Origin of the sequence: Yinghuangia soli, from assembly GCF_021502675.1 — a bacterium.
Classification (GTDB): domain Bacteria; phylum Actinomycetota; class Actinomycetes; order Streptomycetales; family Streptomycetaceae; genus Yinghuangia; species Yinghuangia soli.
On the sequence record NZ_JAKFHA010000002.1, the window covers coordinates 225,152 to 338,653 of the forward strand.

The following is a 113,502-nucleotide window of genomic DNA, read 5'->3' on the forward strand; positions in this document are numbered from 1 at the left end:
GGAGGGCCTGGACGCTCGGGTGCAGCGGGACCGTGGCAAGGGCACGAACGCTGGCGACGGGGACGCTAAGGGCACGCCTAGGGCACGAGATGCTTAGAAAGGTCTAGACAACAACGAAGGCCCGGGTCGATGACCTGGGCCTTTGTCTTGGAGCGGGCGACGAGAATCGAACTCGCGCTCTGAGCTTGGGAAACCCGGTCTGGACCGGGACGAGGGACGGTCTGACCTGTGGGAACGCGTTCGGCGCCTCTCCCCGCGCCACCACTGGTTGACCGCCGCTGCCCCTGGATGCCCGCGCTACGTGGTGCGGAGGTGGTGCAATGCGGGGAACTCGGTCGGTTAACCCGTGCTGACTACGACGTCCACCCCTACAGCAACAAGACTTCGTCCGGGCGCCGCTCGGTCACGATGGCAGCTTGACTGTCCTTGAGCTGTTCGAGGCAGGCAAGCAAGTCTCCGTCGTGGTCTTCGTTGGCCATGGACCGAAGCTCCGTCGCAAGCTCCCGACCGTTGATAAGCGAGATCGGGTACTGGTCCTCGACCATCTCGACCTGCGCCGCCTCCGAGAAGTACCCCGTCGTCACATACACGCCAATCCAGCCTCGTTGAAGCCTCGCCACTATCCGGGCGATCTGCTCGGCGCTGATCGATGTGTCCGGCTTGACGCACTTGGCCTGCCCAAGCACGACCAGACTGGTACCTGCCGTCCCACGACCCACGTCTATGCGTCCGACGAAGTCAGCGCCGCCGTCACCCGAACGACGGGTCAGCCAACCTTCGCGGTACGACGCACCAACTCCGAGGATCCGCCCGGCGACTGCGGAGGCCACCGCCTCGAAGTCATGCTTCCGGTTGTCGAAGAACTGGTAGATCGTGAGCAGGTCCTTGGCCTCTTCGGATCCGACAGGCGGCTTCTGATCCTTCGACTTCACTATCCGGGAACGGGCGACGCGCCGTCGGACTCGCGGCAAGGCCGAGTGCCCCTTGTCGACCCACTCTCGCCAAGCCGCCGGCGCCAGCTTCAGCGCCTCATCGATGCTGAGTCCTGGGGTTCGCCGCGCTTCGATCCAGCGCCAGTCAAGGGAGTCGTCCTCATCAGCAAGGTCGATCATGGCGAAGTCGTACACATAGTTCGCGAAGGTGTCCCGGTCTTCGCCAGCCCACTGGATGAGGCGCTCCGCGCGCTCCACCAGCCCGACCCCGCAGAACTCGACGTGCCCTTTGGGACTGCTGCCGCGTCGCACTGCCCGGAAGACCAACAGCGGCTCTGCGTAGCGTCTAACGTCAGCAGTCGGGGCACGATGGCGTTCGAATGCCCGCAGCAGAGCACCGTTGCCCTTCGTCTCGCCTACAGGCACCGCGAGGCCGGGCTTGTGGTCACCGAAGTACCTGACGTGGCCTACTTCCAAGCTGAAGACGTCATGCCACGGTGTCTGCTCGCTGCCGGCCTTCCAGGGGCTGGACCGGATCAGAATCGCGGCGCGGCGCGGCCCAGTCGCCGCCTGTACCTCAGCGATGCTGTTGATGCCGGACTCCAGAAGGACGCGCTTCTGGCCAGGGGTGTCGGTCGCATGCCAGAAGTTGCGGAACCCGTCGACGTCCGGCGGGACCGGGTCCTTGCCTGCCGCGTAGCGAAAGATCTCACCCACACGCAGCGTCCCCGACACCGATCCAGCCTCCCCCACGTCAAGAGCGCCAGTCGCCCCCCGTACTGATTGACAACGCGGCCTACGACCGCAAGTTCCCGTGAAGCGTGACCGCCACCAGAACTAGGCGAACGGCTGGATCCTCGATTCATGGTCGAAGCCGGGGCCGTCCCGCTCTCCTCGCCGGACAGCGGCGGAGCAGCCTGGACTCGCTGCCTGAGCTGCTGCTTTCGTCGCCTCAGCGTCTGATCGTGCGATTCCGCCCCGTGGATGCCCCGCAGGGACCTACCAAGAGACGGGTTCCGTGGCAACATCAAGGCGCAAGCGGGGCGGCAGTGTCCCGCTCTTACCGGCCCCCGGGGGACACGTGAGCACACCAAGCAACACGCCGCCGCTCATGAGTAGCGACCAGGTGAAGCACCTCGAATTCATTCAGGCCATAGTCGCCAGGCTTGGCAATGGGTCCTTCCTTATTAAGGGCTGGACGATGACCATCGCTGGCGCCTTCTTTGGTGTAGCTGCCAATAAGTCGAGCTGGCAGATTGCTGCCGTGACTCTGATCCCGATTGTGGGATTCTGGATGCTCGATAGTTACTATCTCCGGCAGGAACGACTCTTTCGCAAACTTTACGACGATGTCCGAAAGCCCGCGACGGCGGTTGAGCCATACTCTATGAACATTCAACCGTACCTTGCGATCGTGCGCTGGCCTGATGTCATCAGGTCTCACACAATGGTCAACTTCTACGGGTTGCTAACTGTAGCCAGCCTGGCGATAATCACCGCGACGGCGCTCCATCGCTAGCATTCGGTACTAGTAATTCCTGTAGGTTTGCCTAATGGTGACGGCCTCCTCGATCCACTTTTCGAGATTGTCCTTAATGTATCCGTAAGTGTATTTGCTCGTCTGGTATGGAGAGTCGTATGTCTTTACGAAAGTGGAGAGTCGGCTGCCGCCGGGGGTCGTGACGCGAGAGAAGGGATTGTCGCCTTTGGGGCTCTGCTCGCCTTGGAAGTTCTCAAGCTTGTGGATGTAGATCCCAACGACCCCCTTGCCGTCCCGCCACGACTTCTCGATTTCATAGTTAATCCATCTACGTCCGGCTGTCTTGCTGCCAATCAGCACAACCGTCGCGGACCGGCCGGACATCTGGCCGTCAATCCACCGCTGGATCGCTGGATCGCCGCCAGCCCTCACCTCCTCCCATGCGTTGTCTGATACCGAGTGGCTGCCGTCAACGATGCCTGAGTTTCTGACCATTGCTGCGCGGGAGCTGTCGGGGGCGTAGTGGAAGCTGTAGAAGACCTTGCGAGCCATGGCTCTCCTAGGGTTGTGCATCACTCGGACCCCCGGGAGCGGAGTCCGGACTCAAACGCTACGCCGTGTGGCCGACAGATGTGCTCGGAACACCCGCGAAGGTGCGGGTCGGGTTCGGCTGTGCTGCACATACCTCAGCGAACCGCGGGCAGTCATCCTGGTGGGAGCTGAGGAGGCTCGACAATGGGTAGTTCTCAAGAACGGCAAAACTGTGCTTTCTGCGCTATTGCCTCAGGCGCCGCCCCGGCGGCGATCGTCTTTGAGGCAGAAGATTCAGTCGGGTTTCTTCCACTGAATCCAGCAACGTTCGGTCATACTCTTATCATTCCGCGGCGGCATTTTCGCGATTTGTGGGAGATTCCAAAGGATGTCATGGCTGATTTGATGAAATCTGCTCTAGTTGTGGCACATGGAATCCGGGATGCGCTGAGGCCGGAGGGTATGAATATAATCAACTCGGCAGGAGAGGTGGCTTCTCAGACCATCTTCCATATTCATGTCCACCTGGTTCCTCGCTGGCAGGATGATCGCATGGGGAGGCTGTGGCCGCCGGATGAACCACAGGACGAGGCGGCGCGGCGCGAGACTGCGAGGCGAATCGCTGAATATATCGCGATCTGATTACCTTCGGTCATGACTTCGTCGCCCGATTTAGCTGGGCAGAAAATGCTGTCCGTCGTGTGCGAGGGGTTGAGTTTTTATGCTAGGCCGAGGCGTCGTCGGCACCGATTCTGTACGAGTTCAGTCGTAAGTGTGCTTAGTTCGTCGATTGCATGCAGTTCGACATTCACGCCGGTTTCTTTTCTGACCCCCGTAAGCCGTCCGTGACGGTTGGACACTTCGAGGACACCGCTCGGGGTTCCGGTGGCCGTTGTCACGGTGACGCACCACGGGGACTTGGTCTTTTTCGTTCAAGATGACGCCACCCAAGCCGGAACCACGGGCAGCCGGACGCGCTGGGGCTGAAACACTCCGGGGTGTCCCGACTGTCCGTTGCGTTTTGGCTGGTCGGAGCCGTAAGTGGACAGGCAGACACTTCCCCCCGATTGTTTCAGTCCTCCCTCCTCGAATGGACTCAGAGGAGAGCGAGCCCGTCGTGAGATCGGATGGCGGGAGCGGTTCCTTCTTCCAGTGCGTCACTGACGCGCACTCGGTACGCCTCGATCATCAGGTCGTCGAGTTCGCCGCGGTGGGCCCACCGGAACTCGGTGACCTCGCTGTTCGCTGTCAGCACTCCGCTGACAGCGCGACACCGAAAGACCAGCGCGACAACGCCAATCCGCATGTTCTTGTAGACACCAGTCAGGCTGACCGGCTCGATTTCGAGGCCAGTTTCCTCGCGCATCTCGCGCCGCAACCCGTCCGTGATGGTCTCGTTCGCTTCGAGTACGCCGCCGGGAGCTTCCCAATTTCCGTTGTCCCGCCGCCGCGTGAGCAGGCAACGCCCAGCGTCGTCGACGACTACGCCCGCGACGCTGACTGAGTGCCGCGCTGGGTCTGTCACGGCTTGAACTCACGGCATAGGGCGATCGTGGCGTCGTCGTACTGCTTACCGCGGAACGTCCCGGGGGTGGTGGCGTGCTCGGCTTCGCGCACGGCACGGATGGCGACGGCGGGGCCCTCGGTCTCGGCGACGTCCATGAGCTGGGACCACGACCATTCGTAGCGTTCGACTAGGCGGGACATGCCGTCGGTCATGAGCGCGGCGCGACGGACGTCGGTCGCAGGGAATGAGCCGATGACGGCGTGTTCGGCTGCCTCGGGCTTGGTGCTCGCGACCCAGAAGCCGCCGGGCTGGTTTCTGGTCTTGCGGAGGTCATCTTGGGTGTAGCCAGGCAGGTGCTTCGTGGCGTCATCGCTGTATGCGTGAACCTTGCCGTCCGTGGTCTCGATGACCAACGGCGAGTCGCACAGCACGAGGTAGTCGACCCGGTCGCCCTGATGACGCAGGAGGGCGACCGTGCTCGACGGGCTACTTGAGTTCGACAGGTCGCATGTGTCCGCGTGCAACGCGCACACACGCTCGATGGCGCCGGCCAAGGTGGACGTCAGGGACGTGTCCGGCTCGGTCACCAGGGCGGTGGCAAGTTGCGTGCCGAGGTGTTTGACCAGCCACGGGACGCCGTGGACGCAGCCGGATTCGCTGAGCTGCGTTGCCCCGTCGAGGACGACGACGAACCGTTCCCCCGCGATGACGAAGTCGTCGTTGATCCCGCCCGGTGTGGGCACGCTGGTGTAGGTGACCTGCAAGGACTTTCCTGTCTACTCGGGTGCGGGGAACTCGTAGCAGAAGACGTGTCGGTCGCCTGCGACCACTGATGTGAGTACTTCCACGGGACCATCGGCGGTGAACGCGATTCGTCGCAGCTCGGCGACCGGGATGCCGGGGGAGAGGCGGAGAGCCTTCGTCTCGTCGGGCGAGGGCATACGGATGGCGATCTCCTCGCGGAACCGCTCCAGCCGGAGGCCCTTCTCCTCAAGTCGCGCGTAGCTGCCGCCGGGGCCTGTGTCCTCGTTGCGGATAGCCGTGTCGGCGACCGTTTCAAGGCGGTAGTAGCTGTCCGCGACCTGTGTGGGTTCGTCGTCGACCCAGTTGCGCCGGCGGCGTACGAAGACCGTGGTGTCGGGCTCGATGTCGAACCACTCGGCGACCCACCTGGGAGCGGGTACGTCTTCGAGCCCGAGAATCTCCTGACCCCAGCGGCGCCCCTGTGCCTCTATCTCCGCCTCGAAGGCTGCCTTGCCCTCGGCCCGCGTCTTACGCGAGAAGCGGGCCGAACCCATGTGGATCGTGGGTGGCTGCTTCTTCACGAAGACGCCGCGGCCGCGTTCGGAGACAACGAGACCTTCCTCTTTGAGGAGCCGTACGGCCTGGCGAGCGGTCGTCGGCGACGTGCCGTACGTCCCGACCAGCACGCTTTCGGACGGAAGCGGCTTCCCAGGTTCCAGCGCCCCGCTGACGATCTGCTCGCGCAACTCGTCGGCGATCTGCCGCGACGGGGGTCGCGGGTCGGTCGGATCGATGCTCATGCGAGCCATCGTAGAACAACTTCCCTAGTGAGGTATTGCAGCATCGGGAGTTGTCGCGCTACGGTGACGTCACTGCCTCACTAGTGAAGCAGTGACGTAGTTGTGTAGTGCTCGCCGAGAGTGCTTTGATCTGCGCTTTTGCACACCAACGGGCCCGCTCCTGCGGGTCAAGTGGCCTTGTGGGGCCTTGGGTACCGGCAACCCTTTGCAACCGGATGGCAATCGAGGCCGTAAGGCCACGTCCCTGCCTACCAACGGCAGCTTTTCCTGCCGGAAGGGGACATCCGTACCAGTGCTCATCGTCCCGGACGACCGCGGTCACGCGGGTGCGTCCGGGGCCATGACCACTCGTCAGACGAAGACGAGGCACACACGATGTGTGCCGGGGCGACCGCCCATCCCGGCAAGGTCCGGCGGTCGCCCCGTGGGTCGCTCTCCTACGAAAGAGGAGTACGACCGTGAGAAACATTGTCGGGGGTCGTCTGGTGTTCTCGGGTTCCGAGTTCGCCGAACTGGCGATGGGTATCGACCCGGAGCTGTTCGCCGGAACCGCGGGTGAGACCGCGATGGAGCGGGCCGCGCGGCTGGATGCCGCGCGGGACGTGCTCGCGGACCTGTGGCGTGAGGACCCGGAGCTTGCCGCTTACGCCGCAAGCCTGTTGGCCGAGTCGGCGCGGGTCATCGAGCTGCCGACGCGACGCACCGCCAGGCGGTGGGCGGCGTGACGGAGACCTTGTACACGATGTCCGCGCACCGCCGGATGGACCGGGCGCGGATCGAAGAGGCGAACGCTGCCGCGTCGGAGCGGACCGCGCTTGCCGCGGTGGTGCAGGCGCAGGCGGCGGCACAGGTCGCCGAGATCCGCCGGCAGGAAGAACGCAGCATCCGCGCCGAGACCGGCGCGGACAAGGCGCAGGCACGCGCGGCGCGTCAGGAGCGCGTGAGCAAGGCGCTGGGGTCGGTGCGTGAGCGCCGGGACTTCGCGTTGGTCTCGGGTGTCATGGTCGCTTCGATCGGCACGGCGTGGCCGGCGCAGATGGGTTTCTACCTGGCCATGGGCATGAACCCGGTGCTCTCGGTGCTGGTCACTGCGATGACCGAGGGTGCCGCATGGGCGGGTGCCGCGATGGCCTCCAAGGCGATCGAGGACGGCGACCGCCCGGCGGGCATCTACCGGGCGATCACGTGGGGTTCGGCGTTCGCCGCGGCGGCGCTGAACTTCGCGCACACCTGGCACCGGAGCATCCCGCTTGCGTGCGTGCTCGCGCTGGCGAGCCTGCTGGGCGTCCTGTTGTGGGAGGCGTACGCGCATTCGCGCACGCAGACCGAGGGCGGGAAGTCCGGCGCGCAGATCCGGGCCGAGATCTACCGCAAGGCGCGGTTCCGCAAGGTCTCGCGCCGGACCCGCGACCTGATCGCCGCCGTCCCCGGACTCGACCCGGACGCCGCATGGGTGATCGCGTGGCGTGCGGTCTACGGCGCCGACCCGGGCGTGACCCGTCGGACGCTCAAGCAGCACCACAAGGCGGTCAAGGCCATCGCGAAGCTTCTCGACAAGGCCCTGGAGTCGGGCGCCGAGTCGGTCGGGCTCGCCGTGCTCCAGACCCCGACTGCCACGCTCGCCGACATGGCGCCGGGCGGCACGGTCGCCGAGTCGGTCGCGTCGGTCCGCGACGCGGAGTCGTTCGCGTTCGCCGCCGCCGATCCGATCGAAGAACTCATCGGGTCGGCGGACGTCGACGTCGACGCCGACGACGACACGGGCGACGATGGCGAGTCGGTCCGCGAGTCGGGTGACGGCGCAGACGAGTCGGGCGCACGGTCGGTATCCAACCAGAAGATTTCATCTAATTCCACGCAAAACGGATCACGTCTGGGTCGGGCGACCGCTGGCCCGCGTCGGGCGACCGGTCGGGTGCCGGAGTCGGCGAAGTCGGTGGTTCCGAAGCGGAACGTCGCCGAAATGCTCGCCGAGGCACGGGAGTTGACGGCCGATTGGCCGACCGACCGACTGACGGCCGATCGCATCCGCGAGGAGGTCCGCACGTCGGCGAAGTCGGCCCGGATCCTGCGTGACACGCTGCGCGCCGAACGCGAGTCGGGCGGCGGCGCCGACGCGGTGGGGATGGCGTCATGACGGGGCCGCGGGTGTTGTCGTTGGGCACGGGGGTGCAGTCGACCGCGCTGTTGCTGCTGTCCGCGAAGGGTGGGATCCCGAAGTTCGACGCCGCGGTGTTCGCGGACACCGGTTGGGAGCCGGACGCGGTCTACCGGCACCTTGACCGGATCGTGCGCGAGGTTGCCGAGCCTGCCGGTATCCCGGTGCTGCGGGTGTCGTCGGGGAACATCCGCGCCGACGCCCTCGACCCCGCCAAGCGGTTCGCGTCGATGCCGCTGTTCATCCAGAACCCGGACGGCACCGGTGGGATCGCGCGTAGGCAGTGCATCGTTAACCGCACCATCTTCCGGTCGTTGGTCACCGCGCTGTTGTTGGTGACTAAGGAGCGTGAAGTGGAGCTTCGGCAAAGGCTGTTGGAGGGTCAGGGTGCGGTTCCCCGCGTGGGGGCCGTCCTGGAGACCGGCGGACAGCACCCGCCGTACATGGTGCTCGACAGGTTCGGCGACGAGGTCGAGGCGGTCACGCAGTTCCTGCGTGAGCTGGCGGTCGGGGACGCGAGCCCGCTGACGTGCCGCAGCTACGCGTACGGGCTGCTGCGCTGGTTCCGACTGTTGTGGGTGCTCGGGGTGTGGTGGGAGTGTGCGACCGAGGCAGAGGTCGCGGTGCTGGTGGGGTGGCTGCGGTCGGCCGCCAATCCGCAGCGTCGCCGCTCGGTCGGGACGCCGGAGCCGGGGGCGGTGAACCTGCGGACCGGAAAGGCTAGCCTGCGGGCCGGGTACGCGCCGCGGACGATCAACCACGCGTTGAGCGTGGTCAGCGGGTTCTACGCCCACCACGCTCACTACGGTCGCGGCCCGGTGGTCAACCCGGTGCCCGTCTCACCGCAGCGGCGTCGGGCTCTTGCGCACCGCAGTCCGCTGGAGCCGCGGCCGGTGTTCGGGCGCGCGCGGCTGCGCCAGAAGGTGGCGGACCGGCCGCCGCGGTCGATTCCCGATGCCCTGTGGGACGAGCTGTTCGACGCGATGGGGTGCGAGCGGGACCGCGCACTGCTGGACTTCTTCGTCTCCAGCGGTGCCCGCGCGTCCGAACTGCTGGGCGTCGGCTTGGAGGATGTCGACTGGGCGGGGCGGCGGATCTACGTCGTCTCGAAGGGCACGCGCCTGCGCGAAGCGGTGCCGGCGTCGCCGCAAGCGTTCTTGCGGCTGGCTGCGTACTTGGACGAGGCCGGGTTGCCGGAACCGGGGCAGCCGCTCTGGCGGACCCGCCGCGGACCGGCCCGTCCGTTGAGCTACGCCGCGCTGCGCAGGGTCGTGCAGCGCGCGAACGACCGGCTCGGCACGAACTGGACGATCCACGATGCCCGGCACACCGCGGCGGCCCGCATGGCGAACGGCGGTCAGCTGACCCTGGCGGAGGTGCAGGCGATCCTGCGGCACTCGGACATCCAGACCACCGGCCGCTACCTGACGGCACGCATCGAGGAACTGTTCGACAAGCTCGCCGAGCACTACGCGCGCCCGCGTCCTGCCGCCCATTACCCGGTCGGCTACGACCAGGCCGACGTCGAGGCGGTGTTCGGTGTCTGACGCGCATGCGGGGCGCTCGACCGGGCTGAGCCGCCGCAGGCGGCCCAGCCCGGTGGCCGAGGGCCTGGACTTCCCCAGCCGTTTCGTCTCCGGGACGATGCGGGCCGAGCCTGCGGTCGCCGCGGTTCCGCCGCGGCCGTTCGGCGAACTGTCGCGGACGCCAGCGGCGAGCATCGCCGGCCTGGCCCGGGACGCTTGGGAGACTCCGGCGGGAACCGCGCGCCACCGGTACTACGCGACCGGGCAACTGCTGGAATACCTGGAGGAGTTTCCCGGACACACCTGGCAGGCGCGCTGGGACGCGAGTCCGCTCGGTCGCGGTGAGGCAGCCGCGCTGGATATCGGCCGGGCACGGTCGTCAGCAGAGAACGCGACGCCGTGGACCGCGGCAGTGCGCGCGTTGTTCTGCCTGCGGGTGGTCCAGCCGAGTCTGCTCGCCTTCCGACGAAACTCCCGGACCGAGTACTCCCCGTTCTTCGTCACCGCTCAGCGCGATCCGGCGCTGGAGCACTATGCGGAGCTGACCCGGGCCGCGGACATCGGCCACCTTCATCGGCGGGACGCGCTGTTCTGCGTGTGTTCGCTGCTTACCTGCCAGGGCATCGCCTTCGCCGACATCACCCCGGCGTCCTTGCTGCATCACGGCCACGAGTATCGCCGGGTCAAGAATGTGCTGCGTGCCGGCCGGAAGGACCGGAACCGGTTCGACGGCTACACCGCCTGGACGATCCTGCACAAGGCCGGGCACTTCCCGGCAGGGACCCCGGGGACGATGCGCGAGGCGCTGCACCGCGGGCCGCTGACGGCGACAGAGCTGGTGAGTCAGTACCAGGTCGAGAACGCGTCGGTGCGTGAACTGCTGATCGCCTACCTCCAACGCCGCTCTGCGGACGCCGACTACTCCACGCTGTCGGGGTTGGCAGTGACCCTGGTCAAGAACTTCTGGCTCCAGATCGAGGAGCTCAGCCCCGGACACCCCGACCTGAAGATCAGCCCCGAGCTCTACGACGCCTGGCGCGAGCGGATCAGCGTCCGCGCCGACGGCAAGCCCCGCAAGGGCCTGGTCACCGAGCTGATCTCGGTCCGCAGCTTCTACTACGACCTGCACACCTGGGCCGTCGACGAGCCAGAGCTCTGGGGGCCGTGGGTCGCGCCGAATCCCATCCCGCCTCGCGAGCTGCGCGGCATGGGCAAGCTCCGGCGCCGCAGCGACGAACGCACCGCCGACCGCATCCGCGAGCGCCAGCCGCTGCTGCCGATCCTCATGCAGCACGTCACCGAACGCTACGAGCACTACCGGGACCTGCGCGAGCTGACCGCGCACGCGGCTGTCGATGAGGAGTTCACCCACCGCGGCCGCACCTTTCGCCGCGAGGTCACCGCTCCCGACCGGCACCGTGGCATTCGGAACGCGCCCAGTCTCCGCGTCCGCGACCTGGAGACCGGCGAGCTGATCGCGATCTCGTTCGAGGAGGACAGCGCATTCTGGGACTGGGCCGTCACCGAGACCCTGCGCCATTCGGGCCTACGCGTGGAAGAACTCGGCGAGCTGAGCCACCTGAGCATCCGTCGCTACCAGCGAGCCAACGGCGAGGTCATCGGCCTGCTGGTCGTCGCCCCCTCCAAGACCGACCGCGAGCGGGTCATCCCGATGTCGCCCGACCTGTTCCACATCATCGCCTGCATCGTCCGTCGGCACACCGCCGACGGAAAGACCATTCCGCTGCTGGCCAAGTTCGACCCGCACGACAAGGTCTGGAGCGCGGATCTGCCCTATCTGTTCCAACGCCTCAACGGCGGCACCCGGTCGGTGATCAGCTCCGGGACCATCCTCAACATGCTCAAACGGCGCTGCGAAGCGCTCGCCACCGAGCACCCCGCCTTCCGGACGATCCGGTTCACCCCGCACGACTTCCGGCGGCTGTTCGCCACCGAGCTGGTCAACAGCGGCCTGCCGATCCACATCGGCGCGGCCTTGCTCGGTCACTTGAACATCCAGACCACCCGCGGCTACGTCGCAGTCTTCGACGAGGACGTCGTCCGCCACTACACCGCCTACCTCTCCGACCGCCGACAGGTCCGCCCGAGCGAGGAATACCGGCCCGTCACTGACGACGAGTGGACCGAGTTCGAGGAGCACTTCGACAAGCGCAAGGTCGAACTCGGGGCCTGCGCACGCCCATACGGGACGCCGTGCATTCACGAACACGCCTGCGTCCGCTGCCCGATGCTCCACGTCAGCACCAAGATGCTGGCTCGCCTCGACGACCTCGAAGTCGATCTCCTCGCTCGTCGGCAGCGCGCGGAGTCCGAGGGGTGGCTCGGAGAGATCGAAGGTGTCGAGCTCACGCTCTCCCACTTGCGAACCAAACAGGAAGAGACCCGTCGCCGCGCTCAGCGACCGCTTGTCGACCTGGGCATTCCGATACTGCGCACGCCCGGGGAATGACACGAACCAGTCAGTACCGAAAGCTTGCTCGCCCCTCGGTGAGATAGATCATCCAGGGGCGAATGGAGTCGCCGCCGGCGACAGGTCGCAGTTCGACACCGAGGTCTCGCACCGCGGCAAGGGCTCCGCTCAGATGCTCCGGGAACTGCTCGCGGCGGGCCTCCTCCTGCGCGGCAAAGAGCGGGCTCAGCTCGGCCCAGCCTGCTCCCGGCACGAACCGACCGAGGAACCAGGGTTGATCAACGCTCACGTCGCAGAGCGAACCGACCAACGAATCGCCGTGCCAGACCTCATAAGCCGCAGTCTCCCCCATGCACCCTCCCCATCCCCGCACCCACCATCAACGACCACCTATCTAACCGGAGGGTCCATGCACAGCCGACTGCCCCTGGTCACCCGTTCCAGTGAAGTGCAGAGAAGCACCAACGAGTACAAGCTCAAGCCCATCAAGGCCGCAGTGCGGAGCATGCTCGGCGCGCCTGTCTCGACCGACACCGGACGGGTGGGCCGGGTCCGTGCTGGCCGCTCGGTGGAGCAAGCCATCGGGATCAGCACGGACGAGTTCGAGCGCGCGAAGGACTCGAACGTCACCTACGCCCGCAACGTCTTCCCCCTGCTCGACCTGGGCCTGACCCGGAACGACTGCACCCGCTACCTGACCGCCCATGGGTTCGGGGACACCCCCAAGAGCGCCTGTGTGGGCTGCCCGTTCAGCGGAAACAGCCGCTGGCGGCGCATGCGCGACGAGCAGCCCGAAGAGTTCGCCGACGCCGTTGCGTTCGACCACGCCCTACGCAACGGCAACGCGAGTGCGAACGCCAAGGGCAAGCGACTGCGCGGCAAGGCATACCTGCACCGCTCCATGGTGCCGCTCGACCAAGCCCCGATCGACCGCGTCACCCGCGGCGAGTGGAAGACCCGACAGGTCGACATCTTCGACGCCGTCGCCGACCAGCTCGCCGAAGACGGAGACCCCGACGGATGCTCCCCGTGGGCCTGCCGCTCCGGGGCCCCCGTCGCCGACGTCGCCTGAACAGCAACCAGTACAGCGCCGCCTGATGTGCAACGCGGCCCCGGCTCTCGCCTGGCAGCTACCGCCGGGGCCGCTCCCCAACACTGCGATTGGAGAGCACCAGCATGACGCACGTCGAACCGTTCAACCCCGACGGCGACCCGGAACACGGGGCCGACGTCATCCCCTTGCACAAGCTCAAGCCGCCGGTCTCGGACGTTGACCCGATGCCCGACATGGCGCCGACGGAGGACGCGTACGAGGTCCCCGTACCGGTCGACGCGCCGGCCCCCGCGCGGCTGTCGTGGCGGGAGTCGGTACGCGGCGAGAAGCGACAGCCGATCCTTCCCGCGTGGCTGCTCTCCCGCGACGCGCTCAAGGAACAGGTCCGATGGGTCTGGGACCACTACACGCACGTGTTCGCGTTCCACGCGGTGCGTGTGCCCGTCTACGCCGGGACCCTCGCGCTCCGTTCGCCGCAGGGCGCGGGACGGCTCATCGGGGGCGCGTTCCGATGGGTGACCGACGCCGACGGACGGCCCGTCCGCGCGAACGCCATTCAGCGCGCCGACGCCGCCGAGTACCTGAAGCTCGCCAAGCACCGCGACGGCCGCATCCGGCTCCGGGCCACGATCCTCATCGCGGCCACGCTCGCCGTCAGCATCCTGATGACCGCGCTGATCCTCGCGGGCCCGACCTGGGGCGCGGTGCTCGCGTTCGCTGGCATCATCGGCGGGCTCGGGTTCCTCGGAGCGCCGAATGACCGGCCTGTGGTCGGTCCGGCAGTGGTCAAGCCGCAGGTCCAGAAGCTCAGTTCGCACATCGTGCTGCGTGCGCTCGGCGCGCTCGGCATCGCGGGGATCAACCAGGCGATGACGAAAGGGTGGGGGCCGCGGGCGTTCGTCGCCCCGATCACCCGAGACGGCCCCGGGTGGCGCGCGGACGTCGATCTCCCGTACGGCGTGACGGCGGTCGACATCATGGAGCGACGGGACCGGCTCGCGTCGGGCCTGCGCCGGCCGATGGGGTGCGTGTGGCCCGAGCCGGTCCACGACGAGCACACGGGGCGACTCGTGTTGTGGGTCGGCGACCAGGACATGAACCAGGTCACCCCGCCCGCATGGCCGCTCGCACGGTCCGGTGCAGCGTCGCTGTTCAAGCCGTTGCCGTACGGCACTGACCAGCGCGGACGTCAGATCTTGGTCAACCTGATGTACGCGAACATGCTGATCGGCGCCATGCCCGGCATGGGCAAGACGTTCGCGCTCCGCATCCTGCTGCTCGCCGCCGCGCTCGACGTGACGGCCGAGTTGCTGGTGTGGGAGCTGAAGGGCACCGGCGACCTGTCGCCGTTTGAGAAGGTCGCCGCGGACTACGGGTCCGGCCCCGATGACGAGACGTGCGAAGCGGCGTTGCGTTCGCTGCGGTACGTCTACAAGGATCTGGAGCGCCGCGCGAAGGTCATCGCCGGTCTGCCCAAGAACGTGTGTCCGGAGAACAAGGTCACGCCGGAACTCGCCGCGAAGAAGTCCCTGCGGCTGCACCCGCTCGTGCTGGCGATCGACGAGTGCCAAGAGCTTTTCGCACACGAGAAGTTCGGCAAGGAAGCCGAAAGCCTCGCGGTCGCCGTCATCAAGCGGGGTCGTGCGCTCGGCGTCATCCTCGTGCTCGCCACGCAGCGTCCCGACAAGGAGTCGCTGCCCACGGGCGTCTCGGCGAACGTCGGCATCCGGTTCTGCCTGAAGGTCATGGGGCAGTTGGAGAACGACATGATCCTGGGGACGTCGTCGTACAAGAACGGCTTGCGGGCAACGACGTTCACGCTCAAGGACAAGGGCATCGGCTACCTCGTCGGTGCCGCGCCGGATGCGCAGATCACCCGCACGTACGCGGTCGACAACGACGCGGCGGACAAGATTTGCGACCGCGCCCGAGCCGCCCGGGAAGCCGCCGGCACCCTGACCGGCTACGCCGCAGGGCAGACCACCGACACCGACCGCGGCCTGTCGTACGACCTGCTCGCCGATGTCCTCGCCGTGATCCCGCCGTCCGAGCCGAAGGTGTGGAACGAGGTTGTCGTTGACCGGCTCGCCGAGCTGCGGCCGGACGGCTACGGCACTTGGGCCGCCCTCGACGTCAAGGCGAAGTCCGCGCAACTGACCACCGCGCTCAAGCCGTACGGCGTGCCGGTCGGTCAGGTCTGGGGCACCGACGACGCGACTGGCAAGGGTGCGAACCGGCGCGGCATCACCCGCGACGACGTGACCGCTTCCATCACCAAGCGTGAAGGTTCCCGCGGCTCGGACTGAGCATCACGGGCTGCTAGGTCTAGCACGCCCGCTTGCTAGACCTAGCAGCCCTGCTAGCAACCCATTCCCGTGCTGATCAGCGCACTAGTCCCTAGCACCGCCATGCCCGAAACCAGCGAAAACGCCTACTGGGAGGCCCTGATGACCCCCAACACGCTCGCGTTGCTGCTCATCCTCGGTGCCATCGGTGGTTACGCACTGTTGTGCTGGATCTCGCCGTTCGGCCCCTGCCGCGCCTGCGACGGCACCGGCAACCACACCCCCTGGGCCGAGCGCCGCGCGCTGCGCAACGGCACCCCGATCAAGCGTCGCCCGCGCATACGCAAGCCCTGCCGCCGCTGCAAGGGCACCGGCGCCCGGCTCCGCATAGGTCGCCGCATCCACAACGCCGGACGCCGTCTGCACCACGACGGCACCCGCTGACCACCCACCCGCGCACCATCCCTGACGCAACCTCAGGAGGCTGCCATGGGAACCGACTTCCTCACCCTCACCGCCAGCGAGCCGCCGCCCGCCGGAACCCCCGGCGGAGGCACGGTCACCCTCGCCATGCCGGTCATCTGCATCGTCCTCGCGACACTGCTGCTCGCGAACGGCAAGGCCCCGAAGCTCGCCGGGTTCTTCCTGTTCCTCGCGGGCGTCGGACTGTCCGGCACCGCCATCGCCGGATCGCTGTCGACATCCACGCACACGCTGTTCACCAGCGTGGTGGACGGCCTGACCGACGCCATCGCCTGACATGCCGGACGCCCGCCGTGGCACCGGACACGGGGACGTGTCCGGGGTCGCGGGGGACGGCCGGACGGTCCGGTCTCCCGCTCGGGAGGCACAGCACATGCGCATCCGACGCTGGTTCATCTACCGCGACGCCGGCGCGCTGCACATCGAACGCGGCGCCGACCCGAACTGCCCCGACTGCGACGGCCGGGGCATGTGGTGGACGAACGGCGCCACCGAACACGACGACCCCGACGACGTCCTGTGCGCCTGCGTGTTCGGCCCGCACGTCCGTGTCCGCTACCGCCCGCGGGCGTGGGCCAAGCAGGCCCCGACCAACGACCCGTGGTCCAACGAACCGCCGTTCTAACCCCCTGCACTTCCCTTGTGAGAGGAGCACGGCCGTGGCCAACAACGCCACCCACATCACCGTCATCGGGAACCTGACGCGCGACCCGGAGGGCCGCGTCACCGCATCCGGTGTGTTCGTCACCCGCGTCTCGATCGCGGTCACCCCGCGCCGCTTCGACAAGCAGTCGGGCCAGTGGGTCGACGGCGAGACGACGTTCTGGGACGCCACCGCGTGGCGCTCGCTCGGCGAGCACGTCGTGGAATCCCTGTTCAAGGGCGACCGCGTCATTGCGACCGGCACCGTCACCACGCACCGATGGCAGGACGCCGAGACCAACGAGCCGCGCTCGCGCGTCGTGCTCGACCTGGACGACATCGGCCCGTCCCTGACCTGGGCCACCGCGAAGCTCGACAAGGCCAACCGCTCCCGCGGCAACGCGTCCACCAACGGCGCGACCGCCCCCGGCGACCCGTGGGCCACCAATGGTCCGACCGCGAACAACGAAGTCCCGTTCTAGACGCGCCCCGGGGCGCCCGCCTGTCTTGGCGGACTCATCGGGCGCCCCGGGTCTCTACCCGCCCCGCAAGGGGCAGATCGGAGACCTTCAGCATGCACCGACCCATCAACCGACCGCGAGTGCTGGACCTGTTCTGCTGCGCCGGCGGCGCGACCCGGGGCTACCAGCTCGCCGGGTTCCACGTCACCGGTGTCGACGTCGCGCCGCAACCGAACTACATCGGGGACGCGTTCGTGCAGGCCGATGCAATCGAGTACGCCGCCGCGCACGCGCACCTCTTCGACTTCGTCCACGCGTCCCCGCCGTGTCAGGACGCCTGCACCTTGACGAAAGGCACGAACAAGGGCCGCGTCTACCCGCGCCTGATCGCCCCGACCCGCGACGTGCTCACCGCGTCCGGTGTGCCGTTCGTGATCGAGAACGTCGCCGGCGCCGAGCTGCGGCGTGACCTGCGTCTGTGCGGCGAGATGTTCGGACTCGCCGTCATCCGGCACCGGTTCTTCGAGGTCCACGGGTTCCCCGTCCCGCAACCGGCGCACCGTCCGCACCGCGGACGCGTCGCGGGGATGCGGCACGGCGAATGGTTCGAGGGCCCGTACTTCGCCGTCTACGGCGACGGCGGCGGCAAAGGCACCGTCCGGCAGTGGCAGACCGCCATGGGCATCGGGTGGACCGACGTGCGCCGCGAACTCGCCGAGGCCATCCCGCCCGCGTACACGCACCACATCGGCCGGGCCGTCGCCACGCACTTCGCCGCGCGCACCCTGGCCGCGTGAAGGGGGTTAGGACATGACTCCCGCACCGAATACCCGCGTCTGTTCGCGTTGGTCAGCCACTCCGTGCCCGGAGACGGAGGGCCTGCGCCGGTACACCAACGGCTACTTCTGCCCCGCACACGCCCCCGGCACCGTCGCGCCGCCGCTCCCGGTGCCGGACGCGAATCGGCTCAAGGCCGCCGCTCTCGCATACGCGGCGCGCGGGTGGCACGTCTTCCCGATCACGCCGGGAGGCCGGGTGTCCGCGGTCACGGACTGGCCGAACCGGGCCACCGCGACGGACACCGCGCGTATCGCGCGTTGTTGGGAGCACCGCCCGTACAACATCGGTATCGCGTGCGGGCCGTCCGGTCTGGTCGTGGTGGACCTGGACATGCCCAAGAGCGAGGACGACAAGCCGAAGGATGAGTGGGCGGGCGAGCAGGTGAGCTGCGGCGCGGATGTGCTCGCGGTCCTCGCCCAACGCGCCGGCGAGCCGTACCCGGACCACACATTCACCGTCACCACGCAAGCAGGCGGGACGCACCTGTACTTCGCCGCTCCGGATGGCGTGGCGTTGCCGAGCACGTCGGGCAAGCACGGGTGGAAGCTCGACACCCGCGCCAACGGCGGGTACGTCATTGCAGCGGGAAGCGTCCGCAACAACCGCCCCTACACCGTCACTCGGGATGTGCCTGTGGCGCCGTTGCCGGACTGGCTGCTCGCCGCCCTGCGGCCCGCCACGGTGGCACGGCGACGGGTGCCGACACCGGTTCTGCGGGACACGAGTAGGTACGCCACCGTCGCATTCGAGAACGAGTGCGCCAACGTCGAGAACGCCCCCGACGGGACACGCGGTGTCACGCTGCTGCGGGCCGCGCGGGCGCTCGGCCGGTTCGTCGCGTCCGGCGACCTGCCGCGCGCGATGGTGGAGGACGCTCTTAGGGAAAAAGGGGCCGCGGCCGGAATGGAGGATGCCCGCAGCGTCCCCATCATCCGGAGCGCACTGAACTGGTCCATCGCCAACAACCAGCGTCGGGGGGCGGCATGACCAGCCCCACGCCCTTTTTCCCTAACAGCAGCCCTTCCCCCGACCACCGCGCACCGACCGGTGCCGACGCCCCGATGCCGCACGATGGCGCGGTGTTCGACCGTGCCTTTGACGGGTTCCCCCCGGACGACCTGCTCGCCGCGTTCGACCCGCCCCCGGTATGGGACGAGCCGGTACCGCTCGGCGCGGTCCGGATGCTGCCCGAGTTCCCGGTGGACGCGCTGCCCGGATGGGTCGCGGACATGGTCGCCGCGGTCGCCGAGGAAACCCAGACGCCCGCGGACCTTGCCGGGTGCACCGCGCTCGCCGCGTTGTCGACGGCGGCCGGGGGCCGTGCGGTGGTCGACGTGCGCGGTGGGTGGCGGGAGCCGGTCAACCTGTATGTCGCGGTGGCGTTGCCGCCGGCGAACCGCAAGTCTGCGGTGTTCGCCCGCATGACCGGGCCGCTCCTCAAGGCCGAGCAAGTCATGGACGAGAACGCCATCGGCGCCATCGTGGAAGCCGAGACCACCGCAAGGCTCGCCAAAGCCGCCGCAGAACGCGCCGCACAGAAAGCGGCCGGCGCCGACGGCGGCAAGCGCGACGAACTCACCGCGGAAGCAGTCGCGTTGGCGCAGGCCGCCGAGAGCATCGCGGTTCCGGCGCGTCCACAACTGGTGGCCGACGACGCCACACCGGAGGCGGTCACCTCGCTGCTCGCCGAGCAACGCGGGCGCCTGGCGGTGCTGTCCGCGGAAGGCGGCATCTTCGACATCATCGCCGGCCGCTACTCCGGAACACCGAACATGGAAGTGTTCCTGAAAGGCCACGCGGGCGACCTGTTGAAAGTCAACCGTCAGGGCCGACGCGAGTACATCGAACACCCCGCGCTCACCATGGGACTCGCGGTGCAGCCCGCGGTGCTCGAAGACATCGCGAGGGTCAAGGGATTCGAGGGACGGGGCCTGCTCGCCCGGTTCCTGTACTCGCTCCCGGTGTCCCTGGTCGGGCGACGGAAGATCCTGACAGACCCAGTACCCGAGCAGGTCGCCGACACCTACGCCCAACGTCTGGGGGCACTGGTGTTGGCGCTCGCCGACTGGACCGACCCCGCCGTGCTGCCGCTCACACCGGACGCCAATGCGGCTCTTGTGGAGCGGCAGGAACACACCGAACGGCGGCTCGCCGACGGCGGTCTGCTCGCGCACGTGCGCAACTGGGGCGGCAAGGTCGACGGCGCATCGGTCCGGATCGCCGGACTGCTGCACCTTGCCGCGCACGAGCAGGCGTGGACGCGGCCGATCGACGCGGACACCGTCCGCGCGGCCGGACGCATCGGGGACTACTTCACCCACCACGCACTCGCCGTGTTCGACCTGATGGGCGCCGACCCCGCACGCGACCGCGCCCGTTCGGTCCTGGACCACCTGCGACACCGCAAAGCCACGGTGGTCAGCAAGCGGGACCTGTTCACCGGACTGTCCCGCGCCGAGTTCCCCACTACGGCGGATCTCGATCCGGCGCTTGCCCTGCTCGAAGACCACGGATGGATCCGCGCCGAACCGGGCCCCGAACGCCGGGGCCGCGGACGGCCGCCGTCGCCGCGATACGAGACGCACCCCTCCCTGCACACGCCCGGGGCCTGACGACCCCTGCCGCAGAAACCGCACAATCCGCAGAACTGCCTGCGTACGCGGTCTGACCTGCGGCGATACCCGACCGGCCGCCGTTCCGCAGAACTCCCCCTTATTCCGCAGAAATACGCGAGAGCGGCACGGCGGCCGGTCGGCACCACACGCGCAGCTATTTCTGCGGAATAAGGCCCTGTTTCTGCGGAAGCCACCGCCCACCGCATCACCGCAGGTCACAGCCCTGATCCCGGGTTTCTGCGGATTCTGCGGTTTCTGCGGCGCCCCGAGCCGCCATCACTCACGCCAGCTTGCCTCAGGAAGGAGCGGGACCGTGCCCGACCGGTTCCTGTCGGTTCCCGAAGTTGCCGAGCGCATGGGGTTCGACAACGAGCGCTTCGTCCGGCGCCTCGTGGCCGAACGCCGCATCCAGTACGTCAAGTTCGGATCCCATGTCCGCATCAAGGAGAGCGTGGTCATCGCCTACATCGACGCGAACACAGTGCAGCCGCTCCGTCCGCGCCGCCGTACCTGGAGGGCTGCATAGTGGCAAAGAAGCGTGGCCCCAAGAAGGGCAAGCCCATGCGCCGGTTCGGCGCCGTGCGGCAGTACCGGTCCGGTCGTTGGACCGCGTCCTACCTCGACCCGACCGGCGCGCGCCAACGGTCACCCGAGACGTTCGCGACCCGAGAGGATGCCGAGGTCTGGCTGTCCCAGGTCGAAGCGGACATCACGCGCAAGGACTGGCGCGACCCGGACGCCGGCGCCGTCAACTTCGAGGAGTACGCGCGCAAGTGGGTTGCCGAGCGTGGCGTGGCTCCCACCACAGAAGAGCTGTACGAGCGCCTGCTTCGCCTGCACATCCTGCCCACGTTCGGCGAGTCGGACGTGGACGAGATCACCCCGCCCAAGGTCCGCGCGTGGCGAGCCGAACGCCTCAAGACGACGGGGGCCGGCAGCACCGTCGCGAAGTCGTACCGGCTCCTCAAAGCGATTCTGGAGACGGCGACGGACGACGAGTTGATTCGCCGGAATCCCTGCCGCATCCGGGGAGCAGGCAAGGAGACCGCCCGCGAACGCGAAATCGCGAGCGTCGCCGAAGTCGACGCCCTCGCCGACGCCGTGGGCCCGCGTTGGCGGCTCATGGTGTACCTGGGCGCCTACGGCCCGATGCGCCCGGAGGAGCAGGCCGAACTCCGGCGCAAGGACGTGCGGCTGGAGACCATGACGATCCGGGTCCGGCAGGCGGCCCCGGAACTGAGCACCGGACGCCGAGTGGTCGGCGAGACGAAGTCCGAAGCAGGCATGCGCACCATCGTGCTTCCCGCATTCCTCCGCGATGAATTGCGCAACCATCTCGACTGGTACGCCGAGCAGGGGCGGGACGGTCTGCTGTTCGTGGGGGAGAAGGGCGCCCCGTTCCGCCGATCCTCGTTCGGTAGGAAATGGCGGAAGGCTCGCGAGAAGGTCGGGCTGCCCGAAGGGTTCGTCTTCTACGACCTGCGCCACACCGGGCACACGCTCTCGACTCGATCCGGCGCCACGCTCAAGGACACGATGGTGCGCGCCGGACAGTCCTCCGAGAAGGCCGCACTGATCTACCAGCACTCCGACCACACGCGCCAACAAGAGGTGGCGGACGGTCTCGACAAGATGGTGCGCAAGCAGCGCAAGAAGGCCGCCAAGCAGGCCCGTAAGGAGCGCAAGAAGGGCACAGGTGGTGCGGACGTGGTGCGCGGCGCCTGAATAGGTCTAGACAACGAACAAGGCCCAGGTCTCTGACCTGGGCCTTAAGTCTGGAGCGGGCGACGAGAATCGAACTCGCGCTCTGAGCTTGGGAAGCTCATGTTCTACCATTAAACTACGCCCGCGCTGGTGGGCCCCTAGGGGTCCGCGCGTCACACTGTACCCGATCTGCCGGAGGGGATGCAGAGGGTTTCCTGGTGGGGCAGGCGTGTCGGGGTGGTGCCGTTTGGGTGTATCGCGTGGGCAGCGACTACCCTCGGCGTGTGCTTCTTTCGGACAAGGACATTCGCGCGGAGATCGACGCCGGTCGGGTCGGGATCGACCCCTTTGAGGCGGACATGGTCCAGCCGTCCAGTGTCGATGTCCGACTTGACCGCTTTTTTCGGGTGTTCGAGAACCATCGGTACCCGCACATCGACCCCGCGATCGAACAGCCGGATCTGACCCGGCTCATCGAGCCGGAGGGGGACGAGCCGTTCATCCTGCACCCGGGCGAGTTCGTGCTGGCGTCGACGTACGAGGTCATCACGCTGCCGGACGATGTGGCGAGCCGGCTCGAGGGGAAGAGTTCGCTCGGGCGGCTGGGGCTGCTGACGCATTCGACGGCCGGGTTCATCGACCCGGGGTTCTCGGGGCACGTGACCCTGGAGCTGTCGAATGTGGCCACCCTGCCGATCAAGTTGTGGCCGGGGATGAAGATCGGGCAGCTGTGCCTGTTCCGGTTGTCGTCGCCTTCGGAGTTCCCGTACGGGTCGTCCGTGTACGGGTCGCGCTACCAGGGCCAGCGCGGGCCCACGGCTTCGCGGTCGTTCCAGAACTTCCACCGGACGAAGATCTGATCCGGTTCCGCTGTCCGCTCCCGAATACGTAGTTAGGCCTATCCCGACATGACCGATGTGCGCGAGAACCTCACCTGGGAACTTCTCGGGGACGCAACCCGCGAGCTTGCCGAGCGGGTCGCCGAGGACGGGTACGAGCCCGACATCATCCTGTCGATCGCGCGCGGTGGCGTGTTCGCGGCGGGGGCGTTGGCGTACGCGTTGGACGTCAAGAACCTGCACCTGGTGAACGTGGAGTTCTACACCGGGGTCGGCACCACGCTCGAGATGCCGATCATGCTGGCGCCGGTGCCGAACATCATCGACTTCACGGACAAGAAGGTGCTGGTTGCGGACGACGTCGCCGACACCGGCAAGACGCTCAAGCTGGTCCGCGACTTCTGCGAGGGCGCGGTGGCCGACGTGCGCTGCGCGGTCATCTACGAGAAGCCGCAGTCGTCGGTGAAGTGCGAGTACGTCTGGAAGTACACCGAGGACTGGATCAACTTCCCCTGGTCGGTGCTGCCGCCGGTGGTGCAGCGCGAGGGCCAGATCCTCGACGCGTAGGGGATCCAGGACGAAGGATTGCGGTGAGAGGGGCGCGCCTTAACGGGTGCGCTCCTCTCGGCTTTTGTGTGCGTGTGTGAACGACGGGGCGCTTCCCGGGATGTGCGCCTTGGTGTGGTCGGGGGAGCGCCCCCTTTCGGCGTGCCGCCGCGGTGTTCGGTGCGGGACGTGCGGCGGCCCCGTCGCCGGCCTTGGGGATGGAGTCGGGGCGACGGGGCCGTGGTGCGGCACTGTGCGTCTCAGTCCGGTGCGCTGCTCCGGGCGGTACGGCCGGGCAGGCTGCCGCCGTGCGGAGGAGCGGGCCGGACGAGAGGGAAGCGCTCAACCACTCACCTCCTCGCGCATGTGCGGGGGCCGGGCCGGGTCCTGCAGGGAGGCGCGGACCAGTGCCCCCAGGAGTTCGACCGCCTCGGGCAGCCGGCGGTCGGCGGGGTCCGGGCATACGGCCCAGCGCGGCTCGGGGCCGCCCGGTCCGCTCGGGCCCGCCGGGGCCGGGACGACGTGGCCGAGGCCGTGGTGGCGCACGTCCAGGTGGGCGGCGTCGTTGTGGTCGACCGTGTACCAGTAGACGTCGCGGGCGCCGGGACGGACCAGGAACAGCAGCCGGTCGGACGGCAGATGCACCACGGGTCCGGCGGTGAACCCGAGGTGCCCCAGCTCGTGCAGCGCGGCGTAGCCGACGTGCGCGGGGGCGTCGAGGACGTCGAATTCGAGGCCGGTGGCCAGCAGGACGGTGTAGGGCCGACGGCTCCACCAGGTCCTGATCACTTCTGCCGACCGGCTGGCCGCACTGCGGCCCGCCTCGTCGCCCGGGTGTGCGCCGGGCTCCGGACAGAACGGCGACCGGCATGAGCAGCGGCCCTGCTCGACGTACGCGCCGGGCAGCACGGGCCAGCCGCGGTCCGTCGCGTAGAAGAGGGCGGCGGCCTGCAGTGCCGCCCTGGTACGTCTCCGCACGAGCATGTCCGGTCCTTACCGCGGCGGCCGCCGGCGGGCCTTCGGCCGGGGCCGGACCGCCGCGTGGTCGCGTGCGCTGGGTTGCGCAGTATCTGACTCGCCTGTTGTTCCGGTGAGTCGAGGAAACCGCGTCGCGCGCGCGCCGGGAAGATCCATCCGAGGGCTATGTCGAGCCGCTTGTGGTCCGGGTGGTCCGCTTGTGGTCCGCTTTGCTCGTTCCGGCCGTTTCGGGGCCTTCCGGGCGCTTCCGGCAAGGCCCCGGGCGGCCCCGAAGGGGTCAGCCCATCGGCAGTTTCAGCACCAGCAGCAGGGCGATCAGCTGCACCGAGACGCTGCCGAGCGCCTTGGGCCACGGGAGTTCGTGCACGCACTGCGCGGCCACGGTCAGCAGGAAGCCGCTGAGCGCGAAGGAGGCCAGGCCGACGCCGAGGGCGACGCCGCTGCCGTCGGAGGCGAAGAGCGAGACCACCAGGCGCGGTGCGTCGGCCAGCCAGGCGGCCAGCACGGTCAGCGTGATCATCGGCCCGGTCTGGCCGTTGCCGCCGAAGGTCCGGGCCAGCATGTCGGACACCCAGCCCAGCACCACCATGAACGCCGGGACGAGGAGTGCGGTGATGAGCATCGCGGGAAAGCTGGTGCTCAGCGTGGTGGTGACCAGCTCCTTGCGGGCCTGGTCGTTGGCGACCATCGCGAGCACGCCGCAGACCGCCGAGATGATCAGCGCGGGCCACCAGAACGCCTGGTCGCGGGCCCGGTCCAGGGTGGCCAGCGGGTGCGTGACCAGGCCGCGCAGCAGCTCCTGCCAGGTCAGCGGGCGGGCCGGGACGGCGTACGCGGCGGCGTGCGGGTCCGCGTCGACCGGCTGGCCGGCCCGGTACACCGTGCCGCGCGGTGCAGCGGCGGGGCCGGGCACCGCGGGGGCGATCTGCGTGTATCCCTCGGGGGTCTCGCCGTAGACGTAGATGCTCGTCTCGTCCGGCAGCGACAGCGGGCCGCCCGGGTACGCGCCACCGGGCGCCTGCCCGGGGGCAGGCGGCATCGGCGCACTCTGCGGGGCCTGGCCGTACGCCGGTGCGGCGTCGGGGCGGTGCTGCGCGTACGGGTCGGTGTTCCGGGGCAGCGGGCGGCCGTACTGGTCGTACTGCTGCGGTCCGGAAGGGACGCTCTGCCCGTGCTGCGGCCCGTACTGCGGTCCGGGGGAGTAGGGATCGTTGCCGGTCACACCCTGACGGTACCGGGTGCGCGGCGGGTGGTGTTGTCGTAGGACTGCCGTAATTTCGCCGAATGGATTGGTAGATCTGCAGATATGCAGAGTCGGCGGCCCCGGAGGACCGCCGACTCTGTTTCCGAACTGGTGCACACCGGCCGCCGCTTGGCGGCCGCTACGCCTTGCGTGCTACTCCGCAGCCGCCTCTTCCGAAGCCGAGGCCGAAGCCGAACCCGAGGCCGAACCCGAGGCCGACCCGTCCGAGGCGGCTGGCGCACCCGCGCCCACCGGCTCGGGCACCTTCACCGACTGCAGCAGCAGCTGGGCGACGTCGACGACCTGCGTCTCCTCCTTCGCCTGCCCGGTCTGCTTCTTGCCGGTGACCGAGTCGGACAGCATGACCAGGCAGAACGGGCACGCCGTCGAGACGATGTCCGGGTTCAGCGCGAGCGCCTCGTCGACGCGCTCGTTGTTGATGCGCTTGCCGATCCGCTCTTCCATCCACATGCGCGCACCGCCGGCGCCGCAGCAGAAGCCGCGCTCCTTGTGCCGGTGCATCTCCTCGTTCCGCAGCCCGGGGACCTTCGCGATGATCTCGCGGGGCGGCGAGTAGATCTTGTTGTGCCGGCCCAGGTAGCACGGGTCGTGGTAGGTGATGAGGCCCTCGACGGGGCCGACCGGCACCAGCCGGCCTTCGTCCACGAGGTGCTGCAGCAGCTGCGTGTGGTGGATGACCTCGTACGTGCCGCCCAGCTGCGGGTACTCGTTCGCGATCGTGTTGAAGCAGTGCGGGCAGGTCGTGACGATCTTCTTCTTGGACGCCGGCAGCTTGGTCGACTCGTCCTCGTCGTCCTCGCCGAACGCCATGTTGAGGGTCGCGACGTTCTGCGCGCCGAGCATCTGGAAGATCGGCTCGTTGCCCAGGCGGCGGGCGGAGTCGCCGGTGCACGACTCCTCCTTGCCGAGGATCGCGAACTTCACGCCCGCGATGTGCAGCAGCTCCGCGAAGGCCTTGGTGGTCTTCTTGGCGCGGTCCTCGAGGCCGCCCGCGCAGCCGACCCAGTAGAGGTACTCGACCTCGGCCGGGTCGATGTCCTCGCCGATGACGGGGACGTCGATGCCGGTGGCCTTCTTGAGCTCCTTGGTCCAGTCCAGGCGCGCCTTGGGGGCCAGGCCCCACGGGTTGCCCTTGCGCTCCAGGCCCTTGAGCATCGTGGCGGCTTCGGACGGGAACGCCGACTCGATCAGGACCTGGTAGCGGCGCATGTCGACGATGTGGTCGATGTGCTCGATGTCGACCGGGCACTGCTCGACGCAGGCACCGCACGTGGTGCAGGACCACAGCACGTCCGGGTCGATGATGCCGCCGTCCTCGGCGGTGCCGATCAGCGGGCGCTCGGCCTCGGCCAGGGCTGCCGCGGAGACCTTGGCGAGCTGCTCGGCGCTGCCCTTCTCGTCGCCCTCGGCGTTCTTGCCGCCGCCGGCCAGCAGGTACGGCGCCTTCGCGAACGCGTGCTCGCGCAGCGACATGATGAGCAGCTTGGGGGACAGCGGCTTGCCGGTGTTCCAGGCCGGGCACTGCGACTGGCAGCGGCCGCACTCGGTGCAGGTCGCGAAGTCCAGCAGGCCCTTCCAGGAGAAGTGCTCCACCTGGCCGACGCCGAAGACGTCGTCGTCCTTGGGGTCCTCGAAGTCGATGACCTGGCCGCCCGAGGTCATCGGCTGGAGCGCGCCGAGCGCTACCCCGCCGTCCGCCTCGCGCTTGAAGTAGATGTTGAAGAACGCGGTGAAGCGGTGCCACGCGACGCCCATCGAGGGGTTGAGGCCGATGGTCGTGGCCCAGCCCATCGAGATCACGATCTTGAGCATCGCGACCAGGTAGATCGACGTCTCGAGGCTGTCCACCGACATGCCCTCGAACGCCTTCACCAGCGGATACGAGAACGGGTAGTGCCAGCTCCACTCGGTCTCGCCGTTGAGCGCGCCCTCCAGGCCGCGGAGCGTCATGATGCACAGGCCGACGCCGAGGACCACGCCCTCGACGAAGTACGCCTGCCAGAAGGTCGAGCCGGCGAAGCGGGACTTGCGGCCCGCCAGGCGCGGGTGGTTGAGCTGGCGGATGACGATCAGCGCCACGATGGCGAGGACCGTCATGACGCCCATGAACTCCTCGAAGGTGTTCCACACTGCCCAGTGGCCGATGACCGGCAGGGCGAATTCCGCGTCGAAGAGCTGGCCGTACGCGTTGACGAGGGTCAGGAAGAGGGCCCCGAAGCCGACCATGACGAACCAGTGGGCGGCGCCGACGATGCCCCACTTGAGCATCCGGGTGTGACCCAGGATCTCGGTGAGCATGTTGGCGAGGCGCTTGCCGACCGGGCCGGTGCGCCCGAGAACCGGTTGGCCGAGCTTGACGTACTGATAGATGTACGCGGCGGCTCGCCCGAGCAGGGCGAAGCCGACAACGCTGATGACCAGCGCTATGACGATGGCGGCGAGCTGCATCGCGGTTCTGCTCCTCCGGTGGGACGTCCCTTCCGGGGCGTGTTTCGGCCGTCAGCGTACGGCCGTGCGGGCATCTTACCGACTGGTAACTTATCCGCTGAACGGATGATCTCCATCACGGCCTCCTGATGTGACGGTCCGTCAGTTACCAGCCTGCCCATGCTGCCATGGGGCCCTGGGGCGGCTTTCGGCAGGTCCCCTTACTTCCTTCTTCCGACGGTGCTTCTGCCCGCCCTGCGCCCGGGTCTGCACGTGCCTGCGCCGACGTCCCCCGATCGGACGAATGATCGGACGAACGATCGGGTGGGTGCCGGGTGGGCGGTCGGTGGGCGGAAGGTCGGCTCAGTCGTCATGCAGCCACTACAGGCAGTAAAGTTGAGCCGGGAATACTCAAGCGGTTTGACGCCGTTGAACACGTCGTTCATCCTTGAGCGCGTATCGCTCAACCCTTCCCCTGGAGGCCCCAACATGGCACGTGCGGTCGGAATCGACCTCGGTACGACGAACTCTGTCGTCAGCGTTCTCGAAGGCGGCGAGTCGACCGTCATCACCAACGCGGAGGGATCCCGGACCACACCGTCCGTGGTGGCCTTCGCGAAGAACGGCGAGGTGCTGGTCGGCGAGGTCGCCAAGCGCCAGGCCGTCACCAACGTCGACCGGACCATCCGCTCGGTCAAGCGCCACATGGGCACCGACTGGTCCGTCGCGATCGACGACAAGAAGTACACCCCGCAGGAGATCAGCGCCCGCATCCTGCAGAAGCTGAAGCGCGACGCCGAGGCGTACCTGGGCGAGAAGGTCACCGACGCGGTGATCACCGTCCCGGCGTACTTCAACGACGCCGAGCGCCAGGCGACCAAGGAAGCCGGCGAGATCGCCGGCCTCAACGTCCTGCGCATCGTCAACGAGCCGACCGCGGCCGCGCTGGCCTACGGCCTGGACAAGGGCGACGAGCAGACCATCCTCGTCTTCGACCTCGGCGGCGGCACCTTCGACGTGTCGCTCCTGGAGATCGGTGACGGCGTCGTCGAGGTCAAGGCGACCAACGGCGACAACCACCTCGGCGGCGACGACTGGGACCAGCGCGTCGTCGAGCACCTCGTGCGCCAGTTCCAGAACGCGCACGGCGTCGACCTGTCCAAGGACAAGATGGCGCTGCAGCGCCTGCGCGAGGCGGCGGAGAAGGCCAAGATCGAGCTCTCCAGCTCGATGGAGACCTCCATCAACCTGCCGTACATCACGGCGTCCGCCGAGGGCCCGCTGCACCTGGACGAGAAGCTCACCCGGGCGCAGTTCCAGCAGCTGACCCAGGACCTGCTCGACCGCGTCAAGGTGCCGTTCCACAACGTCATCAAGGACGCCGGCATCGCGCTCGCCGAGATCCACCACGTGGTCCTCGTCGGCGGCTCGACGCGTATGCCCGCCGTCGCCGACGTGGTGCGCGAGCTGACCGGCGGCCGCGAGCCCAACAAGGGCGTGAACCCGGACGAGGTCGTCGCCATCGGCGCCGCCCTGCAGGCCGGTGTCCTCAAGGGCGAGGTCAAGGACGTCCTGCTGCTCGACGTCACCCCGCTGTCTCTTGGCATCGAGACCAAGGGCGGCATCATGACCAAGCTCATCGAGCGCAACACCACGATCCCGACGAAGCGCTCGGAGATCTTCACCACGGCCGACGACAACCAGCCGTCCGTGCAGATCCAGGTCTTCCAGGGCGAGCGCGAGATCGCGCAGTACAACAAGAAGCTCGGCATGTTCGAGCTGACCGGCCTGCCGCCGGCGCCGCGCGGCGTGCCGCAGATCGAGGTCACCTTCGACATCGACGCCAACGGCATCGTCCACGTGTCCGCCAAGGACCTCGGGACGGGCAAGGAGCAGTCGATGACCATCACCGGCGGCTCGGGCCTGCCCAAGGACGACATCTCCCGCATGATGCGCGAGGCCGAGGAGCACGCCGAGGACGACAAGAAGCGCCGCGAGGACGCCGAGACGCGCAACCAGGCGGAGCAGCTCGTCTACACCACCGAGAAGTTCCTCGCCGACAACGGCGACAAGGTCCCCGGCGACGTCAAGGCCGAGGTCGAGGCCACCCTGGTCGAGCTGAAGGACGCGCTCAAGGGCGAGGACATCGCCAAGATCCGGGACGCCGCCGAGAAGGTCGCCACCACCAGCCAGAAGCTGGGCTCGGCGATGTACGCCGGCGCGCAGCCGGGCGACGCGGCAGGTGCCGCGGGCGCTTCCGCGGGTAACACTGCGGGTGCGGGCGACGATGATGTCGTCGACGCGGAGATCGTCGACGAGGACAAGCGTGAGGGTGGTGCTGCGTGACAGAGGGGACGCACGGCTTCCCCGAGGAGCCGGTGATCCGCGACAAGCGCCGGATCGATCCCCAGACCGGTGAGGTCCGATCCACCGCAGCGCAGGAAGGGGCCGCCCGCGAGGGCGGTCCCGCCCCCGCGGCCGAATCGGGCGCTTCGGCGGCCGAGTTGGACGAGGCGCGCACCGCGCTGGCCGAGCGTACGCTCGACCTGCAGCGGCTGCAGGCGGAGTACGCGAACTACCGCAAGCGGGTCGACCGCGACCGCCAGGCGGTCGGCGAAGTGGCCCTGGTCAAGGTACTGACCGAGCTCCTCCCGGTGCTCGACGACATCGGCCGGGCCCGCGACCACGGCGAGCTGTCCGGCGGCTTCAAGTCGGTCTCCGAGTCCCTCGAGTCGATCGTGGCGAAGATGGGGCTGCAGAGCTTCGGCAAGAAGGGCGAGCCCTTCGACCCGGTGGTGCACGAGGCGCTGCTGCACAGCTACGCCCCGGACGTCACCGAGCCGACCTGCGTGGAGATCCTGCAGCCCGGCTACCAGTTCCGCGAGCGGGTCATCCGGCCCGCGCGCGTCGCGGTGGCCGAGCCGGCCGAGTCCACGGACGCGCCGGCGGCCGACGCGGACAACGGCTGACCACACTGAACACTCTGAACAGCACACAGGCCCAGGCGAAGGGAGGCGGGACGCCGTGAGCACCAAGGACTACCTCGAGAAGGACTTCTACAAGGTTCTCGGCGTCCCCAAGGACGCCGGCGCCGCGGAGATCAAGAAGGCGTACCGCAAGCTCGCCCGCGAGTTCCACCCCGATGCGAACAAGGGTGACGCCAAGGCGGAGGAGCGGTTCAAGGAGATCTCCGAGGCCTACGACGTACTCGCCGACGAAAAGCGGCGCAAGGAGTACGACGACGCCCGGGCCCTGTTCGGCAACGGCGGATACCGTCCGCCGGGGCCGGGCGGCGCCGGCGGCTTCCCGTTCGACCTCAACGACCTCTTCGGCCAGGCCGGCGGCCCCGGGCAGCAGCCCGGCGGGGCAGGCGGCATCGGCGACTTGTTCGGCGGCCTGTTCGGCCGGACCGGGGCCCGCCAGGCCCAGGCCCGCCGCGGGCAGGACGTCGAGTCCGAGGTCACCCTCAACTTCACCGACGCGGTGGACGGCGCCACGGTGCCGATCCGGCTGACCAGTTCGGAGCCGTGCCACCACTGCAACGGCACCGGCGCGGCCGCGGGCACCATGCCGCGGACGTGTTCGACCTGCAGCGGGACCGGCCAGACCAGCCGGAACCAGGGCGGGTTCGCGTTCTCCGAGCCGTGCCGCGACTGCAAGGGCCGCGGTCTGATCGTGGACGACCCGTGCATCGTGTGCCACGGCAGCGGCCGCGCCAAGAGCGCGCGCACCATGCAGGTGCGGGTGCCCGCGGGCGTGGGCGACGGCCAGCGCATCCGGCTCAAGGGCAAGGGCGCACCCGGCGAGCGCGGCGGCCCGGCCGGCGACCTGTACGTCGTCGTGCACGTGCGTCCGCACTCGGTGTTCGGCCGCAAGGCCGACAACCTGACCGTCACCGTGCCGGTCACGTTCCCGGAGGCGGTGCTCGGCGCCGAGGTCACCGTGCCGACGCTCGGCGGCGCCCCGGTGACCCTCAAGCTGCCCGCCGGCACGAAGAACGGCGCGACCCTGCGCGTGCGGGGCCGCGGCGCGGCCCGCAAGGACGGCAGCCGCGGCGACCTGCTGGTCACCATCGAGGTGACGGTGCCCAAGGACCTCGACCCGCAGGCCCTGGAAGCCCTGGAGGCCTACCGGGCCGCGACCGCGTCCGACGACCCGCGCGCCACGTTGATGGAAGCGGCGAAGGGAGCGTGACATGCGAGCCGACGGAGGGGTGCCCGGCAGCGGTCGGGGCCCCGGACCCTACGAGCTGAACGACCTCATGCCGGTGTACGTCATCTCGGTGGCGGCCCAGCTGTCCGGCCTGCATCCGCAGACCCTGCGCCAGTACGACCGCCTCGGGCTCGTGTCCCCGGACCGCACCGCGGGCCGGGGACGCCGCTACTCGGCCCGCGACATCGTGCAGCTGCGCGAGGTGCAGCGGCTCTCCCAGGAGGAGGGCATCAACCTCGCGGGCATCAAGCGGATCCTCGAACTGGAGAACCACGTCGAGGCGTTGCGGCACCGCGTCGCGGAACTGGAGGCGGCCGCCGCGGAGGCGGGCGTGATGCAGGCGCAGCGCGAGGCCGCGGTCCACGCCTCGTACCGCCGCGACCTGGTCCGCGTACAGCCGCAGACCGGCACCGCACTCGTGGTGTGGCGCCCCAAGCGGGGCGGCCGCACCGAGTAGCCCCGAACGACGCATGCATGCCGCAGGCCGCGGACTCCCCGGGGAGCCCGCGGCCTGCCGCATTCGGCTCTGCGCCGACCGGGCAACAAGCCTGTTGTGGCCGGATTCTGATGGGTCATAAGATCTGCGGCCATGTCGCTCTCGGAACGCTTCCGCCGCCCTGAACGCCACCCGTATCCGATGCCTGCCGTCGTCGATCTCGCGACGGCCGATGCCGACATCGCGGCGATGTGCGACCACGTGCGGACGACCGGGGACTGGCGGGCCGCGGCGGCCTTCCTGGAGTCGATGCCCCTCGGCCGACCTGACCAGGTGGACCGGCGCGATCTCGCATCCACCGCGCTGAGTGCGCTGGCGCAGGCGTCCCCGGGCTGGTTCGCGGGCTGGGAGACCGCCGAGCCCCGCTCGGCATTCGTCCTTTCCATCCGCGCCGACCTGTGGGTGGCCAAGGCGTGGAAGGTACGCGGCAGCGGATACGCGAGCACGGTGTCGCCTGCTGCCTTCCGGGAGTTCAGCCGCATATTGGAGAGCGCCGACGCCGCCGCCCGGGCGGCCGTGGAGGCCGATCCGCAGTCGGGCGACGCCTGGATGACGTGGATGCAGGTCGGCATGGGCCAAGGCGTCGGCCGAGCCGAGTTCGACCGGCGCTGGCAGGGCCTCACCGCGGCCGCGCCGCACCACCGCTTCGGCCACAACGTCGCCCTGCAGATCAAGTGCGAGAAGTGGTACGGCTCGCACGACGAGATGTTCGCCTTCGCACGCACCGCAGCCGCGGCCGCGCCCGCCGGCTCGCCGCTCAAGCTGCTCCCCGTGCAGGCCCACGTCGAATACGTCCTGCGTGCGGCACGCGATGAGAGCTTCTCCCGCGGTACGTACTGGAACAGCGCCGAGGTCCGCCCCGAGGTACTGGCCGCGCAGGCCGCCTGGGAGGCACGCCCCGCGCCAGGCCCGACCGACCTGCACGAGTACAGCCTGCTGGCCTACGCCCAAGCGCAGTCCGGCCGCTGGCGCGAGACGGGCGCCCTGTTCACGGCGGCCGGACACCGGGTCGTCCGCTACCCCTGGTCCTACATGCCGTCGACCTACCTCGGCATCGTCCACGGCCTGGTCGAGCAGGACCGCAAGAGCTGAACCACAGGCAGGTCGGCCGCGTCGGCCGGCCCTGACAGAAGCCGAGGATCCCCGATCATGGCGTTCATCGACCGTTTCCGGCGCAGGCCGTCCATACCCATGCCCGTGCTGATCACCGATCCGGCCATGGGCGACGCCGACATTGCCGCGATGCGGGACCTGGCGGTGGCCTCGGGCGACTGGAAGCCGGCCGCGGCCTACCTCGAAGGGCTCGAGCCCGCCGCGCACGACCGCCGCCACATGGCCGTGGACGCACTGGCCGATGCCGCGCTCAGGTCGCCGGCCTGGTTCGAGGCGTGGCGCCGCGACCGGCCCGATGCGCCGGACATGCTGGCGGTGCGGGCCGAGATCCTGGTGAAGAAGGCCTGGGAGGCGCGGGGCGCCGGCCGGGCCGAGGACACCGGGCGCGATGCCTTCGCCGAGTTCTTCCGCATCCTCGAACAAGCCGACCGCGCCTGCCGGGCCGCGACCGATGCCGCCCCGGCGCACGACGCCGTCCCGTGGGTGACGTGGCTGAACGCCGCACGCGGGCAGCAACTGGAGCGCGCGGTGTTCGACCGGCGCTGGGCGGCCCTGAAGGAGCGCCAACCGCAGAGCCGGGCCGGGCACTATGCGGCGCTGCAGTTCCTGTGCGAGAAGTGGTTCGGTTCGCACGAGGAGATGTTCGCGTTCGCGCGTGCGGCCGCTGCGGAGGCGCCGGTTGGCGCGACGACCAAACTGCTGCCGGTGCAGGCGCACGTCGAGTATGTGCTGCAGGCGACCCACCGCGACGAGAGCTTCTCGCGGGGCACGTACTGGAACAGCCCTGCGGTGCGGGAGGAGCTGCTGGCCGCGCAGGCTGCGTGGGAGGCGCGCAGCGAGCCCGGCCCGACCGACCTGTACGAGTACAGCCTGCTGGCCTACGCCCAGGCGCAGTCCGGGCGTTGGCGCGAGACGGGTGCCCTCTTCGCGGCCGCCGGGCACCGGGTGTTCCACCGCCCCTGGTGGTACATGCCGGACGCGTATCTCGGCCTTGTGCACGAGCGGGTGGCGAAGGACCGCTAGGCCGCAGAAGGCCCGTCCGCCGGGCGGCCGCCGGCCGCGCAGGCGCTGCCGAGAGCCCTTCGGAGGGTCAGCCGCGGCCGAGCGTGCGGGTGACGCGGACCTCGATGACCACGCGGTCCGGGTTCGGGGTGGGGACGCGGTAGCGCTCCGCGTAGCGGCGTTCCGCGTCGGCGACGGAGGCGGGGTCGTCGCGCAGGACCGCGATGCCTTCGAGGGTGGCCCAGCGGCGGCCCTCCAGTTGGCAGATCGCGACCCGCGCGCCGGCCTCGCCGGCGGCCCGGACGTTGCGGGCCTTGCGGCTGTGCCGGTTGGTGATGACGCGCGCCAGGCCGGTCTCGGGGTCGAAGGTGGCGCCGACCGCGACGACGTGCGGGCTGCCGTCCGGGCGGAGTGTGGTCAGCGTGCACAGGTGGTACTCGCGCCAGAAGGCGAGGTACGCCTCGTCCAGGCCGGCGACGGGCGTGGCGGCGGCGGTGGCAGCGGTGGCCGCGGTGGTTCCGGTGGTCATGCCTGCGACGGTAGTCGGCCGGGCCGGGAACGGATTCCGGGGCCGGTCGAGGAGCGGACCTGCGGGTCCGCGGGGCCCGCAGGTCCGCAGGTCCGGGACCCAGCCCGCCAGAAAGTTGAGTGGAATACACTCAACTTTGCCGCGGTTGAGGACAGCAGGAGGGGAAACTGTCCCCGACCCGAATGTCCCCGCACGGATTGGAGCCCCAGCACGCATATGGATGCCAACAAGCTCACCACCAAGGCCACGGAGGCCCTCTCCGTCGCCGTACGCAAGGCGGCCGCGTCCGGGCATGCCGAGGTGCAGCCCGCGCATCTGCTGCTGGCCTTGCTCGAACAGCCCGAGGGCACCGCGCTGCCGCTGCTCGCCGCGCTCGGTGCCGACCCGGCCCGGGTGAAGGCGGAGACCGAGCAGGTCCTCGGCCGGCTCCCGCGTGCGCAGGGGTCGTCGGTGTCCGCACCGCAGCTCGCCCGCGACACGCTTACCGTGCTCAACGACGCCGGCGAGCGCGCGCAGGCGTTGGGCGATGCGTACGTCTCGACCGAGCACCTGCTGGTCGGCATCGCCGACACCGCCGGGCCCGCGGGCGCCGCGCTCAAGGCGCAGGGCGCCACCGCGCAGGCCCTGCTCGATGCGTTCAAGCAGGTCCGCGGCAGTGCCCGGGTGACCTCGCCGGACCCGGAGAGCACCTACCAGGCGCTGGAGAAGTACGGCCGCGACCTCACCCAGGAGGCCCGCGACGGCAAGCTCGACCCGGTCATCGGCCGCGACGCGGAGATCCGCCGCGTGGTCCAGGTGCTGTCCCGGCGCACCAAGAACAACCCGGTGCTCATCGGCGAGCCCGGCGTCGGCAAGACCGCGGTGGTGGAGGGCCTGGCCCGCCGCATCGTGGCGGGCGACGTCCCCGAGTCGCTGCGCGGCAAGAAGCTGATCGCCCTCGACCTCGGTGCGATGGTGGCCGGCGCGAAGTACCGCGGCGAGTTCGAGGAGCGCCTCAAGGCGGTGCTGACCGAGATCAAGGACAGCGACGGCGAGGTCGTCACCTTCATCGACGAACTCCACACCGTGGTCGGCGCGGGCGCCACCGGCGACTCCGCGATGGACGCCGGCAACATGCTCAAGCCGATGCTGGCCCGCGGCGAACTGCGCCTGGTCGGCGCCACGACGCTGGACGAGTACCGCAAGCACATCGAGAAGGACCCCGCCCTCGAACGCCGCTTCCAGCAGGTGCTGGTCGGCGAGCCGAGCGTCGAGGACACCATCGCGATCCTGCGCGGCCTCAAGAGCCGGTACGAGGCGCACCACCAGGTCCAGATCGCCGATGCCGCGCTGGTCGCGGCCGCCACGCTCTCGGACCGCTACATCACCGCGCGCTTCCTGCCGGACAAGGCCATCGACCTGGTCGACGAGGCCGCCTCGCGGCTGCGCATGGAGATCGACTCGTCTCCGGTGGAGATCGACGAACTCCAGCGCGCCGTGGACCGGCTGCACATGGAGGAGCTGGCACTGGCCAAGGAGTCGGACCCGGCATCCGTGGAGCGGCTGGACAAGATCCGCAAGGACCTGGCGGACCGCAAGGAGGCGCTGGCCGGCCTGACCGCGCGCTGGCAGCAGGAGAAGGCCGGCCTCAACAAGGTCGGCGACCTCAAGAAGCAGCTCGACGATCTGCGCGGCGAGGCCGAACGCGCCGAGCGCGACAACGACTTCGAGACCGCGTCCAAGCTCATGTACGGGCAGATCCCGACCCTGGAGCGCGAACTCGCCGAGGCGCTGTCCTCCGCCGAGTCGGAGGCCGCGACCGCCTCGATGGTCAAGGAGGAGGTCGGCTCGGACGACGTCGCCGACGTGGTGTCGTCCTGGACCGGCATCCCGGCCGGGCGCCTGCTCGAAGGCGAGCGCGGCAAGCTGCTGCGCATGGAGGACGAGATCGGCAAGCGGCTGATCGGCCAGCAGGCCGCGGTCGCCGCGGTGTCCGACGCGGTACGCCGGGCCCGTTCCGGCATCGCCGACCCGGACCGCCCGACCGGCTCGTTCCTGTTCCTCGGTCCGACCGGCGTGGGCAAGACCGAACTGGCCAAGTCCCTCGCGGACTTCCTCTTCGACGACGAGCGCGCGATGGTGCGCATCGACATGAGCGAGTACGCCGAGAAGCACTCGGTGGCCCGCCTGGTCGGCGCGCCGCCCGGGTACGTCGGCTACGAGGAGGGCGGCCAGCTCACCGAGGCCGTGCGGCGCCGGCCTTACACGATCGTCCTGCTCGACGAGGTCGAGAAGGCGCACCCCGAGGTCTTCGACATCCTGCTGCAGGTGCTCGACGACGGCCGCCTGACCGACGGCCAGGGCCGCACCGTGGACTTCCGCAACACGGTGCTGATCCTGACCTCCAACCTCGGCTCGCAGTTCCTGGTCGACCAGACCCTGGAGCCCGCCGAGCAGAAGGCGCGCGTGCTGGAGGTGGTGCGCGGGTCGTTCAAGCCGGAGTTCCTCAACCGGCTCGACGACATCGTGGTGTTCGACGCGCTCGGCACGGGCGAACTCGCGCACATCGTCGACCTGTCGGTGGCGCGGCTCGGCCGGCGTCTGGCGGACCGCCGGATCACCCTGCAGGTGACCGACGCGGCCCGCGAGTGGCTGGCGCTGACCGGCTACGACCCGGCGTACGGCGCCCGCCCGCTGCGGCGGCTCGTGCAGACCTCGATCGGCGACAAGCTGGCCCGCGAACTGCTGGCCGGCGACATCGCGGACGGCGACACCGTGGTGGTCGACCTGGACGATGCGCACGACACGCTCGTCGTGCAGCCGAGGCAGGCCGAGAAGCCCGCGAAGTCGCTCTGACCGGAACGGCATCCGTGCCCGCACCCTCCCCGGAGGGTGCGGGCACGCGGCATTTCCGCAGGGCCGCGCTCAGTCCGGCTGCGGTCCGGTGTAGACCCCCGCGGGCCGGAACCGGTGCGGCTTGGCCTCGTACTCCTCCAGCGCGTGGGCGATCCACCCGGCGGTGCGGCCGATCGCGAAGATGCCCTCGCCCGCATCGGCCGGCATCGCGCAGACCAGCGCGAAGGCGGCCAGGGCGAGGTCGATGTTCGGTCCCAGCGCAGGCCGGCGGGCCATCACCGCGGTCAGCCGGTCCACGGTGTCCAGCACCGGTGCGGCCTCCGGGATCTCACCCAGGACCAGCAGCAACTCCCGTGCCCGCACATCGCCTTGCCGGTACATCCCGGCCTCGTGCCCGAAGCCCGGCACCGGGACGCGCGACCGCAGGCGCTCGGACAGCACCGCGGCCGGGTCGCCCGACGCATGCGCCTCGGCCAGCAGCCGGTACGCCAGTGCGCTGGCCAGCCCGTGGTGCGGGCCGTCGACCGCGCCCAGCCCGGCCTGCACGACCGCGTACGGGTCGGCACGGACCGACGCGGCAATCCGGGCCGCCGTGGTGGACGCGGCCAGCCCGTGGTCGGCGGTCAGCACGAGAGCAGCGTCCAGCGCGGCCAACGTGGCCGGGGACGACGGCCGCACGGTCAGCCGCGGCCACAGGCGCTCGGCGATGCCCGTCGCCGGGCCGCCCGGAGCGAGCGCCGGCTCGGTCCCGAGCAGCGGCAGCGCCTCGACCATGACCGCCACCATGCTGCCCGCGGTCAGCGTCACCGCTTCGGGTTCGGTGCCGTACCGCAGCGGGTCGGCCGCCGCGGCCGCCGCGACGGCGACCCTCAGCCGGTCGATGGTGCGCGCCGCCGCGGGCAGCGCGCCGACCGCGGCCCCGGCCACCGCCAGCGCGGCCGGATCGGCGGCGAACTCCTGCTCCGCGTCCAGGCTTCCGGTCCACAGCCAGGCCGCCACCGGTTCGAAGCCGTACTCGCGCACCAGCCGGGTCACCGGCACGCCCCGGTAGTAGAGGCCGTCGTCGCGGATCAGCGAGATCCCGGTCCGCACCTCTTCGAGTGCGGGCGACGCACCCCGGCCGCGGCCCGCACGGCGGGCCACCGCGTCCACCTCGTCGGGGGCGAACAGGCTGGTCCGGCCGTCCGGGGCGCGCACGCTGACCAGCAGCCCGCGGCTGACGTACGCGTAGACCGTCTCGACCTTCACGCCCAGCCGCCGCGCGGCCTCCTCGGCGGTCAGCCGGTGCCGGGGATGCTGCTCGTCCGGATGCCCCATCGCGCCTCGGATCCTCACATTGACTCGATCAATATTGACCTGTTCAAGATTACGGCGGACAGTCGCTATACGGGAAGCACCGACCGACCAGGAGGCCGCCATGTCCGCCACCGCAGGACCGGCACACCTGCCGCACCCGCCCGCCGGACCGCGCCGCGACCGGATCGTCGAAGTGCCGCGCGGGCTGGCCGGAGTCATCGTCACCGACACCGAGATCGGCGACGTCCGAGGCCGCGAGGGCTTCTACCACTACCGCCAGTACTCGGCCGTCGAACTGGCCGGGCAGCGCACTTTCGAGGACGTCTGGCACCTGATGCTGCACGGCGTGCTCCCCGATGCCGCTGGGCGGGCCCGCTTCGTCCGCGAGACCGCACCGCGCCGCCGGGTGCCCGACGCCGTGCGCCCGCTGCTCGCCCCGGTCGCCGCCGCCACCCGCGCGGACGGCCCGCTGGCCGGCGTGAAGGCGCTGCTCCCGCTGGTCGGCAGCGCGCTCGGCATGCGCCCGCTGTACGACTCGACCGCGCACCGCCGCCAGGACGACGCGCTGGCCCTGGCCGCCGTCGTGCCCACCCTGATCACCGCCCTGCACCGGCTGCAGCAGGGCCAGGAGCCCGTCGAGCCGCGCGACGACCTCGCGTACGCCGCCAACTACCTGCACATGGCCACCGGCAGCGAGCCCGACCCGGTGCGGGCCCGCGCGGTCGAGGCCTACCTGGTCTCGACCGTCGACCACGGCTTCAACGCCTCGACGTTCACCGGCCGGGTGATCGCCTCCACCGGCGCCGACCTGGCGTCGTGCGTCGCGGGCGCGCTCGGCGCGCTGACCGGGCCGCTGCACGGCGGTGCGCCCAGCCGGGCCCTGGACACCCTCGATGCCATCGGCACCCCGGACCGGGCCCGCGCGTGGATCACCGACCGGGTCCTGGCCGGCGAGCGCATCATGGGCTTCGGCCATCCCGTCTACCGGACCGAGGACCCGCGGGCCCGCATGCTGCGCGAGATCGCGTACGGACTCGGCGGCGACCTGGTCGCGTTCGCCGCGGAGGTGGAGCGGGAGGTGGTGCGGGTGCTCGCCGACCTCAAGCCGGGTCGCGAACTGCACACCAATGTGGAGTTCTGGGCGGGCGTGGTGATGGAGCTGTGCGGGCTGCCGCGGTCGATGTTCACGCCGACCTTCGCGGCGAGCCGGGTGGTCGGCTGGACCGCCCATGCGCTGGAGCAGGCCGCCGACTCGAAGATCATCCGCCCGGCGGCCCGGTACGCCGGGACCCCGGCCCCGCAGCCCGTGCCGGTGCTCTGTTAGACATGCGGTCCCGATCGGCCGGCGGCCGGTCGGAAAAGTGATCATCGGAGAAATATCCGAGGGTCCGGTGTAACGCGACCGGGCGGCCGGCACCTCCCCCATATGTGAATCGAACGGGGAGACCTGTGGCCGGCAGAGCGGACTCGGCGGGTGCGACCGCGGACTATCTCGAGTTCGCGGCCGCCCGCACCGGCGCGATGTTCCGGTTGGCCTGCCTGCTGACCGGCGACTGGCACCTGGCCGAGGACCTGGTGCAGGAGACCCTGGGCAAGGTCTTCGTCTCGTGGCGCAAGGTCGCCGCGGCCGACTCGCCGAACGCCTACGCGGACGCGATCCTCGTCCGCACCTTCCTGTCGCACCGCCGCAAGCGCAGCTCCGGCGAACTGCCCACCGGGAGCTTCCCGGACCGCGCGGGCGAGGCGTACGACCCGGCGCTGCGCGTGACGCTGCTCGCCGGGCTCGCGGAACTGCCCGAGCGGGACAGGGTGGTCCTGGTGCTGCGCTACTGGGAGGACCGCTCGGTCGACGAGGTCGCCACCGTGCTGCGGTTGAGCCCGGGCGCGGTCCGGATCCGCGCGCTGCGGGCGCTGCGCCGCCTGCGCGCCCTGCTCGGCGACGAGCTCCCCGCGGCGGCCTGGCAATGAGCGCCCGGTTCCCCGCGACGTCCTTCGAGCTTCCCCCGGGATCGGTGACCGAGCATGGCTGACGACCTCAGGCACGACGACCCCGCGGACGCCGGCTTCGCGGCAAGCCTCCCGGGCGAACTGCGCGCCGCGTCCGCGGCGTTCCCCGGCCCGAGCGCGGACCTCGCGGCCCGCGGCCACGCCCGCGGCCTGCAGATGCGCCGTACCCGCCGGATCCGCATGGGGGTGTCGGCCGCGGCGCTGGCCTGCGTGGCAGGGCTCGGGTTCACGTATGCGACGGGCGCCTTCGAGCGGGGCGCGTCCGAACTCCCGGCCGGGCCGGCGACGCCCACCCCGACCCTGGACGGGGCAGCTCCGGCGGCCCGGGTCACCGCGGCCGAAGTGCTGGCCGTCCTCAAGTCCCTGCTGCCGTCCGGCGGGAGCTTCACCGAGGAGCACAGCGCCGGAACCGGGGAATGGGTCGACATCGGCCCGCAGGTGCTCCCCGGGCCGTTCGCGTCGGTGATGTACAACGACGGCATGGGCCGGCGCAGCGAGGTCAGGCTCGCCGTCACGGCAGGGGGCAAGGTGTCGGGGGAGTGCCCGTCGGCCGCCCTGGCACCGGACAGCAGGTGCACGCCGACCCTGCTGGAGAACGGCGACAAGCTGGTCGGCATCAGCGGGCACACGCACCCGGACCGCCCGGACGGGCAGAAGCAGTGGACCGCGCGGCTGGTCCGCCCCGACGGTGTGGCGGTCAGCGTCGACGCCTTCGGGGGCGGTGCCGCCGACAAGACTGCGTCGGCCGCGGACCCGGTGGTCTCGGTCGCCGAGCTGACCGCACTGGTCCGGAGCCCCCGGTGGGCGCCGGCGGCGGCCGCGGCGAAGGCGTATCCGCAGACGCGCGAAGGCGAACCCTCCCGCGACGTGTCCGCAGACGCGATCATCCGCCAGTTCAAGTCGATCATCCCGGGCGGGGTCACCGTCACCGAGGAATCAGGCCAGGGCGGATACGCCACACTGATCGCCGACGACGGCAAGGGCAGGTCGCTGGTCACCATCACGGTGCAGCGCGACATGGCCGAGGCACTCGACGGCTACATGAACTGCGGGCGGCCGGACCTGGCCATGGCCTCATGCACCGCCGCCACCCTGCCGGACCGCAGCCGGCTGCTGCTCGTCCGGCGGCCGTCGGACGACGGCCAGGCGACCGTCTGGCAGGCCGAGTTGCTGACCGCGGACGGGCTCCGGGTCATCGTCTCGACCGACAACGCGGGCAGGATGCCCAGCCCGATCCGGCGGAACGGGCCGATCTACACGCTCGAGCAGTTGCAGGCGATCGTCACCGACACGCGGTGGACCAAGATCTGACCTGCGACCACACCCGGACGCGTCGCGCGGCCGGCTCCGCGAGGAGACCGGCCGCGCCGCGGCGTACGCGATCGCTCAGTCGGCGTCGCGGTGCACCGTCTCCGGGGCGAAGCCCGGCAGGCACACGGCGATGTAGTCCGCGCCGTCCGACCCGCGCGTGCTGTAGCGGACCCACTCGCCCGCCTTGGTGTGGATGCCCTGGCCGGCCGCGACCTCCTGGACGCCGCCTTCGTATTCGACCGTGAGGACACCGCGCAGCACCACGGTGTACTCGTCGAACTCGGGCGTCTGGCCGGGCTCCTCCCATCCCCCGGGGGAGCTCATGTGGGCCACGCTGAGTCCGGATTCGCCGGTGTTCACCCGGCCCACGTACTCGCGGATGATCTTGGGGATGTTGCCGGCCGCCTCGACGACGGTCGGCTTTTCGATGAAGTTGGGCATGTTTCATCATCTCTCGTACGGGTGGAAAACCGCTGGCTGGGGCCTTCGCCCGAGTGTCACTCTGCGGGCATGTCCACACTGAGGGTCACTGCCGAGAAGTTGACCGTCCACACCCACCCCAATGCGGACGCCCTGGAGCTGGCGCAGGTGGGGCTGTACCGCGCCGTCGTCGCCAAGGGCCAGTACCAGGACGGCGATTGGGCCGTCTACATACCCGAGCAGTCCGTGCTGCCCGCGGCGCTGATCGACGAGCTGGGACTGACCGGCAAGCTGGCCGGATCCGGGCACGACCGGGTCAAGGCGATCCGGCTGCGCGGCGAACTGTCCCAGGGCATCGTCTGCCGCCCCGCGGCGCTGGCCGGCACCGACCTGGCCGCGGCGCACGCCGAGGGCCGGGACTTCGCCCCCGACCTGGGCATCGTCAAATGGGTCCCGCCGATCCCGGTGCACATGAGCGGCGACGTGGTCGCGGCCGCCGACCTCCTGCACTGGGTCGACATCGAGAACATCAAGCGCTACCCCGGCATCTTCGCGCCCGGCGAGCAGGTGGTGGCCACCGAGAAGATCCACGGCACCGCGTGCCTGTACACCCTCACCCCGGACGGCGAGTTCGTGTCCTCGAAGGGGTTCGGCGCCAAGGGCCTCGCGCTGGCCCGCTCCGACCGCAACCTCTACTGGCGCGCGGTGCTCGCGCACCGGGTGCCCGAGGCCGCCGCGAAGCTCGCCGCGATCTTCGGGGCCGAGCGGGTCGGCATCTTCGGCGAGGTCTTCGGGCAGGGCGTGCAGGACCTGGCGTACGGCGCGAAGGCGGGCGCCGAGCTGCCCGGCTACGCGGTCTTCGACGTGTCCTTCTCGGACGCGAGCGGAGCCGTGCGCTGGGTGGACGCCGAGGAGCTGCCCGGCGTGCTGGCCGGCCTGTCGGTCCGCCTGCCGGTGGTGCCGCAGCTCTACGCCGGCCCGTATGACGAGGCCGCGCTGGTGGCCCTCGCCGAGGGCCGCGAGACGGTCTCGGGCACCGCGGCCCACCTGCGCGAGGGCCTGGTCGTACGCCCGCGCCGGGAGCGCCGCAGCGACATCACCGGGTCGCGGGCGATCGGCAAGTTGGTGTCCGACGCATACCTGACCCGCAAGGGCGGTACCGAGTACGAGTGATCCGCACCGCCGCCCCGCACCGCTTCCCCGCACGGCTGTCCGTACGGCCGCCGGGAGCTTTTGACCCGGCCTGGGGGCATGCCCGGCTTACGTCCGGGAAACGCCCGGTGACGTCCTGTGACAGGAGTCACCGGGCGGTCCGGACATGGGGGAGGATGGCAGGCGGAGACATCAGGAGAGGAAATCCATGAGCATCGACCCGTCCTCGATCCCGAGGCCGAACTTCGTACCCGCCTCGCCGGTGATCAAGCCGACGCAGGAGCTGATCAAGCAGGTTCTCACCGAGCTGCAGATCAACCACTTCGTCGACGAAGAGGGGGACATCGGCGCTCCGTGGGAGGGCTTCCGCGTCTACTTCATGCTCAAGGGCGAGCAGTCCGAGATCTACACGGTCCGGATGTTCCTCGACCGCGAGCTGGAGGTGACCGACAAGCCGCGCCTCCTGGAGCTGCTGGACGACTGGCACCGCCAGTACTTCTGGCCCAAGGCCTACACGCATGTCGACGACAACGGGCGGCTGCGCATCATCGCCGAGACCCAGCTCGACCTGGAGCCGGGGATCAACCGCGAGCTCTTCGTGTTCACCACGCGCGCGTGGATCAGCACCTGCATCACCTTCTCGAACTGGCTGAACGAGCAGCTTCCGCCGGCTCCGGAGACCGAGGCCCCGGCCGAGGACTGAGGTCCGGCCCCCGGGCGCCGCGAGGCACCGAGCCCGCGCAGAACGGCCCCGCGCACCGATGCGCGGGGCCGTTCGCTGTCCCGGGCCGCCGGCCGGGGCCGGGCCCGGGTCCGCGACCCGGGAGCGCGGCGCGTCAGCGCAGCGTGGCCAGGCGCGACGCGGCTTCCTCGAGCACCTCGACCTTCTTGCAGAAGGCGAACCGGACCAGCGGGCGGCCGATCGCCTGGGATTCGGGGGTGTCGTCGAAGAAGACCTTCTCCGGGACCGCGACGACGCCGCACAGTTCGGGCAGGCGGCGGCAGAAGTCCAGGCCGTCCGCGAAGCCGAGCGGGGTGATGTCGGTGGTGATGAAGTACGTGCCGCGCGGCCGGTACACGGTCAGCCCGGCCGCTTCCAGGCCGCCGACGAGGACGTCGCGCTTGGCGTGCATGTCGGCGCGGAACTCCGCGTAGTAGCTGTCCGGCAGCCGCAGCGCGTGCGCGACCGCGGGCTGGAACGGGCCGCCGGAGACGTACGTGAGGAACTGCTTGGTGGTCCGCACCGCGGCGACGAGCTCGGGCGTCGCGCACACCCAGCCGATCTTCCAGCCGGTGAACGAGAACGTCTTGCCCGCCGAGCTGATGGTGACGGTGCGCTCGCGCATGCCGGGCAGCGTGGCCAGCGGGATGTGCTCGCCGTCGAACACCAGGTGCTCGTAGACCTCGTCGGTGATGACCAGCAGGTCGTGTGCGACGGCCAGTTCGGCGATCGCGGCGAGCTCCTCGCGGGTGAGGACCGTGCCGGTGGGGTTGTGCGGCGAGTTCAGCATCAGGAGCCGGGTGCGCGGCGTGATGGCGGCCCGCAGCGCGTCGAGGTCCAGGCCGTCGAACGGCGGACGCAGCGGTACGCCGACCCGGACGCCGCCGGCCATCGCGATGCACGCGGCGTAGGAGTCGTAGAACGGCTCCAGGGCGACGACCTCGTCGCCGGGCTCGACGAGCGCCAGCACGGCGGCCGCGATGGCCTCGGTGGCGCCGGTGGTGATCAGGACCTCGGTGTCCGGGTCGAAGGTCTGGCCGTAGAAGCGCTGCCGGTGCTCGGCGACCGCCAGGCGCAGGTCGGGCAGGCCGGGGCCGGGCGGGTACTGGTTGTGCGCACCGTCGCGGAGCGCCGCGACGACCGCCTCGCGGACCTCGTCCGGTCCGTCGGTGTCCGGGAAGCCCTGGCCGAGGTTGATCGCCCCGGTGGCCGCCGCGAGGGCGGACATCTCGGCGAAGATCGTCGTGCCGAGGCCGTCCAGACGGCGGTTCAGCAGCGGTCGGCCCACGGTGACACCACTTCCTGTTCTGATCGTCTCTGGTCGGCGTTGGCCGGTGCTGTCCGGGCCGTGCCGGGATCTCCGGCGATCCTCGACCAGCCTGCCGTACACATGCCGACTTTCACCTATACGAGTGAACATCTTTCACCGTCACGGGTGACGACGGCCAAGCGCCCAGCCCCCTACCGTGAAAGCAAGCCCCTGACCTTCCCGGCGCTTCCCGAGCGTCCGCCCGCCCCTGTGCCTGAAGCGATGCATGCCGAACTGAGGACCGCGTACTCCGACACCCGCGCCGACGCCCTGGGCTGGTACCTGGGCCTGCGCCCGCTGCACCCGCTCGCCCTGCGCACCCTCGACCTGGGCGGCATCCGCCTCGAACTCCGGCTGCTCGGCGCCTCACACCAGGTGCTGGTCACCTCCCCGCACGGCGTGTGCTCCGAGACCGTCGCCTGCCTGGGCGGGCAGCGTACGCCGCTGCCGGCCCGCGCCGCGCAGCACGTCGACGGCTGGGACTACGAGTTCACCTCGCTCGCCGAGCACCTCGCGGGCGACCGCTTCGAGGCCCGGGTGCGGTCGCTGCTCGCCGAGGTCGAGGCGCATCCGGGCGGCATCATCGGCGCCTACCCCGGCGTGCCGTACGCGGTGACCGCCATAGTCGCCGAACGCCGCGACGGCATCCTCGGCTGGTCCACTTGGCACACCTACCCGCAGGAGCGGCGCATCGTCAGCACCCGCAGCCGGGCAGCGTGAGCGTCCCCGACCTGTCGCCGTTCCACACCGAGGGCCGCGGGACCTACCCGGTGGCCGGCCGCGGCCGGCACCGCAAGGGCACCGACGGCACCGACGGACCGGACGCGCTGCCGCTGCCCCCGGCCGCGGCCCGCTGGCTGGTGCTCGCCGCGGTGCTGGTCTGCTCGGCCTGCGGGCTGGTGTACGAGCTCGCCCTCGTCGCGCTGGGCGGCCAACTCGGCCCCGACCCGGTCACCGAGACCTCCGTCGTGCTGTCCGTCATGGTCTTCGCGATGGGTCTCGGGGCGCTGGCCGCCAAGCCGTTCGGGGACCGGCCCGCGGAGGCGTTCGCGGTGGTGGAGAGCGCGCTCGCGGTGGTCGGCGGCACTTCGGTGCCGGTCGTCTACGCGGGCGCGCACGTGTTCGACATGTACCGGCTGACCATGCTGACCGTGTGCGTGGCGACCGGGATCCTGGTGGGCGCCGAGATCCCGCTGCTGATGACCCTTGTCCAGCGCATCCGCCGCCAGGAGGCCGGGCACGCGGTCGCCGACCTGTTCGCCGCCGACTACGTGGGCGCCCTGGCCGGCGGCCTGCTCTTCCCGTTCCTCCTGCTGCCCGCGCTCGGCCAAGTGGGCACCGTCGCGCTGGTCGGCGCGGTCAACGCCCTGGTCGGGACCTTCGTGGTGCTGTGGCTTTTCCGGGCCGACCTGGACCGGCGCGCCCGGACCCGCATGTGCCTGCTGGTCGCCTCCGCACTGCTCGTCATCAGCTGCGCCGCGGCGTTCGCACCGGGTCCGCCGGACGCGACGCGCGAAGGCGAGGGACCAAAGTGCTCGTCTACCTGTCATACCGGTGCGTAGGCTTCCGGAGAAGGTGCCGCGGATCGCACAGATGTGCACCGCGGCTGGGCGCGCAGGCGGAGGAGGACGACGAACCCATGGCGTACGAGGTCGTGGTGCCGATCCCGGTCCGGCTCGTGTGGGGCGTCTTCCACGATCCGGCCCGGCTTGCCGAGTGCGTGCCCGGACTCTCCTCCGACGAACCGCCCCGGCAGGGCACGGAAGGCCCGGTGCTGACCGGCCGCCTGCGGCTGCGCGCCGGGAACACCACCATTACCTACCGCGGCGTGGTCGCGGTCGCCGAGGCCGACGACCTGCCGCTGGCCCTGGTGGCCACCGCGGAAGGCGCCGAAGCGCGCGGCGACGCCCCGGTCAAGGCACTGCTGACCGTCCGGCTCGACGACGAAGGCACCTCGACCCGGCTGGTGTTCGACGGCTCGCTGACCGCCCAGGGCCGCACCGCCGACCTGCCCGCCGAGCAGCTGGCCGCCGCCTGGCACCGGCTCGCGGAGCGCTTCGCCGCGGCGCTCACCGAGGAACTCGCCCCGGTCCGCGACCAGGAAGTGCCGGACATCGTCCCGGTCCGCCCGGCCGCCCCGCAGCCCGCCCCGGCCGCTCCGGTGGTCGAACCGCGGCCGCGCACCGTGGTGGTCCCGGCCGCCGACCCCGAGCCGCCGCGCGGCACTCCGCTGCTGCGCCGCCTCGCCGCACCCGCGGCCGCGGTGGCCGGCGTGCTGCTCGCCGGCCGCGCACTGCGCCGGCGCCGCCGCAGGCGCGCCGACCGCGACGCGCGCTGACCGGGCCCGGACGGCCGCCCACTACGCTTCCGGCATGAGCTCCGACCGCGATGCGCTTCTCGACCAGATCAAGGACAAGGCCGTGGTGCACGGCCGCGTCACGCTGTCCTCCGGCAAGGAGGCCGACTACTACGTCGACCTGCGCCGCGTGACGCTGGACGCGGAGGCCGCCCCGCTGGTCGGCCGCGTCATGCTCGACGCCAGCGCGGACCTGGACTACGAAGCGGTCGGCGGCCTGACCCTGGGCGCCGACCCGGTGGCCGCGGCCATGCTGCACGCCGCCGCGGCGCGCGGCCGCAAGCTCGACGCCTTCGTGGTCCGCAAGACCGGCAAGGCGCACGGCCTGCAGCGCCGCATCGAGGGCCCGGACGTCGCGGGCCGCCGCGTGCTCGCGGTCGAGGACACCTCCACCACCGGCGGCTCGGTCCTGACCGCGGTCGAGGCGCTGCGCGAGGCGGGCGCCGAGGTGGTCGGCGTCGCCGTGATCGTCGAACGCGGCGCCGCCCCGGCCATCGAGGCCGCCGGCCTGCCGTACGTGACCGCCTACACGCTGGCCGACCTGAACCTCGGCTAGCCGCCCCTGACAAGCCACGAGCCCCCCGGCCGGATCGGCCGGGGGGCTCGTCTGTGTCACTGCGTCACCGCGTCACTGCGTCACCGAGTCACCGAGTCACCGAAAAATGCGGGAGATCAGCTCCGCTGGCCGGCCGCCTGCTCGGCGGTCTCCGGGGCGCCGTGGCCTTCGCCGCGCTTCTTGGCGCGGCGCTCGCGGATGATCTCGATGAAGATCGGGAGCAGCGACACCAGCACGATGACCGCGATGCCGGGCAGCAGGTACTTGTCGATGCTCTCGCCGATCGCGTCGCCCAGCCAGTAGCCGGCCAGGATGATGCCGACCGTCCAGACGACGCCGCCGACCACGTTCCACACGAAGAAGCGCCGCGCCGGCATCTCCAGGACGCCCGCGACCGGGTTCAGGAAGGTCCGCACGATCGGGATGAACCGGGCGAGCACCACGGCCTTCTCGGCGCCGAACTTGTCGAAGTAGTACTCCGCCTTCTCCACGTACTGCTTTTTGAACAGCTTGGAGTTCGGCTTGTTGAACATCTTCGGCCCGGCCTTGGCACCGATGAAGTGCCCGAGCTGCGCACCGGCGATCGCGCACAGCGGTGCGCCGACCAGCAGCCACGGCAGCGACAGGCTGGTGCCGACGATCTTCTCGGCCGAGCTGGAGGCGGCGACCCCGGCCAGGAAGAGCAGCGAATCGCCGGGGAAGAAGAACCCGACCAGCAGCCCCGTCTCGGCGAAGATGATCGCCAGGATGCCGATGAGTCCGAACGTCGAGATGAGTGACGTGGCGTCGAGCACGTTCACAGCGAGGGAGTCCACCTGGGCAGGGTAGCCGTGATCCGGCCCCAGGGGGGAAGCCGGTGGACCCGCCCGGCGTTCGCATGGTGGTCCCGAAGGCCAGGCCCGGCCGCCCGCACCCGGTGCGGCCTGCGGCCGGGCCGCGCGCGCAACCCGACAACCCGAGCGGAGCGAACGAGCATGGAACGACTGGTGGTCATCGGCGGCGACGCGGCAGGCGCGAGCGCGGCCTCGCAGGCCCGGCTCCGGCGGCCGCCCGGCGAGCTGGAGGTCGTGGTCCTCGAACGCGGCACCTATACGTCGTACTCGGCATGCGGCATCCCGTACTGGGTCGGCGGCCTGGTCGACGGGCCGGACGCGCTGATCGCGCGCAGCCCCGAGGAGCACCGCAGGCGCGGCGTCGACGTGCGCACCGGCACCGAGGCCGAGGGCATCGACCTGGACCGCCGCGAGGTCGCGGTCCGCGACCGGGCGACCGGGGCGGCCTCCCGCCTCGGCTTCGACCAGCTGGTGATCGCCACCGGGGCGACCCCGGTCCGGCCGCCGCTGCCCGGCATCGACGCACCCGGGGTGCACGGCGTCCAGACGCTCGACGACGGCCGCGCGCTGATCGACGCCCTGGCCCCGGACCGCACCCGGGCCGTGGTGATCGGCGGCGGCTACATCGGCATCGAGATGGCCGAGGCGATGAAGCTGCGCGGCCTCGACGTGACCGTGCTGGACCGCGGCGCCCAGCCGATGTCCACCCTCGACCCGGACATGGGCGTGCTGGTGCACGAGCAGATGGAGGCCATGGGCATCGACGTGGTGACGCATGCCGACGTCCAGGCCGTGGAGACCGGCCCGGACGGCCGGGTGCGCGCGGTCGTCACGGCGGACGGCACCTACCCGGCCGACCTCGTGGTGCTCGGCATGGGCGCGCGGCCCAATACCGGACTGGCGCGCGAGGCCGGACTGCCGCTCGGCGACAGCGGCGGCCTGCGCACCGACCTGCGGATGCGCGTCTGGGGCGGCGATCCGCGGCATGCGGGCATCTGGGCGGCGGGGGACTGCGTCGAGGTGCTCAACCTGGTGTCCGGCCGCTTCCAGCACATTGCGCTCGGCACCCACGCCAACAAGCAGGGCCGGGTGGCCGGGATGAACATCGGGGGCGGCTACGCGACTTTCCCGGGTGTGGTCGGCACCGCCGTCAGCAAGGTGTGCGACCTGGAGATCGCCCGCACCGGCCTGCGCGAGAAGGACGCCGACGCCGCCGGGTTCGCGTACGAGACAGCCACCATCCAGTCCACCGGCCGGGCCGGCTACTACCCGGGTGCGGACAAGATGACCGTCAAGATGCTCGCCGAGCGCACCACCGGCCGCCTGCTCGGCGTGCAGATCGTGGGCCGGGACGGCGCGGCCAAGCGCATCGACGTCGCCGCGGTCGCCCTCACCGCGCGCATGACCGTCGAGGACCTCACCGCGCTGGACCTCGGGTACGCGCCGCCGTTCTCGCCGGTCTGGGATCCGATCCTGGTGGCGGCCCGCAAGGCCGCGCAGAAAGTCGGGGCGGCGGACCGGGTCTGACCCGCGGCAAAAGCTGACGATTCGTCACCGACAGTGGCGGACGCATCCCCGGCAGCGGTCCCCGCTCCGGGGATGCTGTGCTCCGGAATCGCGTCTGGAAGGATGGCGGGCAAGCGGGGATACGGCCGTGGAGCGCCGAACCCTCATATCGCCGCAGTCTCGTCTGACGAGGAGCAATACGCATGCCCATCGCAACTCCCGAGGTCTACGCCGAGATGCTCGACCGGGCGAAGGCCGGTCGTTTCGCCTACCCGGCGATCAACGTGACCTCGTCCCAGACCCTGAACGCCGCGCTGCGCGGCTTCGCCGAGGCGGAGAGCGACGGCATCATCCAGGTGTCCACCGGCGGCGCGGAGTTCCTCTCCGGCACCACCGTCAAGGACATGGTGGTCGGCTCGGTGGCGTTCGCCGAGTACGCGAAGGTCGTCGCCGAGAAGTACTCGGTGAACATCGCGCTGCACACCGACCACTGCCCGAAGGACAAGCTGGACGGCTTCATGCGTCCGCTGATCGACATCTCGCTCGAGCGGGTCAAGAAGGGCCTCGACCCGCTGTTCCAGTCGCACATGTGGGACGGCTCGGCCGTGCCGCTGGACGAGAACCTCGCCATCGCGCAGGAGCTCATCGCGAAGTGCGCCGCGGCGCGCATCGTCATGGAGCTCGAGATCGGCGTGGTCGGCGGCGAGGAAGACGGCGTCGACAACGAGATCAACGACAAGCTGTACACCACGCCCGAGGACGCCCTGGCGACCGTCGAGGCGATCGGCCTGGGCGAGAAGGGCCGCTACATGCTCGCGGCGACCTTCGGCAACGTGCACGGCGTCTACAAGCCGGGCAACGTCCAGCTGCGCCCGTCGATCCTCAAGGACATCCAGGACGCGGTGGCCGCGAAGTACGACCGCGAGCGCCCGTTCGACCTGGTCTTCCACGGCGGTTCGGGCTCGCTGCTCGAGGAGATCCGCGAGGCGGTCGACTACGGCGTCGTGAAGATGAACGTCGACACCGACACCCAGTACGCCTTCACCCGCCCGATCGCGGAGCACATGTTCCGCAACTACGACGGTGTGCTGAAGGTCGACGGCGAGGTCGGCAACAAGAAGCAGTACGACCCGCGTTCGTACGGCAAGTCGGCGGAGACCTCGATGGCCGACCGCGTCGTCGTGGCCTGCCAGGACCTGCGTTCCGCGGGCACCCGCCTGAAGTAGCACCGCCCGCGCGCCCGCCCGGCCTCGCCGCGGCGGGCCCGCGCGCCGCGTTGCATGTTGTGCCACGAGTACGGCCCGGCGCCCTCGGGGGGTGCCGGGCCGTATTTGCGTCCGTGCGGTGCTCCGCCGCGCCGAGGGTGGTCAGCGCGACCAGGGCAGCGGGACGTTCTGCGGCGCCCAGGGCAGCGTCTTGCGGCGCTGGTCCTTCTTGGCCGGCTTGACCGGCACGCTCTCCGCACCAGGCACGTCCGGCTGCGCCGCCCCGGTCCGGCCGTCCTTGCCGTCCCGGCCGTTTTTGCCGCCGCCGCCGTCGGAGCAGGCCGACAGCGCCAGGACCGCGGCCAGGCCTACGGCCGCCGCGGCAGATGTGCGGCGATGCCGCGTGTTCATGAATCCCCCCGGCACGTGATGCCTTTCGGGTCGTCCGACCGGCCGGTCGGACGGTGGCTCCGCAGACCATATCGGTACATAAGACCTGTCGATCCCGCCGTCGCGGGGCCGCCGGGCCGCCGTCATAGCCGGGCCGGCCGTTCCGCCGCGGCGCCGCCGCGGCAAGGGCCCGCACAGGAGACGCACACCTGGCAGCACCGGTTGCATGCCGGCTGCCCGTCGGCTGCATGTCCGCCGCACGCGGGTTGCGCGCGGGTTCGGTGCAGGCCGCAGAGCGAGGCCGGTGCAGGATGGGGCCATGACCATCGACCAGAACCTCTTCGGCGGCCCCGAGCCGACCCTGCTGCCCGACGAGCCCGAGCCGCGCGCCCTGCTGGCGGCCGGCACCGACCCCGCCGACGTGGCCGCGAAGTTCCCGACCTCGTCCGCCGCATGGGCCGCGCTCGCGGACCGGGCGTTCGCGGCGGGCAACGCCGTGGAGTCGTACGCCTACGCCCGCACCGGCTACCACCGCGGCCTGGACGCGCTGCGCAAGGCCGGCTGGCGCGGCCACGGCCCCGTGCCGTGGGAGCACGAGCCGAACCAGGGCTTCCTGCGTGCCCTGCACGCCCTGTCGCGCGCCGCCGGCGCGATCGGCGAGGACGAGGAGCAGGTGCGCTGCGCGCTGTTCCTGCGCCAGAGCAGCGCCACGGCCGAGGACGTCCTGGCCGGCTGACACGCCATCAGGGATGGCCGGCCCGGGCAGCGGCAAGCTACGACCTGGTCGGGCTTGCCGGCCCGGCCCGGTCCGGCCGTCCCGCCCGCCTTCCCGGTCCGCCCGGCGGGGCCTGCCGCGTCTCCCACGGCCCCCAGGCGGGCCTGACGCCCCGTCACCAGGGGTGCGGGGTCAGACGTGCGCCCGCGGGCCGTCCTCGGGCACGTACAGGCGCCACGCGCCCGGCCGGACAGTCCAGGTCCGCAGCCGTACCGGACCGGTCGTCATCGCATCGGCCTCGTAGGTGAACTCCGGTCCGCACACGGTGATCTCGCGGGCCCGGACCTCCAGCCGCGGGGTGCGTTCGGCGGGTTCGTCCTCGGGCGGCCGCGCGGTGCCGCGGGTCTGCGCGGGGAGGCCGAAGCGCCCGGCCGACGGGTACGCGGTGATCAGCACGTTGGCGGTGCCGGTCGCCGGCGCGGGCTCGGTGCGCGTGGTGCCCGCGGGCTCGTCGCCCGCGATATTGACGGACCGTTCCTGCACGGCTACCGAGGGGAGTTCCGGCCCCTTGCCGGCCGGCGTCCGGCCGTTGTCGCAATCGTCACATCCGACGTGCACCGAGAACACCGGCCGGTCCACGTCCGCGATCACCCGGCCGTCCGCCTCGACGCGCAGCCGGTGCCCGGACGGACCGACCGCCGAGGTGACCGTGTGCGCCGCGCGGTCCCAGATCGACCGCCACGATTTGCGGGCCGCCGGACCGGCCGACGGGGCGGGCCGCGGCGTGCGGACGCCGTTGCCGATCCGCACCGAGCGCAGCGCCACGCCGCCCAGGTCGTCGAGCAGCAGGTCGAGGGTGCGCTCGTGCTCACCGAGCGCCACCCGCGCGGCTTTTGCGGGTTCCGCGGGCAGTCCCAGGGCCCGGGCCAGACCGTGTCCGGAGCCCGGGTGGGTGTCCACCGGGACCACCCCGAGCGGGGTGCCGGCCAGCTCGCCGTGCCGGTCCAGCACACGGACCACGGAATGCATCCCGCCGTCCCCGGCGACCACCACGACACGCCGACGGCCGCGTCGCACGAGAGCACGTTCGAGCTCGGCCGCATCGGCCGGAACCACGATCTTGGCGGGCGCCGCGGCCCGCAAAACGTCCAGCGCGACCCGTACCGACTCGCCGTCCACCGAGCGTGCCGCAGGGTCCGTGATCACGAGCAGCGCGCGCTCGGCCGACACCGGTCGTCCTTCCTCAGGTAACCTCTCCCCGCAAGAGCCCCTTGCGCGCAGGCGTCAAGGGGCTTGGACTTTCCGGGGCTCCCGTGAACAAACATGCCCCGCCTGGAAGGGGTGTACGCCTCATGCCCGCACTCGTGCTCGTCGGTGCCCAATGGGGAGACGAGGGCAAGGGGAAGGCCACCGACCTGCTCGGCGGTTCCGTCGACTACGTGGTCCGATACCAGGGCGGCAACAACGCCGGCCACACGGTTGTCATCGGGGACCAGAAGTACGCGCTGCACCTTCTGCCCTCCGGCATCCTCACGCCGGGGTGCACCCCGGTCATCGGCAACGGGGTCGTCGTCGACCCCGGTGTGCTGCTTCAGGAGATCCGCACGCTGCAGGAGCGGGACGTCGACACGTCCAAGCTGCTGATCTCCGGCAACGCGCATCTCATCACGCCGTACCACCGCACCCTCGACAAGGTGACGGAACGGTTCCTCGGCAAGCGGAAGATCGGTACTACCGGCCGCGGAATCGGTCCGGCGTACGCCGACAAGATCAACCGGGTCGGTATCCGGGTCCAGGACCTGTTCGACCCCGGCATCCTCCAGCAGAAGGTCGAGTCCGCGCTGCGCGACAAGAACCAGATGCTGGTCAAGATGTTCAACCGGCGCGAGCTGTCGGTGCAGGCGATCGTCGAGGAGTACCTGGAGTACGCCGACGCCATCAAGGACTACGTCGCCGACACGACGTACATCTTGAACAAGGCGCTCGACGAGGACAAGGTCGTCCTCCTCGAAGGCGGCCAGGGCACGCTGCTCGACGTGGACCACGGCACCTATCCGTTCGTCACGTCGTCCAACCCGACCTCGGGCGGCGCGTGCGCCGGATCCGGCATCGGCCCGACCAAGATCACCCGGGTCATCGGCATCCTCAAGGCGTACACCACGCGCGTCGGTTCGGGCCCGTTCCCGACCGAGCTGCTCGACGAGGACGGCGACAAGCTGCGCACCATCGGCCACGAGCGCGGTGTCACCACCGGGCGCGACCGGCGCTGCGGCTGGTTCGACGCGGTGATCGCGCGCTACGCCACCCGGGTGAACGGCCTCACCGACTTCTTCCTCACCAAGCTGGACGTGCTGACCGGCTGGGAGCAGATCCCGGTGTGCGTCGCGTACGAGATCGACGGCGTGCGGCACGACGAGATGCCGATGTCGCAGACCGACTTCCACCACGCGAAGCCGGTCTACGAGATGCTCCCGGGCTGGTCCGAGGACCTCACCGAGGCCAAGACGTTCGACGACCTGCCCAAGAACGCGCAGGCCTACGTCAAGGCGCTGGAGGACATGTCGGGTGCGCCGATCTCGGCGATCGGCGTCGGTCCGGGCCGCGACCAGACGATCGCGATGCGCTCGTTCCTGGACTGATCCGGGCCTGATCCGGGCCTGATCCGGGCCTGATCCGGGCCTGATCCGGGCCTGAGCCCGACCTGATCCGGAGACCTGACCGGAACTCGCCCCCGGGTGCCTGACATCTTGTCGGCCCCGGGGGCGAACGGCTGTCACTGTGCCGGTTTCCGGCGCCTTGTGTGCTCTTTAGGCTGTGCGCCATGACCACTGTGGACCCGGCGGCCGGGAAGGCCGTGTACGAGGCAGACCGCGCGCACGTCTTTCACTCCTGGTCCGCGCAGGGGCTCATCGCGCCCCTGCCGGTCGCGGGTGCGGAAGGCTCCTACTTCTGGGATTACGAGGGCAACCGGTACCTCGACTTCGCGTCGCAGCTGGTCAACACGAACATCGGCCACCAGCACCCGAAGGTCGTCGCGGCGATCAAGGAGCAGGCCGACAAGCTCTGCATGATCCAGCCCGCATTCGCCAACGACGCGCGCAGCGAGGCGGCCCGCCTCATCGCCGAGATCGCCCCGGGCGACCTCAACCGGGTGTTCTTCACCAACGGCGGCGCCGAGGCGAACGAGAACGCCATCCGCATGGCGCGCCTGCACACCGGCCGCCAGAAGGTGCTCGCCACCTACCGCTCGTACCACGGCGCCACGGCCAACGCGATCGCGCTGACCGGCGACCCGCGCCGCTGGCCGAACGAGACCGGCGTCTCCGGCATCGTGCACTTCTGGGGCCCGTACGCCTACCGCTCGCCGTTCTACTCGGCCGACGAGGCGCAGGAGACCGAGCGCGCGCTCGCGCACCTGGAGAACACCATCGTGTTCGAGGGCGCCTCGACGGTCGCCGCGATCGTGCTGGAGACCGTGGTCGGCACGGCCGGCATCCTCGTGCCGCCGCCCGGCTACCTGGCCGGCGTCCGCGCGCTGTGCGACAAGTACGGCATCATCTTCATCGCCGACGAGGTCATGGCCGGCTTCGGCCGCACCGGCGCCTGGTTCGCGGTGGACAACTGGGGCGTCACCCCGGACCTCATCACCTTCGCCAAGGGCGTCAACTCCGGCTACGTCCCGCTCGGCGGCGTGGTCATCTCCGACCGCATCTACGAGACCTTCCGCGAGCGCCCCTTCCCGGGCGGCCTGACCTACTCGGGCCACCCGCTGGCGTGCGCCGCGGCGGTCGCGACCATCAACGCGATGCGCGACGAGAAGATCGTCGAGAACGCCAAGTGGCTCGGCGAGTCGGTGATCGGCCCCGAGCTGCGCGCGCTGGCCGAGCGCCACCCGTCGGTCGGCGAGGTCCGCGGCCTGGGCGTGTTCTGGGCCGTCGAGCTGGTCAAGAACAAGGAGACCCGCGAGCCGCTGGTCGCCTACAACGCGGCCGGCGCGGACGCCAAGCCGATGAACGACTTCGCGGCGGCGTGCAAGGCGCGCGGCCTGTGGCCGTTCGTCAACATGAACCGCACGCACGTCGTCCCGCCGTGCACGAGCACCGAGGCCGAGGTCAAGGAAGGCCTCGCCATCCTCGACGAGGCGCTTACCGTCGCGGACGCCTTCACCGTCTGACACCCGTCCGGCGCCTGTCCGACGCTGCGTCGGCCGGTGCGTCCGGTACACGTGCGGTCCGGCAGCGCGGGGGGAACCTCGGCGCCTTGAGTACCGGCATATTGGGGGCGCCGACGGCCCGCGTCCGGCCGACACATATGCGAGGACCGCAACTGCTCTGCCGAGCAGTTGCGGTCCTCGCATGTTTTTTCGTCACCATTGCTACCCAAATCGGACATCCCTTCATATGATCGAGCGGATCGGATGGGGGATGCCCGTCGGTGCGGTGGCGCCGGCGGCCGGGGTGAGAAGAGACCGACGTGCAGCCGGCCGAGACCAACGTGTTCACCGGCATCTCGTTCGCCGGCGCGGTACGCCGCATCAGCCTGCGCGAGGAGATTGCCGAGGCGCTCAGCGACGACCTGGTGACCGGGCGCCTGCCGGCCGGCGCCTCGCTGACCGCCAACGACGCGGCCCGCCGCTTCGGGGTGTCCGCGACCCCGGTGCGCGAGGCGCTGATCCACCTGGCCGCGCACGGCCTGTTCACCGGCGGCCACCACCGCGGCTTCCAGGTCGCCCGGTACGGCTGGGCCGACTTCGCCGAGATCGTCGAGGCCCGCAAGCTGCTCAGCGTCCCGCTGGTCGGCCGCATCGCGCGCACGCTGCCCGACGAGGCCGGCCCCGGGCTGGCCCGGCTCGCGGACCGGCTGGACGCGGTGCGCTGGTACGGCGACACCACCGAAACCGCACTGATCGACCGTCAGTTCTTCGGCGAACTCGGCAGGTTGTCCGGAAACGAGCGGCTCGCCGGTGTACTGCGGCTGCTGCGCGTCCAGACCTGGATGTTCCTCGGCCCGTACCTGCGCGCCGCGCAGGGCCCCACCGACGCGTGGCGGCGGCACCGGGAGCTCGTGGACCGCATGACCGCACACGACGCCGAAGGCGCGCAGGCCCTCATGCGCGACTGCATCGCGGCACAGCGGCCGTTCGCCCGGCGATTGGTCGGCGACGCAGGCGGTGACCTGGGCTAGCGTTGGCCCCAGCGCCGCCCGGCCCGTTCGCGTGCGCGTCCCCCGCCCGCGCACCTCGACGGTTTCTGGAGCTCCGCTGTGGACTGTGACGTCTGGCTCGTCCCGCTCGTGGACGCGCTGTGCCACAACCCGGAGAACCCCTTCAAGGACGAACTGGCCGCCTACGATGCGGTCCTGACGGCCAGTGGGCTGCCTACCGTGCCGGTGTACGCCTGGTCCGAGGGGCTGGAGAAGGGGGTCTGGACGGTCGGCGCGTTCGACCACGACTCCCTGCACTACCTGCGCCGCGCCTACCTGCTGCACCGCACCGGTTTCCCGGTCACCCCGGTCGACTCGCTGGGCGACGACTACGACCAGCTCCTGGAGACCTTCGAGGCCGCTGCGCAGCACTCGCACCTGGTGTGGCATTACGACCACGCCGGGGCGTACCTGCCCGTGGACTTCCCGCGGCCGCTGATGGACGAGCCGCTCCCCGAGGACGGCGGGCCGCTCGGGTCGAGCCTGGGCATGCTGCGCGAGCTGGAGGACCTGGCCCCGTACATCGGGGTGGACCTGCTCGACCCGCCGCAGCCCGCGCCGACCTACGACGGGGGGCCGTACGCCCGCGAGCGGTTCGTGTGGGCGGTCCTGTACCGCGCCGCGCAGCTCAGCGTCGGCCAGGGCTCGATGATCGTGTTCGCCTGACGGACCGTCCGGCGGCCCGCGCCGCCCGGCACTTCCGGTTTCTTCCCGCTGCTTCCCGCCCGGCACTTCCTGACCGCCCCGCGCTGACGTACCGTCAGGACGGTTGGCGGGCTTCTGTCCGCTTCGTCCCCGCGCCTCGCGGAACTTTCCAAAAAAGTTCCGCCCGCCCTGCAAGGAACCGGGGGCATCCGGACATACACAGGCGTCGGCACGAGGGACGGGGGGTGCAGGTGGGGCGAGACGAGGCGTTCCGGGATCTTTACCGGGAGCATTACAACGCCGTTCTCCGCTACGCCTGGCGCCGCGTCGGCCCGGATGCCGCACACGACGTCGCGGCCGAGGTCTTCCTGATTGCGTGGCGGCGCTGGGAGACCGTGCCGCGGCTGGACCCTCTGCCGTGGCTCTACGGAGTCGGCCGCGGCGTCGTGCAGAACCACCAGCGTGCGGAGAACCGCGGGCAGATCCTCGAGGCCCGGCTCATGGTCGAGCCGAGTCTGCCCGGCCGCGACCTCGCGGACCGCGCCGCCGAGCGCGGCGCCGTGGTCCACGCGTGGCAGAGCCTGGCCGAGCAGGACCGCGAAGTCCTCGCGCTGGTCGGCTGGGAGGGCCTCGACATATCGTCGGCGGCCCGCGTCATGCAGTGCTCGGTACCGGCCTTCACGGCCCGGCTCTACCGCGCGAAACGCCGCCTCAGAACGGCTCTCGAACGCCAGGACAAGGCCGCCGAGGACACGCCGGAACCGCCGGCTGCCCCGGCCCGAGCGGGTTTGGAGGAGCGATGCGTCTGACGGATGACGTCCGTGCGCTGATGCGACCGAACGACCCTGCGCCGCCGGCCACCGACGAGCTCTCCGACCAGGCCCGCTACGCACTCGAGGACATCCTCGTCTCGCGCCCCGGGGCGGGGGGGGGGGGGGGGGCGGGGGGGGGGGGGGCCCCCCCCCCCCCCCCCGGCGGGGCGCCGACGAGCTCTCCGACCAGGCCCGCTACGCACTCGAGGACATCCTCGTCTCGCGCCCCGGCGCGGTGTCGACCCGTACAGGGGTCGGGCCGACACCGCGCCGGACCCCACGGCGGGCCCGCCGTAGATGGATCATCCCGGTGACGGCGCTGCTCGCCGCGTCGACCGGGGTCGCCTTCGCCCTGGTGAGTCCGAAGGCGGAGAAACCCAAGGTCGTCGACGGGGTGCGCTGCTATGCGGACACGGATCTGCGTGCCGAGCCCTTTCACGGGATGACGTCGGACTTCGCCGGCCGGCCCGACTCGGAGATGGCGATCGAGTCGTGCCGGGTGATGTGGCAGATGGGGTTGCTCGGCCCGGGAGCGGGACACGAGGCGCTGCCGGATTCGGGGCCGGCCCCCATGGACCATCCGGTTCCGGCTCTGGTGGCCTGCGTGGTGGACGGGATGGCCGCGGTCTTCCCGGCCCAGCCGGAATTCTGCAAGGCCGCGAAAATCCCGTCGCTGCTCACGTCGGGCGGGCGCCCGGCGTCGCCATGACACATTGCGGAACCGGGGCCGGGAGGGCGGAAACGCGGACCGGCCCGCGGGGTGTTCCGCGGGCCGGTCCCGATGCCGCCGCGGTGGCGGCCCCAGGGTCACGCGACGTCGTACGACGAGGCCTGGTCGTTGATCCAACCGACGTCGGGGGTGTGGCTGGTGAAGGACACGCCCGTGCCGTTGCCTTGGCCGGTCCACAGCGTCAGCCTGCAACTGTTGTACACCTTGACCGAACTGACCACGTTGTCCCAGCCGCCGGTCAGGTTGGCCCCGGCCCACGTCGGGCAGCCGCTGTAGTTCCAGATCACCCGCGATTCGCCGTAATAGTTGAAGTCCTTGAACAGGATGGCAAGGGTGTACGCGGTGGCGGCCGCCGCCGCCCGGGTATTCGACCTCTCGATGCCGCCGCCCGCGGCGGCGAGAGCCTTCTCGAGGCTCGAGTAGCAGACGACAGCGCCGGTGTCGGCGTTCTCGGTGCACGACCTGCCGCTCGGCTTCGGCTCGGCCGCGCCGGCCGTCCCCCCCAGGGCCGCGCTGCCCAGAATTAGGGCAGCCGTCACCGAAGCTATTCGCTTTGCAAACATACGATCTCCGATTTGAAGTATCCCACCCAGGAGCGTTCGGCTGTGTATCCGTCCGTGATTGCACTTACGGATCGAAGGCCCCAATACGGATGCGCATGTTAGCCCGGCCAACCGTTCGGAGGGAAGAGTTGAAGTGCGCTTCCGGACAGGTTCGGAAGGTGCATTCATGCCGGTTTCGCAATGAATTGATTCGTTGGTTGGCCGAAATTCAAATGGCTGCGTCCGGGAAATGCCGACGGCCGATCCGGAGAGCGGGAATCGCACACCAGTTCGCCCCGGTCTGAGGCGGATGTTCCCGGCTCGCCCCGAGTTCTTTCCGGCCAACCCCGCCCGCCGGCACCCGGGCTCGCGCCGGGGCCCGCCGGGCGGGAGGCTACGCTCGACCCCGTGAAGGTCCTCGTCATCGGCAGTGGTGCCCGCGAGCACGCGCTGTGCCGTTCGCTGTCCCTCGACCCTGCGGTCACCTCCCTCTACTGCGCGCCCGGCAACGCCGGCATCGCCGAGATCGCCGAACTCCGGCAGGTCGACGCGATGAACGCGGGCGCGGTGGCCGACCTGGCCGCCGAGCTCGGTGCCGACCTCGTGGTCGTGGGCCCCGAAGGCCCGCTGGTGGCCGGCTGCGCCGACGCGGTCCGGGCCCGCGGCATCGCCTGCTTCGGCCCGTCCGGCACCGCCGCGCGCCTCGAAGGCTCCAAGGCCTTCGCCAAGGAGGTCATGGCCGCCGCGGGCGTGCCGACCGCGCGCTCGTACGTCTGCACCACGCCGGACGAGGTGGACGCCGCCCTCGACGCCTTCGGACCGCCCTACGTGGTCAAGGACGACGGCCTCGCGGCCGGCAAGGGCGTCGTGGTCACCGGCGACCTCGCCGAGGCCCGCGAGCACGCCGCGTCCTGCGAGCGCGTGGTCATCGAGGAGTTCCTCGACGGCCCCGAGGTCTCGCTGTTCGCGATCACCGACGGCACCACGTCGGTCGCGCTGCAGCCCGCCCAGGACTTCAAGCGCGTCGGCGACGACGACGCCGGGCCCAACACCGGCGGCATGGGCGCCTACTCGCCGCTGACCTGGGCTCCGGACGGCCTGGTCGACGACCTGATGGCCACCGTGGTCAAGCCGACCGTGGACGAGATGCGCCGCCGCGGCACGCCGTTCTCCGGCGTCCTGTTCGTCGGCCTCGCGCTCACCTCGCGCGGTCCGCGCGTCATCGAGTTCAACTGCCGCTTCGGCGACCCGGAGACGCAGGTGGTGCTGGCCCGCCTGCAGACCCCGCTCGCCTCGGTGCTGAACGCCAGTGCCACCGGCCGGCTCGGCGACCTCGAACCGCTGCGCTGGCGCGACGGCGCCGCGGTCACCGTCGTGGTGGCGGCCGCCAACTACCCCGCGACGCCGCGGACCGGCGACCCCATCGGCGGACTCGCGGACGCCGCCTCGGTGCCCGACGCGTACGTCATGCACGCCGGCACGCGCCGCGCCGAGGACGGCGTGGTCCTGTCCTCCGGCGGCCGCGTGCTGTCGGTGACCGCCACCGGCGACACGCTCGCCGCCGCCCGGGACCGCGCGTACGAGGCGGTGTCGCGCATCCGGCTGGCCGGCTCGCACCACCGCACCGACATCGCGGCGCGCGCGGTGAAGGGCGAGATCTCGGTCTGACGCCCGGGCCCGGCGCCGGTCCCCGCTGCGCAACCGCCCCGTACCGCACCGCGGTCCGGGGCGGAGCCGTTTCGGGTCCCGTACGCCTCCGGGTGGGCCGGTCGGCCCCCCGGACGGGGTTTCCGCTCACTCTCGCGGATGGAGTTCACCCCGAACAGGATGATCCCGGGAACTCGTCGCATTATCGTGCGAGCAACTGCGGTTCGTGACCGAACGGGCCGCACCCAGTGATCCCGATGTGATCCCGATATCCCGGATGGGGGCGAACGGGTGACCGGTGCCGCCGAGGCCCGTGCGCGGGCCAAAAGTGTGCTGCGTCTGCGTACCGGCGCGATCCTGTGCGCCCTGGGCGCCGCCGTGCTGCTGCTGGCCGGTGCCTTCCGCAGCACCGACCGGGGGCTCGCCGGCGTGGTGCTCGCCGGGTTCGCGGTCGCGCTCACCGCGCTGCTCGGCTGGGCCGCGCTCGGTTTCCTGCTGGTCCGCCGGCCGGTCGCCGGCGCGGTGCCGCTGCCGGCCGAGGCGGCCCCCGAGTTCCACCGCATGATCGCCGACCTGGCCGCCGAACTCGACGTCCCGGCCCCGGACGAAGTCCGGGTGTGCCCCGAGTGCGACAGCTGGCTGGAGCAGGACAGCGGAGCCCCGTGGGCCCGCTCCCGTACCGTCCTGGTGGTCGGCGCGCCGTTCCTGTGGTGGCTGCGGGTCGGCGAACTCCGGGCGCTGCTCGCCCCCGTCGTGGCCGGCACCGAGCCGGCCGCCGATCCCGCGGTGGCGGCCGCCCGGGCCTGGGTCCGGCGCCTGGACGCGCTGGCCCACCCGTATGCGGCCCGCACTCGCCCGGCCCGGGTGGCGCCGTGGACCGCACCGCTGCGCCGCGTGCCGCGGGCCTTCGCCCGCCAGCTCCTGGACCTGACCCGCGGGCAGGCCGAGACCATGGAACGCGACATCGCGGCCTGGGCGTCGGCCCGGGCCCAGGACGTCGACGCGCCGCTTCGGGCCACCGCGCACGAGCAGGTCGGGCTCGCGTACGCGGGCTGGGACCGGCTCCTGACCCGTCTTGCCGCCCCCGCGTGGAACCTCGGCAAGTACCCCGATGCGCTGATGGCCGGGGTCGTGGCGGCGCTGACCGAGCTGTCGCAGCGCGACCGGCTCGCGGACGCCTTCGGCGCCCGGCTCGCCGAACGCCCGGCCTGCGACCTGCTCGTCGCGCCCGAACAGGTCGACGCGCAGGTGTCCCGGCTGGCCGCGGACATCTTCGCGGACCGGGCGGACCGGCAGGCGGTCGGCTGGGCCGACTACCCGGCCCAGGTCATCGAACCGATCTGGCGGGACCGGGCCGGCGTGCTGGTCGACGCGCTCGACGCGTCGGACGGCCGGCCGGGGCCGGCCTGCGTGGGGCGCGTGCTCGACCGGATCCGGGAGGGCGCCCGCGGCGCGGCGTACGACCCCGCCGACCCGGACCGCTCCGACCCGGACCGGTTCGACCCCGAGCGCATGACCGAGCACGTCATCGCCCTGGTGGCCTGCGCGGCGGTGGACACCGGGCGCATGCACGCCGCGGTCGACTGGCTGGACGGCGCGGTGCTCGCGGACGGCCGCGGGGACACCGCCGACCTGCCCGGCCTGGTCGGCCAGGCCGTCGACGACGGCGACGACCGGCCGCTGCGCACCTGGCTGGACGGCATCGGGGTGCGCACCGCCGAGCCGATCCGACTCGGCGGCTGAGGCATGCCGTACCGCTTCTGCGACTTGTACGGGCTCTGCGACTCGTACCGCCCGTACCGCCCGTGCCGCCCGTGCCGTCCGTACCGCCGCGCCCGGATAGCCGGCCCGCGCGGGCCGCACCGCGCTGCCGCCATCACAGGGGAAGGCCGGTAGGGCCGCGCGGAGTTCCGTGCGGTGGTACGCAAGGAGCTGAGCACACGTGCGGCACATGAGTCGGCGGGGCGCATTGGGCGCGGTGGGGGCGGCCGGTGCGGCCGCCGCCGGACTGGTGTGGTGGCGGACCTCGGCGGACGGCGGCAGCACGCCGGGTGCGAAGGCGGCCGCCTCGCCGTCCAGTGCCCCGTCGGCCCCGGGCGCATCCGCATCGCCGCCGGCGAAGCGGCCCGTGCCGCCTGCCGACCCGCGGCGCATCACCGCGGAGAATGCCAAGAACGGCTCGACCGCGTGGAAGCCGGGACGCGGCGGCGCGGTCCGGGTCGGCGACGACGCCGCACACCAGATCAAGGGCTATGCCTCCGCGACGAGCGTCGGTGCGGGCGGGCGCATCGACTTCCATGTGGCCGTCGCCCCGGCCGCCGCGTACACCGTCACGGTCTACCGGCTCGGCGACTACGCGGGCGCGGGCGCGCGGCGCATCACCGCGAGCCCGCGACTGCAGGGCGCCCCCGGCGCTCCGCCCGCCCTCGACGAGGCCACCGGCATGCTCAGCTGCGACTGGCCGGTCGGCTGGACGCTCGACGTACCCGCCGACTGGACCTCAGGGGCGTACCTCGCGGTCTTCGACGACGAGAACGGCACCCGGAATTACACGGTGTTCGCGGTGCGCGACGACAACCGCTCGGCGGACTTCCTGGTGGTGCTCCCGTTCAGCACCTACCAGGCCTACAACCAATATCCGTCGGACGGCCGGAGCGGTAAGAGCCTGTATTACGGCTTCGACGAGAACGGCAAGAATGCGTACCCGCGGCGGGCCCGCAAAGTCTCGTTCGACCGGCCGTACATGGGCGACGGGATGCCGACCCGCTTCGACCTCGACCAGAGTGCGATCGCGTGGATGGAGAAATCCGGTTACGACGTCACGTACGCGTCGAGCCTGGATCTCGAAGAAGGCCGCATCGATCCGTCCTGGTACCGCGCGTTGGTCTTCAGCGGGCACGACGAATATTGGTCGGACCGGATGCGCACGGCCGCGGAGGACGCGCTGCGCGCCGGTGTGGGACAGGCCTGGCTGACCGCGAACAACATGTACTGGCACGTGCGTTTCGAGGCGAACGCGCGCGGGGCGGCGGCCCGCACGATGAGCTGCTGGAAGGAGGACGCCGACCCGGGGGCGTCCGCGCAGTCGGCGCCGACCGATATGTGGCGCCGGATCCGGCGTCCCGAACAGGAGTTCCTGGGCGTGCAGTACAACGGCATCGTGGCCGCGCCCACACCGCTGGTGGTGGCGCAGTCCGGGCACTGGATGTGGGCCGGGACGGGGGTGCGCGACGGGGACACGATCCGCGCGGTGGTCGGCGGCGAGGCGGACGGCGTCGAATCCGGGGTGCCGACCCCGCAGGGGGTGAACCAGGTGCTGCTCTCCAGCACGCCGTACACGCTGCGCAGCGGCGCCCGGCAGGTGCAGAGCACCTCGCTGTACGAACGCCCGGACGGCACCTTGATGTTCTGCGCGGCGACCTTCAACTGGGCGCTGGCCCTGCACCACCCCAAGTACAAGGACGAACGCGTGCAGCGGGCCACGAAGAACCTCTTCGACCGGATGCGCCGGGCCTGACGCCCGCAGCCCCGTGAAAGACTCCCTTCGCCCCCCAGACACGACCTAGGGACTGTTCCGTGAGTGGTTTCGTCACCAAGCCCGAACCCGTCGAGGTGCCCGGCCTCGAGCACATCCACACCGGGAAGGTCCGCGACCTGTACACGGACCGGGACGGCAACCTGGTGATGGTCGCGAGCAACCGGATGTCGGCATTCGACTGGGTGCTCGACCCGGAGATCCCGGAGAAGGGGCGCATCCTCACCGCGATGTCGCTGTGGTGGTTCGACCTGCTGTCCGACCTGTACCCGAACCACGTGCTGTCCACCGACCTGCCGGCCGGCGCCCCGGCCGACTGGGCGGGCCGCACGCTGATCTGCCGGCGCCTGGACATGGTGCCGGTGGAGTGCGTGGCCCGCGGCTACCTGGCCGGGTCCGGCCTGGAGGAGTACCGCGAGAGCCGCACGGTGTGCGGCGTCACGCTGCCCGAGGGCCTGGAGGACGGCTCCGAGCTGCCCGCGCCGATCTTCACGCCGGCCACCAAGGCCGAGGTCGGCGAGCACGACATGAACGTCACCTACGAGCAGGTCGCGGCCCAGGTCGGCGCCGAACTCGCGGTGAACCTGCGGCAGGCCACCCTGGCGGTCTACTCGCGGGCCCGGGACGTCGCGCGCGAGCGCGGCATCATCCTGGCCGACACCAAGTTCGAGTTCGGCCTGGACGCGGACGGCCGCCTGGTGCTGGCCGACGAGGTGCTGACCCCGGACTCGTCGCGCTTCTGGCCCGCCGACCAGTGGCAGCCGGGCCGCGCGCAGCCGTCGTTCGACAAGCAGATCGTGCGCGACTGGCTCGCCTCGCCGGCCTCGGGCTGGGACAAGAAGGCGGATGTGCCGCCGCCCCCGCTCGCCGCCGACGTGGTCGAGCTCACCCGCACGAAGTACATCGAGGCGTACGAGCGGCTCACCGGCCGCCGCTGGGCCTGACGCTCCCTGCCGCTGCGGCGCCGGTCCCGACTCCCGGGACCGGCGCCGTGGCCGTATCCGGGGCCGGTCGGCCGGCGGCAGGCCGGCAGGGGCAGTTCGGCAGCCTCTGGTGCCTGGTGCTTGGTGTCGAGGGCAAAACAAAAGGACCGGATCATCAAGGATGATCCGGTCCTTCATCTGAGCGGACGACGAGATTCGAACTCGCGACCCTCACCTTGGCAAGGTGATGCTCTACCAACTGAGCCACGTCCGCCTGACTCCGGCTTCCGCCGTCGTCGTTGCCCTAACTCTACCGCATGTCCGGAGTGGTGGTGACCACCCCTTCTGTGCAGCCCGTCGGACCGAGCAGGTGACAGGGATCGAACACTGCGTCTTCCCCTTGGAAAGGGGACGCTCTGCCATTGAGCTACACCTGCGCGCTCCGGGGAACTCCCCGGCGTGCGAGTAGAACTCTAGCGGAGCGAGAGGGCCGCCGTGGACGCCGTCGCGGACATACGCCGGGGATGTCCGAATTTCCCGGGAAAGTCCGTCGAATCGCCGTCGGCCGATCGAGTGCCGGTGCCGGTACGGCCATCCGGGTGGTGGTCCGCGAATATCCGGCTATGCCGGCCGCCGAACTCAGTTGGCCGCTTCGAATTCCTGGTAGATGCTCTTCGGAATACGCCCCCGGGTGGGCACGTCCATGCCCTGCGCCCGGGCCCAGGCGCGCACTGCGGCCGGGTCCGGGGCGACCGTGGTCTGCTTGTACGGCTTGCCGGTCCGGGCGGTGCGGCGGGCGGCGTCCACATAGCGGCCGAGCAGCGCGCGGATCTCCTCCGCGTGCCCTTCGGACAGGTCGATTTCATACGACTTGCCGTCCAGGCCGAAGCGGATGGTCTCCGCCGCCGCGCTGCCGTCGATGTCGTCCTGCAGCGTCACGACTACGCGCTGGGCCATGGCGGTGTCCTCTCCGGCAGTGCCTGAGGAAAAAGAGAAAGACTCAATCTCGAGTATAGGCGCGCGACATGAAGCGACAAACGGTGAGCCGATGCGATCTTGACGCCGCTTCCGATAATTTACTGCCCGGACATTCAATTCCCCGGGTTGCAGATATTCGCGGGCGTGGCGCGCCGACGTCAAGGGTCGGCGGCACGGTGCCGACCGGCAACTGCTCTTCCGGGCCGGTCCGCGCAGTGCTGTTCTGTGCTGTCGTGTGGTGTCGTGTGCTGTCCCGAGCCGTGCAGTGCTGCGCTGTGCCGCAGGATCGCTGCGGAGGCCGGGCGGCGGCCGCGCCGGCGGAGGCGCGGGGTGCCAGGGGTGCCGCATCGGCGTCCCCAGGCTGCGGCGCTGCATCAGGCCTCTTGTCCACAGCCTGTGGATAACTCTGCTTCCCTGTGGGTCACTGCGCTGATCGGATGGCGGGTCACCCGCGCCGAAACGGTAATTTGTTGACATTCATGCAGGTCGAGCCCGGTGATCCGATCATCTGGCCGGTTCACTCGTCCGGTTGACGTCCGCGTTGTCCACAACCCCCAGCCTGTGGACAACCGGTCCGCTGTGGATAACCCGACCTCCGCGCGGTAGGCACCGGAGGCGCCCCGGTAGGCTGGGGGCGCCGAAGAGGGGGTCCGTACCGGCCCCGAGATCCAGCAGCAGGTCCTTACGCAGCTGCCGACCCGCGGCTGACCGACAGGTCCAGCACCAGCACATGGGAGTGCGCGTGGCACGCGTCGTCGTCGACGTCATGCTCAAGCCGGAAATTCTCGATCCCCAGGGCCAGGCGGTGCAGCGTGCGCTGCCGCGCCTCGGATTCACCGGGATCGCCGATGTCCGCCAGGGCAAGCGATTCGAACTCGAAGTCGAAGGTCCGGTCGACGATGCGGCACTTGCGCGCATTCGCGAAGCCGCCGAGACCTTCCTGGCCAACACCGTCATCGAGGACTTCACCGTAAGGGTCGAGGACAAGTGACCACTCGGATCGGTGTCGTCACTTTCCCCGGTTCGCTCGACGACCGCGACGCGCAGCGCGCCGTCCGGCTCGCGGGCGCCGAACCTGTCGCGCTGTGGCACGGCGACAAGGACCTGCACGGCGTCGACGGTGTCGTCCTGCCCGGCGGGTTCAGCTACGGCGACTACCTGCGCTGCGGGGCGATCTCGCGGTTCTCGCCGGTCATGGAGACGATCATCGCGGGGGCCCGCGAGGGACTGCCGGTGCTGGGCATCTGCAACGGCTTCCAGATCCTCTGCGAGTCCCACCTGCTGCCCGGTGCGCTGACCCGCAACGACCACCTCCACTTCATCTGCCGCGACCAGCGCCTGCGCATCGAGAACGCGGACACCGCGTGGACCGGCTCGTACGAGGCCGGCCAGGAGATCGTCGTCCCGCTCAAGAACGGCGAGGGCGGCTTCGTCGCCGACGAGCGCACCCTCGACATGCTCGAGGCCGAGGGCCGCGTCGTGGCGCGCTACCTCGAGGTCAACCCGAACGGCTCGCGCCGCGACATCGCCGGCATCACCAACGAGGCGGGCAACGTCGTCGGCCTCATGCCGCACCCCGAGCACGCGGTCGAGCCGCTGACCGGACCGACCACGGACGGCCTCGGGTTCTTCACCTCGATCCTGAAGAAGCTGGTCAACGCATGACGCTGGACACGGTCGACAAGGCCAAGGACGACTCCAAGGACCGCGGCTGGCTGCAGGACGGGCCGGTCGGGGCGCACACCTTCGGCCAGCCGTACGCCGAGCTGGGCCTGAAGACGGACGAGTACGAGCGCATCGTCACGATCCTCGACCGCCGTCCGACCAGCTCCGAGCTGGCCATGTACTCGGTCATGTGGTCCGAGCACTGCTCGTACAAGTCCAGCAAGGTGCACCTGCGCCAGTTCGGCGAGAAGGCCCCGGCCTCCGACGCCATGCTGGTCGGCATCGGCGAGAACGCCGGCGTCGTCGACGTCGGCCAGGGCTACGCGGTCACCTTCAAGGTCGAGTCGCACAACCACCCGAGCTACGTCGAGCCCTACCAGGGCGCGGCCACCGGCATCGGCGGCATCGTGCGCGACATCCTGGCGATGGGCGCCCGCCCGGTCGCGGTCATGGACCCGCTGCGCTTCGGTGCCGCGGACCACCCGGACACCCGCCGCGTGCTGCCCGGCGTGGTCTCCGGCATCGGCGGCTACGGCAACTGCCTGGGCCTGCCCAACATCGGCGGCGAGGTCGTCTTCGACCCCTGCTACCAGGGCAACCCGCTGGTCAACGCGCTGTGCGTGGGCGTCATGAAGCACGAGGACATCCACCTCGCCAAGGCGTCCGGCACCGGCAACCTGGTCATCCTCTACGGCGCCCGCACCGGCGGCGACGGCATCGGCGGCGTCTCGGTCCTCGCGTCCGAGACCTTCGACGCCGACGGCCCGGCCAAGCGCCCCGCGGTGCAGGTCGGCGACCCGTTCCAGGAGAAGCTCCTCATCGAGTGCACCCTGGAGGTCTTCGCCGAGGACCTGGTCACCGGCATCCAGGACCTCGGCGGCGCGGGCCTGTCCTGCGCCACCTCCGAGCTCGCCTCGGCCGGCTCCGGCGGCATGCGCGTCGAGCTCGACAAGGTGCCGCTGCGCGACGCCACGCTCGCTCCCGAGGAGATCCTCATGAGCGAGTCGCAGGAGCGCATGTGCGCGATCGTCGAGCCGGGCAAGGTCGACCGGTTCCTGGAGATCTGCGCCAAGTGGGACGTCATCGCCACGGTCATCGGCGAGGTCACCGACGGCGACCGCCTGGAGATCTTCTGGCACGGCGAGAAGATCGTCGACGTGCCGCCGCGCACCGTGGCGCACGAAGGCCCGGTGTACGAGCGCCCGTTCGCCCGCCCCGAGTGGCAGGACGCGCTGCAGGCCGACGGTGCCGAGCACCTGCCGCGGCCGCAGGGCGGCGACGAGCTGCGTGCCACGCTGCTCAAGCTGACCGGCTCGCCGAACCTCGCCGACAAGTCGTGGATCACCGACCAGTACGACCGCTACGTGCTGGGCAACACGGTGCTCGCGCAGCCCGAGGACGCGGGCATGATCCGCGTCGACGAGGAGACGAACCTGGGCGTCGCGGTCTCCACCGACGGCAACGGCCGGTTCTGCAAGCTCGACCCGTACACGGGCGCGCAGCTGGCGCTGGCCGAGGCGTACCGCAACGTCGCCACCACCGGCGCCCGCCCGCTGGCCGTCACCGACTGCCTCAACTTCGGCTCGCCCGAAGACCCGGGCGTCATGTGGCAGTTCGCCGAGGCCACCCGCGGCCTCGCGGACGCGTGCCAGATCCTGGGCACCCCGGTGACCGGCGGCAACGTGTCGTTCTACAATCAGACCGGCGAGACCGCCATCCACCCGACCCCGGTGGTCGGCGTGCTCGGCGTCATCGACGATGTCACCCGGCGCACCCCGATCGGGTTCCGCGAGGAGGGGCAGATCATCCTGCTCCTCGGCGACACCCGCGAGGAACTGTCCGGCTCGGTCTGGGCGGACGTCGCGCACGGCCACCTCGGCGGCCGTCCGCCGCAGGTCGACCTGGAGCGCGAGCGCGTGCTCGCCGAGGTCCTCATCGCGGGATCGCGCGACGGCATGGTGGACGCCGCGCACGACCTCGCGGACGGCGGCCTGGCCCAGGCCCTCGTCGAGGCCTGCCTGCGCGGCGGCAACGGCGCGCGGATCGTCCTCCCCGAGGAGTTGGACCCGTTCGTCGCGCTGTTCAGCGAGTCGGCGGGCCGCGCGATCGTCGCGGTGCCGCGCAGCGAGGAGCTCCGCTTCACCGACATGTGCAAGGTCCGGCACCTGCCGGTCGCGCGCATCGGCGTCGTGGACGGCGAAACCCTGGAGATCCAGGGCCAGTTCACCATCGGCCTGGACGAGCTCAAGGCGGCCAACTCGGCCCCCCTGCGCGACTTCTTCGCCTGACGCACCACGGCAAGCCGCACCCGGACGTCTGCTCCGGGTGCGGCTTGCCGCATTTCCGGGCTGCTCTCGACGCCGTCAATCCATCCCATACGGCGGGCACGTGAAGCGAACCGGCCGGATCCCGCCCAGGTTCTTGTCGAACGGCAGAACGACCCGCCCGCCCTCCTCCGTGGTGATCGCCACGGCACGATTCCCGACGAAGGCGAACTCCGCCTTGGTGAACCGGCCGCACCCGACGGCCACCAGCACCTCGCGGTCCAGCCCCGCAGTCGTCCGCAGGTACACCCGTTCCTTGGACTGCAGCTCGTAACTGCGGCTGCCCCCTTCGTCGACGCGCAGGGTGATCTTCCCGTCCGGCGACGTCGCGATGACCACCCCGCCGTGCCCACCCGGGAACAGCGGCGAGAGCACCAGCCCGCCGAGCAGCACGAACACCGCACACGCGGCGACCGTCCCCGCCGCCACGCGCACCACGAACGACCGGAACGAAATCCACAGTTCGGCCGTTGCGAACAGCGCCGAGGCCGCACCCAGCACGGCGACGTTGCCGAGCAGTCCCTGGAACACCACCAGGTTCCACGGATTCGCCCGCGACGCCACCCCCAGCCCGGCGAACACAAAGGCCACCCCGACCAGCACTCCTCGCCGCACCCAGGCATCCCCGTAGTCCGGCGGATCCACGACGAACGCCGCGGGCACCCCATAGCTCATCGCCGCTCCCCCCAAGGCCGATCCGTACCGGCATCCAACGCCGTTCCGCACGCGCCCGCGTCAGCCCGCAGGCTGATCCCGGCCCCGCAGCCCGCACGGCAGCGCACACGACCGGGCAGGATGGCCTGCATGGCGGATATCCACGTACGTGCATGCGGAGCCCGCGATGCGGCGGCTGTCGCCAGGGTGCACGCCCGAAGCGCCGGGAAGCCGGCCCCGGCCGCGGTGGCCGAACGCGAGCAGCACACCTGGGACCGCATGATGCGGTCCGGCGAACTCACCGTCTATCTCGCCCAGATCGACGGCCGGACCGTCGGCACCGCGCAACCCTCATGGTGATGCCCAACCTCACCTACGACTGTGCTCCGACGGCCTTCATCCCTGAACGGAACACGCACGGCGGGAGCCTCCCCTCAGTCGCCTAGGGCGTCCAGGCGGTAGGGGTGGAATGTGCCGTGGCCGGGCCAGTAGGGATACGGCACGGTGCCGAAGTGGGCGCCCTTGCCGCCGCTTTCCTCGTAGGCGAAATAGCGGGTGTGCGTGGCGTCCGTCCAGCCCGCGAAGATCAGGGTATGGCCCGCGGCCCCGGGAGCGGTGTTGACCAGGACGTCGCCGGGGAGCAAGTCCTCCTTCCCGATGCGGTGCGCGACCTGGTCCATGGTGTCGGTGGTGAGACCGGGGGCGGGCAGGCCCCAGGCCATCGAGACGAGTCCGGAGCAGTCCGTGCGGTAGCCCTCGAAGGTGCCGGACATGCTGTAGCCGAGGCCGAGATCGGCCCAGCGCTTGGCGCGCCGGATGATGTCCGCGCGGCGCGCATCTCCCGACATGGCGGCGCGCGGCGGTCCTGACGCCGCCGCGGCGGGGGAGCGGCTCGAGGTGCGGGCGGTCGCTGCGGAGGTGGGCACGGCCGTGGCGCGGGGCTGCGGCCGCGGTGCGGCGCTGCTGCGGGACGGCTCCGGCGAGGAGTCGGGCACCTTCACCCCGGCCACGCGGGCGGCGAGTTCGATGGCCGGCGAGCCGAACCGGTCGATCCGGAACGGCGGGATCCCGACCGGTGCGTTGTCGGCCCGGACCACGGCCGGTCCGGTGTGCGGCTCGGGCGGGGGAGTGGCGGGCAGTTCGCTCAACCGCAGCGGCGCACTGCCGCCGGCCCCCGCGGCGATGGCGGCGAACAACTCCGCGCCGAGTTTGTCGCCGGACGTGTACCCCGCCGCGCAGGCGCGCAGCAGCCCTGGGGTGGACGCGACGACGCTGCGGACATGGGCGACGTCGTCGAGCGCCGCACCGATCGCCGCGGTCGCCGCTGCCCAGGTCGCGGGGGAAAGGGAACGCCCGGCGGCGACGTCGGGATCCGCGGCGGCGTCGCGCAGCGCACGCTGCGCGGCGTCGAGCCCGGGCACGGCGTCCTCGAACCGCAGGGCCAGATCGGCGAGCACGTGGGGGTCGATGCGTACGGACGGATTCATGCGGAACCTCCGGCCACGGCCTCCGCGTGGGCTTCGAGGCGGGTGGCGGCCAAGCGCAGCGCTGCACTCGCCGCCTGCCGCGACATATCGGTGGACACCAAATACGCACCGAACGCGGCCGCGGCCGGCCCGGTCCACTGCGCTGCCGCGGCGCGGACGCCCACGGCCAAGGCCACCGCATCCGAATCGAGCCGCGCGGCGGCCACCGATAAAGCGTGTGCGCGGGCGCTGATCCGTGCGGGGTCGGCAGCGGCCGACGACGAGGAAACGGTTCCGGCGGACATGAGGAGCCTCCCGGCAGGCGAGTGCACAGGCACGGAGACGGATACATGGACGACTACACGGACGACTTGCCGCATCCATCGTCACCGTTCCCGCGCGCTTCGGCCGCTCGTCGGCGGTCGGCCTGTGGACAACTCCGCGCCTCCCCCGAACCTGGGGAAACACCGGGGAAAACCGTTCGTCCGCCTCCGCCCCGAGCCGTATCCTCCGGCCATGCCCAGTGCCCCGCGTGCCCCCGGAATCCGTCCCGTCGACCCGGCCCGGGTACGCGCCGCGGTGGTGGCGGAGTGGCGGGCCCTGGCCGCGTTCACCTCGGCCCTGACGCCGGCAGAGCTCGCCGGGCCGTCCGGGCTGACCGGCTGGACGCTCGCCGACCTCGTCGGGCACATCGCCGCGGGGATCGAGGCGGTGCCGCGCTGGCTGGCGATGCCGGAGCCCGACGGCCCGCCGATCACCGTCGAGCAGTGGGCGGGCGGCACCGCGGCGGCCGCCGAGGCCATCTCGGACATGGCGCAGGAGATGGCCGCGGCCAAGCGCACCCCCGCCGACTACGTCGACCAGGCCGCCGCACTGGCCGCCGAGACGCCCGAGACCCGGATCTCGGTCACCCGGATCGGTCCGATGCGCGTCCCGGACATGCTCATCACGCGCCTGATCGAGGCCGTCGTGCATGCCGACGACCTGGAACGCGCCACCGGCACCGCATTCCCGCACGACCGGCAGGCACTGGCCGTGGTGACCCGCGTACTTGCCGACATCCTCGCGGTCCGCGCCCCCGGGCACTCGGTCGAGGTGCGGATCCCGCCGTTCGCCGTCGTGCAATGCGTCACAGGCCCCAAGCACACCCGCGGCACTCCGCCGAACGTCGTGGAGACCGACGCCCGCACCTGGCTCCGTCTGGCCGCCGGCCGCCTGACCTGGGAAAACGCCGTCGAGGACGGCAGCGTGCGGGCCAGCGGCGAGCGCGCGGACCTGGCCGGATGGCTGCCGCTGCTGGGGTGATCCCGGGGTGATCGGCGACGTCCGAAACCCTCGCGTAGACTCGGGGCGTGCCACGTGGCGACGGACGACTCAACCACGATCTCTTCCCCGGCGAGAAGGGCCCGCAGGATGCCTGCGGAGTCTTCGGCGTCTGGGCCCCCGGCGAAGAGGTTGCGAAACTTACCTATTTCGGGCTCTACGCACTGCAGCACCGCGGGACTGAATCCGCCGGTATCGCAGTGAGCAACGGCTCCCAGATCCTCGTCTTCAAGGACATGGGCCTCGTGTCCCAGGTCTTCGACGAGGCGACCCTGGGATCGCTGCGCGGCCACATGGCCGTCGGGCACGCCCGCTACTCGACCACCGGGTCCTCGGTCTGGGAGAACGCCCAGCCGACGTTCCGGGCCACTGCGACCGGGAGCATCGCGCTCGGCCACAACGGCAACCTCACCAACACCGGTGAGCTCGCCCGCCTGGTCGCCGAGCAGGGCCCCGACCGCGGTGAGCTGAACTACCCCTATCAGGGCCGCATCGAGGCCAGCAGCGACACCGATCTGCTGGCATCCCTTCTGGCGGGTCACCCGGACCTCTCGCTGGAAGAGACCGCGATGCAGGTCCTGCCCAAGCTCGAAGGCGCCTTCTCCCTGGTCTTCATGGACGAGGGCACGCTGTACGCGGCGCGCGACCCGCAGGGCATCCGCCCGCTGGTGCTCGGCCGCCTGGAGCGCGGCTGGGTGGCGGCGAGCGAGACCTCCGCCCTCGACATCGTGGGTGCCTCGTTCATCCGCGAGATCGAGCCCGGCGAGCTGGTCGCGATCGACGAGCACGGGCTGCGCACCCAGCGCTTCGCGAAGGCCGAGCCGAAGGGCTGCGTCTTCGAGTACGTGTACCTGGCCCGCCCGGACACCTCGATCGCGGGCCGCAGCGTGCACGCCTCGCGCGTCGAGATGGGCCGCCGGCTGGCCGTCGAGGCCCCGGTCGAGGCCGACCTGGTCATGCCGACGCCGGAGTCCGGCACGCCGGCCGCGATCGGCTACGCGGAGGCCTCGGGCATCCCGTTCGGCCAGGGCCTGGTGAAGAACTCGTACGTGGGCCGGACCTTCATCCAGCCCAGCCAGACCATCCGCCAGCTCGGCATCCGCCTCAAGCTGAACCCGCTGCGCGAGGTCATCGCCGGCAAGCGGCTGGTCGTGGTGGACGACTCGATCGTGCGCGGCAACACGCAGCGCGCCCTGGTGCGCATGCTGCGCGAGGCGGGCGCCGCCGAGGTGCACGTGCGGATCTCGTCGCCGCCGGTGAAGTGGCCGTGCTTCTTCGGCATCGACTTCGCCACCCGCGCCGAGCTGATCGCGAACGGCCTGTCGGTCGACGAGATCGCCAAGTCGCTCGGCGCCGACTCGCTCGCGTACATCTCCATCGACGCGATGGTCGAGGCGACCACCATCCCCAAGGACAACCTGTGCCGGGCGTGCTTCGACGGGGTCTACCCGATCGCGCTGCCCGACCCGGAGCGCCTGGGCAAGCACCTCCTCGAGGGCATCGAGCAGTCCGTGCGCAGCGACGCGGACGGGGTGCAGTCCCTGCTCGGCGGAGCGGGCGCCGAAGACGCCCTGCGCCGCCCGTAGCGCCGCACGCGGGGGCGCCCACGGGCGTCCCCGCTGCCCCGGCCCTGTCCCGCGGCCGGCCGGGCCATTCCGGCCACCCGGACCCGCGAGCCACGCGCAGCGCCCGATCCGCGCGAAGCACCAGACTTACCCGAAGCACCCGATCCACTCGATCCACTCGACCCGAAAGGGCCGTACCGCCGTGACCGACACCCCCTCCTCCACCTACGCCGCCGCCGGCGTCGACATCGAGGCCGGCGACCGCGCCGTCGAGCTGATGAAGACCTGGGTCGGCAAGGCCTCCCGCCCCGAGGTCCTGGGCGGCATCGGGGGCTTCGCAGGGCTCTTCGACGCCTCCGCCTTCAAGCGGTACGAGCGCCCCCTGCTGGCCACCTCCACGGACGGCGTGGGCACCAAGGTCGCGATCGCGCAGCGCATGGACAAGCACGACACCATCGGCCGCGACCTGGTCGGCATGGTCGTGGACGACCTGGTGGTGTGCGGTGCCGAGCCGCTGTTCATGACCGACTACATCGCCACCGGCAAGGTCGTGCCGGAGCGCATCGCGGCGATCGTGAAGGGCATCGCGGAAGGCTGCGTGCTGGCCGGCTGCGCGCTGGTCGGCGGCGAGACCGCCGAGCACCCGGGCCTCCTGGACCCGGACGAGTACGACGTGGCGGGCGCCGGCACCGGCGTCGTGGAGGCCGACAAGCTGCTCGGTGCGGAGCGCGTCCGCGAGGGCGACGTCGTGATCGCGATGGCCGCGTCCGGCCTGCACTCCAACGGCTACTCGCTGGTGCGCCACGTGTTCCTCACGCAGGCCGGCTGGACGCTGGACCGCGAGGTCGCGGAGTTCGGCCGCACGCTCGGCGAGGAGCTCCTGGAGCCGACCCGGATCTACTCGCTGGACTGCCTGGACCTGACCCGCCGCACCGAGGTGCACGCGTTCTCGCACGTCACCGGCGGCGGCCTGGCGGCCAACCTGGCCCGTGTGCTGCCCGCGCACCTGGACGCCCGCCTGGATCGCTCGACGTGGACGCCGGGTGCGGTGTTCTCGCTCGTCGGCTCGGTCGGCAACGTCGCGCAGGCGGAGCTGGAGAAGACCCTGAACATGGGCGTCGGCATGGTCGCCGTGGTGCCCGCGGACGCGGCCGACGCGGCTCTCGCGGTGCTCGCCGAGCGCGGTGTGCCGTCCTGGGTGCTGGGCCGGATCACGGCGGGCACCGGGCAGGCGGTTCTGGAGGGGTCCCACGCGAGCTGACATGCGCGCTGAAGCATCGTTGCCGGGCCTCGCGGAGTACGCGGGGCCCGGGCGGCGGCATCAGGGCCCGCAGGGTGGTTCCGGGCAGCACAAAGGGCCCGGGACCGGCCACGTATGGCCTGGTCCCGGACCGATGTGCTGCCGTACCCCTGGCACGGGCGGCGAACCGTCAGACGAGGTCCGCGGCAAGGTCAGCGGCGGCCCGAGGGGCCGGCGTCGTCCTCGTCGTCGTCCTCATCGTCGTAATAGTCCGCATACGCCGCGTAGGGATCGTCCAGCTCGTCTTCATACGTGTCGTCACTGTCCGCTCGAACCTGCGGTTCTTCGGCTGACGACACGCCCAGCTCATCGGCCAGACGGTTCAGGTCTGTCCCGCCGCTGTTGTACTTCAGCTGGCGGGCGACCTTTGTCTGCTTGGCCTTGGCCCGGCCGCGCCCCATGGCTCGACCCCCTCAACGACGGGGCTCACGGCCCCAGGTCTTGACACGCGTTCACGATCAGGGACGGTTCATCCACCTTCGAGAACCGGCCCGTGGAGCATTAACGGTACCTGCTTCCGCGGCGCGACGGTACGTCGCATGGGTGACAGGTGGGCTCGGACCCCGACCCGGCAATACTGTTCCGGCTGGTCAGGGGCCTGATCGTGGGTCCTTTGCCGGGGCTGACGATACCCTGTGATTCAGCTTCCGAGGTAGATCCCGCGCAGACGGCCCACATCCGCCATGCGCCGTTCGGCGAGTCGGTCCGCGGCGACGGCGGGCGGGACGCCCTCTTCGTCGGCCAGCGCGAACACCCGTGCGGTGGTCGCGCGGATGCCGGACGCCTTGCGCCGGGCCCGTTCGAAGTCGAATCCGTGCAGCTCGTCGGCCACCTGGATGACCCCGCCGGAGTTCACCACGTAGTCCGGGGCGTAGAGCACGCCGCGCTCGGCGAGCGTTTTGTCGACACCGGGGTGGGCCAGCTGGTTGTTGGCCGCGCCGCAGACGATCTTCGCGCTGAGGATGCCGACGGTCCGGTCGTCGAGCGCGCCGCCGAGTGCGCAGGGTGCGTACACGTCGAGCGGCTCGCCGATCAGCGCGTCGGTGTCGTCGGCCACCGCGACCGCGGGGTACGCGGCGCGGATGCGGGCGACCGCGGCCGGGTCGACATCGGTGGCGACGACCTCGGCGCCGTCGTCCAGCAGGTGCCCGACCAGGTGCCGGCCGACCTTGCCGACCCCGGCCACGCCGACCCGGCGGCCGCGCAGGGTGCCGGTGCCCCAGAGGTGCTCGGCACTCGCGAGCATGCCCTGGAAGACGCCGTACGCGGTCAGCACCGAGGAGTCCCCGGCGCCGCCGTTGTCGGGCGAGCGGCCGGTGACGAACGAGGATTCGCGGGACACCACGTCCATGTCCTCGACGTAGGTGCCGACGTCGCAGGCGGTCACGTAGCGCCCGCCCAGGGACTGCACGAAGCGGCCGTAGGCGCGCAGCAGCCCCTCGTTCTTGTCGCGCTTGGGGTCGCCGATGATGACGGCCTTGCCGCCGCCGTGGTCGAGCCCGGCGAGGGCGTTCTTGTAGGCCATGCCCTTGGAGAGGTTGAGGACGTCCTCGACGGCTTCGTCCTCGGTCGCGTAGGGGTAGAAGCGCGTGCCGCCCAGGGCGGGGCCGAGGGCGGTGGAGTAGACGGCGATGACGGCCTTGAGCCCGCTCGCCTGGTCCTGGCAGAAGACCACCTGCTCGTGGCCGGTGCCCCTGCCGAACACGGGTCCCGGGGTGTGGGTCCGTGCGGTGGTGCCCGTGGTGCTTGTCGTCACTGTGGTGACTCCCGAGTCCGGCCCGCGGATGGGTGATCGCGGGCGTCTGCCTCCAACCCTAGGACCGCGGGCGCGCGCCGTGGGCGAATCCTCCGGGTGGCCCGGCGACGCGTACGCCGTCGTGCGAACATTCGGTACGTGCGGACTTCGGTGGTGGCCCCCTACTCGGCATACCTGCGTGTGTACGAGCCGCTTGCGGCGTTCCCGGAACCGGACCGCTCGCGCTGGGCGGACTACGTGCGCGACGTGCACACGCGGCGGGTGTGGGGCTCCGGCAGCACCGCCGAGCTGACCGGCGAGGAACAGCGCATGGCGCTGGAGAGCATCCTGGCCACGCCGCCCGAGCCGGCCCCGCCGCACGAGAGCGAGGACGCGTTCGTCGCCGAGGTCGACGGCATCCCGGTGGTCTGCCCGCGGCAGACCCGGCTGCGCTGCTGGACGGCGCTGGCCGAAATGCGCCGGGAGTTCCCGCCGGTGGTGCTGGACGCTTTCTGGCCGCGGGTGGTGCTGGCGCAGGCCGAGGCGGACCACGAGCGGTGGCGGGCGGAGAACCCGGACGTCCAGCCGCACATCCACAGCAGTACCTGGCATGTGCCGATGCGCTGGTTCGTGCTGTTCGCGCAGGAGGAGCGGGTGCTGGTCGAGCCCGCCGACCCGGAGGGGGCGGGCGGGGGCCGGCAGCTCTACTACCGGACCCCGATGGTGCAGGCCAGGCGGCGGGTCGCCCGGGCGCTGCGGGTGCTGCGTGACACCCTCGAGGAGGGTGCCCTGATCACCGGCCTCGAACAGCTGGGCCGGTGGCTGGAGGAGTTCCATCCGCGGGCGATGGTCGAGCTGGACTTCGGCGGGCTGGTGCGGCTGATCCCGTCCGGCGACCTGGCCGAGGAGCGCACCGCGGAGTACGTCGCGGAGGGGCTGACCGCGCTGGCGGCCGGCGACGGGGCGCGGGCTTCGGAGGCGTACCGGCGCATCACCGAGCGGTGGTCCGCGGTGCGGGCGCTGGAGCACGCCAGTTGAGCGGTCCAATCCTCCCGACGGCAAGAATTTCTGAGATCAACATCTCATAGTTCGCATACGGCGCCGAATTGCTCGTATATGATGAATCGGACAAAGGGTGCTCGACGCCCCTAGTCATGCCCTATCCGCACAACTCTCGGGGGTCCTCCTCGGGAATGCTGTGGCTGGGGTCGACGCGCGGGGCCGATAGGCCGGAAGTGACTCTTCGTCACAGGCGGGTGACTGTCCGCTATGTACGGTCCTTCGGGATCGCGCCGGTTGAGTGCTGCGATGCCAATTCCGGCGGTTTGGCCAACCAGGGCCGCCGGATGGTGTACTTGTACTGTGAAGGACAAGCCGTTCGTCCTATAACCGACTTGGCCCCCGAGAACCATTTCGGACATCGAGGGTCAAGGTGCAGAATTTGAAGAAAGAACCGTGCTTGGTTCGGTTCTCCCGAGGAGGCCGCTCATGACCGCTCGTACGCCTGATGCCGAGCCGCTGCTGACGCCGGCCGAGGTTGCCACCATGTTCCGCGTGGACCCGAAGACGGTCACGCGTTGGGCCAAGGCCGGCAAGCTCACGTCGATCCGCACCCTCGGTGGCCACCGCCGCTACCGCGAGGCGGAGGTTCGTGCCCTGCTTGCGGGTATTCCGCAGCAGCGCAGCGAGGCCTAGTTCCACGGCAGGGCCACTGCATCAGCCGTTTGCTTGAGCGTCGCCCCCCGGTCCCGCCGGATACGGGGGCGACGCTTTTGTGTCGGTCCGGCGGGTTCCGCGGGGTGGGCAGGCATGCTGCCGGGGGTCCGTTCGGGCTTCGCGGCGGCTCTGGAAGGAGTCGGCGGGGCGTCCGTACGGGGGTCTTCGGGCGCTTCGGTGGCCGGTATGCGGCGTGCCCTATCGGCCTAACAGTAAAATATCACATACAATGCATGGCCTGTTTCCGGCCTTTTTTGAAAACCATTTCCAGGCAAAACCGTGACGTGCGTCACATCGGGAGTCCCGTTCGGGGATCCGCGGCCGCGTTTCGGCCATTCCGCGGCGGCTTTGGCAGTGCTCCGGGGCGGCTCCGGGGCAGGGCCGACGGCTTCGGTGCGGGTGTGCCGGAGCCCCCGTCCGGAGGGGCCGGACGGGGGCGGGTGCGGGCGGAACCGCTTCAGGTCACGCGGATTCGCGCTCGATCGGGCAGCTCATGCAGCGCGGGCCGCCGCGGCCGCGGCCGAGCTCGTTGCCCTTGATGGTGAGCACCTCGATGCCGTTCTGGCGGAGCATCGTGTTGGTGGTGACGTTCTTCTCGTAGGCCACGACGGTGCCCGGGGAGATGGCCAGCACGTTGCAGCCGTCGTCCCACTGCTCGCGCTCGGCGGCGTAGACGTCCTGCTCGGCCTGCAGCACGCGGATCTTCCCCACGCCCAGGGCGTCGGCGAGCACCGGGAAGAACTCCTTGTTCTCCTGCACCTGCGGGACCTGCGGGTCGCTGCCCGGGGTCAGGGTGAAGGAGCGCAGCGAGTCCTGCGGAAGGCCGGTGTAGAGCGAGACCGCATCCTTGTCGACCATCGTCATGACGGTGTCCAGGTGCATGAACGCCCGGGCCTTGGGCAGTTCCAGCGCGATGACCTTCTCCGCGGCGCCGGCCGCGAACAGGCGGCGGGCCAGGAGCTCGATGCCGGCCGGGGTGGTGCGCTCGCTCATGCCGATGAGCACCGCGCCGTTGCCGACGACCAGGACGTCGCCGCCCTCGATGGACGCCGGCGCCATGGCCTCGCCCTCGAACCACTCGCGCACCCCGGCCCCGGTGAACATCGGGTGGTAGCGGTAGATCGCCTCGAAGTGCACGGTCTCGCGCTTGCGGGCGGTCTTCATCATCGGATTGATCGAGACGCCGCCGTACACCCACGCCGAGGTGTCCCGGGTGAAGAGGTGGTTGGGCAGCGGGGCGAGCACGAAGTCGTTGTCGTCGAGGGCCGCGAGGCCGAGGCTGTGGCGCTCGCCGCCGAGCGCCGCGACCAGCTCGCGGCGGTTGATGCCGCCGACGAGGTGCCGGGCGCGGTCGACCGGGGTCATCGCATGCAGCACCTCGGCGACCATGCGGGACAGGGTCGCGCCGAGCGCGGCCTGACGGTCGTCGAGGATGCGGTCCAGGATGAAGTCGGTGGCGTCCTCGTTCTTGAGGGTCTCGGCGAGCAGGTCGTGCAGCAGGTGCACTTTGATGCCGCGCTCGACGAGGGTGTCCTGGAACGCGCGGTGCTCGGTCCGGGCCTGGGAGGTCCACAGCACGTCGTCGAACAGCAGGTCGTCCTTGTTGGACGGGGTCAGCCGCAGCATCTCCAGATCCGGCTGGTGGAGGATGACCTGCTTGAGGACACCGACCTCGGAATCGACGTGGAACATGGATCCGTCCTTCTTCCTCCGGGTGCGTGGCCCCGGTGCATACGACTCGCGCTTGCACCTCCCACTTTCTGCCCCGCAGGAGCCGGAATCGGCCGCCGAAGCTCCTCGGCTGCGGGCACCTTGGTCGTCTCTGCGCGGGACTTTCGGCCCGCTTCGCCCCCGGTTCGGGCCAGGTGCGGGAATTCAGCGGATCGGCTGATTGAACCGGGTGATCCGTTCGGGGCGGCACGCCCTACAGTGGTCGGCATGTCCAGTGGTACGCGGGTGGCCGGGGCGGCCGAGACAAACCCCCGGAACGGCAACAGCTCGGGCGCGGCCACCCGGGCCAAGCTGCTGCGCACCGCGGAACGCCTCTTCGCCAAGAACGGCATCGACGGGGTCTCGGTACGCGACATCACCGGCACCGCCGGGGCGAACAGCGCTGCCGTGCACTACCACTTCGGCTCCAAGCAGGACCTGATCGCGGCGATCCTGCACCGCCGCCTGGAGGGCCTCGGGGTGCGCCGCGCGCAGCTGCTGGACCAGCTGGAGGCGCACGACACACCCGATCTCCGGGACGTGGTCGCGGCGTTGCTGCTGCCCACCGTCGAGCTGAGCCGGGACCGGCGCGGCGGCGGCCACCACTATCTGGGCTTCCTGGTCGCGGTGGGGGAGCACCCCACGTCCATGCACCTGATCACCGACGAGGTGGACCCGCTGACCGAGCGGTACCTGTCGGTGCTGCGCCGCACCCTCCCCGAAGTCCCGCCCGAGGTCGTGCTGTTCCGCTTCGGGGTGGCCAAGGACCTGGTCAACCGGGTGCTGCGGCAGGGGGCCGTGCGCGAGTGGCTGCGCCGGCACGCGTCGAACGACGACAAGGTGCTGTTCGACCAGTTGGTCGACTTCCTGGTCGGTGCGTTCGCCGCACCCGCGCATCCGGCCTGACGCCGCCGGGGAGCGGCCCGTGCCGGTCGTCCGCCGGGCGGCCGCGCGCCTCCGCCGGATTGTCATCGACTGCTGACATCTCTCTCCGGCAACATCTCTTGACGATCTGTCAGGCCCGGCACAGAATCACCAATCTCAGCCAGTCGTTTGATCGACAAGTGCTTACGCACCAGGGCAAGTCCCCGCACATCGCGCACGGCGCACGGCGCACCACCGCACTGAAACGGCACGCGGCAACGCTTCGCTCAAGGCTCGGCTCACGCTCGGCTCACGGCTCCAGCACAGCTCGCGCTCAGTCAGGTGAACGACCGAAGTCCGTCAGGGCGCCGGCCCGGCGGTCCGTGGGGAGGAATCCATGCCTCGTCTCCTTCGCGCCGCAGGACTGGTGATGGTGCCGGTCCTGCTGCTCGCCGGGTGCAACTCCTCGACGACGAAGAAGGACACTCCGAGCAACCCGAACAGCCCGGGCGCACCGGCCTCGAAGGACCCGATCAAGATCGGCGGCGTGGTCTCGATCACCACCCCCTCCGGCTACAGCAAGAAGGACACCGACCTCGGCGCCAAGGCCCGGTTCATGATGGCCAACGACGAGGGCGGGGTGAACGGCCGCAAGATCGACTACATCGGGTCCGAGGACGACAACCAGGACCCCGCGAAGACGACCACCGCGGTACGCAAACTCGTCCAGCAGGACAAGGTGTTCGCCATCGTCCCGGTCAACACCACGACGATCTCCGGCTCGGCGGGCTTCCTCAAGGACAACAAGACGCCGTACATCGGCTGGGGCACCGTGCCGGCGTTCTGCGACCAGGAATACGGCATGGGCTACAACGGCTGCCTGGTGCCGAAGGCCGGCCACAACGTCAACACCTCGTGGCCCGGCCTGCTCTCCGACATCCTCGGCGGCGGCAAGGGCAAGTCGGTCGCGCTGATCACCCAGGACACCGACGCGGGCAAGTTCGGGCTGGCCACCTACCAGGCGGCGTTCCCGGCCGGCGGCTTCACCGTCGCGTACGGGAAGTCCACGGTGCCCGGCACCACGGTGCCCACCGACTGGAGCCCGTGGGTGAACGACATCATGTCGAGCAACGGCGGCAAGGCGCCCGACGTGGTCGTCTCGATCATGCAGACGCCCGCCAACATCGGCCTGTTCAAGGCGCTCAAGCTGGCCGGCTTCAAGGGCATCCTGACCGACGCGACCGACTACGACCCGGCGCTGCTCAAGCAGGCCGCGTCGAAGGAAGCCCTGCAGGACGTCCAGGTGTTCGTGCAGAACATGCCGTTCGAGTCGACCGCGCCGGAGATGGCGAAGTTCAAGGAGTACATCTCCAAGGCCAAGGGCGAACCGGTCACCGAGTGGAACCAGTCGATGATGGTCGGCTGGAACTCCGCGGACCTGTTCGTGGCCATCGCCAAGAAGGCCGGCGAGAACCTCACGGTGGACACCTACCAGGCGGCCGCGGCGAACTTCCAGGACACGTACGCGCTGGTCGGCGACCGCAAGTTCCCGGACGGCCGCAACAACTCCTTCGGCTGCGGCGCGATGGTCCAGCTGAAGGGCGAGAGCTACAACATCATCTCGCCGTACAAGTGCTACCCGAGCGTCCCGTTCAAGTGACGGTGCCTCCGGTCCGCGCCCGCTGACGGCGCGCACCGGATCGGGCCCCCGGTCCGCCCGCCGCCCCCCGGCGTGGCGGAGGGCCGGGGCGGCCCGCCGTCCCCGCGGTCCCCGCCCGGTCCGCATGTCGTACGAGGGAGCGTCACCGGCACATGAGCGAGCTGCTCGTCTTCGTCATCAGCGGCCTGGTCACCGGGGCGATCTACGCCCTGCTGGCGTCCGGGCTGGTCCTCGCGTACTCGGCCTCCGGGGTGCTCAACTTCGCCCACGGCGCCACCGCGTTCCTGTCCGCACTGTTCTTCTACGAGGTCAACCAGGGGCTGGACGTCCCGCCGGTGCCCGCGGCGCTGCTCACCGTCTTCGTGTTCGCGCCCGGCCTGGGCTGGCTGCTCGACCGGATCATGTTCCGCAAACTGGCCAAGCTCGGCGAGACCCCGCAGATCGTGGCCACCATCGGCCTGCTGGTGGCCCTGCCCGCGCTCGGCCAGTGGATCGTGGTGCTGCTGCGCGACGCCGGGGTGGACCTCGCGCCGCCCGACAACCAGTACGGACTGCCCGGGGTGGGGCCGAACCCGCCTGTGCAGTGGGAGATCCGGCACGGCGTCGGGATCGACTCCAACCAGCTGATCACCTGGATCGTGACCGCCGTGGTCGCGGTGGCGCTGTGGATCCTGATGCGGCACACCCCGCTCGGCCTGCGGCTGCGCGCGTCGGTGGACAGCCGCACCCTCACCGAGTTGCGCGGGGTCAGCGCCGACCGGCTCTCCGGCATCGCCTGGATGCTGTCCGCGGGTCTCGCCGGCGCGGTCGGTGTGCTGGCCGCACCGCTGCTCGCGCTGAGCTCGGTGGACTACACGCTCATCCTGTTCGTGTCCGCGGCGGCCGCGGTGCTGGGCCGCTTCAAGTCGGTGCCCATCGCGTTCGGCGGCGGGCTGCTGCTGGGCGTGGTGCAGAACCTGGTGGCCGGGTACGCGCCGTCCTGGACCGATCGGATCACCGGATTCCGTACGGCAGTTCCCTTCGCGCTCCTCTTCGTCGGCCTGCTCGTCCTCTCGCGCAGCAAGCGCAGCGCGGGCACTGCCGCGGTCGACGCGCCGCCGCCGGACTACCTGGCCGGCATGTCGCCGCTGCGGCGCTGGGCCCCGTGGCTGGCGGCCGGCCTCTTCCTGGCGGTGAGCCTGTACACCTGGACCACTCCGTTCTGGATCGGGCTGATCGCCCAAGGACTGGCCGCCTCGCTGGTGTTCCTGTCGTTCACCGTGGTCACCGGGCTGGGCGGCATGGTCAGCCTCGCGCAGGCGACGTTCGTTACCGCCTCGGCGCTCACCGCGGGCCTGTTGATGAGCCACGGCGTCTCGTTCTTCCTGGCCTTGTGCGCGGGCACGTTGGCGGCCGCGCTGCTCGGCATGGTGGTCGCGCTGCCGGCCCTGCGGTTGTCCGGGCGCATGCTCGCGCTGGCGACGCTGGCGCTCGCGTTCCTGGGCGACCAGGTCCTGTTCCAGATGCGCTGGCTGCGCAACGGGGACGTGGGCTGGGAGATCCCGCGGCCGGTGGTCGGGCCGGTGGACCTCAACGACGACCGGGCCCTCGCGCTGGCCCTGCTGATCATCGTGGCGCTGGTGATCGTGCTGATCCGCAACCTGGAGAACTCCGCGTCCGGCCGGGCGATGCTGGCAGTGCGCTCGGCGCCGCCCGCGGCCATGGCGTCGGGCGTCTCGGTGCTGCGCACCAAGCTCGCGCTGTTCGCGATCTCGGCGGGCATCGCCGGGTTCGGCGGGGTGTTCTGGGCGTCGTTCAACACCCGGATCACGGCCACCGAGTTCACCGCGATGAACGGGCTGATCTGGCTGGCGATCGTGGTCGCGGCGGGCATCCGGCGGCCGCAGTTCGCGGTGGTCGCGGGCCTGACCTTCGCCCTCTTCCCGCACATCATGGAGGACTACGTCACCGACTCGCCGTACGTGCCGGTCATCCTCTTCGGCCTTGCGGGCCTCGCGCTGGCCGGCAACCCGGAGGGCTGGGTCGTGCAGATGGCCGAGGGCCTGCATGCGCTGCGCGGCCGGGTCACCGGGCGCGGCAAGGCGTCCGCAGTGCCGCCGCAGGTTCCCGAACCGCGGGTCGAGGCGGGCCCGGTGGTGGCTCTGGCCCCGCACGCGGACGAACCGCAAGACGGCGCCGAAGCGGCTGCGGACGCGTCCGACTTGCTGCTCCGGCTGCGCGGCATCCGGGCGGGCTACGCCGGGGTCGAGGTCCTGCACGGCGTGGACCTGGAGGTGCGTTCCGGGTCGATCCTGGCGCTGCTCGGCGCGAACGGCGCGGGCAAGTCGACCACCTGCGCGGTGGCCGCGGGGCTGCTGGCACCGACCTCGGGAATCGTGGAACTTGCCGGTGAAAGAGGCGAGTTCCGGGACATCACCCGGCTCTCCGCGGTGCGGCGTTCGCGGGACGGCGTGCTGCTCGCCCCCGAGGGCCGCGGGATCTTCCCGTCCCTCACCATCGACGAGAACCTCTCGATGTGGCTGCGCTCGGCCGCCGAGCGGGACCGCGTGTACGAGCGCTTCCCGAACCTCGCCGCGCGGCGCAAGGTGGTGGCCGGTTCGCTGTCCGGCGGCGAGCAGCAGCAGCTGACCGTCGCCCCGCTGCTCGTGCGGCCGCCCCGCGTGCTGGTGGCCGATGAGCCGTCGCTGGGCCTGGCCCCGCTGGTGGTCGAGGAGATCTTCCGGTTCGTCGTCGAACTCCGGGAGCTGGGTGTCGCGTTGCTCCTGGTCGAGGAGAAGGCGTCGGAGATTCTCACGGTCGCCGACACGGTGGCCTTCATGAGCGTCGGGCGCGTGTCGTGGTGCGGGCCACGCTCCGAGGTGGACGAAGACCGGCTGACCGCAGCGTACTTGGGGATCGCCGGCAGTGCGGCGTCGGATGCCGGGCACAGCGAGGTGGCGAGGTGAGCAGGACCGTGGCGCAGGCCGCCGTCGACGAGCAGACCGCCGCGGCGGTGCTGCGCGCCGAGAACGTGGGGGTGAGCTTCGGCGGCATCAAGGCGCTGACCGACGTCACCTTGGAAGTGCGGGCCGGCGAGGTGTGCGGGCTGATCGGCCCCAACGGCGCGGGCAAGACCACGCTCTTCGACGTGCTGTCCGGGATCCGCCGCCCGGATCGCGGCGTGGTGCGCCTGGGCGGCGCCGACGTGTCGGCCCGCGGCCCGGTCTGGCGGGCCCGGCACGGGATGCGCCGGACGTTCCAGCGCCAGCAGTTGTTCGGTCGGCTCACCGTGCTCGACAACCTGGTGGTCGCCGAGGAATGGCGGGGCGGCGGCGGTGGCATCGGCGCCGACTTGCTGGGGTTGCCGAGCCGGCGCCGCCGGGAACGGGAACGCCGGGCGCGAGCCGAGGAGATCCTCGACCTGTGCGGGCTCGCCGAGCTGCGCGACACCTACGCCGGGACGCTGCCGGTCGGGCAGGCCCGGCTCGTGGAACTCGCCCGGGCGGTGGTGGACACGCCCAAGGTGCTGCTGCTCGACGAACCGGCGTCGGGGATGTCGTCGGCGGAGAGCAGATGGCTGGGCGAGGTGGTGCGCCGCCTGGTCGACCACGAGCACTGCGCGGTGCTGCTGGTCGAGCACGACGTGGCCTTCGTGATGGGGCTGGCGTCGCGCGTGGTGGTGCTGAACCTCGGCGAGGTGCTCGCCGAGGGCACGCCGGCCGAGGTACGGGCGGACCAAGCGGTGCGGGACGCCTACCTGGGCAGCGGCTGAACCCGGGCCGCGTACCCGCCGGGCCGGCGTGCGCGGGAGGCCGGAAACGGGAAGCCGGGCGGGGACGGGGCAGTGCGCCCTGTCCCCGCCCGGCCTCCGGAACGGTTCGTGCTGGTCTACTCCTTCGTGCCGATCGCGTCCGCCGGGCGGGCCCGCAGGGCGAGCCGGGCCGGGAGCACGGTGGCGGCGAGGGCGAGCAGTGCGGCGGTGCCGACGATCGCCGCGTAGGTGGCGGGCGGCGCGTACGGCGTGCCGGTGCCGGTCATGCCCGCCGCGTACGAGCTGAGCGTGCCCCACGCGATCGCGGTGCCCAGGACGGTGGCGGTCAGCACCGCGGTGAGCGTCTCCCAGCGCAGCATCAGCAGGATCTGGCGGCGCGTCATGCCGACCAGCCGCATGAGCGCGAACTCGCGGGTGCGGGCCGCGGTGGCCATCACCAGGGTGTTGACGATCGCGATCGCGGTGAAGGCGATGATCAGGCCCATCGCGACGTAGTTGACCTGGGCCTGGGTGCCCTGCTGGTCCTTGCGGGCGGCTTCGATCTCGGCGCGGCCGAGGACCTTCAGGCCGGGGAAGGCCGCCGCGGCGGCATCCAGGGCGGCGCGGGTGCCGGGGGCCTGCGCGTCGTCCGTGCGGATCAGGACCTGGGCGGCCAGCGGGTTGTCGACGTGGGCCGCGACGAGGTCATGAGGCAGCGTCAGATCGCCGAAGCCAAGACCGCGTTCGTAGACCGCGACGACGCGCAGCGTGGTCTTGACGCCGTCGCCGAGGGTGATCTCGAGCGGGTCGCCGACGCCGACGTGCTTGGTGCGTGCGGCCTGGGTGCTGACCGCGACGGTGTCGGGGACGAGTGCGCCGAGATCGCCCGCGGTGGCCTTGAGGTCCAGCATGTGCGCGGCGCCTTCCGTGGTGACGCCCTGCGCGGGGAACTTGTCCTGCCCGGCCCGGACGTTGGTGCGCAGGATCTGGGTGGCACCGGCGACGCCCGGCACGTTGCGGACCGCGTCGACGGCGGCGCGGGGCACGCCCGGTCCGGCCGACGCGAGCACATAGTCGGCGCGTTCGGTGCCGGCCGCGACCTGGGCGGACGCGGCGTGCGCGGTCGTGGTCTGCACGAACAGGATCGTCGAGGTCATGCCGATCGCGAGGGCCAGCGGGGTGACGACGGCCGCGACGCGCTGCAGCCGGGCCCGGTTGTTGCTCGCCGCGAGCCGGCCGCCGACCGGCGAGAGCAGGCGCATCGGCAGCGCCAGTACGGCGGTTGCGGCGCGGGCCAGGACCGGGCCGAGCAGAGAGACGGCGACGGCGGCCAGGACGACGGACAGGAAGGTGACGGGGGTGGCGGCGGCGTCGGTGTGCAGGTTGCGCAGCACGAGGAGCAGGGCGATGTATCCGGCGAGCAGGACGGCGCCGAAGACGGTCCGCAGCACGGGGATCCGGGGGCTTTCGATCGCGGCGTCGGCCAGTGCCTCGGTGGGGCGGATGCGCGCCGGGCGGCGGGCGGAGATGCGGGCCGCGGCCCATGCGGCGGCCACGGTGGCGAGCACCGCGCCGATCGCCGGGAACGGACTGGCGGCGAGTTCCAGGGTCTTGGGCATCGCACCGGCCTCGACGAACCGGCCGTGCATCCACCGGGCCAGGCCGAGTCCGGCGAAGGCGCCGAGCGCGCCGGCGAGCAGGCCGACGAAGACCGCTTCGAGGCCGACCATGCGGCGGATCTGGCGGGGCGTGGCACCGACCGCGCGGAGCAGGGCGATCTCGCGGCGGCGCTGCTGGAGGGACAGGGCGAAGGTGCCGCAGACGACCAGGATGGCGACCAGGAGCGAGGTGCCGCCCAGCGCGCCGCCGAGGCTGATGAGGGTGACGCGGGCCTTTGCGGCGTCGATGAACTCGACCGGGCCGCGGGCGTCTCCGGTGCGGACCTGCGCGGTGGTGCCGGCGAGCGCGGCCTTCACGTCGTCGGCGACGGCGGAGGTGTCGGCGCCGGGGGCGGTGAGGATGCCGAGTGCGGCGACCTGGCCGGGGTGGCCGGCCAGCCGGGCGGCCTCGGCGGTGTGGAAGAACAGCGTGGTCTGGCGGGCCAGTCCGGTGCGGTCCTGCGGCGCGGCGATGCCGGTGACCCGGTACGTCTTGGGGGCGGCGGTGGACTGCACGGTGACCTGCGAGCCGACCGCGGCACCGGCGCGGCGCGCCAGGTCGGCGTCCAGGACGACGTCGTCCGGGCCGGTCGGGGCGGTGCCGGCGGTGAGGGCGAAGGGGGTCAGGACCGCGGAGTCCCAGGCGTGCCCCCAGGACGGGCCGTCGCCGGGGCCGCCGAGCGGAGCGCCCTGGGTGGTGAAGGCGGTTGCCGGGAAGGTGAGTTCGGGGACGACGGCGCGTACCCCCGGGACGTTCCGTAGGCGGTCGGCGGTGTCGGCGGCCAGCCAGGCGCGTTCCGGCAGCGGCTTGGACTTGACCTTCTCCTTGCCCTTCTTGTGCTTGGTCCAGTGCAGGTTCTGGTCGGCGGTGACGACGACGGGCGTGCCGGCATAGCGCTCGGTGGGTATGCCGCCGCGCAGTCCGGTCTCCAGGAGGACGCCGCAGGCGGTGATCAGGGCCGCGGCGCACAGCAGGGCGGTGAAGGCGCCGATGAAGCCGCCCTTGCGGGCGCGCAGGGTGGACCAGGCGAGGCTGAGCATCATGACTCCGTCGCGGGGTCGGCGGCCGGAGCCGGTGCGGAGGTGGGGTCGGTCTCGGGGCGGGACTCGGGGGCGGTTTCGCCTGCCGGGTCGGGATCCGGGTCCGGTGCGGGAAAGGCCAGGAACCGCGTCTGGACGGTGCGGGCGCCGGGCGGGAGGGCCTGGGGCGGGCGCTTGTAGCGGTTCAGCAGCGTGATGAACTCTTCGAAGAAGGAAGCGAGTTCGGCGGGTGTGACGTGCACGGTGCCGCGCGAGTACGGCGCGGCGTCCGCCCAGGGGTCGCCGGGGTCGACGTCGTTCTGGAAGCGGACGAAGGCCTCGATGTCGGCGGCGAACGAGAGGCGGTTCATCTCGTCGACGGCGGCGCGCATTTCGGCCGTCTGCCGGCTGCGCGGCGGAAACCGCAGGTCCGCGCGGACGGCCTGCCACCAGCGCTCGCGGCCGTGCGCGCCGTCCCGGTCGATCTCCTCGACGAAGCCGTGCCGGGCCAGCTCGCGCAGGTGGTAGCTGGTCGCGCCGGTGTTGAGGCCGAGCGCGCGGGCCAGGGCGGCGGAGGTCGCCGGGCCGTGCGCGGCGAGGTGCCGGATGATCCGGCCCCGGCGCGGGTGCGCGAGGGTCTTGAGGGCGGCGAGGTCGTTCACCTCGCGCGGGGTTTCTGCCATGCGTGCACACTATTTTGTGCACAACTCTCTGTGCACTGGAGACAACCCCCTGGTCTCGGCCGGGGGTTGTCCCCACCTTGTGCGGGTGCCGGCCGGGGGCACCGCCCCGGGGTCCGGCCGCGCCCGGGCTACATGCCGAGCGCGGACTTCCGCTCCGAGACGGAGTACACGTTGGCGTCCACGCCGATCAGCTTCGGCAGGTAGCGCGCGTTGAAGGCCTCCTCGTACGGCATGGCGCGGTGCGCTTCGAACTGCGCCTCCGTCTCCCAGGCCTCGAAGAAGCGGAAGGTATTGGGCTTGCCCAGCTCCTCCGCCCACCAGTACTCGACGCAGCCCGGGTCCTGCCGACTCAGTTCCGAGACGTCGAGGAGGCCTTGGACGACCTCGTCGCGGTCCTCGGGGCGGAAGGTGAGAAAACCGCTGATGACCAGCATGTTCGTCCTCCTGAAGTACTGACTGTCCGTCAGGCGCGGGGGCGCCCGCGGGCCATCTTGGGGGACGGGGCGTGGCGGTGGAAGTGCCAAGGGGCGCCTTCATGTCGTTGCATACCCTACCCCCCTAGGGTATGTTCCACGTCGTGCCGAAGCGGTCCGCGCCAGCGGAGAACCGCTCCTGACGGCCCGTGAGAGAGAGGAGTGCGCCATGTCCGGATCGCAAACCGCGCCGAACCCGCGGCGCTGGAAGGCGCTGGGGTTGATCGCCGCGGCGCAGTTCATGGCCATCATGGACTCGTCGATCATCGGCGTGGCCCTGCCCGAGATGCAGGTCGACCTCGGCTTCTCGCCGGAGAACCTGTCGTGGGTGTTCAACGCGTACGTCGTGGCCTTCGGCGGTCTGCTGCTGCTCGGCGGCAAGCTGTCCGACCTGCTCGGCGCCAAGCGGCTCTTCAGTGCCGGCTGGGCGATCCTCGCGGTCGGCTCGCTGGTCGCCGGCCTGGCCGGGGAGGTGTGGGTCGAGCTTGCGGGCCGCGGCCTGCAGGGTGTGGGTGCCGCACTGATCGCGCCGTCCGCGCTGACGCTGCTGATGATGCTCTTCGGCAACAACCCGAAGGAGCTCGGCAAGGCCTTCGCGCTCTACGGCGCCGCGGCCCCGGCAGGTGGTACCGCGGGCGTGTTCCTGGGCGGCGTCATCACCGAGTACCTCAGCTGGCCCTGGGTCTTCTACATCAACATCCCCGTCGCGATCGCCGCACTGATCGCCATCCCGCGCCTGATGCCGGACACCCCCGCGCAGCGCGGCTCGGTCGACTGGCTCGGTGCCGCCACTGTCACCGGCGGCCTCGGCGCCGTCGTCTACGCCGTGGTCCGCGCCCCCGAGGCGGGCTGGGCGTCCGCGGAGACCCTGCTGGTGCTGGCCGGCGGCCTGGCCCTGCTCGGCCTGTTCGTCGCGGTCCAGGCCCGGCGCAGCGAACCGCTGATGCGCCTGGGCATCTTCAAGGCCGCGAACCTGGCGGGTGCGAACGTCGCGCAGTTCCTGATGGCCGCGGCCTGGGTGCCGATGTGGTTCTTCCTCAACCTCTACCTGCAGCAGGTCCTGGACCTCGGGGCCTTCGCGAGCGGTGCCGCACTGCTCCCGATGACCGTCGCGATCATGATCATGATGATCACCGTGGCGCCCCGCCTGACCGCCAAGTTCGGGCCGAAGCCGCTGGTCGTCTCGGGTCTCGCGGTGCTCGCCGCGGGCATGCTGTGGCTGTCCTTCATCCGCCCCGGCGGGTCGTTCTGGGTGGACGTCCTGCCCGCCTCGCTGGTCGCCGCCACCGGCATGTCGCTGGCCTTCATCCCGTCCCTGGGCACCGCGCTCTCCAGCGCCCGTCCCGAGGAAGGCGGCCTGGCCTCCGGCATCGTCAACACCAGCTACCAGGTCGGCTCGGCGCTCGGCCTGGCCGCGATGACCGCACTGGCGGCCTCGCAGGGCGCCGGCGAGATGGGCAACGTGTCGGCGCTCACCGACGGCTACTCCGCCGCGTTCCTCGGCGCCGCGGGTATAGCGCTGGCCGGTGCGCTGATCGCGATCGTGACGCTGCGCGGCAGCCGCGGGGCGGACGCTGCGGCCGGTGCCGAGCAGGCCGCTTCGGACGCCGAGCCGGTCCGGCAGGGTGCATGAGCTGTACCGGCGCACACGAGTGCGCAGGTGACGACGCGTCCGTGAGGGGCGTACCCCGGGAGCCACGGCCCGCCGAGAAGGCGGGCCCGGGCCCCATTGACGTGCCGTGCGCGGCAGCGATGCCGGGGGCGCGGTGTGCGGCGCAGGGGGTGCCTCGTATCGGTAACCCGTGGGTTAACCGGGGTTCCGGACTTCGCCGTTGTTCCGCCGGTTGCGCTGCGCGAATCTTGAAGCACGAAGAACGGGGGCGCCGGAAACGAAGATCCGGAGCCGCCGGGAAGCACCAAATCCCCTTGAATCAAAAGGAGTCCATCATGGCTGCCGTCGACACCACCCGCACCGCCGCTGCTGCTGCCGCCCCGCTCGCCCCGGCCACTCGCGACCGGCTCGGCGCGTGGCTGACCGCCGGAGCCGTCGCCAACGGTGCGATGGCCGCCACGTACGTCGCCTTCTCCGTGTACGTGATGCCGATGCTGGGCCGCAAGGACGACGCGGGCTTCGTGCACTCCATGCAGCAGATCAACGTGAACATCGAGAACCCGCTCTTCTTCGCGGCGTTCTTCGGGGCGAGCGTGTTCCCGGCGGTCGCCGCCTGGAAGCAGCGCAAGAAGGGCGGCGGCTCGGCGATGAAGTGGGCGGCTGCCGCGGCCGCGCTCTACACGGCCGGTGTGCTGACCACCATGGGCATCAACGTCCCGCTCAACGAGGCGCTGGCCGCGGCCGGCGACACCGACCCCTCCGCGGCCCGCGCGGACTTCGAGGGCACCTGGAACGTCTGGAACGCGGTGCGCGCCGTCCTGTCCACGGCGGCGTTCGCGGCCTCGGTGCAGTCCCTGCGCCTGTTCCGCCGCAACCGCGTCTGACCGGCGGTGCCGGCGTCCTCGCTGTGCAGATGCGAACAGCGGGGACGGTCTGGGGCGGATATCCGGTTCATGCGCTCTCAGGCGGTTTGTCGGGTGAATTACCACAGCGCGCTTGATGGTTCCTGGGCGCCGCATCGAGCACTATCCCCGGGCATGACTATGCACCGAGCCTTACGCGAAGGCCCAACACCCGTACCCAGAGCGGAATTTGGCAATCCGCTTGCGGGTGCACCCGAGATGCTCCACCTGATCGAGCAGGGCTTCCCGTCCACCGGCTTCACGATCCCGTTCGCCTTCCGGGTGACCGGCGCGCTGGACACCGGAGTGCTCCGCGAGGCCGTGGCACTGCTGGCCCGGCGGCACGAAGCGCTGCGGACGCGCGTGGTCGACACCGAGCAAGGTCCGCGCGCTATTGCGGACGCCGAACCGCAGGAGATGGTCACGATCGCCGCCGGCGATCCCGACGAACTCCTGGAGGCGCAGTTCTCCCGGTCGTTCGCGGCGGCCACCGAACACCCGCTGCGCGTCCTGGTGGTCCCCGCCGGCGACGGCGAATGGGTCGTCGGAATCCACCTCCACCACTTGTCCGGCGACGCATGGACGCTGGGCGTGCTGATGCGCGACCTGGGCCACTTCTACGGCGAACTGGCCGCGGGACGCAGCCCGGAGGCCGAGGACGGCCGGCTGCAGCAGATCGACTTCGCAGCCTGGGAGCGCGACGCGGTCGCGCAGAACGTCTTCACCGAGGAAATCGCGTACTGGAAGGAACAACTCGCGGGCAGCGCGGGCATGCCGCTGGACGCGCACTCGCCTTCGTACTCCGGAATCTGCCAGCCGTCGGTCGTCGGGTACCTCCGGGTGCCGCTGACCGACGACCTCGCGGCGTTCTGCGCCCGGGAGCGGGTCACGCCGTACCCGGTGGTGTTCGCGGCGATGGCCGCGGTGCTGTGCGGGGAGACCGGGCGTACCGACCTGAGTGTGACCAGTGCAATGGACAACCGGATGTACCCCGGAGTGGAGGAGACGGCGGGCTATTTCGCCAACACCGTCTTCTTGCGGGCGCAGCTGGACGAGGCCATGCGCGAGGGTTCGGCCGGATTCGATGTGCTGCTCAAGCAGGCGGCGGAGGCCTGTTCGGGCGCGTTCGCACATCAGCAAGTGCCGTACCTGGACCTGATGGCGCACGCCGAGACCGGGCTGGGAGTGGGCCGGCCGGTCATTCTGTTCCAGTACTTCTCGCAGGAGTTCGGTGCACCGGAACTGGCCGGGTGCCGCACCGAGGCCCTGGTGGACGACGCGGCCCGGCGGCGGCTGCTGACCAGCCCGAGCGGGCTGCGCGTCGTGGTGAGCCGGCGGGGCGCGGGCTTTTGCGCCGAGTTCGTGTGGCAGCCGGAGCTGTGGTCCGAGGAGTACATCGGCGCGATGGCCGACCGGTTCGGTGCCGCGGTCCGGGCCGCCTGCGCCGACCGCCACGTACCGCTGCGGGACCTGATCGGCGGGGAGCAGGCGCGATGATCTCCATGTTCGAGCGGCATGTTGCCGCGACACCCGATGCCGAAGCCGTGGTCGGCGGCGGCGTACGCCTCACCTATGCGGAACTGGACGCCCTGGCCGAGCGCGTGGCGCAGGCACTCACCGCGGACGGGTCGCCGACCGGGTCCGCGGATCCGGCTGTGTCCGTCGTCGCCGAGCTGCACAGGCCGGTGGCAGGTGCCTTGACCGCGCAGGAGCCGGTCGCCATTGCCGTCCCGCCCTCGGCCGCGATGATCGCCGCGGTGCTCGGGGTGCTCAAGGCGGGCGGCGCGTACCTGCCGCTGCACCAGGCCTGGCCACCGGCGCGCCGCAGCGAGATCCTCCGCGAGGCCGGAGTGCGTTTCGCCGTCGGCGCGTTGGACGACACCGTCGTCGCCGCGCTTGCGGGCGGCGCGCCCTCTGCGGTTGCCGAGGCCGGCGGGGCCGAGGATGCGTTGGCCTACGTCATCTACACCTCCGGATCCACCGGTACGCCCAAGGGCGTCCAGGTGGAGCGCGGCAACGTCACGGCGCTGCTGTCCGCGGTGCAGAGCCTGGTCCCGGTCGGGCCCGGCGACACCGTGCTGTGCGTCTCGCCGCTGGCCTTCGACATGTCGGTCGTCGACATCTTCCTGCCGCTGTGCCACGGCGGCCGGCTGGTGGTCGCCACCGAGGACGAGCGCCTCGACCCGCACGCGCTGGCACGCCTGGTGGACGCGTACGACGTCACGTTCATGGTCGCCACGCCCACGATGCTGGGCGCTCTGGTGGAGTCCGGCTGGGCGGGCCGTCCCGGCCTCAGGGTCGGCGCGGGCGGCGAGGTGCTCCCCGGGCCTTTGGCACGTGCGCTGTCGACACGTGTCACCGAGGTGTGGAACGTCTACGGGCCCACCGAGACCACCTACGCGGCCACGTTCCACCAGGTCACAGCGGCCGACTTCGACGGTCCGGTGCCGCTGGGGCGGCCGCTGGCCGGGGCCCGGGTGGCCGTGTGCGATGCGGACGGCAACCCGGTCCCGACGGGTGAGACCGGGGAGATCGTGGTCGGCGGCACCGGCGTGTCCCGGGGGTACTTGGGGCGCCCGGAGCTGACCGCCGAGCGCTTCACCGCGACCCCGGACGGCCGGTGCTACCGGACCGGGGACCTCGGCCGGCTGCGTCCGGACGGCGTCCTGGAATACCTGGGCCGCGCCGACGGACAGGTCAAGGTCAACGGCCTGCGCATCGAACTGGGCGAGATCGAATCGGTGTTGGCGGCCGTACCGGGGGCCGGGCAGGTCGCCGCCGCGGTACGGGGCGACCGGCTCGCCGCGTACTGCACCGGGGCCGCGGACCCCGCCGCGCTGCTGGCGCACGCCCGCACGCTGCTGCCCGCGTACATGGTCCCGGCCGCGGTGACCCGCGTCGCGGCGCTGCCGCTGCTGCCCAACGGGAAGACCGACCGGGATGCGCTGCCGTGGCGGGTTGCGCTGCCCCTCCCGGAGCCGGCCGACCCGGATTCGGCCGTGCCGGATCCCGTCACCAGCGCGGTGGGGCGGATCTGGCAGGACCTGCTCGGCGTACCCGCGGCCCCCGAGGACGACTTCGTGGACGCGGGCGGCTCGTCGCTCATGCTCTACCGGCTGCGCAACCGGTTCCACACGGAGTTCGGCGTCACCATCCCGATGCGCGACCTGCTCGACCACTCCACCATCGCCCAGCAGGCCCGGCTGATCGAGAAAGGACTGACCGATGCTCGACGTTGACGACCTCATCGGCACCGCCGTACGCGAGACCGGGCTGGAGGACTTCGGCGGGCAGGCGTTCCGCGAAGGGCTCGAGCACCTGGTCGCCGACGTGAACGGACCGGCCAAACTCACCACCGACGGCGCGAACATCATCCAGGGCCTGATCACCGGGATGCTGTCGCACCGCCTCCAGGTGGTCGACTGGGCGGCCGGCCACCCCGAGGTGACCGCCGCCGAGGTCGAGCGTCCGCTGTTCGTCATCGGCCCGCCGCGCACCGGCACCACCCTGCTGAGCGGCCTGCTGCACGCCGACCCCCGGCGCCGGGCACCCCTGCGCTGGGAGGCGATGCGGGCCGTCCCGCCGGTGCAGGCCGACGCGCTCGAGACCGACCCGCGGGTGGCGGAGGAAGAGGCGTCGCAGCTGTTCATGGACGCGCTCAACCCCGGCTTCAAGGCGATCCACGACGAGCCGGCCACCGGGCCGACCGAGTGCGTGTCGATCCTCGCGCAGGACTTCCGCGGCCTGCTGTTCGACGTGATCCTGGAGGCGCCGTCGTACCGGGAGTGGAACCTGGACTGCGACCACACCTCGGCGTACGACTACCACCGGCTCCAGTTGCAGGTCATGCAGAGCCACGCACGCGGCTGGTGGACGCTCAAGGCCCCCACCCACGCGCTGACCCCGGAGTACATCCTGGCCCGCTACCCGGACGCCCGGTTCGTGGTGACCCACCGCGACCCGGTGGCGGTGATCTCCTCGGTCTGCAGCTTCGCGCGCTCGATGCGGCGGGTCTTCTCCGACGTCCCGTTCGCGGCGGCCGAGCACTGGACGCGGGTCGTGGAGCTGTCCGCGACGCGCATAGCCGACTTCCGGGCCGCGCACCCGGACGTCCCCGTCGTCGACGTGCGCTACCCCGACCTCGTCGCCGACCCGGTCGCCACCATGCGCCGCATCTACACCGAGGTGGGCGACCCCCTCTCGGCCGATACGGAAGCCCGCTGGGCCGCGTACATGCAGGAAAACCCGCAGGGCAAGTTCGGCCGGCACGAATACTCGACCGCCGAGTTCGGCCTGTCCACCGAGGCAGTGCGCGAACGGTTCGCCGGCTACACCGCCGACTGGGACCTCTGACCGAACCCGTCCCGCCGAGCCCCCGGTCCGCCAGGCCCGGGGGCTCGGCCCTTCCCGAAGGCCGTCCCGGCGCAGAACTTCGCGCGGCTTGTCCTGGACCCGGAATTCCTGCTGTGCCGTCCGGAAACGGCCGCAACCACCCGGCAGCCGCGCGCGTCCCCGGGGCCAAAGGAGGTCGTCATGACGGCAGTTCGCCTGCGAAGCACGCTCATAGCGGGTGGAGTCTCCCTGCTCCTCGCCCTCGCCTGGGCATTCTCTTCCGGCCCGGCGAAGCCGGACGACGGCCTCGGCGTGTTCGTCGACCGCTACGTCGCCACGCTCAACTCCGGCGACACGGAACGCCTCGTCGCCCTGCTCGACTCGCCGCACGCCGCCGCCGACGGCCCCGCCCGCATGGAGCGCTACGGCCGCCAGAAATGGCAACGCGTCCAAGCCACCTGGAGCAATCCGGAGTTCGCCGGACTCTTCGAAGTGCGCATCACCGCTTGGTCCGCGAAGACCGGTACCGATGTCACGATCACCGAACAGGCCGTCCACTCCGGCGGCTCATGGCATCTCCTCCCCATGGCCACCGTCCCCGGCGTACCCGGCCCCTCCGGCGCCGCGACGACCCGCCCCGTCGACGGCTGATGCCGGATCCGACGCGTCAGGCGACCGCGGCCACACCGTCCACACGATGCCGGGCCATCCAATCGGCGCCGAAGCCCACCGCGGGGATCAGCGGCACCAAGCGCGTGTCCGCCGAGCCGACGAAGCCGTGCCCCGTCGCCACGTGGTCCAGCATCTCCAGGCCGATCCGCTCGAAGTCGCGCAGGTCCAGCGTCACGTCCTCGTACGTGAACCACATGGCGCGCCCCAGTCCGTCGGGGATCACGCACCGGTAGGTCCGGGCGGCCAAGGTGGGCTGGAGGTACTCCGCCAGGTGGAAGGCGGTGAACGTGGAGAAGGCCGTGCCCAGCATCAGCACCTTCGTGTCGGGCAGCGCGTACAGCCGGGCCAGCGGGGAGTGCTCGCCGAAGTGCGAGGCCGGGTTGTGGTGGCGCAGGATCGTCTCGGCCAGCAGCCCGATCGCCACGAACGACGACTGCGGATGCGAACTCCGCACCGCGCCGGGGGTACGCCGGAGCAGTTCCGCGAGACCGCCCATGGTCGGGGACGCCGGGGTCCACACCGGGTCGAAGGCCGGCATCGCCCGCTTGAAGGCCTCCTTCTCCGATGCGCTGAACCCGGTGGTCGCGCGCTGGAACGCCCACGAGGTGTCGGAGTTCTCCTCGGTGAACGCCGGCATCACCAGCGTGCCGGCCGGGCCGACCGCCTCTAGCAGGGCGTCGAGGACGTCGCGCGCGCCGCGGGCCAGCCGGCCGACACTGCGCAGCGCGCCGTGCACGAGCAGGACGTCGCCGGGACGGACTCCGATGTCGCGCAGCGCGCCGACGAGTTCGGGCACGGTCCAGGGTTCGGTCCTCGGCGGCCCGGGGACGTCTGCCGAAGGCCGGCTCCAGACCGCCAAGCGCGCGTCTTCGTCCTGGGAATTCACGCCGTATCCTCCACATCACGAGCCCGTGCCAGGTCCGCGGTCAACCGGCCGCGGACGTGTTCGATGAACCGGATCAGGTCCGGGCAGTACACCGACGGCCCGCCGAACCCCGCGCCCGCGCGGTAGCGGTGGGTGAAGTACCCACCGCCGCACACGTCCCGGACCTGGCAGGCGCGACAGGTCGCGCCCAGGCCGGCCGCGCCCAACTGCCGTGCGGCGAGCCCCGGGTGGCGCAGCGCGTCGTCGAAGGAGTGGGACGTCACGGACATCCCGGTGGCCGCCGCCCCGTCGTACACGGACTTGAGCGTGTCGACCTGCTCGATCATGCCGTCGGTGTCGATCACGACGACCGACGCCGGTCCCGGACCCAGTTGCTCGGAACGGCTCGGGCCGCCCAGCAGCAGCGAGAGCACGTCCTCGAAGAGGCGCACGCTGGTCTCCGCCTGCTCCGTGCCGTACCAGCGGTCGAAGGCCGCGGCCAGCCAGTCGCCGTAGGGTGCGGTCGGCGCGTCCTCGTCGCGCGACGGCGGCGGTGTGTCCCAACTTCCATGCGGCAGAAGGAAGTCCATGGCGGGCGGCGCGAGTGACAAGAGGTCCTCGTACACCTCGACCGGGTCGTTCGCGAGGTCGATCGTGCACAGCAGGCCGCCGAACAGGCCGGGCCGGGACGGGGCGCGGAGCCGGGCGACGGCCTCGGCGACGGCCGCGTGGCTGCCGCGTCCGTCGGCGTACCGGCGGTGGCGGTCGTTGGCCGCCTCGCCGCCGTCGAGGCTCACGCCGACGGAGACGCCGAGTGCGTACAGCGCGTCCAGGCTCGCGTCGTCCAGCAGCAGGCCGTTCGTCTGGATCGCCAGCGACACTTGGGTGTAGTCGGGGACCGCTCGGCGAACCGCTTCGGCCAGGCGGGTGATCAGCCCCATGCCGACCAGCATCGGCTCGCCGCCGTGCACGATCACCGTCACGGCGTCCAAGCGGTGTTCGCGCGCGTGCTCGCCGATCCGGAACGCGGTCTGGTCCGCAGCCTCCGGCGACATCGCCTTGCCGGCCGCCTGCCACGACTGGTCGGCCATCTCGTACAGGTAGCAGTAGTCGCATGCGAGGTTGCAGCGGCTGTGCACCTTCACGACGAAGTGCCGCAGGGGGATGGGGTGCCACAGGGCCCCGAACGCCCGGTGCGAGGGGACGTTCAGCGGCCACTCGGCAGGCGTGCGCACGCGCGCCGGAGTGGGCAGGAGCTCCACGCCGTATTCCTTTCACACGACAGGGGCGACGCCCCGCGTGGCGGAGGCGTCCGAAGGGATCGAGCACGAGCGCGCGGGGCCGGGGGGGGGGGGGCCCCCAGCCCCCCCCCCGGCGCCCCGCGCGCCCCCCGGGGCCCGGGCGTCGGGCGCCCCGAGCCCCGCGCGCTGCGCGCTGCGCGCACAGGTCTGCCGGAGTCAGCCGACGTAGCTGTTGAAACCGCTTGAGACGTAGCTGTTGAAGCCGCTCGGGACATAGCTGTTGAAGCTGCTCGGGACGTAGCTGTTGAAGCTCCCCGGAAGCGGGCTGCCCGGCCTGCCGGCGCCGGCCCGGGCCTGACGCAGGGCGCGGCCGAGGGGGGAACCCGCAGGGATCGCGGTGGCGGGGCCCGCGGTGCCCGGCCCGTCGAGGACTGGAACGGCGTACGTCATGTGCGACTCCCTGTTCGGCAGGAACTTGGCGTTCGCAACGTAGTGGTGGCGGATGCGCGCCGGGGTGCAGATCGTCGTCGGCGCGTGCGTCGGACATCGCTCCGCGCAATAGGGACCTTGAGCAACATGCTTGGCCGCAACCATTGTTCGTCGTGCCGCGCGATTGCGGCCCTCGGCCGCGCGAATCGGCTTGCCGGATCCCAATCGGCAAGATGAACGGCCGCCACTCTTGCCGATCACGCGTCAATCGGCCGCAATGGGCCTCAGGATTCGGCGGCCTATGAGGGGAATGAGCGCGACGTGAGCAGCACTATCCGACGACGCGGGCCGGATCTGCTCGCGCACAGTCTGATCGGCGCCTTGGCCGGACTCAACCTCCTGGCCCTGGTGGTGGCCGTGGCCACGTGCGCACGAGGTCAACTGGCGTGGACGGCGGCCACCGCCGCCGCCGTAGTGGGCCTCGACGTCCTCGCGGCACTGGCCCTGCGCGGGCGCGAACGCCGACACGTCGACGCGTCCGCGCGCTACCTGCAGTCGCCGGCGCACATGACCCGGAACACCACGGCCGGGGCGCAGCGTGTCGCGGAGGCCATGGGGTACGGCGACCTCGGCACCCCCGGGTTCTACCTGGGCAGATCCGTGCGGGGAAAGCGCGACCTCTGGGGCACCTGGGAAGACGTGTACGTCGAGATCTCGGGCACCGGCATGGGCAAGACCACGGCACGGGCCATCCCCAACATCGTCACCGCCCCCGGGCCGGTGCTGGTCACGTCTGCCAACCATCATGTCGTCGCGGCTACCCGGGGGATCCGTGAACAGCGGGGCAAGACCTGGGTGTTCGACCCGCAGGACGTCTCCGGAGAGCCGAACTCCTGGTACTGGAGCCCCCTGTCGATGGTGGGCGGCGACCTGAAGGACGCGATGTCGCTCACGGGTCTGTTCATCTCCACACAACGCAAGGAGCACCACCGCGCCGACGCCTACTTCGAGCCCGCCGCGCAGACGCTCATCGCGGTGCTGATGCTGGCTGCCGACGGCGGCGACCGCCCCATCACCGATGTGCTCAAGTGGCTGCGGCGTCCGGACGACGAAACACCCACGGACATCCTCCAAGGCATGGGCGGGCGCGACTTGGCGGTCGACGCGGTGCGCGCCGTGACCATGCTGCCGGCGGAACAGCGGGCCGGCGTTCTCGGCGTGGCCCGGCAGTACATGGCGTGGCTGGCGGTACCGGAGATCATTCCGTGGATCACGCCGGGCGGCGGCCGTGAGGAGTTCCCGTTCGTCAAGTTCGCGCGCGAGTCGACCGACACGCTCTATGTGATGTCCCGCGCCGACGACAAGACCGCCTCCCCGGCGGTCAGCGCACTCACCGCGGCCTCCGTCGTGGCCGGCCAGACCGGGTCCGTGAGGATGCCCGGCGGCCGCCTGCGCAAGCCGCTGCTGGTGGTGCTCGACGACCCCTCGAACGTCGCCCAGATCCAGTTCTGGCCCACCAGGTACTCGCACTTCGGATCGCGTGGCGTGATCGTGATGACGCTGCTCCAGTCGTGGTCCCAGGGCGTCGCCGTGTGGGGGGCCAACGGCATGGCGAAGCTCTGGGGGGCGTCGTCCGTCCGGGGGGTCGGCGGCGGCGGGTCCGAGACCGGAATGCTCGGGGACATCGCCACCATGTCCGGCAAGTTCGAGGCGCGAACCGTCGGCATGTCGTTCACGCCGCCCTCGGTCCAGCCGTCCGTCACCCTGGGCAGCCGGGCCGAGGGGATCCTCGACCCGTCGGATATCGCCGGTCTGCCTCGGGGCCGGTTCCTCATCCAGGTGAGCGGCCGGCGCCCCGTCCTGGCCGAGTCGGTGCCGTGGACGGACGGGCCGCACGCCGACGCGATCCGGGCGTCTATCGCGAAGTACGCTCGCCGGTAAGAGCCTTGCCGGCGAAGTGGGCACCGGGCTCACTGCCTTGCCGCCCGTTCATCCACCGCACCGCGAAGTCGACCGCGGGGGCGAACGGGACGATCGTCGCGGTCGCGTCCCCCACGGGACCGGTGGACGGGGACTCCGCCGCCCCCGCCGAGTACGCCGCACCGATCTCGGCGAAGTCCCCGCCGTCCAGATCGATGTCGCCGTGGCTCCACCACTCGCCGCGGCCGTCCGCACCGGGGACGACGCAGCGGTAGATGCGCTGGCGCCGCGCCGGCCCGCGGTATTCGGCGAGGTGGAACGCGCTGCAGGCGGCGAAGCCCGTGCCGAGCATCAGGATCTTGGCCTGCGGCAGCGCGTACAGCCGCGCCAGCGGCGAGCGTTCGCCGAAGTGGCAGGTCGGGTCGTGATGCGCCGTGACGACCGCCGCGTGGCGGCCCAGCGCCGCGAACGAGGAGATCGGGTGGGCACTGCGGTGGCTGCCGGGGCATAGGCGCAGCACCTCGGCAAGCGCGCCGACCACCGGCGAGGCCGGTGTCGTGGCGGCCCTGAAAGGCGGCATCGCGGCCCGGTACTCGCGTACCTCGTCCGCGGTCATCCCCGCGGTGGCCTTGCGGTACTGGTCGGAGGTGTCGGAGTTGTCCGGGGTGAACGCCGGCACGACCACGGTCCCGGCCGCCCGGCCGACGGCCCGGCGCAACGCACCCAGCACGGTGGCGGCACCGCCCTGGACCGGGCCGAGCGAGCGCAGTGAACTGTGCACCAGTACGGTGTCGCCGTCGGTGATCCCGAGGGCGCGGAACTGGTCGACGATCCGCTCGACATCATGCACGGGACGGGCCGATCGACTCCGGGAACGGGACCGGTTCGGGCATGGTGCTCCTCATAGCGTGTCACCGGACGCGGACGCGCCGGTGCGGCAACCGTAGAGCCGACCGGCGCGCGGAGCCCCTGAGGCCGGGCGCACCGCGCGTAATGGCCTTCAACCGGGGCGGGGGTGCGCAATTGGCACCCGTCACGAGGATGCGAAAACGCGCCGGACGGCCGTTGCGCGCGGCTCGCCCGAGGCGTACTCCCGGCCGGCGGACGCACCGGGTGAGGATCGTGGGTGCAAGCGAGCGCGCCCGTGCCGGCAGGCCACGGCACCCCTCAACGGGCGCGCCCTTTTCGAAGGAGTGCTCGTTTTGGCCGCGCCATGCCCGGAATCGCCCCTCGCCTCCGTGGATCTGCTCGATCAACTGCACGCCCAGTTCGGCCGCGTCGGCTCCGCGGTCCCGGTCTCCGACCGAGGCGGCACACAGGTCTGGCGGGTGGACACCGCCGGCGGCGTGGTCGCGGTGAAGCTCGACACGGACGGCGGGCGGGCGGCCGCCGAACTCGCGGTGCTGCGGATGTTGGCATGGCCGGCACTGGCCGGATGGGGCGAGTCCGAAGGGCGCGCATGGCTGGCGACGCGGTGGGTGGCCGGGCAGACCACCACCGATGTGTGGTCCGCGGTGCGCCAGTCGACATCGCACCACCCCCAGGTCCGGCGCAGAACCCTGCTGGCGACCCTCGACCTGTGCGAAGCCGTCGCCCGGCTGCACAGGGCCGGCTGGCTGCACGGCGACCTGCGGCCCGAACACTGCCTGCACGCCCGCGGGGGCGTCCGGCTGATCGGCCTCTCCCACGCGGTCGGGCCCGCGGCGGACACGCCGTACCGGTCGTCCGGTGAACCCGGGGCGGACGGCGCCGAGGACCTCGACCTCGTCGCACCCGAACTGTGCGCGGCGGCCCTGCGCGGCGAACCAGCCCGTCCCAGCCCGGCTTCCGAGGTCTACGCGCTCGCCGCGATGATCCGCAAGTGCTGGACCGGAGCGAGCCCGCTCGACTACGACGGGGCCGAGCCCGCCGCCGAGCGCCGCCGGAGGCTCATTGCGGACGGCCTGCCGCTGCGCGCCGTCCCGGACCGCTGCGCCTGGCCGGCCCTGGACGCGCGGCTGGCCACCGCCCTGCGCCACGACCCGGATGCCCGTCCCCGCGTCGCCCAACTCGCCCGGATGATCGGGTCATTGTGACCGCAGCCGGATTCATCCCGGCACGCCGATCCGCGGCGGTGCCGGGATATCCGATGCCGCGGTCCCGGGGAAATCATCTCGGCAATCCCGGAGTTGACAAGACCAGTGCGGCGCGTGAACGTCCGGGGCGACCGGATGCGCTGAGTTCCCTGCGCATCCTGGCCACATCGCGACTGCGCGCAAGGAATGCGGCAATGATGGCCGGACCGGCCATGCCGGGCTGATCCGCTGCGGGTGAACCGGCTGAAAGGGCCGGGGCGGCAGGTATCCAAGGAGGACGTGAGTGTGCGACGGCCACAGGAGACCGAGCCGGAGAATCCGCAATCGGCCGCGGTGTCGGCGGAGCACACGACGCGCGGCGAGATATACCGCGGGGACGACCCCGACATCGTCCAACGCGTGACCAACGCCCGTTTCACCCGGCATGAACTGGATATCGTCGGCAACCGGCCGCTGGACTTCGACTTCCAGGCACTGCACATCGGCCGGCTCGCCGCTTACGACTTGTCCTACGGCACCGATGTGCGGACGCTGCCGGTCGAACCGACCGCCCAGTACGTCATACGGCTCGGCCACACCGGGCGGGCCTCGTTCAATGTGCAGGGAAAGACCACCCCGTTCTCACCGAGCATCCTCAATCCCGGGCAGGCGGCCGTCGCGCACTGGGACGCCGACACCCGCACGCGGTTCCTCTGCGTGCCGCGAAGACACATCGACGCGGCGGTGCGGAGCCGCACGAGCGAGCGCCACGAAGGGCCCCTCATCTTCGAGAACCGGATGTCCGAGCAGGACCCCGCGGTGGCGGCATGGCTGGGCCTGGCCCGCCGCTTCGCCACCGGCGCGGGCACGTGGATGGCGTCGTCGCCCTTGGCCATCGGCCACTTCGAGCGGCTCCTCGTCGACCTGCTGATCTCCGTGCAACCGGGCGACCGCCTGCTGGAACCGGCCCGGACCCGGCGCACGTTCGGACTCGGCCCGCTGCGCCGGGCCATGGCGTTCTGCGAGGCGAACGCGCACCGGCCGATCTCGGTGAGCGAGATGGCCGCCGTCGCGCGGGTCTCGGTCCGGACCCTGCAGGCCGAGTTCCGGCGCTCCTTGGACACCACACCCATCGTCTACCTCAGGGACCTGCGGTTGCGCGGCGCACGCGACGACCTCCTGGAGGTCGCCGCCGGCCGCAGCGACGCGACGATCACCGAGATCGCGAACAAGTGGGGGTTCCCGCAGCGCCGCTACTTCACGGCGTCGTACGCGCGCGCGTTCGGGCGGCTGCCCTCCGAGGACGCGCAGACGACACCGGGGAGCTTGGCGACGAGAGGGGTTGCGTTGTGACAGAACCGACCCTGCCGCAGTCCGACATGGCCGGGCGCGGCGGGCCCGGCACGGACTACGAGGCCGGGGCCGCCCATACCGGCGCGGACCTCGTCTTCGGCCAACCGCTGGGCGAACCGGTCCTGGTGCGCCCCGCCGACCAGCGGAACTGGGATGTCGAGGCGGTGTTCGGCCTGTCCGGCGGAACCGCAGCGGCACCGTCCCAGGCCGTCGAACTCGCGGCCGCACAAAGGGTCGCGGTCTCCCTGACCGGCGACCATCTCACCGGATTCGTGAGTCAGGCCGGTGCGGCACTCCCGGTCAACCGGCACATCGCACTCGCCGTGGCCGTCGTCCGGGCGGTCGCCATCCGGCTGGACGACGACGTTGCCCGCCGGATGTTTGCCGGCACCCTGCGTCAGGCGGCCTACGTCCCGGAGGACTGAACCCTCCTCCTGAACGCGCGCAGCGGGGCGGTGACACGACACCCGCCCCGCTGCGCGCATCTCGGCCGTGGGCCGGAAGGCCTGCTGCTATGCCGACCGTTCGGCGACCGGCTCGACGTCCGGCGCCGCGCTGCGCGACCGGCAGCCGCTCCGGGTCTCCGCGAGGAGCTGGTCCACCGCGGCGGCCGGGTCCCAGGAGCGGCCGGCCGCGGCACGCCGCTGCCGTGCCGCGGAGGTTCCGTCGGCGAGCAGCCGCGCGATGCCCGCGCCGACCATCTCCCAGTCGCCGCAGGATTCGAGCTCGGGCCGCAGCATGTCCGCCAGCCCGCCGAGCGCCTGCTCCGCGGGCACCACGGCGGCCAGGAGCGGGTCCACGAGCCCGCCTTCCAGACCCCAGCGGGCTGCGTGCCAGGTCGCCGCCTGGATCAGCTCGCGCCGCACCACGGGGCGCTCGCGTCCGGCGGCGGCGGCCGCGCAGGCATGCAGGACCAGCGCCCGGAACAGCGCCGCGATGAGCGCCACGACCTCGACGTCGGGACAGGAATCGCAGATCCGCAGTTCCAACGTCGGTACGTGGTGGGACGGCCGGATGTCGGTATAGATCATGCCCGGGCCGGAGATCACCCCGGACCGGACCAGCGCCTCGGCCGTCGCGTCGTATTCGGCGGCCGAGGCGTACTCGCCCGCGGGGCCGCTGGTCGGCCACCGGCGCCACACCATGGAACGCCAGCTGGCGAATCCGGTGTCCGTGCCCATCCACATCGGAGACGAGGCGGACAGCCCGAGCAGCAGCGGGAGCCAGGGCGACGCGAACGGCATCGCCGCGATGGCGAGTTCCCGGTCCGGCACGTACACGTGGACCTGGGTGCTGCAGACCAACTGCTCGCGCGACAACTGGCGGTAGAGCTCGGTCATGTCGAGGTAGCGGGGGACGGGCGTCGTGGACCCGAGCGTGGGCGCGGCGAGCGGAGCGGTGCCGGATGCTATCGGCCCGAGCCCCAGAGGTTCGGCGGCCTCGATCAGCTTGAGGCGCAAGTCCACGATCTCGTCGCGAAGTTGGTCGATACCGCGATGCGGGCGCGTGTTCGTCTCGACCATCGAACGGTGGAGCTCGGCGGTGAATCCTTCGTCGGGGAGCACGCTCAGCAGCTCCGGGCCCCGGTCCACGAGCCTTCGCGTGTTCAAGTCGACGACGTGGAACTCTTCCTCGACTCCCACCGTCACGAGCACAGTGCCTCCTTTTTCGGACCGTCCGAACACGGAATCTCCGTGGCACACAAGGTCCTTGGCCACCGCAGTCTGATACGCGAATCCGGGACATGGGCAAAGGGGGACGCTATTGCGCGCCTGAAGCTCGCCTTCCGCGCGACGGCCCGCGCAATCGGAAAACCGCCGCGCGATCCGGATGCCCGGCGCGCCGATATGCGCCCCTGTCAGCCCACCGCGCGACCGCCGCCGGTTCCGACCGACTCGCCCAGCCTCAACGTCTGGGACGGAAGGCGCCCGTAGGCTGCCCGGTAGAGGGCGCCGAAGCGTCCGAGATGCCCGAAACCCCAGCGCAGCGCGACATCGGTGACGGTCTCGTCGCTGCTGCCGTTGGCGACGGCGACCAGGTCGGCGTGCGCCCCGGCGAGCCGCACGTGGCGCAGATGGGCGACCGGAGTGACGCCCAGGTGGGCCCGGAACTTCTCCTGAAGGGTGCGCACGCTCATGTTCCCCGCCGCGGCGATGTCGCCGACCGAAATCGGCTCGGATGCGTGCTCCTCGCAGAACGCCAGGGCGCTGCGCAGCGAGACGGGGGCGCCGACCGGGCCGCTGCTGGGGATGTCGGAGTCGTGCGTGTGCGGTTGGCAGGCCAGGAGGCCGTGGACGAGCATCTGCTCGAAGTGCGCGGTGGCGCCCGGCGACCGGGTCAGCAGGCCGGAGTCGACCATCGAGACGAAGCTGTGCGCCAGCGAGATCCACTGCTGTACTTCGGCGTTGGCGGTGTCGAGGACCGGGTCGAAGAGGATCGGCGCGTCGGAGTCGACGGCTCCCACATAGGGGCGGATCGCCGCGTCCAGCACTCGGCGCGGGACGCGCAGCACGAGTGCGCTCGCGTCGGGGGTCCACAGCATGGAGACCTGCCGGCCGGGCCCCGTCACCACCGGCGCCGGCGGTGCCTCCCGGCCGTCGATCAGGATCCGCCCGCCGTTGCGGACCAGATGGACGAGATAGACGGGCGCCTGGGCGTCCAGCCGGAGTTCGGCGTGCGTCCCGTAGCCCAGCTGGTAGAGCGCGATCTCGCCGCGGTGCAGCATCCGCAGCTGGGCCCGGACCCCGCTCGCTTCGGGAATGCGCAGCCGATGCGGGACGACGTGCGAGCCGACCGCGTGGTGCATGAGCCGCGCGTCGGCGCCCTGGTAGACGACCCGGCCGCGCGGCCGGGTCGTATCGGGGGATGCCGGCGGGTGCGGCGTCGACGGGAAGGCACTCGGCAGGGCCGGTGCGGACTCGGGCAGCCCGTCCGCAGCACCTGGAGTCGGGAGGGGAGGGACGAGCACGGGGCGAGGACGAGCCGTCGCGGACACGGTGGGCTCCTGTACGAAAAGCGGACGTCCGCGGAGTGCGCGGGACGATCGGGTAGGCCGCGGGACCAGGGCCCGCGGGCCGGGGTGTCCGGGTGCGGCGGCCCCGCCGGTCGACGGGGCCGCCGCACCCGACGGGTACGCCGAAGACCCGGAACACGTCGCCGGTCACCGGCCGCCCCCCGCCCCCCCCGCCGCGTCCCGATACGTGCGGGCGGCGCCCCGGGGCGGGGTCAACCGGCGAGCAGCCGGCCGCGGAGTTCGTCCAGGTGCGCACGCGCGGCCTGCGCCGCCGCGCTGGTCTCGGCGCCGACCGCGGAGTACGCGCCGATCACCGCCGGGCCGAGCGAGTACGCCGT

General features: G+C 71.0%; 106 protein-coding genes, 3 tRNA genes and 1 pseudogene (2 of these 110 only partly in view). 73 read left to right on the top strand and 37 right to left on the bottom strand.

Features of this window, described 5'->3' with window-relative positions:
* Positions 1-97 carry the final stretch of a tyrosine-type recombinase/integrase gene (locus tag LZ495_RS05160; RefSeq protein WP_235050719.1) on the top strand. 1,079 nt of this gene lie to the left of the window's left edge, so 97 of the gene's 1,176 nt are visible here — the last part of the coding sequence; its start codon lies off the left edge, out of view; its stop codon occupies positions 95-97.
* A gap of 271 nt (positions 98-368) precedes the next feature.
* Here LZ495_RS05160 and LZ495_RS05165 read toward each other — a convergent pair whose 3' ends face one another.
* Positions 369-1,649, bottom strand: coding sequence for a restriction endonuclease (locus LZ495_RS05165; protein ID WP_235050720.1), 1,281 nt, complete (start codon positions 1,647-1,649; stop codon positions 369-371).
* A gap of 394 nt (positions 1,650-2,043) precedes the next feature.
* On the opposite strand from LZ495_RS05165, the gene LZ495_RS05170 reads away from it, so the two are divergent.
* Positions 2,044-2,451, top strand: a complete 408-nt coding sequence (locus LZ495_RS05170) for a hypothetical protein (protein WP_235050721.1) — start codon at positions 2,044-2,046, stop codon at positions 2,449-2,451.
* Between the two features lie 9 nt (positions 2,452-2,460).
* Here LZ495_RS05170 and LZ495_RS05175 read toward each other — a convergent pair whose 3' ends face one another.
* On the bottom strand, positions 2,461-2,964 hold the full coding sequence (locus LZ495_RS05175; protein WP_235050722.1) for a TIR domain-containing protein: 504 nt from the start codon (positions 2,962-2,964) through the stop codon (positions 2,461-2,463).
* A gap of 183 nt (positions 2,965-3,147) precedes the next feature.
* On the opposite strand from LZ495_RS05175, the gene LZ495_RS05180 reads away from it, so the two are divergent.
* Positions 3,148-3,585: an HIT family protein gene (locus LZ495_RS05180; protein ID WP_235050723.1), complete on the top strand. Its 438-nt coding sequence runs from the start codon at positions 3,148-3,150 to the stop codon at positions 3,583-3,585.
* Positions 3,586-4,039: 454 nt separating this feature from the next.
* On the opposite strand, the gene LZ495_RS05185 is transcribed toward LZ495_RS05180, so the two are convergent.
* Genes LZ495_RS05185 through LZ495_RS05195 form a run of 3 tightly spaced genes read right to left on the bottom strand, consistent with a single transcriptional unit; the run spans position 4,040 to position 5,994 of the window.
* Positions 4,040-4,468: an NUDIX hydrolase gene (locus LZ495_RS05185; RefSeq protein ID WP_235050724.1), complete on the bottom strand. Its 429-nt coding sequence runs from the start codon at positions 4,466-4,468 to the stop codon at positions 4,040-4,042.
* Positions 4,465-5,214: a protein phosphatase 2C domain-containing protein gene (locus LZ495_RS05190; RefSeq protein WP_235050725.1), complete on the bottom strand. Its 750-nt coding sequence runs from the start codon at positions 5,212-5,214 to the stop codon at positions 4,465-4,467. The genes LZ495_RS05185 and LZ495_RS05190 overlap by 4 nt, the downstream gene beginning before the upstream one ends.
* Positions 5,215-5,226: 12 nt before the next feature.
* Positions 5,227-5,994 (bottom strand): GntR family transcriptional regulator, encoded by a 768-nt coding sequence (locus LZ495_RS05195; RefSeq protein ID WP_235050726.1) that lies wholly within the window; start codon positions 5,992-5,994, stop codon positions 5,227-5,229.
* A gap of 458 nt (positions 5,995-6,452) precedes the next feature.
* Between LZ495_RS05195 and LZ495_RS05200 the strand changes: the two genes are divergently transcribed.
* The 5 genes and pseudogenes from LZ495_RS05200 to LZ495_RS05220 all read left to right on the top strand — a co-directional run bounded on the left by LZ495_RS05200 (position 6,453) and on the right by LZ495_RS05220 (position 12,148).
* Entirely contained in the window at positions 6,453-6,719 is a 267-nt protein-coding gene (locus LZ495_RS05200; protein ID WP_235050727.1) for a hypothetical protein, read from the top strand.
* Positions 6,716-8,131 (top strand): hypothetical protein, encoded by a 1,416-nt coding sequence (locus tag LZ495_RS05205; RefSeq protein WP_235050728.1) that lies wholly within the window; start codon positions 6,716-6,718, stop codon positions 8,129-8,131. The genes LZ495_RS05200 and LZ495_RS05205 overlap by 4 nt, the downstream gene beginning before the upstream one ends.
* 47 nt (positions 8,132-8,178) lie before the next feature.
* Positions 8,179-8,439, top strand: a pseudogene (locus tag LZ495_RS05210) (hypothetical protein); the annotation flags it as partial.
* A gap of 156 nt (positions 8,440-8,595) precedes the next feature.
* The gene (locus LZ495_RS45445) at positions 8,596-9,699 is read left to right on the top strand and encodes a site-specific integrase (protein ID WP_268822413.1); all 1,104 of its coding nucleotides are present in this window, start codon (positions 8,596-8,598) and stop codon (positions 9,697-9,699) included.
* Complete coding sequence (locus tag LZ495_RS05220) at positions 9,692-12,148, top strand: tyrosine-type recombinase/integrase (RefSeq protein WP_308267633.1); 2,457 nt, start codon at positions 9,692-9,694, stop codon at positions 12,146-12,148. The genes LZ495_RS45445 and LZ495_RS05220 overlap by 8 nt, the downstream gene beginning before the upstream one ends.
* A 10-nt stretch (positions 12,149-12,158) precedes the next feature.
* On the opposite strand, the gene LZ495_RS05225 is transcribed toward LZ495_RS05220, so the two are convergent.
* Complete coding sequence (locus tag LZ495_RS05225) at positions 12,159-12,461, bottom strand: hypothetical protein (protein WP_235050729.1); 303 nt, start codon at positions 12,459-12,461, stop codon at positions 12,159-12,161.
* Positions 12,462-12,518: 57 nt separating this feature from the next.
* On the opposite strand from LZ495_RS05225, the gene LZ495_RS05230 reads away from it, so the two are divergent.
* The 11 genes from LZ495_RS05230 (at position 12,519) to LZ495_RS05280 (ending at position 22,214) form a co-directional block, all read left to right on the top strand.
* Positions 12,519-13,181, top strand: coding sequence for a hypothetical protein (locus LZ495_RS05230; protein ID WP_235050730.1), 663 nt, complete (start codon positions 12,519-12,521; stop codon positions 13,179-13,181).
* Between the two features lie 104 nt (positions 13,182-13,285).
* Positions 13,286-15,469, top strand: a complete 2,184-nt coding sequence (locus LZ495_RS05235; protein WP_235050731.1) for an FtsK/SpoIIIE domain-containing protein — start codon at positions 13,286-13,288, stop codon at positions 15,467-15,469.
* 102 nt (positions 15,470-15,571) lie between these two features.
* Entirely contained in the window at positions 15,572-15,892 is a 321-nt protein-coding gene (locus LZ495_RS05240) for a hypothetical protein (RefSeq protein ID WP_235050732.1), read from the top strand.
* A gap of 45 nt (positions 15,893-15,937) precedes the next feature.
* Entirely contained in the window at positions 15,938-16,207 is a 270-nt protein-coding gene (locus LZ495_RS05245; RefSeq protein WP_235050733.1) for a hypothetical protein, read from the top strand.
* Between the two features lie 97 nt (positions 16,208-16,304).
* Positions 16,305-16,556 (top strand): hypothetical protein, encoded by a 252-nt coding sequence (locus LZ495_RS05250; protein ID WP_235050734.1) that lies wholly within the window; start codon positions 16,305-16,307, stop codon positions 16,554-16,556.
* A gap of 34 nt (positions 16,557-16,590) precedes the next feature.
* Entirely contained in the window at positions 16,591-17,055 is a 465-nt protein-coding gene (ssb, locus tag LZ495_RS05255) for a single-stranded DNA-binding protein (RefSeq protein ID WP_235050735.1), read from the top strand.
* A gap of 92 nt (positions 17,056-17,147) precedes the next feature.
* Positions 17,148-17,831 (top strand): DNA cytosine methyltransferase, encoded by a 684-nt coding sequence (locus tag LZ495_RS05260; RefSeq protein WP_235050736.1) that lies wholly within the window; start codon positions 17,148-17,150, stop codon positions 17,829-17,831.
* Positions 17,832-17,844: 13 nt separating this feature from the next.
* The gene (locus tag LZ495_RS05265; protein WP_235050737.1) at positions 17,845-18,861 is read left to right on the top strand and encodes a bifunctional DNA primase/polymerase; all 1,017 of its coding nucleotides are present in this window, start codon (positions 17,845-17,847) and stop codon (positions 18,859-18,861) included.
* A gap of 92 nt (positions 18,862-18,953) precedes the next feature.
* The gene (locus LZ495_RS05270; RefSeq protein WP_372498522.1) at positions 18,954-20,486 is read left to right on the top strand and encodes a YfjI family protein; all 1,533 of its coding nucleotides are present in this window, start codon (positions 18,954-18,956) and stop codon (positions 20,484-20,486) included.
* Positions 20,487-20,802: 316 nt separating this feature from the next.
* Positions 20,803-21,015, top strand: a complete 213-nt coding sequence (locus tag LZ495_RS05275; protein ID WP_235050738.1) for a helix-turn-helix domain-containing protein — start codon at positions 20,803-20,805, stop codon at positions 21,013-21,015.
* A 35-nt stretch (positions 21,016-21,050) separates the two neighbouring features.
* Positions 21,051-22,214 carry a tyrosine-type recombinase/integrase gene (locus tag LZ495_RS05280; RefSeq protein WP_235051074.1) on the top strand — a complete coding sequence of 388 codons (1,164 nt, stop codon included), beginning with the start codon at positions 21,051-21,053 and terminating at the stop codon, positions 22,212-22,214.
* Positions 22,215-22,265: 51 nt separating this feature from the next.
* On the opposite strand, the gene LZ495_RS05285 is transcribed toward LZ495_RS05280, so the two are convergent.
* Positions 22,266-22,339 (bottom strand) — tRNA-Gly (locus LZ495_RS05285).
* Between the two features lie 138 nt (positions 22,340-22,477).
* On the opposite strand from LZ495_RS05285, the gene dcd reads away from it, so the two are divergent.
* A complete protein-coding gene (dcd, locus tag LZ495_RS05290; RefSeq protein WP_235050739.1) occupies positions 22,478-23,053 on the top strand; it encodes a dCTP deaminase in 576 nt (191 codons plus the stop codon).
* Positions 23,054-23,101: 48 nt separating this feature from the next.
* Complete coding sequence (locus tag LZ495_RS05295; RefSeq protein ID WP_235050740.1) at positions 23,102-23,599, top strand: phosphoribosyltransferase; 498 nt, start codon at positions 23,102-23,104, stop codon at positions 23,597-23,599.
* Positions 23,600-23,920: 321 nt separating this feature from the next.
* On the opposite strand, the gene LZ495_RS05300 is transcribed toward LZ495_RS05295, so the two are convergent.
* From LZ495_RS05300 to LZ495_RS05310, 3 genes are all read right to left on the bottom strand, one after another.
* A complete protein-coding gene (locus LZ495_RS05300) occupies positions 23,921-24,562 on the bottom strand; it encodes a bifunctional DNA primase/polymerase (RefSeq protein ID WP_235050741.1) in 642 nt (213 codons plus the stop codon).
* A 271-nt stretch (positions 24,563-24,833) separates the two neighbouring features.
* Positions 24,834-25,778 carry a Yip1 family protein gene (locus LZ495_RS05305; protein ID WP_235050742.1) on the bottom strand — a complete coding sequence of 315 codons (945 nt, stop codon included), beginning with the start codon at positions 25,776-25,778 and terminating at the stop codon, positions 24,834-24,836.
* Between the two features lie 174 nt (positions 25,779-25,952).
* Positions 25,953-28,268: a (Fe-S)-binding protein gene (locus tag LZ495_RS05310; protein WP_235050743.1), complete on the bottom strand. Its 2,316-nt coding sequence runs from the start codon at positions 28,266-28,268 to the stop codon at positions 25,953-25,955.
* Between the two features lie 468 nt (positions 28,269-28,736).
* Between LZ495_RS05310 and dnaK the strand changes: the two genes are divergently transcribed.
* The 6 genes from dnaK to LZ495_RS05340 all read left to right on the top strand — a co-directional run bounded on the left by dnaK (position 28,737) and on the right by LZ495_RS05340 (position 35,091).
* Complete coding sequence (dnaK, locus tag LZ495_RS05315) at positions 28,737-30,593, top strand: molecular chaperone DnaK (RefSeq protein WP_235050744.1); 1,857 nt, start codon at positions 28,737-28,739, stop codon at positions 30,591-30,593.
* Positions 30,590-31,216 (top strand): nucleotide exchange factor GrpE, encoded by a 627-nt coding sequence (gene grpE, locus LZ495_RS05320; protein ID WP_235050745.1) that lies wholly within the window; start codon positions 30,590-30,592, stop codon positions 31,214-31,216. The genes dnaK and grpE overlap by 4 nt, the downstream gene beginning before the upstream one ends.
* A 55-nt stretch (positions 31,217-31,271) precedes the next feature.
* Positions 31,272-32,441 (top strand): molecular chaperone DnaJ, encoded by a 1,170-nt coding sequence (gene dnaJ, locus LZ495_RS05325; protein ID WP_235050746.1) that lies wholly within the window; start codon positions 31,272-31,274, stop codon positions 32,439-32,441.
* Position 32,442: 1 nt separating this feature from the next.
* Complete coding sequence (locus LZ495_RS05330; RefSeq protein WP_284701853.1) at positions 32,443-32,916, top strand: heat shock protein transcriptional repressor HspR; 474 nt, start codon at positions 32,443-32,445, stop codon at positions 32,914-32,916.
* Positions 32,917-33,048: 132 nt separating this feature from the next.
* Positions 33,049-34,047, top strand: a complete 999-nt coding sequence (locus tag LZ495_RS05335) for a hypothetical protein (protein ID WP_235050747.1) — start codon at positions 33,049-33,051, stop codon at positions 34,045-34,047.
* 57 nt (positions 34,048-34,104) lie between these two features.
* Positions 34,105-35,091 carry a hypothetical protein gene (locus tag LZ495_RS05340; protein ID WP_235050748.1) on the top strand — a complete coding sequence of 329 codons (987 nt, stop codon included), beginning with the start codon at positions 34,105-34,107 and terminating at the stop codon, positions 35,089-35,091.
* Between the two features lie 67 nt (positions 35,092-35,158).
* On the opposite strand, the gene LZ495_RS05345 is transcribed toward LZ495_RS05340, so the two are convergent.
* On the bottom strand, positions 35,159-35,599 hold the full coding sequence (locus LZ495_RS05345) for a pyridoxamine 5'-phosphate oxidase family protein (RefSeq protein WP_268822363.1): 441 nt from the start codon (positions 35,597-35,599) through the stop codon (positions 35,159-35,161).
* A 216-nt stretch (positions 35,600-35,815) separates the two neighbouring features.
* Here LZ495_RS05345 and clpB point away from each other — a divergent pair, with 216 nt between their 5' ends.
* Positions 35,816-38,434 (top strand): ATP-dependent chaperone ClpB, encoded by a 2,619-nt coding sequence (gene clpB / locus LZ495_RS05350; RefSeq protein WP_235050753.1) that lies wholly within the window; start codon positions 35,816-35,818, stop codon positions 38,432-38,434.
* Positions 38,435-38,503: 69 nt separating this feature from the next.
* On the opposite strand, the gene LZ495_RS05355 is transcribed toward clpB, so the two are convergent.
* The gene (locus tag LZ495_RS05355) at positions 38,504-39,751 is read right to left on the bottom strand and encodes a citrate synthase (protein WP_235050756.1); all 1,248 of its coding nucleotides are present in this window, start codon (positions 39,749-39,751) and stop codon (positions 38,504-38,506) included.
* Positions 39,752-39,851: 100 nt separating this feature from the next.
* On the opposite strand from LZ495_RS05355, the gene LZ495_RS05360 reads away from it, so the two are divergent.
* The 3 genes from LZ495_RS05360 to LZ495_RS05370 all read left to right on the top strand — a co-directional run bounded on the left by LZ495_RS05360 (position 39,852) and on the right by LZ495_RS05370 (position 43,048).
* A complete protein-coding gene (locus LZ495_RS05360; RefSeq protein ID WP_235050759.1) occupies positions 39,852-41,054 on the top strand; it encodes a citrate synthase in 1,203 nt (400 codons plus the stop codon).
* 125 nt (positions 41,055-41,179) lie between these two features.
* Positions 41,180-41,698: a SigE family RNA polymerase sigma factor gene (locus LZ495_RS05365; RefSeq protein ID WP_308267637.1), complete on the top strand. Its 519-nt coding sequence runs from the start codon at positions 41,180-41,182 to the stop codon at positions 41,696-41,698.
* A 54-nt stretch (positions 41,699-41,752) separates the two neighbouring features.
* The gene (locus LZ495_RS05370; protein ID WP_235050760.1) at positions 41,753-43,048 is read left to right on the top strand and encodes a hypothetical protein; all 1,296 of its coding nucleotides are present in this window, start codon (positions 41,753-41,755) and stop codon (positions 43,046-43,048) included.
* A 75-nt stretch (positions 43,049-43,123) separates the two neighbouring features.
* On the opposite strand, the gene LZ495_RS05375 is transcribed toward LZ495_RS05370, so the two are convergent.
* Positions 43,124-43,489 (bottom strand): cupin domain-containing protein, encoded by a 366-nt coding sequence (locus LZ495_RS05375; protein WP_235050762.1) that lies wholly within the window; start codon positions 43,487-43,489, stop codon positions 43,124-43,126.
* Between the two features lie 69 nt (positions 43,490-43,558).
* Between LZ495_RS05375 and LZ495_RS05380 the strand changes: the two genes are divergently transcribed.
* Together LZ495_RS05380 and LZ495_RS05385 are read left to right on the top strand one after the other, a co-directional pair.
* Complete coding sequence (locus LZ495_RS05380; protein ID WP_235050765.1) at positions 43,559-44,641, top strand: RNA ligase (ATP); 1,083 nt, start codon at positions 43,559-43,561, stop codon at positions 44,639-44,641.
* Positions 44,642-44,828: 187 nt separating this feature from the next.
* Positions 44,829-45,323: a type III secretion system chaperone family protein gene (locus LZ495_RS05385; protein ID WP_235050767.1), complete on the top strand. Its 495-nt coding sequence runs from the start codon at positions 44,829-44,831 to the stop codon at positions 45,321-45,323.
* Positions 45,324-45,456: 133 nt separating this feature from the next.
* Here the strand turns inward: LZ495_RS05385 and LZ495_RS05390 are convergent, their stop codons facing one another.
* Complete coding sequence (locus LZ495_RS05390; RefSeq protein WP_308267640.1) at positions 45,457-46,629, bottom strand: pyridoxal phosphate-dependent aminotransferase; 1,173 nt, start codon at positions 46,627-46,629, stop codon at positions 45,457-45,459.
* A 243-nt stretch (positions 46,630-46,872) separates the two neighbouring features.
* On the opposite strand from LZ495_RS05390, the gene LZ495_RS05395 reads away from it, so the two are divergent.
* The 4 genes from LZ495_RS05395 to pyrE all read left to right on the top strand — a co-directional run bounded on the left by LZ495_RS05395 (position 46,873) and on the right by pyrE (position 49,562).
* Positions 46,873-47,370 (top strand): DUF2617 family protein, encoded by a 498-nt coding sequence (locus LZ495_RS05395; protein ID WP_235050769.1) that lies wholly within the window; start codon positions 46,873-46,875, stop codon positions 47,368-47,370.
* Complete coding sequence (locus LZ495_RS05400; RefSeq protein ID WP_308267642.1) at positions 47,367-48,212, top strand: hypothetical protein; 846 nt, start codon at positions 47,367-47,369, stop codon at positions 48,210-48,212. The genes LZ495_RS05395 and LZ495_RS05400 overlap by 4 nt, the downstream gene beginning before the upstream one ends.
* 77 nt (positions 48,213-48,289) lie before the next feature.
* Positions 48,290-48,988 (top strand): SRPBCC domain-containing protein, encoded by a 699-nt coding sequence (locus tag LZ495_RS05405; protein ID WP_235050770.1) that lies wholly within the window; start codon positions 48,290-48,292, stop codon positions 48,986-48,988.
* 34 nt (positions 48,989-49,022) lie between these two features.
* Entirely contained in the window at positions 49,023-49,562 is a 540-nt protein-coding gene (pyrE, locus tag LZ495_RS05410) for an orotate phosphoribosyltransferase (RefSeq protein WP_235050771.1), read from the top strand.
* 116 nt (positions 49,563-49,678) lie between these two features.
* Here pyrE and LZ495_RS05415 read toward each other — a convergent pair whose 3' ends face one another.
* A complete protein-coding gene (locus LZ495_RS05415; protein ID WP_235050778.1) occupies positions 49,679-50,377 on the bottom strand; it encodes a DedA family protein in 699 nt (232 codons plus the stop codon).
* Positions 50,378-50,536: 159 nt separating this feature from the next.
* On the opposite strand from LZ495_RS05415, the gene LZ495_RS05420 reads away from it, so the two are divergent.
* Both LZ495_RS05420 and fbaA read left to right on the top strand, forming a co-directional pair.
* Positions 50,537-51,922 (top strand): FAD-dependent oxidoreductase, encoded by a 1,386-nt coding sequence (locus LZ495_RS05420; protein WP_235050781.1) that lies wholly within the window; start codon positions 50,537-50,539, stop codon positions 51,920-51,922.
* Positions 51,923-52,104: 182 nt separating this feature from the next.
* A complete protein-coding gene (gene fbaA, locus LZ495_RS05425; protein ID WP_235050783.1) occupies positions 52,105-53,127 on the top strand; it encodes a class II fructose-bisphosphate aldolase in 1,023 nt (340 codons plus the stop codon).
* A 141-nt stretch (positions 53,128-53,268) separates the two neighbouring features.
* On the opposite strand, the gene LZ495_RS05430 is transcribed toward fbaA, so the two are convergent.
* Positions 53,269-53,517 carry a hypothetical protein gene (locus LZ495_RS05430; protein ID WP_235050785.1) on the bottom strand — a complete coding sequence of 83 codons (249 nt, stop codon included), beginning with the start codon at positions 53,515-53,517 and terminating at the stop codon, positions 53,269-53,271.
* Between the two features lie 298 nt (positions 53,518-53,815).
* On the opposite strand from LZ495_RS05430, the gene LZ495_RS05435 reads away from it, so the two are divergent.
* Positions 53,816-54,232 carry a DUF3151 domain-containing protein gene (locus LZ495_RS05435; protein ID WP_235050787.1) on the top strand — a complete coding sequence of 139 codons (417 nt, stop codon included), beginning with the start codon at positions 53,816-53,818 and terminating at the stop codon, positions 54,230-54,232.
* A gap of 171 nt (positions 54,233-54,403) precedes the next feature.
* On the opposite strand, the gene LZ495_RS05440 is transcribed toward LZ495_RS05435, so the two are convergent.
* Positions 54,404-55,441 (bottom strand): diacylglycerol kinase family protein, encoded by a 1,038-nt coding sequence (locus LZ495_RS05440; RefSeq protein WP_235050789.1) that lies wholly within the window; start codon positions 55,439-55,441, stop codon positions 54,404-54,406.
* Positions 55,442-55,563: 122 nt separating this feature from the next.
* Here LZ495_RS05440 and LZ495_RS05445 point away from each other — a divergent pair, with 122 nt between their 5' ends.
* The 6 genes from LZ495_RS05445 (at position 55,564) to LZ495_RS05470 (ending at position 61,579) form a co-directional block, all read left to right on the top strand.
* A complete protein-coding gene (locus tag LZ495_RS05445; RefSeq protein ID WP_235050790.1) occupies positions 55,564-56,850 on the top strand; it encodes an adenylosuccinate synthase in 1,287 nt (428 codons plus the stop codon).
* A gap of 182 nt (positions 56,851-57,032) precedes the next feature.
* Positions 57,033-58,385, top strand: a complete 1,353-nt coding sequence (locus tag LZ495_RS05450; RefSeq protein WP_235050792.1) for an aspartate aminotransferase family protein — start codon at positions 57,033-57,035, stop codon at positions 58,383-58,385.
* Between the two features lie 299 nt (positions 58,386-58,684).
* Positions 58,685-59,395 carry a GntR family transcriptional regulator gene (locus tag LZ495_RS05455; RefSeq protein WP_235050793.1) on the top strand — a complete coding sequence of 237 codons (711 nt, stop codon included), beginning with the start codon at positions 58,685-58,687 and terminating at the stop codon, positions 59,393-59,395.
* A gap of 78 nt (positions 59,396-59,473) precedes the next feature.
* Positions 59,474-60,079, top strand: coding sequence for a putative DNA-mimic protein (locus LZ495_RS05460; RefSeq protein ID WP_235050794.1), 606 nt, complete (start codon positions 59,474-59,476; stop codon positions 60,077-60,079).
* A 224-nt stretch (positions 60,080-60,303) separates the two neighbouring features.
* On the top strand, positions 60,304-60,867 hold the full coding sequence (locus LZ495_RS05465; protein ID WP_235050795.1) for an RNA polymerase sigma factor: 564 nt from the start codon (positions 60,304-60,306) through the stop codon (positions 60,865-60,867).
* Between the two features lie 313 nt (positions 60,868-61,180).
* A complete protein-coding gene (locus tag LZ495_RS05470) occupies positions 61,181-61,579 on the top strand; it encodes a hypothetical protein (protein WP_235050799.1) in 399 nt (132 codons plus the stop codon).
* Between the two features lie 98 nt (positions 61,580-61,677).
* Here the strand turns inward: LZ495_RS05470 and LZ495_RS05475 are convergent, their stop codons facing one another.
* On the bottom strand, positions 61,678-62,163 hold the full coding sequence (locus LZ495_RS05475) for a hypothetical protein (protein WP_235050801.1): 486 nt from the start codon (positions 62,161-62,163) through the stop codon (positions 61,678-61,680).
* Positions 62,164-62,550: 387 nt separating this feature from the next.
* On the opposite strand from LZ495_RS05475, the gene purD reads away from it, so the two are divergent.
* The 4 genes from purD (at position 62,551) to LZ495_RS05495 (ending at position 68,268) form a co-directional block, all read left to right on the top strand.
* A complete protein-coding gene (purD, locus tag LZ495_RS05480; RefSeq protein ID WP_235050804.1) occupies positions 62,551-63,810 on the top strand; it encodes a phosphoribosylamine--glycine ligase in 1,260 nt (419 codons plus the stop codon).
* 270 nt (positions 63,811-64,080) lie between these two features.
* Complete coding sequence (locus LZ495_RS05485) at positions 64,081-65,532, top strand: M48 family metalloprotease (protein WP_235050806.1); 1,452 nt, start codon at positions 64,081-64,083, stop codon at positions 65,530-65,532.
* 208 nt (positions 65,533-65,740) lie between these two features.
* Positions 65,741-67,306 carry a N,N-dimethylformamidase beta subunit family domain-containing protein gene (locus tag LZ495_RS05490; RefSeq protein ID WP_308267682.1) on the top strand — a complete coding sequence of 522 codons (1,566 nt, stop codon included), beginning with the start codon at positions 65,741-65,743 and terminating at the stop codon, positions 67,304-67,306.
* A 59-nt stretch (positions 67,307-67,365) separates the two neighbouring features.
* On the top strand, positions 67,366-68,268 hold the full coding sequence (locus LZ495_RS05495; protein ID WP_235050808.1) for a phosphoribosylaminoimidazolesuccinocarboxamide synthase: 903 nt from the start codon (positions 67,366-67,368) through the stop codon (positions 68,266-68,268).
* 180 nt (positions 68,269-68,448) lie between these two features.
* Here LZ495_RS05495 and LZ495_RS05500 read toward each other — a convergent pair.
* The 3 genes from LZ495_RS05500 to LZ495_RS05510 form a co-directional block, all read right to left on the bottom strand.
* Positions 68,449-68,521: transfer RNA gene (locus LZ495_RS05500), tRNA-Gly, on the bottom strand.
* Positions 68,522-68,612: 91 nt separating this feature from the next.
* Positions 68,613-68,684, bottom strand: a tRNA-Gly gene (locus LZ495_RS05505).
* A 202-nt stretch (positions 68,685-68,886) separates the two neighbouring features.
* Complete coding sequence (locus LZ495_RS05510) at positions 68,887-69,204, bottom strand: histone-like nucleoid-structuring protein Lsr2 (RefSeq protein WP_235050809.1); 318 nt, start codon at positions 69,202-69,204, stop codon at positions 68,887-68,889.
* 763 nt (positions 69,205-69,967) lie between these two features.
* On the opposite strand from LZ495_RS05510, the gene purS reads away from it, so the two are divergent.
* The 3 genes from purS to purL are packed head-to-tail and all read left to right on the top strand — an operon-like array spanning position 69,968 to position 73,178.
* The gene (purS, locus tag LZ495_RS05515; RefSeq protein ID WP_235050812.1) at positions 69,968-70,216 is read left to right on the top strand and encodes a phosphoribosylformylglycinamidine synthase subunit PurS; all 249 of its coding nucleotides are present in this window, start codon (positions 69,968-69,970) and stop codon (positions 70,214-70,216) included.
* Positions 70,213-70,890: a phosphoribosylformylglycinamidine synthase subunit PurQ gene (gene purQ / locus LZ495_RS05520; RefSeq protein WP_235050814.1), complete on the top strand. Its 678-nt coding sequence runs from the start codon at positions 70,213-70,215 to the stop codon at positions 70,888-70,890. The genes purS and purQ overlap by 4 nt, the downstream gene beginning before the upstream one ends.
* Positions 70,887-73,178: a phosphoribosylformylglycinamidine synthase subunit PurL gene (gene purL / locus LZ495_RS05525; protein WP_235050815.1), complete on the top strand. Its 2,292-nt coding sequence runs from the start codon at positions 70,887-70,889 to the stop codon at positions 73,176-73,178. The genes purQ and purL overlap by 4 nt, the downstream gene beginning before the upstream one ends.
* Before the next feature lie 75 nt (positions 73,179-73,253).
* On the opposite strand, the gene LZ495_RS05530 is transcribed toward purL, so the two are convergent.
* Positions 73,254-73,889, bottom strand: a complete 636-nt coding sequence (locus LZ495_RS05530; RefSeq protein WP_235050816.1) for a hypothetical protein — start codon at positions 73,887-73,889, stop codon at positions 73,254-73,256.
* Between the two features lie 129 nt (positions 73,890-74,018).
* Here LZ495_RS05530 and LZ495_RS05535 point away from each other — a divergent pair, with 129 nt between their 5' ends.
* Entirely contained in the window at positions 74,019-74,228 is a 210-nt protein-coding gene (locus LZ495_RS05535; RefSeq protein ID WP_235050818.1) for a hypothetical protein, read from the top strand.
* Positions 74,229-74,302: 74 nt separating this feature from the next.
* On the opposite strand, the gene LZ495_RS05540 is transcribed toward LZ495_RS05535, so the two are convergent.
* Positions 74,303-75,355: an NlpC/P60 family protein gene (locus LZ495_RS05540; protein WP_235050819.1), complete on the bottom strand. Its 1,053-nt coding sequence runs from the start codon at positions 75,353-75,355 to the stop codon at positions 74,303-74,305.
* A complete protein-coding gene (locus LZ495_RS05545; RefSeq protein WP_235050820.1) occupies positions 75,352-75,561 on the bottom strand; it encodes a hypothetical protein in 210 nt (69 codons plus the stop codon). The genes LZ495_RS05540 and LZ495_RS05545 overlap by 4 nt, the downstream gene beginning before the upstream one ends.
* A 289-nt stretch (positions 75,562-75,850) precedes the next feature.
* Here LZ495_RS05545 and LZ495_RS05550 point away from each other — a divergent pair, with 289 nt between their 5' ends.
* From LZ495_RS05550 to purM, 3 genes are all read left to right on the top strand, one after another.
* The gene (locus tag LZ495_RS05550; protein ID WP_235050821.1) at positions 75,851-76,639 is read left to right on the top strand and encodes a maleylpyruvate isomerase family mycothiol-dependent enzyme; all 789 of its coding nucleotides are present in this window, start codon (positions 75,851-75,853) and stop codon (positions 76,637-76,639) included.
* A 47-nt stretch (positions 76,640-76,686) separates the two neighbouring features.
* Positions 76,687-78,243 carry an amidophosphoribosyltransferase gene (gene purF / locus LZ495_RS05555; protein ID WP_235050822.1) on the top strand — a complete coding sequence of 519 codons (1,557 nt, stop codon included), beginning with the start codon at positions 76,687-76,689 and terminating at the stop codon, positions 78,241-78,243.
* 181 nt (positions 78,244-78,424) lie between these two features.
* Positions 78,425-79,483, top strand: a complete 1,059-nt coding sequence (purM, locus tag LZ495_RS05560) for a phosphoribosylformylglycinamidine cyclo-ligase (protein ID WP_235050823.1) — start codon at positions 78,425-78,427, stop codon at positions 79,481-79,483.
* Between the two features lie 191 nt (positions 79,484-79,674).
* Here the strand turns inward: purM and LZ495_RS05565 are convergent, their stop codons facing one another.
* Both LZ495_RS05565 and LZ495_RS05570 read right to left on the bottom strand, forming a co-directional pair.
* Entirely contained in the window at positions 79,675-79,923 is a 249-nt protein-coding gene (locus tag LZ495_RS05565; RefSeq protein ID WP_235050824.1) for a DUF3073 domain-containing protein, read from the bottom strand.
* Positions 79,924-80,162: 239 nt separating this feature from the next.
* Positions 80,163-81,278: a Glu/Leu/Phe/Val family dehydrogenase gene (locus tag LZ495_RS05570; protein ID WP_372498523.1), complete on the bottom strand. Its 1,116-nt coding sequence runs from the start codon at positions 81,276-81,278 to the stop codon at positions 80,163-80,165.
* Positions 81,279-81,416: 138 nt separating this feature from the next.
* Between LZ495_RS05570 and LZ495_RS05575 the strand changes: the two genes are divergently transcribed.
* Entirely contained in the window at positions 81,417-82,295 is an 879-nt protein-coding gene (locus tag LZ495_RS05575) for a DUF8083 family protein (protein ID WP_235050827.1), read from the top strand.
* Positions 82,296-82,745: 450 nt separating this feature from the next.
* On the top strand, positions 82,746-82,952 hold the full coding sequence (bldC, locus tag LZ495_RS05580; RefSeq protein ID WP_003949541.1) for a developmental transcriptional regulator BldC: 207 nt from the start codon (positions 82,746-82,748) through the stop codon (positions 82,950-82,952).
* Positions 82,953-83,435: 483 nt separating this feature from the next.
* Here bldC and LZ495_RS05585 read toward each other — a convergent pair whose 3' ends face one another.
* On the bottom strand, positions 83,436-84,665 hold the full coding sequence (locus LZ495_RS05585) for an arginine deiminase (RefSeq protein ID WP_235050829.1): 1,230 nt from the start codon (positions 84,663-84,665) through the stop codon (positions 83,436-83,438).
* 246 nt (positions 84,666-84,911) lie between these two features.
* Between LZ495_RS05585 and LZ495_RS05590 the strand changes: the two genes are divergently transcribed.
* The 4 genes from LZ495_RS05590 (at position 84,912) to LZ495_RS05605 (ending at position 90,958) form a co-directional block, all read left to right on the top strand.
* Complete coding sequence (locus LZ495_RS05590; RefSeq protein ID WP_235050831.1) at positions 84,912-85,589, top strand: TetR/AcrR family transcriptional regulator; 678 nt, start codon at positions 84,912-84,914, stop codon at positions 85,587-85,589.
* A 355-nt stretch (positions 85,590-85,944) separates the two neighbouring features.
* Positions 85,945-87,207, top strand: a complete 1,263-nt coding sequence (locus LZ495_RS05595; protein ID WP_235050832.1) for an ABC transporter substrate-binding protein — start codon at positions 85,945-85,947, stop codon at positions 87,205-87,207.
* A 152-nt stretch (positions 87,208-87,359) separates the two neighbouring features.
* Positions 87,360-90,152 (top strand): ABC transporter permease subunit, encoded by a 2,793-nt coding sequence (locus LZ495_RS05600; RefSeq protein ID WP_235050834.1) that lies wholly within the window; start codon positions 87,360-87,362, stop codon positions 90,150-90,152.
* Complete coding sequence (locus LZ495_RS05605) at positions 90,149-90,958, top strand: ABC transporter ATP-binding protein (RefSeq protein ID WP_372498524.1); 810 nt, start codon at positions 90,149-90,151, stop codon at positions 90,956-90,958. The genes LZ495_RS05600 and LZ495_RS05605 overlap by 4 nt, the downstream gene beginning before the upstream one ends.
* A gap of 116 nt (positions 90,959-91,074) precedes the next feature.
* On the opposite strand, the gene LZ495_RS05610 is transcribed toward LZ495_RS05605, so the two are convergent.
* The 3 genes from LZ495_RS05610 to LZ495_RS05620 all read right to left on the bottom strand — a co-directional run bounded on the left by LZ495_RS05610 (position 91,075) and on the right by LZ495_RS05620 (position 94,732).
* Positions 91,075-93,639 (bottom strand): FtsX-like permease family protein, encoded by a 2,565-nt coding sequence (locus tag LZ495_RS05610; RefSeq protein ID WP_235050835.1) that lies wholly within the window; start codon positions 93,637-93,639, stop codon positions 91,075-91,077.
* Positions 93,636-94,298, bottom strand: a complete 663-nt coding sequence (locus LZ495_RS05615) for an ArsR/SmtB family transcription factor (protein WP_235050836.1) — start codon at positions 94,296-94,298, stop codon at positions 93,636-93,638. The genes LZ495_RS05610 and LZ495_RS05615 overlap by 4 nt, the downstream gene beginning before the upstream one ends.
* 128 nt (positions 94,299-94,426) lie before the next feature.
* The gene (locus LZ495_RS05620; protein ID WP_235050837.1) at positions 94,427-94,732 is read right to left on the bottom strand and encodes a putative quinol monooxygenase; all 306 of its coding nucleotides are present in this window, start codon (positions 94,730-94,732) and stop codon (positions 94,427-94,429) included.
* Between the two features lie 208 nt (positions 94,733-94,940).
* Here LZ495_RS05620 and LZ495_RS05625 point away from each other — a divergent pair, with 208 nt between their 5' ends.
* The 6 genes from LZ495_RS05625 (at position 94,941) to LZ495_RS05650 (ending at position 102,268) form a co-directional block, all read left to right on the top strand.
* Positions 94,941-96,404, top strand: coding sequence for an MFS transporter (locus tag LZ495_RS05625; protein WP_235050838.1), 1,464 nt, complete (start codon positions 94,941-94,943; stop codon positions 96,402-96,404).
* A gap of 314 nt (positions 96,405-96,718) precedes the next feature.
* Positions 96,719-97,267 carry an anthrone oxygenase family protein gene (locus tag LZ495_RS05630; RefSeq protein WP_235050839.1) on the top strand — a complete coding sequence of 183 codons (549 nt, stop codon included), beginning with the start codon at positions 96,719-96,721 and terminating at the stop codon, positions 97,265-97,267.
* Between the two features lie 237 nt (positions 97,268-97,504).
* On the top strand, positions 97,505-98,782 hold the full coding sequence (locus LZ495_RS05635) for a condensation domain-containing protein (protein ID WP_235050840.1): 1,278 nt from the start codon (positions 97,505-97,507) through the stop codon (positions 98,780-98,782).
* Entirely contained in the window at positions 98,779-100,524 is a 1,746-nt protein-coding gene (locus LZ495_RS05640) for a non-ribosomal peptide synthetase (RefSeq protein ID WP_235050841.1), read from the top strand. Before LZ495_RS05635 ends, LZ495_RS05640 begins: the two co-directional genes overlap by 4 nt.
* A complete protein-coding gene (locus tag LZ495_RS05645; RefSeq protein WP_235050842.1) occupies positions 100,511-101,638 on the top strand; it encodes a sulfotransferase family protein in 1,128 nt (375 codons plus the stop codon). The genes LZ495_RS05640 and LZ495_RS05645 overlap by 14 nt, the downstream gene beginning before the upstream one ends.
* A 180-nt stretch (positions 101,639-101,818) precedes the next feature.
* Entirely contained in the window at positions 101,819-102,268 is a 450-nt protein-coding gene (locus LZ495_RS05650; RefSeq protein ID WP_235050843.1) for a hypothetical protein, read from the top strand.
* A 16-nt stretch (positions 102,269-102,284) separates the two neighbouring features.
* Here the strand turns inward: LZ495_RS05650 and LZ495_RS05655 are convergent, their stop codons facing one another.
* From LZ495_RS05655 to LZ495_RS05665, 3 genes are all read right to left on the bottom strand, one after another.
* On the bottom strand, positions 102,285-103,175 hold the full coding sequence (locus tag LZ495_RS05655; protein ID WP_235050844.1) for an AAC(3) family N-acetyltransferase: 891 nt from the start codon (positions 103,173-103,175) through the stop codon (positions 102,285-102,287).
* A complete protein-coding gene (locus LZ495_RS05660; RefSeq protein ID WP_235050845.1) occupies positions 103,172-104,416 on the bottom strand; it encodes an FxsB family cyclophane-forming radical SAM/SPASM peptide maturase in 1,245 nt (414 codons plus the stop codon). The genes LZ495_RS05655 and LZ495_RS05660 overlap by 4 nt, the downstream gene beginning before the upstream one ends.
* 195 nt (positions 104,417-104,611) lie before the next feature.
* Positions 104,612-104,845, bottom strand: coding sequence for a hypothetical protein (locus LZ495_RS05665; RefSeq protein ID WP_235050846.1), 234 nt, complete (start codon positions 104,843-104,845; stop codon positions 104,612-104,614).
* A 300-nt stretch (positions 104,846-105,145) separates the two neighbouring features.
* On the opposite strand from LZ495_RS05665, the gene LZ495_RS05670 reads away from it, so the two are divergent.
* Positions 105,146-106,765, top strand: coding sequence for a type IV secretory system conjugative DNA transfer family protein (locus tag LZ495_RS05670; RefSeq protein WP_235050847.1), 1,620 nt, complete (start codon positions 105,146-105,148; stop codon positions 106,763-106,765).
* Here LZ495_RS05670 and LZ495_RS05675 read toward each other — a convergent pair.
* A complete protein-coding gene (locus LZ495_RS05675; RefSeq protein ID WP_235050848.1) occupies positions 106,740-107,594 on the bottom strand; it encodes an AAC(3) family N-acetyltransferase in 855 nt (284 codons plus the stop codon). The two genes, LZ495_RS05670 and LZ495_RS05675, sit on opposite strands and share 26 nt — an antisense overlap.
* A gap of 388 nt (positions 107,595-107,982) precedes the next feature.
* Here LZ495_RS05675 and LZ495_RS05680 point away from each other — a divergent pair, with 388 nt between their 5' ends.
* The 3 genes from LZ495_RS05680 to LZ495_RS05690 all read left to right on the top strand — a co-directional run bounded on the left by LZ495_RS05680 (position 107,983) and on the right by LZ495_RS05690 (position 110,576).
* Positions 107,983-108,819 carry a lipopolysaccharide kinase InaA family protein gene (locus LZ495_RS05680; RefSeq protein ID WP_235050849.1) on the top strand — a complete coding sequence of 279 codons (837 nt, stop codon included), beginning with the start codon at positions 107,983-107,985 and terminating at the stop codon, positions 108,817-108,819.
* A gap of 285 nt (positions 108,820-109,104) precedes the next feature.
* The gene (locus tag LZ495_RS05685; protein WP_235050850.1) at positions 109,105-110,151 is read left to right on the top strand and encodes an AraC family transcriptional regulator; all 1,047 of its coding nucleotides are present in this window, start codon (positions 109,105-109,107) and stop codon (positions 110,149-110,151) included.
* Positions 110,148-110,576, top strand: a complete 429-nt coding sequence (locus LZ495_RS05690) for a hypothetical protein (protein ID WP_235050851.1) — start codon at positions 110,148-110,150, stop codon at positions 110,574-110,576. Before LZ495_RS05685 ends, LZ495_RS05690 begins: the two co-directional genes overlap by 4 nt.
* An 87-nt stretch (positions 110,577-110,663) precedes the next feature.
* Here the strand turns inward: LZ495_RS05690 and LZ495_RS05695 are convergent, their stop codons facing one another.
* The 3 genes from LZ495_RS05695 to LZ495_RS05705 form a co-directional block, all read right to left on the bottom strand.
* Positions 110,664-111,806 carry a carboxylate-amine ligase gene (locus tag LZ495_RS05695; RefSeq protein ID WP_235050852.1) on the bottom strand — a complete coding sequence of 381 codons (1,143 nt, stop codon included), beginning with the start codon at positions 111,804-111,806 and terminating at the stop codon, positions 110,664-110,666.
* 203 nt (positions 111,807-112,009) lie between these two features.
* Positions 112,010-113,119, bottom strand: a complete 1,110-nt coding sequence (locus LZ495_RS05700; protein WP_235050853.1) for an AraC family transcriptional regulator — start codon at positions 113,117-113,119, stop codon at positions 112,010-112,012.
* A 257-nt stretch (positions 113,120-113,376) separates the two neighbouring features.
* Positions 113,377-113,502, bottom strand: partial view of a hypothetical protein gene (locus tag LZ495_RS05705; RefSeq protein ID WP_235050854.1) — the 3' end only. Its footprint extends 933 nt past the window's final position; 126 of the gene's 1,059 nt are visible here — the last part of the coding sequence; its start codon lies off the right edge, out of view; the stop codon is at positions 113,377-113,379.

Bases quoted from the DNA above. Each gene is read 5' to 3' on its own strand.
- LZ495_RS05170 (WP_235050721.1), top strand. From the start codon at position 2,044: ATGAGTAGCGACCAGGTGAAGCACCTCGAATTCATTCAGGCCATAGTC.
- LZ495_RS05175 (WP_235050722.1), bottom strand. From the start codon at position 2,964: ATGGCTCGCAAGGTCTTCTACAGCTTCCACTACGCCCCCGACAGCTCC.
- LZ495_RS05180 (WP_235050723.1), top strand. From the start codon at position 3,148: ATGGGTAGTTCTCAAGAACGGCAAAACTGTGCTTTCTGCGCTATTGCC.
- LZ495_RS05195 (WP_235050726.1), bottom strand. From the start codon at position 5,994: ATGAGCATCGATCCGACCGACCCGCGACCCCCGTCGCGGCAGATCGCC.
- LZ495_RS45445 (WP_268822413.1), top strand. From the start codon at position 8,596: ATGGTGCTCGACAGGTTCGGCGACGAGGTCGAGGCGGTCACGCAGTTC.
- LZ495_RS05225 (WP_235050729.1), bottom strand. From the start codon at position 12,461: ATGGGGGAGACTGCGGCTTATGAGGTCTGGCACGGCGATTCGTTGGTC.
- LZ495_RS05230 (WP_235050730.1), top strand. From the start codon at position 12,519: ATGCACAGCCGACTGCCCCTGGTCACCCGTTCCAGTGAAGTGCAGAGA.
- LZ495_RS05235 (WP_235050731.1), top strand. From the start codon at position 13,286: ATGACGCACGTCGAACCGTTCAACCCCGACGGCGACCCGGAACACGGG.
- LZ495_RS05240 (WP_235050732.1), top strand. From the start codon at position 15,572: ATGCCCGAAACCAGCGAAAACGCCTACTGGGAGGCCCTGATGACCCCC.
- LZ495_RS05245 (WP_235050733.1), top strand. From the start codon at position 15,938: ATGGGAACCGACTTCCTCACCCTCACCGCCAGCGAGCCGCCGCCCGCC.
- LZ495_RS05250 (WP_235050734.1), top strand. From the start codon at position 16,305: ATGCGCATCCGACGCTGGTTCATCTACCGCGACGCCGGCGCGCTGCAC.
- LZ495_RS05260 (WP_235050736.1), top strand. From the start codon at position 17,148: ATGCACCGACCCATCAACCGACCGCGAGTGCTGGACCTGTTCTGCTGC.
- LZ495_RS05265 (WP_235050737.1), top strand. From the start codon at position 17,845: ATGACTCCCGCACCGAATACCCGCGTCTGTTCGCGTTGGTCAGCCACT.
- LZ495_RS05280 (WP_235051074.1), top strand. From the start codon at position 21,051: ATGCGCCGGTTCGGCGCCGTGCGGCAGTACCGGTCCGGTCGTTGGACC.
- LZ495_RS05295 (WP_235050740.1), top strand. From the start codon at position 23,102: ATGACCGATGTGCGCGAGAACCTCACCTGGGAACTTCTCGGGGACGCA.
- LZ495_RS05300 (WP_235050741.1), bottom strand. From the start codon at position 24,562: ATGCTCGTGCGGAGACGTACCAGGGCGGCACTGCAGGCCGCCGCCCTC.
- LZ495_RS05310 (WP_235050743.1), bottom strand. From the start codon at position 28,268: ATGCAGCTCGCCGCCATCGTCATAGCGCTGGTCATCAGCGTTGTCGGC.
- dnaK (WP_235050744.1), top strand. From the start codon at position 28,737: ATGGCACGTGCGGTCGGAATCGACCTCGGTACGACGAACTCTGTCGTC.
- LZ495_RS05330 (WP_284701853.1), top strand. From the start codon at position 32,443: ATGCGAGCCGACGGAGGGGTGCCCGGCAGCGGTCGGGGCCCCGGACCC.
- LZ495_RS05335 (WP_235050747.1), top strand. From the start codon at position 33,049: ATGTCGCTCTCGGAACGCTTCCGCCGCCCTGAACGCCACCCGTATCCG.
- LZ495_RS05340 (WP_235050748.1), top strand. From the start codon at position 34,105: ATGGCGTTCATCGACCGTTTCCGGCGCAGGCCGTCCATACCCATGCCC.
- LZ495_RS05345 (WP_268822363.1), bottom strand. From the start codon at position 35,599: ATGACCACCGGAACCACCGCGGCCACCGCTGCCACCGCCGCCGCCACG.
- clpB (WP_235050753.1), top strand. From the start codon at position 35,816: ATGGATGCCAACAAGCTCACCACCAAGGCCACGGAGGCCCTCTCCGTC.
- LZ495_RS05355 (WP_235050756.1), bottom strand. From the start codon at position 39,751: ATGGGGCATCCGGACGAGCAGCATCCCCGGCACCGGCTGACCGCCGAG.
- LZ495_RS05360 (WP_235050759.1), top strand. From the start codon at position 39,852: ATGTCCGCCACCGCAGGACCGGCACACCTGCCGCACCCGCCCGCCGGA.
- LZ495_RS05370 (WP_235050760.1), top strand. From the start codon at position 41,753: ATGGCTGACGACCTCAGGCACGACGACCCCGCGGACGCCGGCTTCGCG.
- LZ495_RS05375 (WP_235050762.1), bottom strand. From the start codon at position 43,489: ATGCCCAACTTCATCGAAAAGCCGACCGTCGTCGAGGCGGCCGGCAAC.
- LZ495_RS05380 (WP_235050765.1), top strand. From the start codon at position 43,559: ATGTCCACACTGAGGGTCACTGCCGAGAAGTTGACCGTCCACACCCAC.
- LZ495_RS05385 (WP_235050767.1), top strand. From the start codon at position 44,829: ATGAGCATCGACCCGTCCTCGATCCCGAGGCCGAACTTCGTACCCGCC.
- LZ495_RS05395 (WP_235050769.1), top strand. From the start codon at position 46,873: ATGCATGCCGAACTGAGGACCGCGTACTCCGACACCCGCGCCGACGCC.
- LZ495_RS05405 (WP_235050770.1), top strand. From the start codon at position 48,290: ATGGCGTACGAGGTCGTGGTGCCGATCCCGGTCCGGCTCGTGTGGGGC.
- pyrE (WP_235050771.1), top strand. From the start codon at position 49,023: ATGAGCTCCGACCGCGATGCGCTTCTCGACCAGATCAAGGACAAGGCC.
- LZ495_RS05420 (WP_235050781.1), top strand. From the start codon at position 50,537: ATGGAACGACTGGTGGTCATCGGCGGCGACGCGGCAGGCGCGAGCGCG.
- fbaA (WP_235050783.1), top strand. From the start codon at position 52,105: ATGCCCATCGCAACTCCCGAGGTCTACGCCGAGATGCTCGACCGGGCG.
- LZ495_RS05430 (WP_235050785.1), bottom strand. From the start codon at position 53,517: ATGAACACGCGGCATCGCCGCACATCTGCCGCGGCGGCCGTAGGCCTG.
- LZ495_RS05435 (WP_235050787.1), top strand. From the start codon at position 53,816: ATGACCATCGACCAGAACCTCTTCGGCGGCCCCGAGCCGACCCTGCTG.
- LZ495_RS05445 (WP_235050790.1), top strand. From the start codon at position 55,564: ATGCCCGCACTCGTGCTCGTCGGTGCCCAATGGGGAGACGAGGGCAAG.
- LZ495_RS05450 (WP_235050792.1), top strand. From the start codon at position 57,033: ATGACCACTGTGGACCCGGCGGCCGGGAAGGCCGTGTACGAGGCAGAC.
- LZ495_RS05475 (WP_235050801.1), bottom strand. From the start codon at position 62,163: ATGTTTGCAAAGCGAATAGCTTCGGTGACGGCTGCCCTAATTCTGGGC.
- LZ495_RS05490 (WP_308267682.1), top strand. From the start codon at position 65,741: ATGAGTCGGCGGGGCGCATTGGGCGCGGTGGGGGCGGCCGGTGCGGCC.
- LZ495_RS05510 (WP_235050809.1), bottom strand. From the start codon at position 69,204: ATGGCCCAGCGCGTAGTCGTGACGCTGCAGGACGACATCGACGGCAGC.
- purL (WP_235050815.1), top strand. From the start codon at position 70,887: ATGACGCTGGACACGGTCGACAAGGCCAAGGACGACTCCAAGGACCGC.
- LZ495_RS05530 (WP_235050816.1), bottom strand. From the start codon at position 73,889: ATGAGCTATGGGGTGCCCGCGGCGTTCGTCGTGGATCCGCCGGACTAC.
- LZ495_RS05535 (WP_235050818.1), top strand. From the start codon at position 74,019: ATGGCGGATATCCACGTACGTGCATGCGGAGCCCGCGATGCGGCGGCT.
- LZ495_RS05540 (WP_235050819.1), bottom strand. From the start codon at position 75,355: ATGAATCCGTCCGTACGCATCGACCCCCACGTGCTCGCCGATCTGGCC.
- LZ495_RS05550 (WP_235050821.1), top strand. From the start codon at position 75,851: ATGCCCAGTGCCCCGCGTGCCCCCGGAATCCGTCCCGTCGACCCGGCC.
- LZ495_RS05565 (WP_235050824.1), bottom strand. From the start codon at position 79,923: ATGGGGCGCGGCCGGGCCAAGGCCAAGCAGACAAAGGTCGCCCGCCAG.
- bldC (WP_003949541.1), top strand. From the start codon at position 82,746: ATGACCGCTCGTACGCCTGATGCCGAGCCGCTGCTGACGCCGGCCGAG.
- LZ495_RS05585 (WP_235050829.1), bottom strand. From the start codon at position 84,665: ATGTTCCACGTCGATTCCGAGGTCGGTGTCCTCAAGCAGGTCATCCTC.
- LZ495_RS05590 (WP_235050831.1), top strand. From the start codon at position 84,912: ATGTCCAGTGGTACGCGGGTGGCCGGGGCGGCCGAGACAAACCCCCGG.
- LZ495_RS05595 (WP_235050832.1), top strand. From the start codon at position 85,945: ATGCCTCGTCTCCTTCGCGCCGCAGGACTGGTGATGGTGCCGGTCCTG.
- LZ495_RS05600 (WP_235050834.1), top strand. From the start codon at position 87,360: ATGAGCGAGCTGCTCGTCTTCGTCATCAGCGGCCTGGTCACCGGGGCG.
- LZ495_RS05610 (WP_235050835.1), bottom strand. From the start codon at position 93,639: ATGATGCTCAGCCTCGCCTGGTCCACCCTGCGCGCCCGCAAGGGCGGC.
- LZ495_RS05615 (WP_235050836.1), bottom strand. From the start codon at position 94,298: ATGGCAGAAACCCCGCGCGAGGTGAACGACCTCGCCGCCCTCAAGACC.
- LZ495_RS05620 (WP_235050837.1), bottom strand. From the start codon at position 94,732: ATGCTGGTCATCAGCGGTTTTCTCACCTTCCGCCCCGAGGACCGCGAC.
- LZ495_RS05625 (WP_235050838.1), top strand. From the start codon at position 94,941: ATGTCCGGATCGCAAACCGCGCCGAACCCGCGGCGCTGGAAGGCGCTG.
- LZ495_RS05630 (WP_235050839.1), top strand. From the start codon at position 96,719: ATGGCTGCCGTCGACACCACCCGCACCGCCGCTGCTGCTGCCGCCCCG.
- LZ495_RS05635 (WP_235050840.1), top strand. From the start codon at position 97,505: ATGCTCCACCTGATCGAGCAGGGCTTCCCGTCCACCGGCTTCACGATC.
- LZ495_RS05640 (WP_235050841.1), top strand. From the start codon at position 98,779: ATGATCTCCATGTTCGAGCGGCATGTTGCCGCGACACCCGATGCCGAA.
- LZ495_RS05645 (WP_235050842.1), top strand. From the start codon at position 100,511: ATGCTCGACGTTGACGACCTCATCGGCACCGCCGTACGCGAGACCGGG.
- LZ495_RS05650 (WP_235050843.1), top strand. From the start codon at position 101,819: ATGACGGCAGTTCGCCTGCGAAGCACGCTCATAGCGGGTGGAGTCTCC.
- LZ495_RS05665 (WP_235050846.1), bottom strand. From the start codon at position 104,845: ATGACGTACGCCGTTCCAGTCCTCGACGGGCCGGGCACCGCGGGCCCC.